This is a genomic window from Serratia bockelmannii, assembly GCF_008011855.1.
GTDB lineage: Bacteria > Pseudomonadota > Gammaproteobacteria > Enterobacterales > Enterobacteriaceae > Serratia > Serratia bockelmannii.
The window spans coordinates 1-90,746 of the sequence record NZ_VOUX01000024.1 but is presented as its reverse complement, the minus strand read 5'-3'; the positions used below and the strand labels follow the sequence as shown (position 1 = coordinate 90,746).

Sequence of the window (90,746 nt, the reverse complement as noted above, 5' to 3'; positions counted from 1 at the left end):
CTTCTTTCTGGTGTATTCCCCTTTTGGCTTTCGCCGGCGCGGGGAGCCTGGCGCCGTGACAACAAGACCGAGACGGGGTATCAGCTGACGGTACAAGGGCGGCGCCGCAGGCCGCAGCGCAAGCGACCAAACGACCGCAGGGAGGAAGGGAGTGCGAACGGGTGAGGACGCCGGCAACGCGTACCCTTGTGCCGGCGGCGCCCCGGCTCAGCGTCTGTCACGGGGACAGTCTCTCTGCGCGGATGCCGGGCCTGAGGGGATACACCAGAAAGTGCCAGGCCTTTAGCCTGGCTGCCTTAGCGAACGGCCGCATTAGCGGCCGGGCAGTGAGAGCGGCGCCGGCATCGCCGGCTGCAAGCGCTAGTCTTTGATGTTGCAGTTGGCTTTCAGACCATAGCCGACTGGCCCGAAACCGCAACGCGGGTTCGGCGAGACTTGGCGACCGCAGGCGGGCGGCTAGTCGAGTTGGGCTGATGGCTGGACGCGTGCGGCCAGACACCGGAGGAAGCTCATAGCTTAATTTTAATGCATCTGCCTGTACGACAGTAAATTCTCGTTATTAACCCAGAGTTTCTAAGCTGCCTGTTCGGCAGTGTAAATGTTATATATTCACTTTTGGTAATAGCGTTTCCAGCGTTCAAAGTCAGAACCCCGCAAATCTGTTGGGTATCCCTTACTCCTGAACCACTCCGAAAACTCCTTAGCAAGCGCTTTATATTCGTCTTTCATTGATGCGTGAACATATCCACCTGAAAGACACTTTTCTATAAATGTCAATTGTCGCGAAGAAGGTGAATAAACAACCTTCCTTTCTTCTCTTCTAGTTTCAAATACAGGCTTATCCAATCTGTTTTGAAATTCGGTCATGGCGCGCGTTATCAGCTCTGTCAGCTCAGAATCACTCAGCGCGGAAAAGTCGATATTTGAGTATTCATGTTTAATGGTAAAGACATTATTTCCCACTCTTTACCTCCCTATCAGAAGTCATTGATGAAAATCTCTCCAGACCCGCCGGAGGCACTCTCTCTGCGCTCCGCCTCCAGACAATCATAGACATACTGTACCGCCAACGTGAGCGTCAGCTTATCTTCAACTTCAGCCAGGAATTCCTCAGCGGTAGCCCCCTCTTTTTTCACTGGCAACGTCATATAGCAAAGCACCGCCGTATGCTCATCCCCTTCTTCGCCCTTCAGGCAAACGGGAACCTCTCTTTCCTCCAGAGCAAGCTCCCCGGATGCCTGGGCGAATGTGTAGTTAACATAGGCTTCCGTGTTCCCAACCTCGGGACTTTCATACTTTTCGCGCGTCCAGTACTGGCGAGTTGTCTCACCAATGAAAAGCCGGCGAGAGCCTGTTGTGGCATGGAAGGCACATTTGCCGGGCTGCAGGTATTTCGCCGCGGGCAACTTGCCAGGGAGCAGCTCGAAAATCTCGGCTCTGATCGTCTTCATTTCCGTTCCTTTTCTATCCGCAGTGAGATTAATGCAGGCCAAATGCCTGCATGGTTTTTTATTTAAGACGTTCACTGGCCAGCTGGTACACATCGCCGCGCTCACGTTTGCCGACGGCAACCACCGCGATAATCAGGCAATCGTCGATCACTTCGTAAACCAGACGAAACCCCGAGGCGCGCAGCTTGATTTTGTAACACCCCGGCATCCCCCGCAGTTTTGCTGAAGGAATATGCGGGTTCTCGCAGCATTTTTTCAGTTTTTTGGCGAACTGCTGCTGCAGCGCTTTGTCCAGCTTGCCCCACTCTTTCAGAGCCGACTCACGAAATTTGACCGTATACGTCATGCGAACTGATCCAGATCGATATCAACCAGCGCTTCGCTACGGCGCTCATTGACCAATCTCAGCAGCTCCTGATCATCGAGGGCATCGAGCATTTGCTCATAGAGCACCGCCGGCACACAATAAAATGCCGGCTGATTGCGGTTCAGTATGGCCACCGGAAAACCGGCACCGGCGCTAACGGTTTCCATTGGGTTTTTCTTCAGCTCGCTGATGCTCGCACTTGTGTCACTCAGAATGATATTTGGCATGGTATCCTCGACTTAATATGACCGCTTAACAGGTCTTATCATACCATCAAAAAGACCTGTTAACAGGTCTTTTTGATAAAATATCATCCAGCTGGTCAGTTGTACGAGTGCTCCACCGCCATCTCTTGCGCCAGTCTGTAACGTGCATGCTCCCAGGCGCGCTGACCGATTTCCCCGAAGTCACGCTGTGCAACCCGTTGCCCTCTGACCCAGTATTGGATCATTTCGTAGGCAACTCGCGGTTTGTCCGGCTGCTTATAATCAGCCCCGCAGCTTTGGACAAGCTCAGTCATCCTGCCGAAAATCACATAGAGCGCCTGCTCCAGCTCGTCGGGTGACGTGCTGCTTTGCGCATACAGGTCATTCAGGTCATCTAAATAGCAAAACTCCATTTCCAATGCTCGAACGGCGGCGGGATATTGCACGCCGGGCTTTTCCCACGGATCTGGGGCCTCTGGTTCGCACATTCCTGCCTTTTCACATATCTCGGCAGATTCTGCAGCGGCGGTTTTGACGTTGACGTTATCGGGGTTCATTCTGCTCTATTCCTCTTGTGATTCCATATCTCAGCGAGTTCTTTGCGGCATAGGGCCGAGTTGCGACAGGCCCGGAGAAAAACAAGGGCGCCGCTTGCGGCGTGGCTTGCCAGAACCTTGTTTTTTGAACGGAATGGCGCTACGAATAGCCCTCCGCAAAAACTCTCAGAGAGATGGCCACAGGGAATTGATGAGGATGAACACCCTCGGCACGGCGGAACGACGGGTCGCCCTTAGCGATCGCCGCCCTAGGGGCGATCAGTGGGAGCGGCGCCGGCATAGCCGGCTGCAAGCGTAGGTTGTCGATCTTGATTTTGGCTTTCAGACCTTAGCCTACTGGCCCGAAACCGCAACGCGGGTTCGGCGAGACTTGCTGACCGCGTGCGGATTGCTAGTCGAGTAGGGCTGATGGCGGGTCGCGAGCGGCCTGCCACCGGAGGAAGCTCCAGCATCCGTGGTCTGCCTGACATACCAATAACAAAAAGGCGCCACTTGGCGCCTTCTCAGTTTATTGTTTCTTAGGACAAATTTAACTCAGAATCTATTGCAGCTTCCCCTGCAGCAAGCCTTAACTTATTTGGAATGAGCAGTGCATTAAATAGTCGTTCTGTCTCAGAAATATCAGCATCTGCTCGCGTCAATCGTTCCATCACGCTCCACAATGCGTCGCTCTTGTAATGCTGCAACCCCCTGCCTGCCATACTGGGGAATCTTTCTACCCATGTCAGAACGCTTTCAACCAGATCGTCTTCAAATATGTCCTGCTTGCTCCAACGTGCATACCATGTCCCAAGGGTGCTCGGCGTTGAAAACGCCAGCTCGACTTCTGCCTGCGCTAACTGGTTTTGGTAGCGTCGGCGCTTTTGCTGTTCTTCACGAGAACGCCGCCGTTCCTGTCGCTCATACTGCATATCCCACTGCCGTTCGCGGCGCTCACGGCAAAGGACATCGTAAGCCGGGAACAGCTTGCCAGCGACATCCCCAGCAAGCGGCAGCGGGCTGTACTGTCCACCGCTTTCGATCAGTCTGTCCAATGCCGCTACATAATGCGCGATGTTTGCACCGCCCCGTTCATTAGGAAAATAATTGGATGAAATCAGGCGAATGTCGTTTGCTAAAACCTGCACCCGCCCATTGTTCAACACTTTAAAAAAGGCTTTGGCATACGGGAATTCAGCGAGCCGCTTGCCCTGCTCCTTCTTGCGCTCGACCAATGCCACGGCATGGACGGCGGCATGCTGATATTCGTTTATCGGCACCAGTGCGCGGCTGTTCGGGATCATACGCACAGCCCTCCCATCCGTAGAGCGGCGGCCAGCTGCGCTGACTGGTTAAACCCGTGCCGGTAGTAATCACCGACAGTCTCCAACACCTTGTTGACCGTCTCCGGGTCAAAATTCTCCGCAGTATGTAACCAGGCGACACGATTTCCCTGGTCAGCCTGATTTGTTGATTCCTGGAATGGTAGAAAGGCTGACCATTCCGGCACTTCACTCCCAGCACTGCACAGGTAAATGGCCAGATTGTCATCCCCTGTTGGACTGATACGACAAACAACAGGCACCTGCCCGCAAAACTCGCTGGCCTCTTCCGCAATGGCGTTCCACCCATCCGGCAGCGCCAGTTGGCCGAGAACAACGTTGTTCAACTGACGACGCGCCTCCCTGCCCCGGTCACGATACTGCTCCAGCTCAAAGGCACTCATTACGGCTAACTGCGCAAGGCTTAATTTTTGGTTTTTCATAATGTTTGTTCTGCCGCCCGAGGGCGGCAGCTCCTTTGTCAGTTAGGCGGCAGCGCTGTCGTCAGCGTCAGTATCATTGGCGTTTGTAGAACTGGCCGTAGCATTAGCCCGGTTTTCCGTATCGGCCTGCGGCTGCGGTGCCATGCAGCTCGGCAACCAACCGGTTTCGCTCAGCACCGCCGCGGCGAACTCAGCGGCATCTTTACGTTTCATGCCCTCGGCATCTTTGGCCTTCCCGGTTTCACCGGCGCTATTGAGAGCATCAACGATCTGGTCTTTGCCAATCCGCGAAAAATAGTTGTCACTCGTCGGCTTCCACCATTCCCCGATCTGGAAATCGAGGGCTTTTTCTACCGAATCCAGCTTGGTGCCAACCCGCTTATCCTTGAGATAACTGTCTCGGCCATCGAGGCCGTGGGAAACGCAGTATGCCAACAACCGGAGAACATCACCCTGTGGCCACGCCAGCAGCCACTCAAAGCTTTCGCTCCAATTTTCAGGAAATTGGTTCAACCAGCTCTCATGCATCTCGTTAAGTTTCAGGTTAGCGATACCATTCACGCTGCCAGCCTCTTCTGACTGGGATAAGCAGCCGCTGCGCATGCTTTCTACAGAGGTGTGCAACACATAGAAATATCCCGCGTCGAACACCCGCCGTGCCAGCGTGAACGTATGGAGTGCAATCGCGACGTTGGTGTTCTGCGCCAGCGCCGCAGATACTGCCAAAGTACGTTCGGCGGACAAACTTGCCACCAATACTTGGGAAAGCCCTTTTTCTGACGGTGGGGTGTTCTTCTTGATTTCTTCGCGGTTGGCTTTTTCTTGTTGCTTGATGTCTTCCACTTTCATCAAGCCGCGTTGGATTTGGATCTGGCCATCTTTCAGGTAAGCGACTACGCCCGCCGTCGCACGAACTTCCGGCGACCACTTATTGATCTCGGCGGCGTCGTTGATCTCGTTGATGCGCGCCTCAATTTGCTCAACGCGCGGCGCATGTTCCCATTCTTCGTCTGCATCGAGTCCAGCAGTATCAAACATGTCATCCAGCAGTTCTTGCTCGGTGAGCAGCTGATCCATCTCTGTCTGCAATTCGTCGCTCAATTTCGCCTGAACAAAAAGGATCTCGAAGGTCTTTTCGTCTCCGTTATAACTCCGCACCTCTCGACTGCGGCCAACCGCCCATGCCCACCCTTCATTTTTCGCCACTTCATCTGCCGCAGCCTGCAGCTTGGCCATAGCCAACGTCTCCAGCATCAGCGGATTTGTCAGGATGACGCTTTCAGCAAACAGATCTTCTCGAGTTTCCCCCCCTGCAGCCTGATAGGCTTCCAGTCCGACAAATTCAACGATATGGCTGTCTGCCGCCGACACTTCATCGTTCAACACAGCTTCGCGTAACGCCTTCGGTTTGCGGAGGTTCGCGTAATAGCTGCTCTTTTCCCATGCCTGAAGCTGGCGCTGGTGATCATCCGTCGCGCCCAACGCCGCCAGCTGGTCAAAATTGATTTGATTCTTTTTCAGCAGCTCCAGCAGCGCAGGGGCTACGGTTGTCAACTTAAGGCATTTTTTAACATGCAGGGTACTGAAGCCGAGGATGGCGCCGATTTGCTCAGGGGGCGTTCCTTTCATCGCCAACAAACGGATATTTTCGAGCTGATCGGCAGGTTGCAGGTTGGTGCGGCGCACGTTCTCCGCGACAGAAATCGCATAGGCGTCCTGTTGATCGACGACTAAAACAGGAACGATAAACTCCGGCGTTACCGGGACGCCAGCAGCTGAACGCCCTTGCACCATCAACAAATCCATCCCAAGACGGCGGGTCTCACCGGCGTCCACACCGTATCGGCCATCCGCCATGCGGTGAACGACGAGATTCTGCAACAGACCCGTGGCCTCGATGCTGGTTGCCATCTCCTCAATATCTTCCTCAGAGCGAGGGGTAATACGCGCATTCTGATCCGAAAAAGTCAGCTCTTTGAGCATGAGATTTTTACGCTCGGCCTTGGCCAGCGCGGCTTCGACAAACTTCGCCGCCGCGTTTTTCTTCGGCTCTGCTTTGTTAGCTTTTGGTTTAGTTATGGTCTTTGGCATGGTTAACTCCTCCATCAGTAATGAATTTCATCCAGCGGTAGGCCAATCCGGCTTCTTTCTGGTGTATTCCCCTTTTGGCTTTCACCGGCGTGGGGAGCCTGGCGCCGTGACAACAAGACCGAGACGGGGTACCAGCTGACGGTACAAGGGCGGCGCCGCAGGCCGCAGCGCAAGCGAACGGACGACCGCAGGGAGGAAGGGAGTGCGAACGGGTGAGGACGCCGGCAACGCGTACCCTTGTGCCGGCGGCGCCCCGGCTCAGCGTCTGTCACGGGGACAGTCTCTCTGCGCGGATGCCGGGCCTGAGGGGATACACCAGAAAGTGCCAGGCCTTTAGCCTGGCTGCCTTAGCGAACGGCCGCATTAGCGGGCGGGCAGTGAAAGCGGCGCCGGCGAAGCCGGCTGCAAGCGACCGATCGTTGGTTTTTAGCGACTCAACGTCGCTAAAAACCAAACGCGCGCAACGTCGATACATCACACGTGGAGGAGATATCCGGGCTACTCGCCCGGATAAATTATTAATCGATGGCTTGGAATATCAGCGACTTTTCAGGGTGTTGAATGATACTGATGTAATCTTTAAGCGCATCTTGGCGCTCGATTAATCGTTGACAGGTCAGCGCATAATCTTTCCCCAGTTCTGAAGCTTTCCAGGAAAGGTGATTCAAAACAAAAAGCGTTGCGATGATCCCTGCAGCATCCGCCGAAACATCAGCATCGAAGTAATTACCCGGAATAGTTAAACGATAAACCCCATCCGCTGGCGCGATGTAACCGGTTGGGTGGTTAATAATCATGTCAGCCCATGGCCCGACTCGGCCGGTGAGCCCTACTGGAACCTCATAAAAATTCCACATTCCCCCATCGTAATTGCTGTGTCTGCTTAAAAAGTTGATGGCCAAGCGTTCACCTACCGGCGTGGCGAATAATTGAGGTACAAAAGCTAAACGGCGACGCGGATCGGTAATTTCAATTCTGCTCACTTCTGTTGCTGGCTGGGTGGCGTTTACTGCAGTATTCATACTTCATTCTCCGGCTTCACTTATGGTGCACTTTTTCTCGCTCTTGCACAGAGCGGGGAGCACGTTGCTGTGACACCAGACCGCCACGTTCCATTGGGGACGACAGCAAGGGCGATGTCGGAAGCCGCAGCGCAAACGACCGCAGGGAGTGCGAACGGGTGAGGACAGCGGGCGCCAGCTTTCCCTTGTTGTCGTACCGGAACGGGGCAGCGTCCGTCACAGCATAAGTGAACGCCGCGGCACAAGATGCCAGGAAAAGTGCGCCATGAAGCCGTTGTAACGGTTTTCCTTAACGGCCGCCCATGGCGGCCAGTGGATGCGGCGCCGGTCATAGACCGGCTGCAAGCTATCACTCTTGAACTTTTACAATATCAATCGCGTTCTGCAGCACGTCCCAGTTGATGCCAATATTGGCATCATGATTGTCATGGACAACCTCCATCGCCAGCTCAATATCGTCAGCCGTCAACGTTGCATCCAACGCGAGAAAATCATCATCCAGCCAAAAACTGGCCACGCACAGCGCGTCATTGGGATAACGGTTTAGCCGGGCAATAAGCCCTGCGATAGTCATTTTTGCAAGCATCCTAATATTCCGTATTATTCAGTTAAGCGCCCTGTCAGGAGCGCGAGAAAATCGTTAACCACCGTAATCTGGTACATTCCCCAAGACATACTCCGGGCCTACAACCTCGGCATATCCGTATTCGTCCAGATCGTCTGACCATTCAATATCGTCACTGGCACTATCTATATATTCGCCACTTGAATAGACGTGATACCCGCAAAAACCCTCCCCCTCCTCGCAAAACGTGTGGCAAATATGGCAGGAGAAACGCTTACTCAGACTGCGGATCTCGGAACCTTCAGGGGGAGCCCACCGGGTATGAAAATCCAGCTGTATTTCACCGTCGAACTCCACTAATGCAACATCAACATCGCTGAAAAAACTGTCACTTCCTTCGCAATGTGAAAATTCGGCCAAAGCGGTAAGTTGATCAGGCGTCCCAGTCACGATAAGGCGGTTTGCACACCAATTCGGCATAATTCTTCTCCAGTCAGGTTGTCGGATATCGGCTTGCGCCGTAGCCAAAACACAGACGTGCGGAAAGCGGAGAATGCAGGGGCCATACCGCAAGCCGCATGCGCAAGCGAGCGAACGACAGCAGGGAGAGAGTGAGTGCGAACGGGTGAGGATATGGGCAACGCGTACCCTTGCAGGCGCAGCGGCACGGCTACGTTCGGGCTACGGCGTAAGCCCAGGCGACGACATACCATTTAGATCCCCGCCCGCAGGGCGGAAAAAATGCAAATCGCAGAAGTTGAAGTCAGAGATGGGGCCCCGGCAAGGCCGGGGATCCTTTGAGTGGCCAGAATTGGCCACCATAAACAGTGTGTTATTTCACTTCAATATTAACCAGTTGCTCCAGAACCTGCAGTAACCTGGCTGACGGATAGGTTGCCCAGACCGGCAACAACGTTATCAGCGTAACAGCCTGTGCGGCCAACATCAGTCGACGCGGCAAAACCCCTTGCTCATAGTTCTTGACGGTCCGAAGCGAAACCCCAAGATAATCCGCGGTCTGCTTTTGCGTCCAACCCAGCGCCCCTCGCCATGCCTTCATACCTGCTGAAGGCATAATAAGCGATACCACGCCCCTGGACTGAGGTGTAGTCTGATCGTGGCGCGTTAGCGCCTGCAGTTGCAAAACGATTTGCGGTTGCTCCATTCGACGCAAATCGGGTAACAAGCGGACCAGCATCAGTGTCTGGATCCCCAGGCGAGCTGTTCGGGACACGCCACTATTTTCATAGGTCCGATAAGTCCGTTCTGACACCCCCAGAGCATTGGCGGCATCCTCTTGCCGCCAATGGCTCCCCAGGCGCAGCGAACGCGCCTCAGACAGCGAAAAGTATTGGCCGGCGCGCCATAATCTCAACTCAAAAACATCCATGCATTGCCCCCTTAAAAAACAGGCAATTTTTGCACCCTAAACGAGACAAAAATGCAGACAAACCGGCAATAATTGCCCCTTAGAGCAATTTATCCAATTTCTTGCGAGCCTCATCCAGGGGCCCCAATTCGCTACGCTGCTGTACAGGTTCAACCGGATCCACCAATCGACAATTATCACCAGACAACGCCATAACCACGTCGCGGATCGCGGCCATTTCGGGTCTCCAGCCTGTTGTTTGACTGACCAGGTTGACCAGCTGCTCGCTGGTCAACTGGCCGTTATACATCGTGGCCAACAATACTGGTAATCGTGAATCGAGCTGATGTAATGCCGCCGTTGTGATGATGGCATTACGCAGAAAATCCCCGCGCACTCGCTGCGAAATGGATTCAACCACATTCAGAGCTTGGCGATCTGCCTCGCAGTCCAGCTGCAAATAGCTGGTAAATTTTCGGCGGGTATCACTGCTGTTTTCGCTCACGGTTATCCCTCTTGTTTATACAATGCCATTTCACTCGCCAGCGCCATTTGCGGGTTTTCGACCAACGTTATACGTTCCGCCGACAGTTTCCAGGCTTTTCTTACGGCGGATTCTATCAGCGGAGCGCCCCCACCGACCAGCCAAACCCGGTTAACGTGGCGGAATCGCGCCAGTTCGTTCACTACACGATCGCCAAGCCGGGTGATACCGTGCTCTATCGCGGCGATAACGTCATCAACACGGGAAGCATCATTTATCAGCTGTGACAAAAAGGCCCGATCGTGACGACGCTGGATCACCGTATCCGCCACATAGGCGCTCGTATCGCTGTCCGCCATACGCAGCGCCGTCAGCGCGGCCTGCGTCACCATAGAAACACCCAGGGTAGGATTACCGTGGATCGCCGTCACATCGTCGAATTGCCCGACGATCACCCCGGCATCAAGCGTTGTGCCACCCAAATCGATAACCAGGGACGTTTCCAGCGGCCCAACATTCTCCTGGACCAAGTGAGAAAACACCGCCGGTAGGGATTCAGGCATCACTTCAACTGCTGTCACCGTAAAAGCGTCTCCTTTATTCAACGTCACAGGTCGAAGCAGGTTGTCGATTTTTCGCTGAATATTGACTGTGTTTTTCTGACAGTCATCGGTATAGAACTCGCTGATTGGCAATGTGACAGTCAGCTTAACCGATTGTGGCTCAATGCCACTGTTTAGCAAGGCATGGTGAACCGCGAGCAGATTGGTATCACCGTACTGATACTCAATATTGGTCGTGCTGATCGCCTGCTGGCTAACATCGTCAAAGGTGTACTTCAGGCCATCAACGGAATAGTTGTACGTCCGACGGCTGCCGATGCCGTCGATTTTCCATCCTGGACGGAAAGAATTAGGCGATAGGGTCGTATGTAAATTCCCCGCCATATACCAGGCCAGCTTCACATTGGTAGAACCATCATCACAGCAAATATGCATTTCACAACCCTTTAGTTACTCAATTTGAGTATCATTATAAGTAAATCAGAGAGCGCATCAAGCTATAGTTTCTCAAAATGAGTAATTTAAATAACTCAATATGAGTTTATTGGTTGCTAACTTTCGTTGTTACGCATCAAACTGAGTCACTTTATTATTGAAGAGTTCCCGCCACAGGCCCCCTTGATGCTCAATATGAGTATCAAGGGGGCTTTGCCACACCGCGGAACTATCACCAATGCGAACCGGGCGTCGCTTTTAACCCACAGACGTCATACAGAACTCGGTTTGTGTAATGAGAAACTCAAGATAACCTTGTTTCTCCAGCAGATGATCAAAGGTCGGGTCGTCCGACGGGAGACGCTCCATAAAGTCGTCACCGCCACATAATCGGCAGGCTTCATCAAATACGTCTCTACTGTCACGGGTCGTCGGATCCAACCCTTCCGCATAGGCCAATAACCGCTTTCCTTTGGCATGCGATGCCGCCATCAAATACACCCCCTCATCCTTGACCAACAGCACATCACTCCCCTGTTGACGCGCATGTGTGATCACCTCAATTGTCTTTTTACCCTTAAAATAAATCTTATTATTCATATTGATACCATAATTAGATAGGGCGGCAGGCGCACCGCCCTAATGATTACTTGTAGATTTCGGCGATGACGGCGGCCAGTGCATTAGCTTTCGGTAACGATTCAAGACGGGTATTCATCATGACCAGTTCAGTCGCAAGTAAGCGTGCCGATACGCTGATGTGTTGATCAGGTTGCTTACGGCTGTTTAGGAACGACAGCAGTGCGAAGGCCGCATGAGGATGACAAATCACCTCCTCTGAAAACTCGGTAATTTCAGCGTCAAAATGGCCCATGGCGGTGAGTAATACAGACTGCCGCCATAATGGAAAATCGGCATAAAATCCAGCCATGTGCAGGCGGTGCCCCAAGTGGAATAAATCGGCCATTAAATCAGCGAAAATCGACGTGACGTCGCGTTCATCACCCGGACATCTAGCCAAGAAAGCCAACACAGCCTCCGCTGCCAATGAAATGCGGGCCAAATTGTCCTCCGTGCGCTCGTCCTGCAGCGGATTGCCCTGTTTGCTAACAGCCAGCTCGGCCAACATCTCTTTCAGTGATTTCGTCATAAACCCTCCCGTTACGACTTCTTTCTGGTGTATTCCCCTTTTGGCTTTCGCCGGCGCGGGGAGCCTGGCGCCGTGACAACAAGACCGAGACGGGGTATCAGCTGACGGTACAAGGGCGGCGCCGCAGGCCGCAGCGCAAGCGACCAAACGACCGCAGGGAGGAAGGGAGTGCGAACGGGTGAGGACGCCGGCAACGCGTACCCTTGTGCCGGCGGCGCCCCGGCTCAGCGTCTGTCACGGGGACAGTCTCTCTGCGCGGATGCCGGGCCTGAGGGGATGCACCAGAAAGTGCCAGGCCTTTAGCCTGGCTGCCTTAGCGAACGGCCGCACAAGCGGCCGGGCAGTGAAAGCGGCGCCGGCATCGCCGGCTGCAAGCGACCGATCGTTGGTTTTTGGCGACTCAACGTCGCCGGAAACCAATAGCAAAAAGGGGAGAATTGTCTCCCCTTCCCTAAAACTAAACCGCTTGCAGCACTTTTTGGAATCGAGTTGCGATATCAAGCAAGCGAAGTTTCTCACCCCATCCATTAATGTAATAAATCGGCGTATGGCGAACCTTCGACATACTCATGGATAAGGTATTGCCGGTATAAACTGTTGCAGGCAACCCCAATAATGCGAGCTGTACAAAACACATATCGGCGGCCATCGGATCGATATCAGTACAACGAATATACAACTGCTGCTGCGGGTTATAGCCTTGCGTTAACAAGTGCTCGGCCACAGCGATCACCATCCCTCCCGATCCGCTGGCCGGCTCATCCAACGTAATAAACGGTCGCTGTTTCAGCTCGTTAACGTGTTCTCCGATTGTCAGCCTTGCCATCAAGCGCGAAAGTTCAAGCGGCGTGAAAAACTGCCCCATTGATGCGGCGCCGAATTCCAGTTCCATGAATACCCCCCCCAACAGGTCATGCATTCCAGCTTCCAACGCATCAACCAGGAAACAGAACAAATGGTGCATCTTTTCTAAATCGGCAGCCTCATACCGTTTACAAATCTGCATTGCCTCTTCCCTCCCCTCCTCCGATCGCACGCGTGCCAGGTCAAGTTCATTAGAAGCCAGCCGAATAAAGTCACGGAAAACATCGAGGCGCCGATGGTAAGTAGCAACGCACGAGAACGTTTTGATAAATAGTTTCCTGGCTTCACTGGGCGTGGTTCTTGATTCATTTTTCACTGGCGCTTCAGTTGTCAGCAAAGCATCGAAGGAAAGTTGGTTGTTCACGGTGTTGTCTCCCTATGGAGGCGAGAACCCATTTCTCGCCATAGCGCAAGAACTAGCCACGCCGGCAAGGGATGAGGCAGGTACGGCTGCTGAAGCCGCATGCGCAAGCGACTGGAACAACGTGGAGGGAGTGCGAACGGGTAAAGCAGCCGGCGGTAGCGAATACTTGCCGCAGACCAAGGCGAGGCTATGTTAGGCGCGGCGAGTTAATGGGTGACGCTGCAATGGAAACAACGGCAACACAGAGTTTCTTGGCCATAGCCTTAAAAGATTACAGAATCATAAAATCATAGGATTTCATAATTACAGGATTACAGGATTACAGGATTACAAAATCATGTGATTACATATTTACATAATCAAATAACTATGTGATTCTAATCGGAGATCCGCCAAGGATTACAGGATTACAGGATTACAGGATTACAGGATTACAGGATTACAGGATTACTCTACAGTGAGGTTATGTATGAAAACTAACGTTATTTCATTTTTGAATGGTAAAGGGGGGGTCGGGAAGACAACGACGTCTATCAACGTTGCAACCTGTCTGGCGAGACAAGGTTTCCGCGTAGTTGTTGTCGATACAGATCCACAGGCAAGTATTGGCAACTGGTATGAGGAAGATAAATGCAAGTTCGACCTGGCGGAAGCGTCTTCTGAGAAGGAGGTTTACACCGTTCGGAAACAGCTCACAGGTTATGACTTCATCATCATCGATGGCGCCGCGGCAATCTCGGCAATCTCATCGGCTGCAGTTATGGTTAGCGATCTCGTTTTAATCCCGGTAACACCTTCCCCGCTAGATTTCGCAGCATGCAGCGCAATTATTGCAGTTATAGAGGCGAGGCAAAATCTACAACCTATAACAGCCAGGTTCCTGATAACCAAAAAAGTGTCGTCTGCAAAAATGCTGGAAGTCCTCAAAGAATCCATTGCCGATACTGGCATCCCAGCATTAAAAACCGGGACAGGCCAGCGGCAGGCATACATCAGAACCATGCTGGATGGCGGCACCGTCTATGATACGACAGACAGCCAAGCGAAAGGAGAAATTGATGTAATGACCAAAGAAATCCTGGAGCTGATCCAATGAAGATGAAACTGGGACAACATAAACAGCTGAACCCGGCTCTGCAGGCTATTCAGGCCCCTAAGGGGCTGACGAAGAAACTGCAGATGAATATCGACGAAGACCTGCATAAGAGATTTAAGCTAGCTTGTCTGAAACAAGATAAGGAAATGACCGAGATCACTATAGAGTTGATTGGTAATTGGCTGAAAGATAATGAATAATCATGTAATCCTATAATTATTTAATTATAGGATTATACAATCCTGTCATCGTGTAATGATGTAATCTCAGACTCATATAATCCCAGAACTTTCTCCGCAAACCCCTCATCCAGTATATAGAAATAGCACTCCGGCACGTTGAGCACGCGTGCCAGGGCGCACATCGTCGTGAACGCCGGCGTGTAAGTACCGTTCTCGTACTGGGAGATCCGCGAGCGGGCGGTGGACTCATCGATACCGGCCAGCACACCGAGTTTTTCCTGGGTGAGTCCGGCTCGCCGGCGCGCGGCTTTCAGTCGTTGAGGAACCATAGGCTGTCGTCAGATAAGGGATTGACGACATGTTTAGCATCACTTAACATCAAACTTGTTTAGAGTTACTAAACATCTGAGACACCAACCATGCAGTACGCCAGAAAACACCAGGGAAAAAAATAGGCCGGTCATTTGACCGGCCTGCCTGTTTCACCTATCGGCCATTCAGCGCCGACCTTTAAGGATCGCCACCGCCTCTGCCCCCGGCATCGAGAATTGCACGCGCTGCTGCGCCGCCACATCCATGGCGAACACCTTGGTATACACCTCCGTCGAACTGATTCGACTTGTGTCCCATCAGGCTTTGCAGCACTTTCAGCGGAATCCCGTTATACAGCATGTGCATGGAGTAGGAATGACGAAACGAGTGCGGCGTCACCGGCACAGAGAAGGTCACCCCGTCTGCTGCAGGTGTGCCGGGTGCGGGCGGTGCGGTCAGTAATCTCCCAGATGCACGCTTTCTCGGTTCTGCCGGTACGCCTGACTGCCGGCGGGAGTCCTCCCGGCCGTTTCCCCGCTTTCTCCGCACGCTGTTTGAGTGTCGCCAGCTGCACAAACGGATAGGGTGGTGCCAGTGAAAAATCACCCCTGGTCAGGGCCAGCGCTTCGTTAATCCCCGCGCAGTTAGACATACAGGTCATTCTGTCCAGTTCCCTCAGTTGCATCTAGCACTTTTTGACGCGGCTAACACCTTGAAACCCACGGATTTATCCCCATATTCTCAATTCCACTAACCAATAGCTCTGGGCTTTTATATGACTAAAAAAACTTTAACTACCGCCGACCATAAAGGTATGGAAAACCTGATCAATGCTGCTCTTGATGGTTATAAGAACGGAACCTTGTCGCGTGACAGCGCTATGAATTCGCTGGCTCACGTCATGGCTGCAATCGATGTTGGTAACTATGCAGAAGCGCGGAATTGGTTCAACAATCCGGGATTACTGGATGACACCGAAAAACGCATTAACCCGTGAAAATCTATGTACCAAAATCATTCAGTAAGGAAACAGGAGAGAGTATGCATAAGCCGCTTAGAAGTGATGTATTAACAGGGCTTTATCACATTTATTGCATCGGCCAGTGCAGAATCAACTACGGCACGATGACCGCTGATGTTGAGATAATTTCGGACAGTGAAATTGTCATAAAGCAATATCACGAAAATATACCAGCATTTAACACTGTCCACAGAAGCCGCGATGGTGGCATAACGTGGGTTTTAGAGTAAACAGTCATACATTTAGGCCGCGCCAGCGGCCTTTTTTACGGCTCTCGTTTAATTACCCGCGCCGTTAGACATTCAGGTATTCTGTCCAGCTCGCGTTCCTCAATGATAAACCTTCCACTGACGCCCCCCGGGGACGCACAAAAAATGCTATCCAGCCTGGACATTCCGGCACTTTCGGAAAAATTGTCCATCAAAAATTTTTGCTGATCGTATTTTTTCGTTGAGGTAGAACGACAATCCGGAACAGTACAGGATGCCTTTATGCAGAAGGGGTTTACTGCCCCGGACTCAGGGCCTTCAGCATGCTGACCGCTTCGGCCTCAGGCATCTGAAACTGCACCCGGTGCCGCGCCGCCACATCCAGCGCAAACACCTTCGTATACACCTCGGTCGAGCTTACCGACTTGTGCCCCATCAGCGCCTGCAGCACCTTGAGCGGAATGCCGGCATACAGCATGTGCATCGCGTAGCTGTGGCGGAAGGTGTGCGGGGTGACGGGCACCGAGAACGTCACGCCGTCGCGCGCCGCGGCGTCAACCGCCTCCGCCAGCCAGCTGCGCACCGTCCGATCGGTGATCGTCCACAGCCGCGCCTTTTCCATCCGGCCGGTGCGCGCGTTGCGGCGCTCGAGCGGAATTTTCAGCGTGGCCACCATCGTCTGCAGCTGCGCGACGTACTGCGGATCGGACAGCGGCACCACGCGCGGCGGCGTGCTGGCCGCCGGCAACCGGCCGGCGCCGCGCGTGGCCTTTTCCGTGCGCTGCTTGAGGGTGGCCAGCTGCACGAACGGGTAGGGCGGCGCCAGCGCGAAATTCTCGCGCGTCAGCGCCAGCGCCTCGTTGATCCGGGCGCCGCTGTTCCACAGCGTGGCCAGCAGCAGTTTGCGGTGCAGATCCGGCACGTAGTGGAGCAGGGCGCTGATCTCCGGCGCCAGCAGGTATTTCGGGAGTTCGTCATGGACGAGAGCCATCTGGCGCAGCGCCAGCGCGGCCGGGTAGTCGATGGCGACCGGCAACGAAACGCCAGCCACCGACGGTTGCGCCGGCATCGCCGGGTAGAATGCCGGCACCACTAAACCGCTCATGTATTATTCCTCATCCAGTCGTTCCTCATTTCTAAACTTTCGCCCTTCACGCCAGCTTTGCCACAGGATTTTCTGCGGCGACCAGTCGTACTTGTCGAGGCGAGAAGAGGGCATGCCGGTGAGTTTGCGCAGACGTTTGGCCAGCAAGAGAGCCCGCAGGCCGAGGCGTGCATACTGATACTGCCTCTCTCGATAATAGCTGTCATGCCTTGAGGAAGTGTCGACTTCATCGCGGAAGTTAATCGAACCGCGCGCTTCAGCTTGCAGAACGCTCATTTCCCGCACCCGGTACATGATCGGGGGAGGCAGGGCACGCCAGTCACCGGTCACGTCATCAAATTCAAGGGAGTACACACTGACAGTAGGCCGGAATTCATCTCCTTCATCCCGCCTGCCATCATCTTGCGAGACTTCCGCACACATTTCCGCAAAGTCTTCCAGCTTGAATACCAGCTCCGTGGCGATGAAATAACGCTCCCCCGCGAGTTTCTGCTCAGCGGCCGCCTGCTCCCGTTTGCGGGTAAAGCGGTGCGTCAGCCCCACACCACCCAGCGCCGCCCCGATGGACGCCACCGCCGTGATGATCTGCGGCCACAGGCCGGGGCTGTCTTTGACGATCTTCACGCCCTCGGTGGCAATAAACCAGTCACCCATGTGTGTTCCTTATTGAGTGTAAAATCCTGTCTGCCTCACAGCTCTTTAATCTCCCCGGACAGCATTACGGAAATATGCTCAATAGTGAGTACGCTTCCTCTCTGTTGGATAAATCGATTTCCCAAATCTCCCGTAGGGATGAGCACATTGAGGAAGGAAGCGGCCAAAAGATCATTGACCAGTTGCAGCCGAAGGAAACGATCCGTCGGGCAACAACGTCACCGTTTACTGTAATAATCAGATATTGGGTAATAGGTACATCGTCGTCATCGGTGCTCAGCCTATTCTCATAGAGGGTGACTGTTTTATGACCGTCAGCAATCAGTTCATCAATCACGTCCTTATAAACCATCCTAGCTTTACCCTCTAATAAAATTATCACTTCCCGCAATCACCTTACCCCTTCCCCTCAGTGACGATGATCGCCCTCGCAGTTTCCTGCCGTAAACATCACTCACATTATAATAAGCAGCCATATAGCCACGTCATTAAATTACCGGACGACGGTTTTCAGGTGATCCGACTTTCTGGATTATGGCAACTTTCCGGAAGTGTACCACGGCGGGAAAATAATCACAGCGCGGTTGTCGGCCGAAAACCGCCGTTAACGATCACCCCGGCAAAACACAATATATAGAAGAAAACGCAGCTGAAGCGGTGCCACATGTTGTGGTTGCCGGGATGGCGGGGCAGGGTGACGATCCGCTGATCCGAAACAATGAGTTTTCGGATCTGCAGAGAGGGAAAGAAGAATTATTGCTAAAAAGTCACAAAAACCTGCACATTGTTGCGAATTGGGGATTATTGCCTGATGTGCAAAATTCTTTAATGACTAAGCCTTAAATAGCAACAAAGAGGAAAGGAAAACTTTTTTTCAGTTTTTTTTTCTAACCGGCCTTAAAGGCCGCCCCCCTGGCAGTAAATATTTGCAGATAAACACAGACATTAAGGAGAACAATATGTCTACATTAATAACTGCAGTATTAGCTGTCATCTATACCCTAATCGCCATCGGCCAGTTCATCTGGGCAATCGTGGTCGCTTACCGTGGTCTAACGTGGTTTTTGACCAATTTTGACGACCTTCTTCATATCTGGAAACGAAACTGGCGATTCCAGAGACGTTTCATACTCAGACGCATCTGGAAGCGTATCTTTAGTCACTGATAATGTTATCGAGCGGCATCCCCAGTCCAGCCATCCAGCACAGACAGCACCAGGTGGTGTACACCATCCGGGTCTGACCGGATTTCCATTTGCGGATGGTACGCTCGTCCACCGCCAGCCGGTGGGCCAGCTGCATGTCGGTCAGGGGGATCAGCCCCCGGACCACGGCGATGTCCCGGACCGAAGGCATCTGCCAGGTCTCTGTGCTGGCCAGTGTGTAAACGTTAAACGCATTGGTTTTGACCAGCAAGTGGATGTGCGCCAAGTGTGCTTGATTGCTCATCGTGCCATCCACCTGTCAGGAGCCACTGAGGCCAGGAACCCGGTGCTGCAGAAACTCAATTCTGGCAATGGCCGATCTGGACACAGATTTTCCCTCACAGTCTATGCCGAAAGTTGCGTTCCCGTCCGGCGGGAGGTCACGGACTGATGTATAGGCATATGCCAGAGCTGTTTCAAGAACTCCTTTTTCATAAACAATCTCCCCCTCGAACCAGACAATACAGGGATGAAGCACTCTGAGATAATGCGGTTTAAGATCGTGACCATATTTCTCCTGGTAGGCATTACAGACATCCTCGACCAGCTCCGGCAGCCAGAGGTAATCATGCTGTCCATTTTCACTGGCGTTAAAATGTAATTCCCGGACTAGATGACCATAAGGTCCCCAGTGCATTTTATCGCCGGTTCTGAGCTGAAACATCTCGTCCGGGACGCCCCCCGGAACATCCCATTCCCGCAGGTTTTTACGGACCATCTCACTCGGGGCCAGCTCGAGCAGCATTTTCATGGCGAGTGGCTCTGACTGATTTAGCGCCAGTAACCCCGCCGGAAAAGTATTACCGGCGAAAGTCCGGGTACCATGAAACCACAGAGCTCGGGTGAATGGACCAGGTTCGCCCAGTTCCGCACAGACGTACTCTCTCAGGTAATGGGGTGCATCAACCAACAAGCGAGGATTAAGCTCGTAGATACTTTCAAGATCGAGCGAAAGCAGTAATTTTTTCAGCTTTTCTGGGCTACAGCCAAACCCGGCAGATAATGTATGCAACGCCTGAGGTCGTGAGGAACAATCGAGAATCAACATTGTGTAAATCCCTTACAAATCCAATACGTTAACAGCTCTGGCTCGACGGCGGGCCATATTGTCGAGCAGCAGGGTCGCATAATATTTCAAAAAGGGTAAAAGCTCCGGAGCGCTGAACCTGGCGTAGACGTCCCCATCTCCCTGGGATTCCCTGAAAACAATCCAGTCTACAAGGTGTGCATCGTTGACTGACTCTACCTGGACACAGAAATGAGCCACTGAATTCCGCATCTTATGGATCAACTCCCGCAGGTTCATTTCGGGTCCGGGCAGCTGTGACTCATGTAATCCCATTTCAGCTTTAAGCTGCAGCGTTAAACGTTCGGCAGGCAGGAAAGAGAGCGCCCTCTCTTTCGGTAACACGATAAGACCCAGAAGGCAATTCAGGGTCAATGTGTAGTTGTACTGCTCCCTGAATGGCTTGCCCTGCACCTCAATCATTTCGTTATATTGATCAATAAGCGCCAGTGTTCGCTGAACAAAATCGGTCTCAAAATCTGAATAATTTCCCATTTAACCCTCCCGTTCCGGTTCGAGAATCCACTATATCATCCGGTCAGCCTGACGGCTCAGGTACGGCATTTCCGATTATTGGGGTTTTCGGATCTCAGGAGGAATGCAGAAGGATTTGTGCTTATAATGCAATACTAATTATTGGTTTTAAACATAATCGCATTATTGCTTATTTAGCATTAAAAATTGAAAATATTTGCATTACATTCAATAAAAGAGCGAGGCTCTTATTTCCCCATGTAAATTTTAAGGCCTTGTAGAAAGCGAGACGGTAGTGAACTTGCGGAACTAAGAATAAACTGTCTCGACCCTTTCAGGGCACTGGAGTGTGCAGATGTACGTCAGAGCCCTGCGCCTTTTGCAATAAATAATTAAAGGACTGAACATGGCGACCACAGTAATAGCTGCCTTTAACGAATTTATGAAAGATTCCGTGAATCTCAAAAAGGCAGATACCGATGACGCGCGTGCAAGTCGCGACTGGCTTATCGGTAAGATGAATGATTTTGAGAAGGACGATAAATTTCCGGTGAGTTATCCAGCGATCCATATTGCCTTTGGTTCCTTTGCCAGAAGAACCAAAATCCGTCCTCTGGACGATATCGATCTGATGTTCGGCTTATCCGCGCAGAGTGCCACCTATAACGTTCTGAGTGACCGGATCACTCTGACCTCTTCCGGCGAGGGGTCGCGCCTGCACGGGTATCGGCATTCCGGAGCTGACACTATCTGCTCCGTCAGAATTCTGAATGCCTTTAAAAACCGCCTGCAGGACATTGCCCAGTACGCCCAGGCTGATATCAGGCGTAACCAGGAAGCCGTCACGCTGAAACTGGTCAGCAAGGACTGGAATTTTGACATCGTACCCTGCTTTATTACCAGCGAAGATGCCTTTGGACGGACTTACTATCTGATCCCCGACGGCAAAGGCCACTGGAAGTTTACCGACCCCCGCAAAGACAGGGACAGAGTCACAACTGTCAATGTGCAGAATGACGGCAATGTGCTGAATGTCATCAGGGCAGTCAAGTACTGGCAGCGGCGTCCGACGATGCCCTCCATGAGTTCCTACCTGCTGGAGACGCTGATTCTGGACTATTACGCCGGCAGGGCAGCCTGCTCATCGTTTGTCGATATGGAGCTGGAAGCGCTTTTCCGCCATCTCGGTCTGTACGTACAGTTCTCCGTCAACGATCCCAAAGGCATACAGGGAGATATCAACTCTCTTTCAGCCGAGGCGCGTAAGGCGATTTCGGACAGATGTTATCTCGATGCGCAGAAGGTATCGGAGGCGAGATGGTTTGAGGAGAACAAAGAGTATGAAAAATCCATCAATAAATGGCGCGATGTGTTCGGGCCGTTCTTTCCTGTTTACGGGTGAACCATGAATGCCATTTACACTAACCAGTCGACCAGAGAAAACCTGGATTTACTGTATGCGCAGGCCCGTGTTTACGACAGGGTAAAAAACTGGAACAGGCTGAATTTTATCTTCAGCATCATCGTGCCGTTCCTGCTTTCGCTCGTTACCGTATACAACCGGAGCCGGGGCTTTGTCGATTCAGAGCTGCTGTCTTCACTGCTGGGGTTGTATGGACTCCTGGTGCTTACTTTTAACATTATCATCAGCGGACACATCGCGGCACTGCGCAGGAAGGCAGCCTCAATCCAGGAAATGTACGACTGCCGGGTACTGGGCATCCGGCGCAATGACCTGAAGGTGGAGGAGATCCCACGGGATGACATCATCCGGGCAGCTGCCTATTTCAGGGACAGTCCGGAAAAAGCACGAAAGCGATTTGGCGAAGAGGGGTGGTACGTCAGTAAAGTGTATGACGCGCCGCTGGCCGTAATGGCGCTCCTGTGCCACGGAAAAAACCTCGGCTGGGACAAATCGCTCAGGGAGGTGCTGCACGTATTTTATCTTTCAGCTTTTATTGTCTCGCCTGTCGCGATGCTTGTTTACGGCATCGCCATGAAATCCGGGCTGAATGAGATCCTATTCTATGTGGTGTTCACACTGCCGGTCATCCGCTATTTCTTGCTTCAGTTTCTGGATAATCGCAGCAGTATGAAAAGAAGCGAGAAGCTGAAAAAGTACGTTGAGAAGGAATTATCCGGCATCAGGGTGTCCGGAAGGGCAGAAGAAGAGCAACTGGGTTATACGCTCCGGAATATCCAGGATGAGATGTTCGCCTACCGGGCCTCATGTCCGCCCGTTCCCAACGGTATTCAGCTGATAATGAAGCCCAAAAATGAGCGAATTTATGTTGATTACTTTGAAACGAATCTGAAGGGGCTGCACCTTCAGGAGTAATCCCTCCTTAGCTCCGGTGTAGGATTTACGTATGCCGGAGCACATCACGATAAACCATTCAGGTTGCTTGGCAGCCAGCGTAAACACATAGTCATCTTCACCTCAGATAGTTAGCATCCGGCTTTAGGGGTTTTCGGATCTGTGTGAGAAAAGAAAGGAGCCAATGCTAATAATGCAATAATTTATAATTATTATTGCCATTTCAGCACTATTGTTATAAATGCAATAATAACCAGACGCTAATGCCAAAAAAGAAACATCTGAAGATGTTGCCGCGCGCTCTCATCCGCAATCTGAATGCGGTTCTGGTTCAGATCAAATATTTATTAACTGGTGACGGAAATAAAATGAAGTCGGAACGGGATCGCCCTAATATAAATGAAATTATGCGGAGCCTCCGGGCATTCATCAGCGACTGAATAAAGGTATCAAGGAATGTATCCCGTATTTGAGAATGGATCCTGCTGGGTCAAGGTGGATTTTCATCTTCATACCCGTGCAGATAAAGAATTTCGCTATGCCGGGGAACCCGACAGATATATTCGCGACTACGTCTGTGCCCTAAAAGCGGCTGGAGTGGGAGTAGGCGTGATCACCAACCACAATAAATTCGATCCCGGAGAGTTTAAGGCATTACGCAAAGCCGCGCGCCGCGAAGGCACTGAACTGCTTCCCGGCGTGGAACTGTCTGTTAATGATGGTCAGGCCGGCGTGCACACGCTTGTGGTGTTTGCCGATGACTGGTTTATCAACCCGCAGCAGACGAATCATATTGAAAGTTTCCTGACGGCCACGTTTGCGGGCGTTGATAATTTTGAGAACGAAAATGCCCGTTCAACAGAAAATATCACTCAGACCATCCAGCGCCTTGACCGGTATGAACGGGATTACTTCATTGTGTTTGCCCACGTGGAAGCTCCTAACGGATTATGGGGCGGACTGAGCCCTGGTCGGATCGTGGAGCTTTTTGATAATGAGCTTGTCCGCCGGCGCGTGATGGGATTTCAGAAGGTGATGACCCACGACCTGCGGGTCAAAATTCACGGCGTTCTCGGTAGGCGCTATCCTGCAGAAGTTCAGGGATGCGATGCCAAAACGCTGGATGACATCGGCGCCAGAAAAGTCGCCAGCTATCTGAAGCTGGGTGATTACAATTTTGAAGCTGTCCGATTTGCTCTGCAAGATTTCCCGCACCGCGTCAGCGGGGAAAAACCGGCCCTTATGCACAGCCATATCCGTCAGATAGCATTCGAGGGAGCCGGTTCGCTCGGCGGAACCGTGGTGAAATTATCTCCGGAGCTGAACACCCTGATTGGGATCCGTGGCAGCGGAAAATCCTCCATACTTGAAGGGATCCGCTATGCCCTGGACATTCCGTTTGGCGAGAAGGCCTCTGACCGCGACTACAAAGAAAATCTGATAAGTAATTTACTCAAAAGCGGGGGGAAAATTACCGTCGACGCCGTGTGCCGTCTCGGGCGGGCATATCAGATAACCCGCATTTTCGGCCAGGAACCGCAGGTCATTTTTGACGGCCAGGCCAGACGCGGGGTCGCGCTCCGGGAAACGGTTCTGCACAAGCCAGTGTATTTTGGCCAGAAAGATCTGTCCAATACCGGCGCAGGGTTTGAACACGATCTGATTGAAAAGCTGGTCGGTGAGCGTCTGGTTCCCGTGCGAGAAAAAATCCGGCAGCAGAATACAGTCGTGCTCGACAGGTTACGCCTGCTTCGTCGCCTGAAAAAATCGGGAGAAGCACTCTCAGAATGGCAGGCAAAAAAGGCGGATGCGCATTTCCGCCTGCGCTTTTATGCCCAGCATGGCATGGAAGAAAAACTGGAACTGCAGACCACCTTCGGGAGGGATGAGCGCTATCTCAGCAATACCTCTGCCCAGGCAACCCAAGCGCTGGACAGTCTGCAGGACGATATCAGGGAGACACTGGACGAGCTGAAGCAGGAGCAGAAACATGAATCAGCGCATAACCAGGCCGAGATCGATGACTATCGTGAGGGATATGATCGCTTCACGACCCATCTCAACTCCCTGAACACCATCGTCGACGGCGCCCGCCAGCTCCTCACAGAACTCGATACTAAGCAGCAGGCCTTCCAGCAGAAAAAGCAGGCGCTGACGGAGGAATTTGCCGAAATAGAGCGGGGCCTTGCAGAAGAGTTGCGGCGGGTCGGGGTGGAAAAAGCCGATCCGGCCGACTTTCTGAAGCTGAAGACTGAGCTGGAAACTGCGGAACAGAAAATAGATGAGTTAACCCGGGCTGAAACCAGTCAAGCGTTACAGGAGAAGAGCCTGACAGAAGCGCTGAGCCGGTTGGCTGAACTCTGGAGGGAAGAGTATAACGAAATTGAAGCCGTGCTGGCCACAATCAACCGGGCAGATTCGCCCCTGAAGATCGTGCCGGCCTTTGCAAGCGACAAAAAAGCCATGCAATCAGTTCTGAAAGAAACGTTTACTGGCAGCCGGTTGCGGGAAAGTACCTACCAGACCGTAGCTGACAGCTTCAGCGATTTTGGCGAACTCTGGCTGAACAGGGATAAACTCCAGGGGATTATCAACGGCTCTGCAGAGACGTTCGGAGTGTATCTGGAACAGCAGATAGAATCGCTGATCGTCTGGCAGATCCCGAATATCTACACCATTGAATTCCGTGGCAAACCACTGGAACAACACTCGCTGGGTCAGCGCGCCTCCGCATTAATGCTGTTTGTCCTGAACCAGCAGGATAATGATGTGGTGATCATCGATCAGCCCGAAGATGACTTGGACAATCAGACGATTTATGACGACGTGATTAAAATCATCCGAACGATGAAACCCCGCACCCAGTTTATCTTTGCTACTCACAATGCCAACATCCCGGTTCTGGGTGACGCTGAGAATGTCTGTGCCTGTGAATATGCCAGCGGCAGGATCCAGGCTGCCGGTGGAGGTGTGGATGCTCCTCATGTACAACAGCACATTATTTCGGTGATGGAGGGCGGACGGGAAGCTTTCGAACGGCGTAGGGAAGTTTACGGCTCATGGCTCAGTAAAACCTGATGCCATCATGTTTACTGAGCATACAGAAAAAGCCGCAAATGCGGCTTTTTCAATCAAAACGTAACGTCACAACCAGCCGACGCTCTCTCTCCATTTATAATTAGTAACTTTATCATTTTCGCTTATTTTTTTAGAGATAGAGCGAGGTTCTCTTCCTAGGTATTCAGATATTTCTGTCGGGGACAAATCAAAATCGACAAGCATGACTCTAAGTTTTTCCATTTCCTTTAAAGTCCAGGGTTTGCCAAAATTTTCATAAAGAGATACCTTATGCTCCCTGATAGTTCGCTTTCTCTGAATTTCGCTTTCCCTCTGAAAAATCTCGTTTTTAAACTGTGAACGGAACTCTTTACAGAAATTTCCATCCGTTTCCTTGTTATACAGGTTACTAAAAATAAGTTGGGATGCCGGATCTAAATCAGGTGCATCAATAATAAAAACCTTGACCTTTTCCATATGCGGGAATTCAATTTTACCCAATATGCTTAGTTGCTTTATATTAAAAAACCCTCTCAAATAAAAAGATTTAATGAGCTTTGATTGAATTACACTTTCAATTCTGCTTGCATTTGAATAACAGTAACCAGCCATTGGAAGGGCCCATACTACCAGTTGAGGAATATATTTTTCTAATGCAATGCTCTGCCAGTCAGTATCAAAGGTTTGGTTTTTTGCTAGCATGTTTTTCGGCAAATCAGAATATAATGTTGTAGATGCCCATATCTTATAATCCTTCGCCAAGGCTTGATAGTGCTTAGTGTGGTTATGAATTTTATAAGCTGACATGAAGCGATACACATCATCATCGTGACCCGCGGCGTAAATTGTTCGGTTTCCTCTCAGGTAACCGTCGTAATGTTCGTTTATCCTTCTACCTACATTACAACTTACCCCAACGTAAACCACACGATTGAAAAGTCCTTTATGGACAATAAGATAAACTCCACTACAGCCAGATTTCCTAGCCTCTGATATAGAACCTAAAAATCTCCATTCCATAATTAAATCCATTATTATTGCTACTTTTTTTGTTTATCATTATTTTCGTGAAACTTCAACAAATCAACCCAAGATCTAAGGGAAAAGACTTATATAATTATACTGACCTGCTCCCTGTTGATTCACACAGAATGCTGTTAGCAATGTCCGTTCCTCGCTCGCAGCAGCCTGTCATAACCGCTCAAAAAAAGGCTTAACGTAGGATATTTTCCGTTTTCCAAGCGGCCCCCTCTTCGCCCGGCCGCTGGCCAGCGGCGTGCTGAACCTCGATGACTTCAGCGACGAGGCGCTGGCCCGAGCCTGCACCCCGGTGCGGCTGCGGGCGACCTTCCCGCGGGCGGTCGCTGCGCAGCGCGCCGACGATCCGGCGATGGCCGATTACCTGGTGCTGACCGCACCCTTCGTGGAAAGCCTGCAGCTGATCGCCGCCGCCGGCGAGCTCAGTGCCGCGGTGGAGATCCTCTCCGGGCAGGGCGCCTATCCGGGCACCGACGACGGCCTGCCGCCGTTCCTGTCCCTGCATATCCGCGGCGCTGTCTTCCAGTCGACCTTCAGCTGGCCGGTGTTCGCCGAGCTTCGCCGCCTGCTGCGCGCGCATCAGCACGGCGATCTCACCCGCAGCTATCAGGGACGGCACGTCTCGCTATATGTGCCGGAGAGCAGCGACCTCGGTCTGGTGTTGCCGAATTTGCGGCTGCGGCTGGCGCCGGACACTTTCACCCCCGCTCGAGGCCTATCTGCTGACGCAGCTGGAGCACCCGGCGGCGGCGCTGCTGGCCGATCTCGCCGCGCTGTACGGCGATCTGTGATCGCCGCAATAACGCAATATTGTCAGATTTACCCTATAGTTAGGAGCGATCGCCGAGGCGCGATCTTGTAGTAACCGCTTATTTTTAACCAATGGATCACGACATGAGAAAATCTACATTTTCTGCTCTGCTGTTACTGTGCCTAACGCCGGCGCTGGCGCTCGGTGCCACACCGGCACCCCACGCCATCATCAAAACCGCCCCTGTTTATCCTGAACAGGCCCTGTCGAAAAGCACCAGTGGCGTCGTCAAGGTGAAATACGATATCGAACACGACGGCACGGTCAGGCATGTGCGTATTGTGCAGGCGAGGCCTGCCGGTGTCTTTGACGAGGCGGTGTTGACCGCCATGAAAAGCTGGCGCTTTGAACGCGATCAACCGGTGAAGGATCGCGAATTTACCTTTAACTTCAACACCAAACCAACCAACTCGGTCTATGGCAACGGGGTTCCGTTTCGCTGATCACCCGCAAAGCCGATATGATGGCAAGTTCGAAAGATGAAAAAGGCCGATGTCCAGGGAGGCGCGAATGACCAAAGCGTATTATTGGAAAAGTCAGGTTTGGGGAGTAGCCTGCTTTTTTAGCGCGCTCTATTACATCCATTCCTTCCAGGACAGGGTGAACATCCCTCTCGCGCTGGTCATTGCCTTTCTGAGCTTTTTGCTCTATCCCTGTGCCAAAAAGGGCATTGAAACGGCCGCCCTGCGCTTCACCAATGAAGCATTCTGGCACCGCGGGTTGTTCGCCGATACCATTGGCAAAAATGGGCTACTGGTTCTGTATTATGTGTTCTGTTTTATCATGGCCCTGCCGCTGGGCATCCTGTATCTGCTTGCCCTGTTCCTCAGAAATAAAAAGGCCGCGTAAGCGGCCTTGCTGACGTTAAATACCGACGGCTTTGTTGACCTTCTCCATGAGCTTTTCATTAACCAGCACGCTGACCAAAGTCATGATAATGGCAAAACCGAAAAGACCCAGTGGCGTGCCCAACATCACGCTGAAGGCAAACGCCGTCAGCGTCGTGGCGGCCGCGCCTGCCGCAAGTGTCTCCACTTTAACGAAAACAGGTCTGAAGTTCTGCGTTCGTATCGCTTTGGGCAGCTCGACGATGACGACATCGTAGAAATCAATGGCTCTGCTCGTGTAGTTGAACGCCTTGCTAAACTTGACAAGATTCTGGGCGATATGCTCTCGGCGCACCGACTCCAGCGCTTTAGCCACCGCTTCGCGATCGGCGACGCTGAATTTCTTGTTCAGCACGTCCTTGTACTTCTCAAACGCCTTCAGCGCCTCCTCCGCATTTTTGAGCGTTTTCCCCTTGGCCGCATCGGCCAGCTCTTTGGCCACCTTGGCGGACTGCTCGCCAAATTTCTCCGTCAGTTCCTTGTAAAAATCCGCCGTCGTCTTGATGGCGTCTTTCATCGCCTCCTCTTCCTTCTTCCTGGCCTCTTCGGCCTTACGATCCGCTTCCGCTTTCTCCAGCCGCTGCAGGTTATCACGGGCGGCATTCAGGTTTTTCGAGGCATTGTCAAACTCCTGATTGGCGAGGTTGAGATCGCGGTTTGCCGCATCGACCTGGGCCCGCAGTTTGTTCACCTCCTCCTCACTCTGTTTCAGCGCATCCAGGAGTTGTTGTCTGTTTTCTTGATCCGAAGGGATGATTGAAGGGCCTGGGAGATGTTTATCGATCACCTCTTTCGTACGGTCTCGCATTATGATTGCGGAACTGAGGCTGGTCTGAGTACGGTAGGTCCTGCGTTGAAGATCGTCGCGTTTTTGCTTCGCAGTGTTTAACCGGCTTTCTGCCTGCTGAACATTCTTTTTCGCCGCATCGATGTTATGCGTCGCTTCCCATTCAGCCTGTTTGCGTTTCGCTTCCTCCTCGGCGCGCCGTTTGGCTTCCGCTTCTGCCGCTTTACGTTTGGCTTCTTCTTCCGCCTTACGTTTTGCCTCTTCGGCCGCCTTACGTCGGGCTTCTTCTTCGGCATTACGCTTGGCGGCGTCTTGCTGTTCTTTTTGCCACTGCTGATAAGCATTAGTCAGGCCAGGCACTGCCACATTGGATTTTCTGTACCCGGTGCGATCATTCCCTTTGCCGCCGCCGTTGATCTCGTATTTTTGCGTGATCTCGGTCATGACCTTGTTGTTGTCAAGCCAAAAGCCAGGTGGAATTTGGCCGCGACGGACCGCCGTAAAGATAGCCAGCGGAAGGGTATAGTCCGCCGCCGGGTTTTTGCCGGCATAGCGCCCATCCGAAATGCTGGCGTTATTGCCAAAATTCTGGCTGGCCGGCGGTTTGGCAGCATCGATGATGGAATTCAGTACGCGGGTTGCACCGCCCGCACCATCATCCACAACCGATGAATTATCATAGTTCATGACGACCCCGTTCATCGTTGGCTGACCCTGGGCATTGATAATGACCTTGCCATAGCGGGAGGTATGCACATCACCGGGCTTCATGATCAACTTATTGGTCGTGCCGGTATTGCCACCGCCGCTGTCGCCCCCGTTACCTGTGGGGCCAGTAGGGCCAGGTTGGCTGGGACGGTCGCCGGTCACCGTCATGCTGTCGCCATCATCCGGTGAATGATAAGTAAATTTGGTATTTGCATTAAAAAGCATGGGCTATCTCCGTTGATAAATACTGTACAAATGCACAGTTAAATCGACTGTATAGACCGTGTCTGCTGGGGACAACCCCATGGAGGACAGTTTCGTTTGTACTAAGGCGGGTACAACAGGCGTTGTGATCGAGTACAACCGAATCAGTCCCAGGAAGATCCGGAACTGGGGGTTTTCGGATCTGCGACGCAAAAACGCCGACCGCCGCACTCAGCTTCACTAGCAGACTAGCCAAATGGTTAGCAATGGTTCATTGTTGCAACCATAGTAAAAGGAAGCTAGCTGCATTGGGTAAAGCATTGTAATTTCCATTTCTGCTTTATAGGATGTTGCTATCATCACAATAAATTCCTATGACAGCAGGACACCGCCATGCTCAGCCAGCTGAACCTCCGCTTTCCGAAATCCCTGATCGCCGCCCTGAAAAACCGCGCCGCCGCCGAAGCCGTGCCGGTCAACACCCTGGCAGAACGTCTGCTGCAGCAAACGCTGGCCACTTCGGTCGCCGGCGACGAATATCGCGCGCTCTGCGCGGCGCCGTACACCACCCTGGGCCAGCTGTACCGCAAGGTCGTGCGCGCGGAAACCGTCGACGGCCAGGCGCTGAGCCGCGCCGAACTGCGCTGGCTGTTCAGCCAGGCGCAGATCGCCTATCGCGATGGCCGCGGGCCGGTCAACCGGGCGCCGCTGTCCGCGCTGCTGCTGATCACCGATGCGCTGCTGGAGACGGCGGTGGGCGGCGGGCTCGATGTCGATCCCCACTATTACCGGCGCACCTTCGGCCTGCGCGGCGAGGACTGGCTGCAGGCGCTGCGTGACCGCTTTACGGCCACATGCACCCCGCCGGCCGGCAGCGCCGAGTTCTTCGCCCGACCGCTGGCCAGCGGCGTGCTGAACCTCGATGACTTCAGCGACGAGGCGCTGGCCCGCGCCTGCACCCCGGTGCGGCTGCGGGCGATCTTCCCGCTGGCGGTCGCCGCGCAGCGCGCCGACGATCCGGCGCTGGCCGAGTACCTGGCGCTGACCGTGCCCTTCGTGGAGCGCCAGCAGCTGATCGCCGCCGCCGGCGAGCTCAGCGCCACGGTGGAGATCGTCGCCGGTCAGGGCGCCTATCCGGGCGCCGACGACGGACTGCCGCCGTTCCTGTCCCTGCACATCAGCGGCGCGGTCTTCCAGTCGACCTTCGGCTGGCCGGTGTTCGCCGAACTGCGCCGCCTGCTGCGCGCGCGTCAGGACGGCGATCGCACCCGCAGCTATCAGGGGCGGCATGTCTCGCTGCATGTGCCGGAGAGCGGCGACATCGGTCTGGTGCTGCCGAATTTGCGGCTGCGGCTGGCGCCGGACACCTTCACCGCGCTCGAGGCCGAGCTGCTGGCGCAGCTGGAGCACCCGTCCACAGCCGCGGCGCTGGCCGAGCTCGCCGCACTGTACGGGGATCTGTAACCATGACGCATTCACCGCAAGAAAACCGCCAGGGGCAACATCCCGATCGCGCCATCCGCAATAACGACGAAGACCGCTATGGTTTCACCCACATTGCCACCGAGTTGGCCCGCGCCATTAAGGAGATCGGCCGGGAGGGCAGTGCCGTGATCGGTATCGAAGGCGCCTGGGGGACGGGGAAAACCAGCCTCCTTAATCTGCTGCGCACGGCGCTGGATAAACAACAGGAAGCGCGAACCTTCGTGCTGAATATTTCCCCCTGGCTCGATGGCAGTGATACGCCTCTGGTGGCGTCCTTACTGCTTCCGGTAGCTGGCATCATTGCCGAGGAAGAAGAACGTCGGCTTTCAGCGAAGGAACGGGCAGCCCTCAAAAAGAAAAAAGCGCTGACCGGTACCGCCAAGACGCTGATGGACTACACCCGGGCCACCGCCCGGAATCTGTCGCCTGTCGCTCAGATCGCCGCGGTCATTCCCGGTGTCCCCGATGCCAGCGGCGCACTGAACGCCGTGGCAGACTCGCACTGGCTGAAAGAAAAGGAAAAAACCACGGCCGACATGCGCGCCGAGATTGCTCAGAAAATCGAAGAGCTGGATCTGAGCTTCATTATCCTGCTCGACGATCTCGATCGCCTCGAACCGGCCCAGGCCGTGGAGGTGATCCGACTGGTGAAGTCGGTCGCGGATTTTCCCCGCTTCCGCTACCTGCTCTGTTATGACAAGGCGGTGCTGTCACAGGCCATCAGCCAGGGGCTGGGCGTCACCGACGGGAGCCTGTACCTGCAGAAAATTGTCCAGATCTCATTCGGACTGCCGCGCCCGGAATCCTTTGCGCTGCGCCAGCAATTTCGTGATGATGCCATTGAGTTATACCAAACGGTGAATAAATCTCCCCCGGAGAAGGGCATACTGGATGACCTGACGGCAGTCGCGAATATTTATGGCGCCATGCTGAAATCGCCCCGGGAAGTCCAGACCGTTCTAAATGCACTACGGTTCCGTTATGCGGGCATACGGGACTATGTGTATTTCCCCGATCTGTGCTTCCTGCAGCTGCTCCGCACGACAAATTCGGGTCTGTATGACTGGGTGGAAGAATACCTGTCGGAACGGAACGTGGTGCAGACCGGAGATGGCCATGTCAGTAAAGAGGAGCAGAAAGTCCTGACAGACAACCTTAAGCAACACCTGATGCGGTATTTCCCGGCCAAAGCGCATTCCATCACGGAGCTGAGTGAATGGGTCCCGGGGATCTTAGATGGACTGACAGTGCATCCCGATAAACTCTTTGTAAGCACCGGTCCGCAGGAAAGTGCTTGGCTCACAGCAGGGAAGCGGCTTGGCAGCCAGGCATACTGGCGTTACTACTTCGCCTTCTGCGCGCCACAAAATATCCTGTTACCGGAAGATTTTGACCAAATCTTCGCGCTCGCCGGCCAGCATGACCAGCCTGAAAAGCAGCAGGAACTGGCACAACGCCTGCTCGGTCATATCCAGAGAAAAAAGAACTTATCTTCCCGCACCTGGTTTGAGCACATGCTGGCCGAGCTAACATCCCCCCAGATTGATTCCAGAACGCTGGCCGAGTGCCAGGGTCTGCTGCAGTTCTTCTTCGACAACGGGGATGACATGGTGAAACGCTATCGGCAAGACAACGAGTGGTTTGAGCTGCAGGACCTGGATACCTACAGCGTGGCCGATCGGCTAATCCAACGAATGCTACGTGAGGATGTCACATCTACCAATAAGTTCCTGACTGCGCAACTCCAGCTTGGGAAAGCCTGGTACTGGGGCGCTGAGTATGTCCGTCACCTGCTGTGGCAACATGGGATAGTCGGAGACAGAACGGGCCATCAGCTGGAAGAGTGGATGGAGCGGAGTAACGTCGTCATCTTACAGAAAACCATGGGGAAGAGACTGAACAGCCCGGCCATCACCAAACAGTTGGCGGCCTTTCCCCTGCTGAATAGATATATCTGGGCATGGCGTGATATTAGCGGGATCCAGGCAGTACGGAAATGGGTCGATCGCCAAGTCAAGAAGGATGAGGCTTTTCTGAGCCTGCTGCTGCAGCTCCGGTATCATGGCTTCAGTAGCGCGCATGGGTATTATCAAGCGCTGCCACTGACTAATATGACTGAATATCTGGGCGAGACTCAGAAAGTGCTAGCGCGTATTGAACACATCAAGCAGGCCGGCAAGTTCGCGGAACAGGTTAAACAGGTCGAACAGTCGATCAGTAGAAGCCGTTAATCACCGTGGAATTCATTGTGGTTCATCGCGGGGCAGGGCGCCAACGACGGCCTGCCGCCGTTCCTGTCCCTGCACCTCAGCGGCGCGGCGACAGGGAGGTTAAAAAATTTGATAAGTTCATGTAACTTCTGAACCCTACCACCCGATAGTCTTATCAGCTTGGTATCGAGCCCTTGGCAGAAACACTCTATGCAAAGCAATAGCATGAAGCCACCGCTTTGCAGATAGGCTCTCCTTTAGGAAAGTTTGACGACCTTCGTAAAAACGCGCATAATTCGTACATTAAGTAGGTTTTGAAAGACTAACTTCAGGTGATTGCGATGGCAAACCTTTCAGCGAGAAGCATTAAACAGTTACAGCATGAGCTCTATGAAAAAAGGCTTCACATGATCGAAGCAGGTGAACGTGAGCCTCAACCATTTTCACCAAAATCTGACTTTGGTCAGCTGAAGTCTACTGCAAAGCTGCAGAAAAAATTCTCGTTTGCCTAATCATATGATTACGTGATAATAAGCCATCTTTTTTAAGGTGGTTTTTTTATGTCAGAACATATGAGTCCGTTGGACCAACTCTATATCCTTAACGCTGAACTAATGAAGCATGGTGATAAATTCACGTCGCCAATCGTGACCGTAGGCGGTCAGGCTGTGCACTACTGGGTGGTATGGTACAAGGATATTTACTCCGAACATCCCCCTATTGATTATATTACTTCCAATGATATTGATGTGACAGCACGGAATATCGACATTTCAGTAATATCATCAGTATTAGATGTACCCGTAAATTATAATGATGGCTCACCACCTTCACTGGCAATCCTGCCGTTAAAAAACATAAAAGACGGGAAAATTAAAACATATTTTCATAAAAAGTTTGTCAATAAAGAAATTTTCGATGACCGTCACATTGAAGAACCCAACATTGTGGATGTCCTGTCGAGCGCTTCATATCTTACTCCCTCTGATTTTAACGGCAGAAAACTTATTATCAATACAGAAGTTTTTCATTTACCCATGGAGAAATTTCAATATACAGCTCATGATAAAGTCAGGGTTTTGAATCCCATTACTTGTATGGCATCAAGGTTTCACAACGTCACTCAAGGGGTTAAAAGAAATGTAGTGCAAGAAGTTGCCCGTATAAAGGCATTGATGGTTCCTGTGGTTGCATTTATCATTGAAAAGTTTTTCATTGAAGAATTTCGTAACGGCCGTAAGTTTCTAGATCTGTTCGTTAGAGAAGTAGGGAAAACAGCTTATCGTAGATTTATAGTAGAACATCAAATTGATATCATCAAGATGCTTGAACTCATACACTCTGAATTATCCGAATCAGGAGAATTTGAAGAAAATAATCATGCATTCCTAACAAAAGAACTACCAAATACTATTCATCAGCTATCGTTACAAATCGAGCGCAAAAAAGCACAGATTCATCGCGAAATACTTATAAAAAACAAACAGCTTCAACGAGGTTAAAACTGGAATTACAGTCATGACTAAAGAGATATCGGATAACCTCGCTCACCTAATAGGAGGCATCAAGAATAATACTAACTGATGTAGGCCATCGAACCGCTTCGCGGCATACTCGTAACAGCTAGATTACAAGTAACATTGAGTTTTTATAGATTAGAATGAGTTAAAAATAGTTACTATACACAATCCTAAATTTAAAAAACGGAAATCTCATGTACATTACAGGTCAAGAAATAAACAAAAAAAAGCAAGAGTATATTGACTTGCTAAATAAAAATGAAAAAGAACAAGTTTATCAAACCTATCTTGAAGAAAATACAATGTTTATTCCTAGAGAGTTTGAACAGAATCATGGAATTCATTTCTGTACGGTATTCAGAAAATTACCGTTATCGAGTGATTATAAACCAGACTTTGTGTATCTTTCTAAAAGCTCTGACAACTGGAATGTAATTTTAGTTGAGATAGAAAAGCCATCTTCAAAATATTTCAAGAATAACTCCACAACTTTCCATGCTGACTTTAATCTTGCCTTGCAGCAAATGAATACATGGAGGGCTTGGTTTGATGAAGAATCCAATAGAAGTCACTTCAAAAATAATATATTACAAGGCTTCATTGAACCTGCTCACATGGGTAAAAATCCTTTTAACTTCAAGTATGTTTTAGTGCATGGACGTAGATCAGAATATGAGAATAACACACAGAAAACAGCATTAATAAGAGGCCAGCAACGAAGCGACTTCTCAATAATTTCATTTGACAGTTTGGCTGAAAATATTGAAAAAAAATACCCATTATATGTTGCATTAAAAAAGAACAGCCACTATGAGTTAATATCAAAAAAGTTTGTTGATGAAGGTCTATTCTCATGGGTAAATACGGACTTACTAGCTATATCACAAGGAATATACGATGATGCGATGGCACAATCAAGTAGTTGGAATAGCCATGTAATCAAGGATGGAAAAGCCGTCAAAGTCATGGAGGAAGTTCTTCCAAAAATAAAAATAATATAATATGGTTCGCATAATGACGTTATGCTAAAGAGGCCGCTGCGGGAGAATTTTTCTCAGCGGCCTTTTCAACATAGGGGTCAGTTTGGAGATCGGAAAATTTTGTACGTTAAGAGCATTATTTAACCAGTTGAGGTCACCTGCCTGCAGCTGCGACACGCGAGTGGTAGGCCACGCCACGCCACTGGATGGTGCCCAGCAGGTCGTATGCCCACAAATGAAATACGGCATAATAAATTTCTTGCTGCTCAGTGTCCGACATGCCGACGATTGATACGCCTGGTATATCCCTGACTGAACACTGCATAGCTGGCGTCAGTACAACCAACGCCCAGCCTTGGCGGACTCGATAAGCATATTGACGGTAAATTGGGGTACTTCGGGGAGCTCCTTTTCACGCCTAAACAAATTTTTGAGTAATGTCCCCATCGGCGGATCGGGGTAATAGGTTTTGATATTGAAGCTGGCCTTATCGACTGAGAACTTTTCAAAAAAATCCTCCATCAGCCCTTCTGCGTCAGCCCAATCCATGCCAATGTCAGCATCAATATCAGAACCTGGTGTTATCTCGGGTGAACAGCCAGTGATGACCGTACCATAATGCTTTCTGACGAGGGCGATTACCTGCTCTTCAAGCGTCTCGATTACCATAAGCGATCCTCAGCACGGGCGATTTTGTTATAGGCTACAACGCTTTCGACGCCGATCCGTGAGACATCATAGGCGAGAATGAGCCAGCCGACGACCGGTACTGTCCGGCCAACGAAGGTGCCGATGTTCGAGATCATCTTTCGCCTAATGCCTTCCACGGGATTACCGATAAATGTTGGTAGCTGAATTCCATACGGGAATTTAGCGTTCCCAAAGACCTTTCGTGAAGCCACACTGGCGAGTGATGTTCCCTTTTTGGCTCCGGCAGGTTTCTGCCTGGTCGGTAAAATAGCCATGCCTGAGACGATGGCCGCTACAGCCCCCACATCACCGACGCCCAGCTGCTGCATGGTTTTATCCACAAAAACCCAGAAGAACAGCTCACCAGCGCCAAGGCGCTCCATTCCAGCGTAAAAATAGGTGCCACCTAACTCTTCAACAGTATCCATACCCGTTTCCTTGGCTAAATATGTTCGTAACATAGCCAATGGTAGAAAAGTTATCAATGTTCAAAGGATGAACAGGGAGGTAAGACCAGGAACAGGTTTAATTTACTTCTCGGGATATTGTTTCAGCCGTCTGGGTCGCCAGCAGCTTCAACTGTTTACCGAAATCAGGGAAACCCGCGGCGGAAAGTACATCAGCAACAGCATTGGCTCTGGGGTGGCTACGATCAAGCCAGACGAGTTTGAGAGCTATACCTGATTTGTCCGCATCATGCATGTGACGCGGCAAATCTGAATTACCAAATGGGCATTCAAAAGCATTCATGGCATCTAAAAAGCTGCAGAAGAGTTCGTCTGCCGGAATAGCAAACAGGTGCCATTGCTGACGTAAAGCGGAGGCCATCCTCGCGTTAACACTGTAGCGACAGAGTCTGCCGGTAAGTGGAACCGCAATGCCCAGGCGGCATGCCTGATAGCGTGCAGCGCCAAAATGGTGTGAGCCACCTTCGTTCAGCCAGTAGAGCCTCCGCTCTGCCCACAGATATTCAGCAAATCGCATCCGGTCGAGCCGTAATTCCCTGTGACTCATATTTTTCCACAAGTACTCTTTAGTCACGGGTTCAGCCAGTTCACGGCATCTTAGGATGGGAAATTCATCAATGTCCCGGATATCATGCTCCATAGATTTCGATGCCGACATTCCCCGGATATCCGTGATGTCGCATGTAAAATGAGGGACATCTTCTTTGCTAATCAGCTGCTGAAGCTCGGGAACAGCAAGTGAATGACTTTCGAGTTCGCGCTGGTAGCCCAGTTTGCGGTAGTCGATCGTCCAAGGGCTAGAATGGAATGATGGCAAAGGTGAAGACATCCAGTCCTGCCAGTAAACCACAGACCGTGTCCAGAACGTGTCGACAGGGGCGATGAGCGGACAGGGAATAAGCTGCCCGGAAGCAATCGCATTCTCCAGGCGGGCAGGCCGTCCCAGAGAATGCATAATCCCTTCGTATACCCTGCCAGCTATGCTGCGCCAGAAAGAAGGTCTGGCATCTGCCGGCAGATCGACAAATTTACTTCTTCCCGGATCATCACTCATAGTTTCTTCATCTCACCCCTCTATATCTATAAAACCTTACCACATAGAATATAAATATAAAAATCAAGCAAATAAATAAATTAATAAAAGCCAGTCCCGAAACCATCCAATAGCCACCAATGGACGCAAGGAACGCCACAAAGACAAAGAAAATAGAGATGAAAAATAAATTTCTAATCATGGAATAAAAACCAAACCCATAAAATACAGTATTTATAATACTATCATAATAATCGAGTTGAATTTATATATATTGTGCAAGGTTTATAATAATTTTCTACACTTAGTTTATTTAAGTCAGGAGGCGCAATGTGCGGCCGTTTTGCACAATTCCATTGCCGAGACGAATTTCTCACCGCCCTGGCGCTTGATACGCCGGTTAGCACCGCCGGCGACTGGCATGCACGGTATAACGTCGCCCCCGGCACGCCAGTGTCGGTGTTTCATCACCACGATGACCAGCTGCAGCTGACGCTGGTCAACTGGGGCTATGCACCGGAATGGTGGCGTGAACAGGGAAAACCACCGCTCATCAATGCCCGCGTTGAAACCGCGGAGCACAGCCGGATGTTCGCCCCGCTCTGGAAGCATGGCCGCGCGCTGGTGCCGGCATCGGGCTGGTACGAATGGAAAAAGTCGACGGAGAATCCACGGCTGAAGCAGCCCTATTTTATCCGTGGCGCCGTTTGCCAGCCGTTGTTCTTTGCGGCGCTGTACGTAGCAGCCAGCGACGGCAGCGGCAGCTTTATCATTATCACGGCCGCCAGTCATGCCGGCCTGGCGGATATTCATGATCGACGTCCTCTGGTGCTGCCACCCGCTGCCGCGCGCGACTGGCTCGATACCAGCTTAGTTCCGCCCTCTGGCCATATGCATGCTGACGTGTACAGCCTGCAAGCGGAGGATTTCAGCTGGCAACCGGTCTCGCCGGCTGTGGGCGCCGTTCGCAATGACAATCCCTCACTCATCCTGGCCATTGATACACCAACGGTCTGAACTGCGCGTTATCCACAGTTTTGGTGGATATCATGTGTGCAAGCACACATGAGGAACGCCAAAAGCTGCAGAAAAAAATCACTCAGAAAATTATTATATTACGTCGGATCGCGCTACGAGACCCGGTTTCAGGCTTGCGTGTGCGCACGTTTCGTTTATGATTTACTGTATATATATACAGATAAATTATTACTATTATGAATGCCAGAGAATTGTACTTTTTTTCACCAGGTCAACCGGTCAAACTCCCGCTATACGGGACACCATGCCCGGCAGGTTTCCCCAGCCCTGCCGACGATTACATAGAGCAATCCATTGATTTAAATGATTTTATTAGACACCCGGCCGCCACGTATTTCATCCGCGCAACGGGTGAGTCAATGAGCGATGGCGGCATACTGTCAGGAGATTTGCTGATCGTAGATCGGGCTGAAAAACCCGTGCATGGCAGCATCGTGATCGCCGCGGTCGACGGTGAGTTTACCGTCAAGCGGCTGCTGCTTACGCCCAAGGTTTGCCTGGCGCCGATGAATCCCGCCTACAGTCCTATTTATCCCGAAACGCTGGAAATTTTCGGGGTAGTGATCCATGCCCTGCACTCGTTCGTGAGGTGACCATGTTTCTCTTGGCTGACGTCAATTCGATGTACTGCGCCTGCGAACAGGTTTTCCGTCCGGATCTTAAAGGGCGTCCAGTGGCTGTTCTTTCGAACAACGACGGCGCCCTGGTGGCAATCAACCGCGAGGGAAAAAAGCTCGGCCTGAAACGTGGCATGCCGTTTTTTCAGGCCAGAGAAATCATTAAAAATCAAAACGTAACTGTCTTTTCAAGCAATTATGCCTTGTACGGCGACATGTCGGCACGCTGCATGACGATTTTAGAATCCCTCGCGCCGGCGATGACGATCTATAGCATCGACGAGGCATTTCTTCACGTTGCCGGCATCGATGCCACAGAGTCATTCGAAGACTACGGCCACCGTGTGCGTAATACCGTTCTACAGCAGACAGGCCTCAGCTGTGGCATTGGAATTGCGCAGTCGATGACCCTTGCAAAGCTGGCTAATCACGCCGCAAAAACCTGGCCGGCTACCGGCGGTGTGGTTGATCTGACAAACCGCGATCGGCAACGACGGTTGATGGCGCTGGTGCCGGTCAGCGAAGTGTGGGGATGTGGGCGCCAGTTGACCAAAAAGCTGGCTGCGATGGGGATCACGACTGCACTGCAGCTTGCCGACAGCAACCAGGCGTTGATACGCAGGACGTTCGGGGTTGTGCTCGAGCGCACCGTGCGTGAACTAAACGGTGTGCCGTGTATCTCGATCGATGCGCTGCCGGCAAAGCAGCAGATCATCGTCAGCCGGTCATTTGGCCAGCGCGTCACGCAGCTGCAGGACATGCGCCAGGCGGTGTGCCAATACGCCGAGCGGGCCGCCGAGAAACTCCGCCGAGAGAGGCAATACTGCCGGCACATTTCAGTGTTTGCACGAACCAGCCCATTTGCACCTCATGAGCCTTATTATGCCAACAGCCACAGCGTCCAGCTCATGTTGGCCACGCAAGACACCCGCGACATTGTTGCGGCGGCTGTGAAAGCCCTCGATGCGATCTGGCGTGACGGTTTTCGCTATCAAAAAGCGGGCATCATGCTTAACGATTTCTGTGACAAACCCGGCCAGATCGATCTCTTCGACGAACATCCACCGCGCGCCGGTAGCGAACAATTGATGAAAGCCGTCGATGGCATAAATCACTCCGGGCTGGGGAAAGTCTGGTTTGCCGGCCAAGGGATAAGTAAAACCTGGAAGATGCGCCGCGAATTACTCTCTCCCTCCTACACCACACGATTAAGCGATATACCGATTGCCAAAATAATTTAAAATGTAAACTTGTATATTTATCTGACCTCGGAATTAAATTATAATATAAACGAAAAAAACAACTTTGAGGTTAAAAATGAAGTACCGTAGTGATATTGACGGCTTACGAGCTATAGCTGTCGCTTTAGTCATTTTTTTTCATGCGGGACTAAGCCAATTCCCTGCAGGATTCATCGGTGTTGATGTATTTTTCGTCATATCGGGATATTTGATATCCAAAATAATTTTAGACGGAACTAATGACCAAAAATTTAATTTAAGTGATTTTTATACTCGTAGAATTTGGCGACTACAACCATCGCTGCTACTCATCGTTTTCATTTCTATAATTATCGGTAGCATTTTTTACCTTCCAGCCGATTACAACACGTTCCTGCACAGCGTAAAAAATGTTCTGTACTTCACATCAAACCAGTATTTTTCTGGTGTAACAACTAGTTATGCTTCAGAAGACTCCAGCTACTTATTGTTGCTTCATACATGGTCTCTCTCTATTGAGTGGCAATGGTATTTGACATTCCCTGTAATTCTGTATTTTACACTAAAGTCTTATCAAAAAGACAAAGTCGCTTTAGCAAACTATGTGATTACAGCCGTTTTTCTTATTGTTTCTTTATACCTATCCTATACAACTAGTAAAGTGAGATACTATGATTTTTTCTCGCGTTGCTTCGAATTGCAAATTGGCAGTTGCATCGCATTTACCTCATTTAGGATAGAACATAAGCTATCCAATATTGTTGGTATCGTATCACTATCTCTAATTATTACTCTTTCAATGTCTCCAGAATTAATATCTGGCTACCCAAATGGGTATACCCTTGTGGTTGCATTAGCAACTGGCGCTATAATCCTCTCTGGTGAATCATCCAGATCCTATGCATCGAGGTTGCTTGCATCAAATTCTCTCGTAGCCATTGGTAAACGCTCATATTCTCTTTACCTATGGCACTGGCCTTGCCTGGCATTGTTGCATTATATGGATGTGTTTAACGACTCACTTCTGCTTATTTCATTACTTACATCATCATTACTCCTTGCGTGTGTTTCTTATAGTTATATAGAGATGCCCCTGCGGAAATGCAATAAAAACCTAAAAGCATCAATACTTTTATTAATTGTAACGCCATTATTATTAAGCATTGTTCTATATTCTGTTGCAAAAAATCAAAATTACTTCCCATGGCGATTTGGAAGTTCATTTAACACAGCAACAAACCTTGAATTAAAGTACAAAAAAATGTCGGGACATCGTTCAGATTGTCTTACAGATGAAATCGAAGGAAAATATTCAAACGAACACTGTACGTTCGGAGTTGAATCCCCAAAAAAGACTGCATTCTTCATTGGAGATTCAAACTCTAATCACTACTGGATGTTCTTAGAGACTTTAGCAAAAGATGCTAATTTAGCAATTACTGCAAAAAGCACAGCAAGTTGTTTAACGTTGCCAGGTCTCTATCAGTTTGATTGGTGGCACTTTTCTAATACAGTTTATGAAACTTGTCATGAAAACACTAAGCAATATTATGAACAAATAGAAAATAATAAATATGACTATGTTATTATTGGTGAGCTATGGCCAATGTATGTCAGCGATAAGATTATAAATAATCAAGGAGATACCCGTACCTTAGAACTTTCAAAAGAGAGATTAAGCTCTGCTATTAATGAAGCGCTTACAATCATCGAAAAAGCAGGCTCCACTCCGGTGATAATGAAAGAAATATTTAATAGACCAGACGGCTATGAGTTTTGTTTGAAAAGGAAACTGATAGGAAGAAATGATTTTGAAAATGGTGAATGCAACTCACTTCGCAATACTAAGCCTTCTCCTTCATGGTTTGATGAAAAATTTGAAGAATTAAAAAAATCACATCCATCTCTAGTGATTATTGACATAAAAGACGTTCAATGTTCAGAGACTGGATGTGCTACAGAAGTTAATGGAGTGAGCGTGTATAGGGATGTTGGCCATCTCAACGATTATGCATCACATGTTTTTGGTCAGATGTATCTCCAATCGAAAGGAAATCCTTTCATCAAATAGCAACCATAGAGGATCTTAAAGGATCCTCCCCCCCCCGATCCTGCTAAGACCAGTCTTTTTTCGAAGCTGGACGCACCACAGGAGCCTAGATCGCAACGAGCCGTTGCGACACTTGGCTTACAGACAAAGAGCTACCATGGGTTTCTGAGGCAGGATCTGAGCTGTTGAGGCAGTGATTTGGGGCCCACCGGTTACCCGGTGGGTGCTACTGCAGTTCCATGAAGGAAACTTTTGGTATTTCCCATAGTTTAGATATCAACATATCCACAGTAATGTTTTTTAAAGATTTTTTTGATTTTTAAAGATTTTAAATGCTTTTTAGACATGCTCTAAAGCCTTGTCACGCCTGCCTCTCAGGGCTGTCAATATGGGAAACGGATAAAGCAGGTATGGGAAACAGCCAAAGTTATTGTGGGTAAAAGCTTAAGTTGGAATGGGAAACAGCTAAAGTTTCTATGGGGGATAGCTAAAGTTAATTCAGGTATGGGAATCACCAAAAGTTTGCCTTGACCATGCTATAAAACGAATGTAACTATGGGGTAAATCCAAACCACCCATAGAACAACATATGACTGAAAATAAAGGGATTGTGAAAACCAACAGACCTGCCATTGCTCAATCAAACGAGCTAACGGAAGCTGCCTATTATCTGTCATTACAGGCTAAGCGAGTCCTGTGGTTGTGCCTCATGGAAACTTACAGACAAGACGAGCATCCAGGCACGTTCACTGTCAGGGTCGCTGATTATCAGCGCCTGTTTAAGGTTAGCCAGGCGACTGCAAGCACTGATGTTAGGAAAGGTATTGACGCGCTTTCCAATAGCTCTGTTACCTTTTTCCCATCGGATGGTGAATATGAAGAACGTAAACGCCCCTGGCTTGCTGAGGCAGGCTTGAAGCGAGGAAGGGGTTCATGGAACATAGAATTTAACAACAAGGTAATGCCGTATTTGCTGGACCTAAGCAGTCAATTCACGACCTACAACCTTTATGATTGCGGCCGAATCAACAGTGTGAGGGCAATCCGCTTGTACGAAAGCCTATGCCAGTATCGAAAGTCCGGGATCTGGATCACCACCGCGGATTGGCTAGCCGAACGTTATCAGCTCCCACAGTCACAGCGCGATAACTTCGCCGAGATGAAACGCACATTTATCAAGCCTGCACTGGAAAAGATCAGCAAAGAAACCCCTTTGATGGCCACGATGTCTGAATCTGGTGATGGCAAACTTATTTTCACGATCGTAACCAAAACCCCTGAACCAGCCCATCTACTTTAGCCGTTTCCCACATACTATGGCCTTTAAGAACATGTGCTATTTCCCATACCCTGATAGCACTACTTCAAGAACCTACTTTAGGTGTTTCCCATACCTGAATCTGTCTGGTCTGCCTTCATGCTAAGATCTTATTTGACGACCAAATAAAAAATCCGCATAAGCGGCTTTTCCTTAGAAAGGAAAACCAACATACTGATTGATATCTATTTTGTTAACCTAACAAGTTATTCTGCAAACTTACTTCTGCTTCGTTAATCAACACTTGGATCAATCTCACCAGCTCAAGAGTGAGCTGTTCAGCAGCTTCAAAACTTAACTTTAAAATGTTTATTTGCCCTTCTCCAAGTACATTCTGCAAAGATACCCGGCCAAAGCCTTCTTCATGTCGTCGCTCCCTCAATAACTGCATAATACGTTTAGTCACGATCGTAGTGATATCAGGAAAATCGGGGTTATCAAATACATGGCCATGGTTTTTAACTAAGGTTTCCCAAGAAAAAAGAATGTCGTAGCGTGAGGCAAATCTGGCCTGCTTAGGAGGAAAATGCCATAAAACGATGAACGGCATACCTCTTTTCATACATAATTCAAAATGCCGCTGCCAAACGTCAGGAATTGCCCGTCCTTCGCATAACAGGTAGTAATCAGACGGTTTGAAGGATGTATCGCTATCAACATCTGGCGCCGTCCGCGTTGTTCTGAGTTGAGTTTGCCAATGTTCTCGAAGCATGAGCTCCAGGGGCGGAATTATGATGCATAACCAGCTTAAAGGAATATATACAGCGATCGGCGGAACGGCAGTATTGCGTGCACCTTCTACGAACGGCCGGCAAGTCTCAGCGATCTCTTTAGCCTTTGCGCAGTTCTCGTTCGAAGATAACCAGTCTAAGAACGGAAGCGGCACGACCTGGCATAAACACCCCCAGCTACGCCCATACTTATAGAGCTCCCAGCCAGGCACTCGCAGATAATGACGTTGCACATACAACACCAGTTGCTGCGTCAACTCATCCTGAGACGTTGTTTTAACTCGAAATCTTTTGCGCGGTTTGATAAGTAGATCGATGAACAACGTCGCCATAAATGCCTGTCTGGTTAAGTTAGTTGCTAAATTCCTAATATACTTAAGATTTATCCTGATAGCACCCCAAACCCCTTGAATCAATCGCCAACATACCCTGACTTTGAGCAAGCTCTAAATTTGATTGATCACTTATCGATCAGATTAAGAGGGTAACAGGTAGGCGACAGATGGGCTAAACAGATATCAGCGACAGGTTAGGGTCGCCGGTAGCCCGGCGAAGCCGGTTCGATATTTTCATAGAGCCTCAATCCTCCCCTCGCCCTGCTAGACCGAGCGAGCTTACAGCGCTTCAGGAGCTTCTGTACGCCGTCGGAGTGGGTCCAGCAAGGCTATGCCGCAGCTGGAGCGTATCTCCGCGTTAGCAGCCCGTTAGGGCTGGTTACGGGCGTGTATCTTGTTCTTATCGCTATAACAGCTACGTAGCGGCTTTAACTTATGTTTCTTAATGGGGCCCGTTGCGTAGCAATGGGAGGTACTCGATACCGAACCGGCGCGGGCTATGCCCGCTGCAAGGGCGGACATTTTTTGAGTCTGTCCACAGGGCAGACGATGAATAGGTTTTATTTTTATATGAAGAAAAGAAAGGTCTTTAAAAGAAGAATTCATTAGTTCTTTAAAAGGAACCACGCACCTTAAAACATACACGTTTCGCACTCTATGGATCTATCGATTGTAGCTTTGTGGAACTTTCCCTTGCAGTTATATGTGTATAACTGTTCTGATTACATCAGTTGATTGTCGGTGATAGGTTTTTCTATATTTTCACGCCTACCTAGCGGTGAATAACACGACCACGAGAAGTCGTTTTGTGCAAATTTTCAACAGCTGTGTATGATAGGCGTGACGGGTCCTCCGGCGTCAACCGGATCATAAAAAGGTGGTTCAGGTGGGATCAGGTACCAGGCGGGTGTAGTTTCCCCTAGACATGAGCATGCGCTCTTTAACTCGTCGCTTCACCTCAGTGAAGACTGCAGCCTGGTTGCCAATGAAACGCCCTTCAGCGATCTCACGCGTCAGCTGTCGCTTCACTATGGTTTCAATATCGCGGCGAGTGCGCTCGGCATCGCGGCGAGCTCGAGCGCGACGGAGTCCGTGTGCCTTACGTTCGGACTGATAGCTGCGGAAGCGTTCGCGCACGAACCGCCAGGCTTTTGCGATCAATTCGTCCATTCCAAGGCGTGACAGGTGCTGTTTTTCACGCTGCTTATTTTCCCATTCCACACGACTACGCCGTGCAGCTACAACAGCTACGTCGGAAACGTCTAGAGCAGAAAACAGCGCCGGTGTGAAAGTAATATCGGTCGGGATGTTACAACCTATCTGCGGATCATATTCCGTATGATATGTAATCAGCCCGAGTTCGGACATGAAGAACAAGGCTCGTGTCGCCCGAGTGATAGACAAGTTGCCCTTATGGGACTCCGTGGCTAATCCACATTCGATGGCCAAATTTGTGATAGATCGCTGTACACGATTAGCTAATGGATCATAGTGGAAACACATCCCCTGCAACAGCGCATCAATCGCCCGCCGGCGAAGAAGCGGAGGCATACGGCGGCGCTTACCAAGCGATCGCGCAAAGGCAACGTGCATAGAGAAATCAAAACGGGATGTGAAGCCTTCGGCTTTAGCCATCAGCTTGCGACAGAACGGCAGCGTATTCTTCCCTTCACGCGGTGTAAATTCCGGATTCGGGTTCTTGACCTGCCGATAATGAGTAAATTGGTTGTTCGACTGTTCAGCCACCCTGTCCCGAACTTATGGCGGACAGGTGTTGTTTTCTAAATTGCATGAGTTATAATCTCTCACAGGCCAGCGCCTGCTTTTGACCCCCTGATATCTGACTCTTCCGCCAAGTTGATGACAGATTTCGGGGGGTTTTTGCATTCAGGGTTTCGATAAACCCTCTTCCCTGAGCATTTCGGATATGCTCGATCCTTCCCAACCTGAAGCCTCAGCTACACATTGGATATATAAGCTTGTCTGTTCAGGCAATTATGCCCCTGAAAACAGCATAAACATCCGCAAATACTACTCTATTTTTTCTCTGGTGCAACAAAAGGATCTCTGAAGATCATTTTTTGGGCCCACAGCTCAAATTTTGATGGCTAAGTATACCTGGCAGACAGATCCCTTGCCCAAAGTTGTGCAAACAACCACCAAAAAAATGAAGCAAAAAGCATAGTCAATAGGATTACACCCAAATACAGGCGGCATAAGATGAAAACCACCCAAAATCAGAGCAAAAAACCACCACTCGTTAAAATAGTTAGGATAGTTAATTATTCTGTTTTAAATGCCATATCGATCTAATGATCTGAAAAAAGGATCATTTCCAGATCAATGGTTCAAAAAGTTGAGTTAAACAGAGTTTTTGCTCTGTTTGCACACGCTTTTACAGCATTTCAGATCGCATATAAAAGTATTTACACAATTAAAATTTGCCAATACACTTCTTCGCATACTTTAGTACGGTTCATGTAGAACAGCCAGTCCGCCAACTAGCTTTTCGGTTCCTCGTACAAGTTTTCTTCAGCCTGGACTGCATCTGATAGCATCTTATCGGCACCTCCCTGCCATTGGTGTCGGGTGCAGTCCAGGCTAAAGAGCCATAAGGGAATACAGCAAAAGCTCAATCCCTCTAAAAAAGCGACTGCCAATTGAACCCGCTTGGGATCGATTTTGGCGGAGCCTGCCAAACACCTAACATTCAATTCATCATCTGTAGCTTAACCGTGTACTACGGGAGACTTTCATGGAAGGCTGGTATCTCGCCGCGCTAAAACCAGGCAAAGACAATATATTCAAAGCACAGATGATGCTTGAACGCCGCAACATTATGGCTTTCAGCCCGTTGATGTTTTCTTTTCGCCCTCGAGCTGACCGCCCTGGCCAGCAGAAAAAGGTGATCGAGCCTCTTTTTCCTGGCTATATGTTTGTCTGCTTTGACCCAGAAATTTTCCACTCGTCTAAAGTCGAGTCTTGCCCCGGTATCAGCCACCTTGTACGGTTTGCCGGAACCATCACTCCGATTCGAGAAGCTGCGATTGAAGAAGTAATGGAGCTCCCAGTCTGCGTCCAAGCTTTTTCATCAGAACGCAGGCAAAGGAAGAAACACGTTGCACGTGCGCATCTATCGCATCGTCAGCGCCAACAAATTCAAGCGCTCGCGAATGAGCATGATGGTGAGACGCGTAGCGCAATGCTCCATGCATTTATAGACGCTCTAAAATAGTCCCTCTGTTACAACTCCATAGATAGCTCCTTGCCCCTTCAGGTATCTGAAGGGGCTTTTTTTATGCTGATTGCATCTCAAGCTGAGGTCTCTGATGACACAACGCGCCATGGCTACGCGCCAGACCTATTCCATCGCGCCAAAACATAACAACATGTTGAACGAGCAGGCTGTAAACCTCACCGCGATCCTTGAACGCCCGGTAGCCTGCAGAGACGTTCTTCACGCCATTCTTGAGTTAGCCCATCAAATCGATAGTCAACGGCTGGCTCAGTGCGTACTCGACAAGGTTAAGCAACCTCGTCGGGGGCGCCGTCCACAACCGGTTAACAAGCGTGGAAGCGATTCATAGCGAGGTATAAACGTGAAAAAATGGCTACCCGTCGTTTTAGCACCCGCTGTATTGGGCGGATGCTCTATTAACAACCATTCAGAAAGGTCTGCGATCACTGCCCAGCAGTTAGTAACAACGCTAATCGAAGCGCAAGTGTCGCCTCTACAACAGGCCCAAAATGAGCTGGCTGCGGTGACTCGCGTAAAACAAACAAAAGCACCTGGTAAACAAATCATATCAACGAGCCCTTCTGCACTGGCGGGTCAGAAGTTGAGCGCGTCGATGACAGCACTACGTTTCGTAGGCAATGCACCACCACCTTCGACCCTGGCGGGGGCCGGAAGTGCGTCGTCATTGCGCGATGCATTACGTAAAATTGTGCCGACTGGTTGGACGCTGAGCTTTTCCCAGGACCTTCACCCTGATGAGCAAACACCTCAGGAATGGCGTGGCGGCGTCACCTGGGTTGATGCATTGAATCAGCTGTTGGAAAGACAAGGAAAAGTGGCACTGATTGATACTTCTCTGCACCGAGTATCCATTGCGAACAAAACAGAAGCATTTAAAGTTGCAACTACGATCAAGTCAAAGGCAGTAACCCCAAGCGCATCACCTCAATCAGTAACTCGCGGCCGCAACCCCTTCAGTGGCGGTAAATCGGCAGATTCAAAGCAAGCGGTGACACCAGCACCAACAGCCAATACATCCAAGAAAGTGATTGTCGTCCCTCAAAAGCAACATTGGCGAATAGATGCTGGCAACACGCTCAAAGATACCCTGTTCAACTGGGCAGCCAGCGAAGCATGTAACCAACCGGGGATCTCACACTGGACGGTTGCCTGGTCGACGCCAGTTAACTATCGGATTGATGCGCCATTGCAATTCGAAGGTTCCTTCCGCGATGCGCTAAACAGTCTGTTTACTCTTTATGGAACGGCTCAAGTGCCACTGTATGCAGGCATCCGTCCTCTTCAGTGTGTTATCTCCGTTGATGATAAAGAGGTGCACTGATGATTTATTGGCTCTTTGCCATATTCATAGGAATGATTGTCTGGCTGGATCCGCCACAGCAAGAACCCCCGGTATCCCTAGAGGATCAGACACTTTCCCTGCAGGCGCGCAACACGGTGCAATATCTTAATGCGATAAACGACTGGCGCTATATCCATCCTGAACAAAAAGACGGCGTGATCCCCGATAGCGCCTTTGGCTGGTCATCCGTTGCTGGGGTGCGCAATGTTCTGCAGGCTGACCGTGTGTATGTCTATCAGCCAGATCAACCTGGGTTGATGGCCGCATTGTTGGCGCAGAGCCGACATTCCGCGCTGGTTGGAAAAGTCGTCGAAAGACGACTTATCGACAGCTTTGGTAATGACATGCAGGTCAATGTGCCGGCGAGCATTATTGACGGCAGCCTGGTGTACCTCAACTAATCTCTCCTCATAAGGTTAACAATGAAAAAACACCTCCCCTTGACCGGGGTGGCGGCGACGTTGTGTTTGCTGCTTTCCGGCTGTGCGCCGCTTGAGCGCATCGATAAGATCGATAATCGAGTATCACGGGACGAAACTCAGGCAGATAAGCATCTGCATGCCCTTAAACAAGGCTCTGTGGTGCGGGATTTAACCTCTCAGTGGATCAACCCTTACCCGTTAAATGCTCAGCCTGGTAGCAATAGTTTGCTTCCTCCTTGCGCTGTGGCCATCAATCGCCCAGGGAGCATCACGCTGGCGGAAGTCAGTGCTTTCATCAGTAAGCGTTGTCGCTTGCCGGTGGTGGTGACGCCTGATGCGCAGGCTATATTGGCGCCGACTGGTGGCAAAACTGAGCAGATAAGTGGCCCCATCCCGGCGCCTGACCCAAATGGGCTGGTGCCATTAGCCACGTTGGGCGGTTCATCTGCCCGCGCGGCGCCGGTCGTCAGTGGTGGCACTGCGCTCAGGGGCGTGTTCTGGCAGGGGGAGTTAGGAGGATTGCTTGATAATGTCACCACACGCCTGGGGTTGTCATGGCGTTATGAGCAGGGCCGGATCGCCATTTTCTATCTCGATACCCGGACGTTCCCGGTCATGTTCATGGACAGCAAGGCGAGTTTTGGCTCCAAAACCGTGAGCGGCACCACTTCATCGATGGGGGCGACGGGCGACAGCAGCGGCGGTGGGCTCAGTGGTGACTCTAATACCTCTCAGGCCACTGAAATGGAAATCAAATCCAGCCTTTACGAGGACGTCACCAATACCATTAAGTCGATGTTAACGCCCGGCACCGGCCGCATGAATTTGTCCGCCGGCGTCCTGACGGTGACGGATACACCGCGCGTTCTTGAGCAGATAGGCCGTTATCTGGAAGACCGCAATAAAGAGCTCAACCGACAGGTCGTGCTCAACGTGCAAGTCTACAGCGTCGAAAAACGCACTCAGGATCAATACGGCATTAATTGGAACGCCGTATTCAACAGTGGCAGTGTCGGCTTGTCTCTGACCAATGGATTTACCGGTGCGGCTTCCGATGCGTTGAATGGCGGGGTGTCAATTCTTGATGGCAAAGGGGCGGGCACAAAAGCCTTTATCAAAGCCCTGTCGGAACAGGCGAACGTCAGCGTGATGACAGAGGCCTCGAGCATGACCACTAACCTGTCAGCTGTGCCGATCCAGGTTGCACTGCAGCAGGACTATGCGTCCAACGTCACTACGGAGAACACGGCCAACGTCGGTTCATCGAGCAGTATCACCAAATCCACGATCACCACCGGTTTCAACATGACCGTGCTGCCGTTCCTGATGCCCCAGTCGCCAAAAATGCAGCTGCAGTTTGCGATCAATATGTCAGATGACCCGACCATGCGCACGTTCACCAGCGAAAAAACGTCGGTAGAGTTGATGAAAACACGCCTCAAAACCTTTACCCAGCGCGTCATTATGCAATCCGGCCAAACATTGGTGCTCAGTGGTTACCAATCTCTCAACAACACCGCAAATCGCCAGGGCGTCGGCAGTTTCCGTTTCTTTGGACTTGGCGGCGGCGCCAACGGTGAAAATAACAAAACCATGCTGGTCATTCTTATCACCCCTGTCATTTTGGGATAAGCCATGAAACAACAGACGACCTATACGCTGCAGAATGGGAGCGCCTGGCTTGTGGCCGGGTTGCACTGGCAGTATTTGCCGCTGCGCGGACGCCGCAGCATGCGTTTGCGTGCTAAGGAGGCCAAGGCTACGCATTGGGCAGCATTGCCAACTGGTGACGGCCAGGCACAAGGCACCTTGCTGGGCACTGTTAACCTCGCCGACCAGGCTGCACTAAAAAGAGGCGGGATGGCATCGATGGCATTGGCGGTTCTGCCGGCATTGCCAGAGGCGTGTTATGGCGTTTTCCCGTTATCCAACGGGCAATACTGGTTCGTCGCTGTCAGTGACGGCATGCTTTCCCCGTTCGGTGACATCGTGGGGGATGAAACGGCTATACGCACTGCGGTGTCCAATTTTTTGGCGATCACCTCGGCGCCTGCTGCGGGGTGGATGATATATGCTCCTGGCGGCTTCTTTCCTGGGGAAGACACGGAAGATAAATCGCTCACCGACTTGGTCGATAGCAAGGTCGGTTTGCGCCGGGCCCGGCTGAGTCAGACTCATGACCCGAAGGTGCTGTGGCTTTGGGGCATAGCAGTAGTGGCCCTGGGCGCCGGATATGTGGGTTATTCAGCCTGGGAGAAACACCAGGAAGAGGCGCGCATAGCAGCAGCTCAGGCCGCGCTGATGGCCAGGCAACAGATGGCACAACAGGCCCCGGCCGACAACCTGAAACCCTGGGCTACACAACCGCGGTTTCCACCGATGCTCAGTGCCTGCAGTCGCGTATGGAAAGACGCACAGATCTCTATTGCAGGCTGGGTTTTCAATACAGCAACGTGTGATGCGCAGGGAAAAATCATACTGCACTACACCTTGCCGAACGGTGGAACCGTAGGGGATTTTGCCTTGCGGTTACCCGTGCTCTATGGTTCAGATATTCAACCCGTTTTTAATATTCCCGGTAGCGCAGACGACGCCTCTTTTGCATTACCGGTGCCACTTTCTCCTCCTGAACATCCCGAAGATCTTCTCCCGGGTAGCCAACAAATTCAGCACTTAACCAGTTATGCCCAGCGTATCAATGCGCGCTTGCGCCTAAGCGAAGTAGACGTAAGCACGCAGTTAACACAGGGCGACGTACAAAATCTGCCGTGGCGTACCTACAGCTTCACGTTCATTACTGATATTCCGCCCGATCGGTTGTTTGCACCAACGCGCTTCAACAGCAGTGGAATAAGGGCGTCCAGCATCACGACCACGCTAAAAAACAACCGTCTGGAATACACCATTGAGGGACTTCTGTATGCCAACCGCTAAATCCAGAGTAACGCCCTGGGCGTTGTGCCTAGTGCTGATTGCACCTAGTGTCTTCGCCGCACCGGTCGCTGACATACCGGCGGCCCCGCCCGCTTCACCGACGGTGAAGCCACCCACGACAGCGGATCTTCCTCTGCCGACCACGTTCGCGCGCGCGGAGGCTGGGCTTGCGTTAAATCTTGGGCAACTGGAGGTCATCCAGGCAGAGACAGTGCTGTACGAGCTCCAGCTGGCCAGGGCCAAGGCGCTGAATGAACTGCAAAAGAACGGGTATGACCGTGCACTGGATCAGCCTTTCAACCCGGCGCCACCTTCTCAGGACAACAAATCCGAGGTCAAGGGCGCGGTGCAAGATGCTGCTCCACCGCAGATTGTGGAGATCACCGGAGCGGGTAAAGGATTCACGGCCGTGCTGGCACTCAGCAACGGCAATCAGGTTACGGTGCAGGTGGGGAATCGTATCCCGGGTACGGAGTTCGTTGTTAAACGGATCAACATCAATGAAGTCGTGGTCTCCGGGAAGAACCAAACACTGGTCTCTCTTTCCTTTGCGGGGTAACCCATATGTATGAGAAACGTGGTTCAACCTATATCCATTTAGATCTGGCCAATACCGATGCCCCAACGCTGTATGTATCTGACGCACACAATAATAGTCTGGCCGTCACGTCAGAGATTGCCGGCGCGTTTAAAAAATACCCCAGACTGCAGGTTAAGCGGGTTCAGCTCGACAAGCTGAAAGAGTTGCAGCAAAGCCAGCTCACTGAGAACCCCAACGCTAGCGAATATTCCGTTCAACAGGCGAAGATTATTAGCTTCTTCAAGGATGCCAAGATGAAAGGCGCCAGTGATATTCATCTGCTGATCGGGATGAATGATGTGACGGTGGTGCAGTTTCGTGTTCATGGCGATCTTGAAACGGTGACAACGCTGGATTGCGCGGAAGGGATGACGCTGGCGTCAACGATTGTGATGTCGATGTGCGATGTGGCCGAGAAGAGTTTTAACCCCAATCGCGCTCAGGATGGGCGGGTGCGTAAAGAGTTTCTGCAAGGGCTTCAGCTCTTCGGCGCGCGTTATGCACATACGCCGGCAGAATTCGGTCTGTATGTGGTCATGCGCATTTTACCCGATGAGGGTAAAACGCCGCCTACGCTGGACGAACTGGGTTTTCTACCGGAACAGCAAACCCTTATTCGCCGTATGCTGGCGCGCCCTGAAGGCGTCATCACCCTGTCCGGCCCAACCGGTTCCGGGAAAAGTACCTCCCTACGTACATTCAGCGAAATGTACCTGTCGTTTACCGGGCATCGAAAACGACTGATGACACTGGAAGATCCTCCGGAAGGGTTGATTATCGGGGCGGTACAAACCCCCATCATTGCCGATAAAAACGATCCGGATGCTGTTAGCCGTGCCTGGGTCAGGTCTATTTCTGCCGCATTACGGCTAGATCCTGATGCCATGGTTGTCGGCGAAATTCGTGATGCCAACTCGGTTAAGTCTGCGTTGACGGCGGCCAAGTCAGGACACCTGGTGGAAACCACGCTGCATGCGAATGATGCGGTCGGCATTCTTGATCGCCTGACCGATACTCTGGGTATCCCCATGGGCCAGGTGGCCGACCCTCAAGTCATGATTGGCTTAATCGCGCAGCGGCTGGTGCAGCTGTTGTGCCCTCACTGCAAGAAACGCTGGGAGGCGGTCAGAGCAAGTCTGGGAGAGGAGAAAAGAGCGCTGCTTGAACGCTTTTGTCAGGTCGAAAAGCTGGCTTTTCGCCATCCTGCGGGATGTGAGCACTGTTACAAAGGCGTAATCGGCCGGCGGGTCATTGCTGAAGTCATTCGTCCCGATGCCAGATTCATGGAGCTGTTTCGCCATGAGGGCAAACTGGCTGCGCGCAGTTATTGGGTGAACAAGCTGGGCGGTATCACGCGCGGTCAGCACCTGATGCGTTATCTCAATGAAGGATTGGTCGACCCGATTGATGCGGACTATATCAGCCCGCTGGACGAGGACAGCCTGACATTATTACCCCCGGAGGCTGCATCATGATTTCCCGTTTGCGCGAACGGTTGACGGCGCTACGGGACAGGATGCCGTCATCGGAAACAATGAATGAAGCGGTAGGGCGCTGGTTGGCGCAAAAGACGTTCTCAACCGCTGACCGCCTGACGCTCTACGAGGATCTGGCTTTCCTGCTCGACAACAACCTCAAAGTTGAGAAAGCCATCAATTCAATGATAGGGAGCTTCGGCAAGAAACGCCCGCCGGTGGTCTATTGTCTGGAGGATATGCTCAGTGCCCTGCGTCAGGGTCGGTCAGTCGACCAGGGATTGGCGTCCTGGATACCCAGGCAGGAGGCCGCCATCCTCAGTTCCGGCGTTCAGGACGGCAACCTGGCTGCTGCCTTATACCGGGCGATCACCGTGGTGCAGGGCATGGCGAATATGAAATCAGCATTGGTGTCCACGTTGGCCTACCCGATGCTGTTGCTGGCAATCTCGTTTGCCATGATGAAGATGGTCACAGTCTATTTCCTTCCCCGCCTGGAGTCATTGTCTGGCCGAGATAATTGGACTGGGGCGTTGTGGTGGCTCAGCACCATCTCAGAATTCTTTGCCAATCATGCAATTATTCTTGGTGGGTTGATACTCCTGCTGATTGGCTTCGTCGTTTGGTCAATGCCGAACTTGACTGGAACGATGCGGCAGCATGTTTTAGATCGTCTATTGCCGTGGAGCGTGTATCGCGACGTGCTGGGAGTGGGTTTTTTACTTAATTTCAGTGCGTTGATGCGTGCTCAGGTGAAGACGGAGGATGCCATCGACATGCTGAGCCGTTATGCACCGCCCTGGTTGTATGAGCGATTGGCCGCTACCCAGCGTCAGGTTAGGCAAGGTGACCACCTCGGGTTGGCGTTGCGCAATGCCGGCTACGGATTCCCCTCCCCGCGTGCTATCGACAAACTGGTCCTGCTGACCGACGGCGATAACGCTGAAATCATTATTGAAAATTTTGCACGTGCCTGGCTTGTGCAAACTGTAGCCCGGATCAAGCGGACGGCGTCTTTGCTTTCTTACATCGCATTGGGCACCAACGCTGGCTACATGATCCTGATCCTTCTGGCCACACAAAACCTCAACGACCTCGTGGGCACACGCTAGACCGTCCACTCTCTACGATACCTAAAGGAAATAGTAATGGAACTCACGCAAAACACTCGCTCGGCTGTCAACCGTGGTGCAATAACTATGATTGAAGCAATGATCTGGTTTGTTATTGTCCTTGCTGTATTGGCTGTCGCTATCACACAAGGTGGCGGTCTGTTTAATCGTAACGATGGCAACACAGAGTACAGTAATGCTGCGGAGCTCATGACCAATACCCGCGCCATGTTGAAAACATCCGGCATCTATAATTTTGCCGCCGCTGACGCCATGACCGGTGCGCTGATCCAGTTCGGGGGGGCGCCGGCCAACATGTCGGTTGTCGGTACCAAATCCTCGGGTAGCGCCAAGTTGCAAAACCTGTGGGGGGGCGCTGTCACCGTGCAACCCGTGGCAACGGCCGGTGGGCAGAAATCCTCCTTCTCTCTGACTTACGCGGCCGTTCCTCAAGAGGCGTGCATTACTCTGGCCACCAAACTGAGTGCAGCGCCGAGTGTTGTTACCACCATGGTAAACGGCACATCGACGAATGGCGCGATCGCTGCCAGCGCCGTGGGGGCGCAGTGTACTGCCGATAAAGGATCTGTTGGTCAGAACACCCTTACCTTTACCAGCAACACCTGATGCCCATCCTGCCGGCAACGTTCTGTTGCCGGCCTCCATCTGGAGTGCATTCTCATGTTGTCTTCCTTTCAACGAGCCCTGGCCTGTCTGGCGCTGGGCTGGGCACTATTTTTCTCGTTGCCGGCACAGGCGTTCTGTTTTAACGAGGCGGGTGCGCGCTATAAAGTTGATCCTTTATTACTTCGCTCAATGGCGACTGTCGAAAGCAGCCTAAATCCTCAAGCCATTGGAAAAAATCGCGATAAAGCAGGACGAGTTACCAGCCGTGACTTCGGGCTGATGCAAATCAATGACCGACATATTCCCCAGCTGCGTGCGCTGGGCCTCATCCGCAGTGAGCAGGATTTGCTGACCAACAGCTGTCTCAACGTGCAGATCGGGGCCTGGATATTGGCAAAGCACCTCAAACAATGCGGGGTAAATTGGCAATGCCTCGGCTCCTATAACGCCGGATTCGCAGATAACAACGGTCCGAGGCGTATGATTTACGCGCGGAAAGTGTATGCGATGTACATGAAACTGAAAGGAGGTGCTGCCTGATGGCTTTGTATCTCCTGAAGTTCTCTTTGCTGATGGTATGCGCCAGCGCCACTCTGTTTATTGGCACCCTGCCGTTGGTTCATCGAGCGAAAAAATTCTTGCTTGAACATGATGGTCCGCCCCTCACTCGGCTGCAGATCAGAGGCGTCACAATAGTTTTCGTCGGCACCGGTACTGCACTGATCGCAACAACGGCCCTTGTGGGCCATCCCTGGTTAGGTACCGTCAAAATTCTGGGGCTGCTGGCCTGGGGCATTCCCATGGTACTGCTCGATTTACGCAATTACTGGCTACCGCTGCGATATACCTCGGGTTTTTGGCTGACAGGTCTGCTGTTTACCGTGATGCCAGGAAGTGCACTTACCCTGACTGAGGCACTTACAGGCAGTATCGGCATGTTTTTGTTCCTCTATGCCTTTCACTACGGCGCCAAGCATCTGCGGGGTGAAGAAGGGTTCGGCATGGGCGATGTGCATTTGATCGCCGCGCTGAGCGCCTGGTTTCCCTGGCAGCTCGCCAGCGTGCTGAGCGGATGTGCATTATTGCTGTTTATCGCAGGGGCATTACTGATGAACAAAAAGACTCAACCTTATGCTCCCTGGCTATTCATGTTACTGGCGGTTGTAGCCAGTAGCTCCCCTCAATTGCTCTCTTCAGGTGCCCTATGACTGCTGAAATTGCCACTCATCGTATCAACCGTGGGGGTGCGCTGGTTTCTATGGCCATCGTTCTGGCGATCGTGTTGATTGCCGCTCCTATTGGGCTGGAAAGATATTCGAACTATATAGAAGAACAAACATGGGTCGTCACCGCGACGCACCTGAGCACAGTGAGCCAAGGAGCTCGTCGATACGTGAAAGATAACTACGACACCTTGCTGAATCAGGTCAAAGGGGGCGGCAACGTCACGCTAACCGGTCAAACCCTACGCGACAAAGGATATTTGCCGGCAGGGTTTTCTCTGACCAACAACAACGCCCAAACCTATATTCTTGCCGTGACACGCAATCCTTCGCAAACCGACAAACTGGTCGCCTTTGTACTGACTGCCGGCGGTCAAAATATTACGTTCAAGGGCCAACGCTATATCGCTCAGAACACGTCTGGCTTGGGGGGGTATATCGAACCCGTCAATGTTGCCAACGGCGCCGGCGGAGGCTGGCAGGTCAACCTGTCTAATATGGGACTGAATGGCCAAAGTGGCCATCTGGTTGCGTATCTGACGTCGGATATATTAGACGGAGGCACTGAAGAGAGTGACCGTCTATACCGCTATCAAGTCAACGGGCGACCAGACCTAAATAAAATGCACACCGCTATAGATATGGGGGGGAACGATCTAAACAGTGCCAATAACGTTAACGGGAAAAGCCTGATAGCACGGGAAAACGTCTGGTCAGACGGCTGGATTGGCGCCAACGGGGATGTCCGCTCTAACGGGGGCTGGCTTATCACAAAACACGGAAAAGGTTGGCTCAACGAAGACCACGGCGGTGGCCTTTATATGGACGACAACGACTGGATCAGATCAGTCAACAATAAAGGGATCTACACCGGTGGCCAGCTCAAAGGCGGAACGGTTCGAGCCGATGGACGAGCCTCAGTAGGCGAATATCTACAGCTTGATGGCCAAGCACAAGAGAACACCGGTTGTTGGCCAAATGGCTTGGTTGGCCGCATGCCTGACGGAGGTCTGCTTGTCTGTCAAAACGGTGTCTGGCGCGGCACAGGGAAAAGCAACGGTGCTTATCAAAGTCTGGGCTATCACGAAGGTATTTTCTCTGGCTCGAACCAAGGGGCATCGACGCTTTGGATCATCGCGAGCGGGGGCCAATCGCCCAAACGATGGGATGTTGAGGATGGCAGTTGCATTAACACTTATGCTTTAGAGGCAACCGTAAACGGCATGAATGTTGCCAGCAGCATTAACAATAACGTCCAATGGGCGAAACAAACTTCCATTACCTTCGCCGTTCCGGCGGGTGCAAGCTACAACGTGATCTCCAACCCTTTACCAGCTCATAGCTGCGGGCCGGGCCAGTTTAACGTTCTCAGCTATCAATAATTCATATCTCGCAGGACATCCTCTCATGAAACGTTTACCTATGATCGCCGCCCTGTTCGGTTTAAGCGACTGCGTCTGTACGCCAGCGCCGCACTCTATTGTCACTCCAACAGCGGCCGTCACTCCCGCGGCGCAGTCAATCCAGAACATCACAGCGACGCTCTATCAATCTGAGGCGCTGAACCAAGTGCGCCCAGTTTTATTCACACCCAAGATCACCGCCAATTCACAACGCATTACTGTCGATTGGGATGGTGATGCCATCGAACTGCTCAGCCAACTGGCTCACATGCGCGGCTTGTCATTCGCCTATACCGGCGTGCGACTTCCGTTGCCACTCACATTGCATGCCAGCGACGTCACCTTCGAACAAGTACTCCGCCTTGTGCGAACGCAAATAGACTGGCGGGCACAGCTTGAACAGCAATCGCATGAGCTGCGTCTGTTCTTTATGTTGCCCCTTAAAAAAGGAATGCCAGCATGAAAAAACTCGCTCTTGCCCTCGGGCTGGGGTTGCTCAGCACGGCGGCCGGTGCGGCCGTTCTGGAAGGGGGCCCGCCCCCAGATATCGGGGCTTACTTGTCGCCAAAGGCACCGGATAAACATGGATTGAACGACACTCTCTGGCAGCTGATGAACGAAGCTGGGCAGACCGTGGGGTTCCGCGGCGGCAAAGCGCAGCGCGCCTGGGAGCTGCAGCAAGCTTTAAACGCCCAAAACGACGCACTGAACAGAATGTACACCTTCGCACCACTGATTAGCCGTCAGGGTTGGTTACCGCCGGTCATAGTTGCTTCAGAATCGTTGGCACACATTACTGACAGGCAGATTCGCACAGCAAATAAGACTTACAGCATCCTGCTCCCTGAAAGGTTCGTCAGTAATCCGCCCACCTGGCGACAGTATTTGCTGGCTGGGTTGACTATCAATACTGATATTCCCACTGACATCCGCCCAAAGAACGGAAATGAAGAAGCGGTGTGGCGCGCGGCGGTAGAAAAAGGTTGGCAGGACGGGCGCGAGAGCGCTGATCGCACGCTCGAGAGCAATTTCAACCGCCTGACGCGCGATTACACCGGCATGTTGCGTTACACCACGCTGCTACAGCAAGGGATCATTACCCCGCCGGTCGTCAGTGAACAGCTGCAGACAGTCACGGGTTCCCGCGACAAGGTGACGATCGGTGATCGTACCCGTGAGCTCAAACAGCACGCTGGATTCGAGCTGGATAAAAAGCGCTGGAAGCCAACGGTTAACACCCGACAATAAAACAGGAGCATTGATGATAGCCCTCACCGATTTTGACTTCAGCGGGGGGCTTACCCCCGACAGACTCCGTGAATTTTTCATCCATTGTTACCGCCATAAAGTTTCCGATATCCATCTGCAAAGCGGCAGCAAAATCGTCGTGGATCATCATGGCCGTAAGGTTACCGCCAGTCAGTTCCCGCTGGATCACGCCAAACTGTTACACCTGATCGACAGTATCTATACACCTGATATCAAGGCCATGGTGCAAAGCGGCCAAGGCGCAGATCGGCCATTACAGCTCGAAGGTGACAATACTGGCCGGTACGGGCTGGCGCGCGGGGAGCGCGTCCGTTTTCGCAGCAACTTCATTCAGGCTACGATTGGCGCGCTTAATACCGCTATGGCAGTGACGCTGCGTGTCATTCCAACCGCCATCCCCCCATTGGACAGCCTGGGATTGGAAGACGACCTGCGCCAAAACCTGTTGCCCCTCGATGGCCTCGGTTTGGTTTGTGGCGTGACCGGCTCAGGTAAATCAACCCTGTTGGCGTCGATATATCAGCACTACGGAGAAACTCACCCGCACGGGAAATTGGTGACCTACGAAGATCCGGTCGAATACCTTTTCGGTGGGCCTACCTGGCAGCTACGACCCCAGCAGTCGGAAATCGGCCGGGACGTTCCAAGTTTTGCCCACGGGCTCCGTCTCTCATTACGCCAGGCACCGACCCTTATCGGGGTTGGTGAAATTCGTGACCTGGAGACTTTGCAAGCAGCAGTAGCGTGCGCCCAGTCCGGTCACCTGACACTCAGCACTTTGCACGCATTTTCTCCTGGCCATGCATTTTCTCGATGCATCCTAATGGCGCCGGCCGATGCTCGCGAGCAAGTCGCCTTCGACCTTCTCGATGCATTACGTTTCCTGATCGTTCAGCGTTTGCTGCCGACCACCGACGGTAAACGCCAAGCGGTTCGGGAATACGTTCTGCTTGATGAAGCATGGCGCCGAAAATTGGGTGAAGTTCACTACTCGCGCTGGCCAGAAATGATTAACGGTGAACTTGCTGCGCGGGAACATCGCATTGTTGACCACACATGGCGACTGTTTACCGCCGGGCGTGTTGATGAAGAGACCGCGAAACAGGTCATGGGCTATCCGCTGTTTACTGCGAGAAACAAGGAGGGTTCATGAGCAAAAACAATTCCCCCTGGATCGACAGCGGTGGGAAAGACTACTCACCCTGGCTCGACAGCGGTCGGCCGGCAACGATCCTCGGTATTCCCGTTCTGGTGTACCTGTTGTTCCTGCTTTGCGCCATTTGGCCATCCATGATGACTTTCATGTTCTGCCTGCTCGCACTCGGCATTTACAAAATTTTGTCCCTGTTCGGATTAACCCCAACGGTGTTGTTTCAGCGTCTCCACCACCTACTCCGCGGAACCTCAGTTACCGGCCGTCCCTGGTGGTATCGCAAGTTTTTCGAATAAGTAAGGAAACCTCATGATAGCTACCGAACCCACCTATTTGGTGATCCCCGTTGAACAACGCAAAGAAGCGTTTCGCGCAGCGGGAAAACTTCCGGATGGGGGCAACGCCCTCACCTTCGATAACGAAGCTAAATCCTGGTATGCCAACCCTGGGGCTGACCTCAGCAAACTCGCTAAGTGGCGCATCGATCCCACACTGGCCAAACCTGAAAAGCAAGGTGATGCAAAAAGGGAGTTCCAAGATTTTATTGAGTCTCTAGGCGGCGTCTTTGATAGACGAAACATGCTGGAAATGGATGGCAAGACACACCGAATTGCTATGCAGGACGACAAGCCGGGAAAAAAATCCGGTGTGTACGTTGGTCACCTCAACGGTTTTATTAACGGATGGTTCGCCGACCACAGAGACGGAGGAATGAGGCACACTTGGTCATTGGCTACGGAAAAACCCGATCCGGCCGTTCTGGCGCATCAAAAAGCGCTGGCAGCACAAGAACGCTACAAGCGTAACGAAGAAATAAAAAACGAACAAAATGTTGTCGCTAAAACCCAGAGTCGCATTTACGCACAACTCTCACAGGCCAGCCATGATCACCCTTATCTTCAACGAAAAATGGTCAAAGCATCTTCGGGAGTGCGCCTCGATCGCCAAGGTAACCTGAAAATTCCCCTGTGCAACGTCGACGGTGAGATTCGTTCTCTTCAAACCATAAAGCCGGACGGCGCCAAGATGTTGACCAAAAACGGTCAGAAAGAGGAATGTTTCTTCGTCGTCGGCGGTACGCTTAAGAATGGCTCCCCCATTGTTATGGCAGAGGGATACGCCACCGCAGCCAGCGGCGCAATGGCACTGCATCACCCAGTGGTAATGACCGTCGACTCCGGCAACTTGGTTAAAGTCGCTGGCGCGCTGAAAAATAAATACCCCGATAGTCCCATGATTTTTTTAGCAGATGACGACTTGCCTAAGCCGAAACGTCCGGGAAATCCAGGAAAAGAAAAAGCAGAAGAAGCCGCGGCACTAACCGGTGGCATGGTTCTATTACCAACGTTCAGCCCGGAGGAACGCCGGCAGGAGCTAACGGACTTCAATGATCTACATATTACTCACGGACTGGCGGCACTGAGCGAACAGCTATCCCCGGTGCAGGCAATGCTAAAACCAACTCATCAACAAGAGGCAACCATGCCAAATACTCCGGTCGTACCAGAGATGACCAACCCGGAACCAGATCATGTGGCTAACGACACAGAAATCGTAGCTATTCCGCCAGTGCTTACCGATGAACCTTCTGAACCTACACCTAACGTCGTTGAATCAGCATCAGATCAGGTATTGCCCGATCACGTCACTGCCAATGTGCCAAACGAGTTCACCGACTACAGCCATATAGCAGACGCCGTCATGGAGAATGAGGCTCTTATAGAAAAATCAAAAACGGCAGAAATTGCCCCTATCGTTATTCCATCTCCTCCTTCTGTAGATGAGCAGCCCGCATCTAGAGATCACAAAGAACCTGTAAATCCGACAGCTTTTGCACCTATTTCCAGCTCGGAGGCAGAAGACTCCGTACCGGAGAAACCCGTTTCTTTTGCCAGTCGGCTGGCGCCGCGACCTGCAGTAGAAAAAGAACAGGCTGATCCAACTTCATCTTCTGCAGAAGTCGACGGTATCCACATTGAGACGCCTATTGGTAGCCAGACGCGCGCGGCGAAACCATTAGATCTGGATGCCTTAATGCAACAGATCACTCATGAAATGGCAGCAGACGGTCGTTCAGTGAAATATCTTTTTGCCGGCGAAGCGGCGTTTGTTGACCACGGTGATCGCTTGTTGATGGCGACTGCCCAAGCCAGCCAGAACGACGCCATGATCCTGAGTGCTCTGTTGGTTGCGCGAGAGCAGTACCGTGGTCGTATTGAACTCACCGGCAGCGACGAATTCAAACAACGTGCCATCACATTGATTGCGGAATACAACCTCGACCTCAAAATGAAGAACGCCCAGCAGCAGGTGATGCTTGAGGAAGCAAGGCAGCGCCTCACCGACGAACCCGCCCCCGCTGACAAACCGTCACCGGCGGGATCACCGATATCCGCGATTGTCCCTGAAGCAGCGGAACCCAATAAATCCTCCGTTTCGATGCAATCAGCAAACGCCTTGCCGCCAGAGCTTCAACCGGTATCGCTGCCACAAGAGGCGGCGCAAAATGCCAGTCGTGCTGAAGGCGAAGCGGGATTGACCGGCACATTACTCGATCATGGACAGGCCAAGTACAACTTCGATAACTCTGAGAGTAATAGTTACTACATCAAACTGCGTACAGCAGACGGAGAGAAGTTTGTCTGGGGCAAAGAACTGTCTCGGGTAGTACCGGAGAGTGGCTTGACCAAAGGCGATATCGTCACGCTAACCTGGCTCGGCCGCAAAGAGGTCACCGTAGAGGCAAAAATGCGAGACCCACAAGGGAAGGTAGTGGTAGACAAACACGGCGTAGAACAAACGGAGCAGATCACCACGCACCGCAACCATTGGGAAATAAAGCCGGCTATCGACCCCTCATTATTAGTTCGGAACGAACAGCAGTTGGCGCCGCCGGCGGCGCTGCATGCTTATGATATGACGCATTATCACGCACTGCAGCAACAGGTGATCCAGCTGGCAACCGAGGCAAAACTGCCTATTCCTCCAATGCCAACACTGCAGCACGGACTGGTCTGGTTAAAACCTAATGGGGAAGGTACCGAACCTCCGTCAACACGTCCTGCAGTTACACCTCTACCGGCCCACACCCAGGATGCAGGCACCGCGCTAATTAAAACACTGGATGCGGAGAAACAACTCAAATTGCTTCTGATCAAAGGGCTCGGCGACTATGTACAGGGAATGGTGAAATATCAGGATGCATATCACCCAGTACTCGGCAAACTTTGTACTCATACCAATGGTCATCGCTATTTGACGCTCAACATTATCACTCCTGAAGGCCTAACACCGATCGGTCATGGTAATGCCATCAACAATGAGGAAGGTGCTAGCAACGCTTTTGTGTTCAATCTCAAAGGCGAAAAAGAGCGGTTGTATGCCCCTCTCGTTGAGCCGGCAAAGTGCCCGCCGGCGCTGCATAAACAATTGGGGTTCACGCGCGAGTACACGCCTCCGGCGCACACCCCGCAGCGCCGGGACGACGTGCCGGAGAATACAGTCAAACCCGCAACCGCATTCCCTCGCCCAGGGGCATAGGAGCTCTCATGATCCGTCAACTTTTCCTGGTCGCATTATTAATTGGCAATGTTTCTCTATCGGCGCACGCCGCCAACTGTCGGGCGGTATCTGCCGCGCAGGTGGGTGCGCAAGCGGGCTATGAAAGAGATCGTAAAGCTGCCGAGGCCTGGTCGCAGCGTGAAAACCAGGTATCCGGTGGCTTGCAGCAATGCCTGGGTAGTATCAGCACGGCCATAACAGTACCGACATTTGGTGATCTCAGTGGGATCCTCAATGGCATCAAGGACAAAGTTTGCCGCGCGGTACGTGACAAGATCCAATCTTATATACCCAGTAAAATAGACCCATGGGGTGACCTGTCGTCCCAAACTGGCGGTTTGGTGACAACCCGTTCGATGAACGCGGCGCCAACCTACACGCCAACCACCTACAGCCAGTCTGCTACTGTCGCGCCAACATCGGCCGGCAACAGCGGCAATTCCGATGGGTATATTTTCTCCCGATAATCCACCGCGCATTCGCGCGATGTTCAGCCATAAACGCGATCCCCCGTCCAGTTCACCTGCGACGGGGTTCACCCGTGGACAGTCACCATGAAAAAGCCAGTTACCCCGCCTGCTTCTGCAGGTGAAGCGCCCTACGCAGCTGCCGTGGCGCAGCATATTGCCAGTCAGCTCAACGCCGATTTTGCCCGTCGTTCTCTGGCGGTTAACTTGTGGCAAAGCGTCACTCTCGTCGTATGTGCGTTTATTATCGCCATACTGGCGTATGTCGCCTTACACCCTCCAGTGAAGTATTTCGCCACACAGGATGGGCAGATCACGCCGCTTTATCCCACTGATCAACCGGCCTATAGCGATATCAACGTGACCGACTTTGGCGCACAGGTATTGCGTGAGGCATTTACGCTCGATTTTGTGCATTATCGCAGCCAGATGAATGCGCTACAGGCACGTTTCTCAGACGATGGATTCCGCAGTTATTACACCGCCCTGACCACCTCCAACGTTTTGACTGCAGTGAAAGACAAAAAGATGAACATGTCGATTATGACCTCCCCCGGCGTAATGGTTAGCAAAGGAACGCTCGAGAACGGCATTTATGCCTGGAAGATCCAATATCCGATAAAACTCAAGCTCACCGGCCAAGTGACATCGTTGCCCGAACAGTCATTTGTGATGTCACTGCTTATCCAGCGTACCGACCCCCGTCTTAAACACACCGGCATGGAAGTGTCCCAGCTCATTACTTTCGAGGCTAAATAACATGAAAACCCCTCTGACCGGTTTGCTTCTGCTGACCCTGGCGCAAGCAGCAGGCGCGGCTACAACCGAAGTTGCGCCTGCCCCCGCCTGGAAACCGGCACAAACGTTGAGCGAGGCACCTGTCAATGCCCCGCAACATGTCCCCGTAACAACAACACCTGAGCCAACAACGTCCTTACCGGAGGATGGCTCGCCACCGCTGCCTTTGCCGGCGCTGGATTATGCCCAAAAGCAAATGGCGCCGCTCTCACCACGCGAGGTGGACAGCCTACGTAATACTTTTGACCAACTTCAACGCAGTGAAAGCCGTTCACCGGTAACAGCGGTACCACGGGTTAGCTCTCTGACAGTCAACCTGTCGCCAGGTGCCTCATTGCCGATGCTCCGCGCCCTACCGAATTTCCCGAGCTCTGTTTCGTTTACAGACGAAACCGGGGCGCCGTGGCCGATTGCAGCACCACCTCTTAATGGCAACAACGCTGGTTTTGAAGTGAATTACATTCCCGACAGCCCAGCTATGTCCGTTCAGGCCCGGCGCGCTTACGACACCGGCAGCGTAACGGTCTACCTGAAGGGATTACCGGTTCCCGTCGTCATAGCACTGACCAGTGGCGAACCGGACAACGCCGGCAGGGCCCAGATCACCGACAGCAGTCTAAACCTGAGGATCCCTCTTCGCGGACCATCGGCAAAAGCCCTGCCGATCGCACGCGAGAAAATCAGCCTCGATAATCCTACGCTGCAGGCGTTTCTGGACGGCGTCCCGCCCGATGGCGCCCGTCATCTCAAAACTGGCGGTGGAGTTCCGTTGACTGCCGTTTGGCAGATGGGAGACGACCTCTATATCCGCTCACGAAGCGAATTACGCGATGCATTTGTTGAAACCTCTTCCGCGGCTGACGGCACCCATGTGTGGAAACTGCCGCTCACTCCGGAGGTGGTGTTCTCTGTGCAGGGCCGCAATACACCACTGACCATCAATCTGGAGTAACCCTATGGCCATCGAAAAAGATGCGGCGAGTGACGGCAAAAAAAGCCTGCTCCTGCTGTTATCCGGAGGTATCGGCCTGCTCGCGCTGTTATTTGTGGGCTGGGGCTATTTGCACCAACCGGCGCCGACCCCATCGCAATACGCTATTAACAACCTGGCCAATAGCGCGCCGGTTACCTCTCAGGAAACTGCGCAATATCAGCAGTTGATCAAAACGGGTAACCGTATTGGTTCAGAAGCGGCAGCTGCCAGCGATGGTAGTTTTATCGCTTCATTACGCATGAGTGATGTGCAAATCGAAACACCAAATGAGCCGCCTCCGCCGGTAGCCCTTAAAACAACCGCGGAAACCGACACTACCTCAGTTCCGCAGTCTGGCGGAGCCATCCAAGAGGATCAAAAAGCAGCGTTAAAAAGCTATCTGAAGCTACTCAATGATCGCTGGCGACCGGGAAACATGCAGTTAGCTGGCACCTTTGGGCAGGCACCAGCTGCAGGGGAACACGAACCAGGGAACGGCAATAACGCTTTCAGTCAGTGGTCACAGAGCCTGCCAGGAAGAGAGGCAACTGTATCCGCGGAAATCCCTTCCTCAGCTCGTACATCTGGTGATGCCGTCATTGTGCCGCCAAACACTCGCCGCCCGGCGGTGGTCGACAATGCCATCGATTCTGACAACCTCAACTCACTGGTGCTGGCCCACATACCCGCCGGTCAGTTTGCCGGCGCAGAATTCACCGCTAAGGGCATACAGTTGGCTGGCGATGGTGTCGTGATCCACTTCACTCGTATGACGCTTAATGGCGTCGACTACCAGGTTGATGCCTACGCGCTGCAGGACGACACCCTGCAATCTACCGTCGCCAGCGACGTCAATAATCGGTACGTCAGTCGCATCTTGCTGCCTGCATTGGCCATGGGCATAGGGAAAGCCGGTCAGCTGTACGAACAGCAAAATACCCAAATCCTTGCCACCAATGCCGGCACCATCAGCGGCGGTACAGGACAGGTGAAAGGTTCAGCCCTCGCGGGCACCGTCGCCGGCGGTATCGGTACTCAAGCCGGGCAGGTGATGGCGGCCGACGCGGCACGGCTACCGGTCAAACAGGTGAAAGTCTTCAAAAACCAAACCATCGCGATTCATTTCATGAAAGGCGTATACGCCAGCGATCGCATCAATCGGGATGCTATTACCACATCCCTCGCAGGAGAGCGTTAATGTCTAAGTCTCATTTCGACCTGAATAACCCCCCCCCGGACGAGCAACTGGATGAACCAATCGAGGCAGAGACTTCGATCGTTCGTAAGCCATCAGAACCACGGCTGATCACATTGCCCTTAGGCTTAAAAGTTACACGTCTTCAGATGATCGCCCTAATAATCACGCTGTTAGCCATCATCACCTATGGTGTGCTACGCAACACACCACAGTCCAGTGGTAGTAGCGGCAGCACCCAATTCGTGACTCAAGAGACACCAATACAGCCCACGCCAGCTCCAACTCCAGCGCCAGCAGCACCCCGGTCCCCCCAAGCAGGAGTGCATATCGAATCAGCAGATCGCGAACTTGAACCTGTCGGTGAAACCTCATCGCTAACTAACGTCGAGGACAATGCGCAGCAGGCAACGGCACAAGCTTTAGACAACGTGTGGGTATACGCTCGCGATAATCGAGAAGGTCTCAAATCACTGGATCAGCGCTTGCGTGCTCTTGAGCAGCAAGTTGCTGCACAAGCTGTAAGACAGCCCCAACCTGCTGCGGTTATGCCTACCGCTAAGCCAACCGGAAATACTGCCTCACGTCGCTCAAACGCGAACCACAGCCTCAAAGGAGCCTCGATAACCAGTCTGTATCCGGACCTGGCTTGGGTGACTTATCAGGGGAGTAGTTGGGCATTACGACCAGGCGATGCCCTGGGGCGCGCAACAGTACTGCGTATCGATACTGAAAAACGTGAGGTGATCACCTCCGCCGGAACCATTCGGTAAGGAACGCTATGGATTTGGTCCAGATGCTGGCCAACGCAGTCAACAATGTGACAGACGTCGGTATTCGCCTGGTGCTGGCGATCGGTTTAGTTGGTGGGTTGGTCATGATGGCCATGCACTTGAGCAGCATCGCCGGCAAAGCCCGACGCGGGCAGGTACAGGACGGCGCCGGCAAAATTGTCACCGTTGTCGTGATGTGCGGAGCCACTATCGCCCTTCACCAGGTGATGAACGCTACATCGAACCAGATGGCACTCGGTAGCGTGACCTTTGGCGCCATCGCCTATGTCTCCGAAGGAAAATACGGCCCGGCCGCCACGGCCATCAACGCAACCCTGACCTTGTTACAACTGGTCGGCGTGATTTACGCGCTTCAGGGGCTTTTGCGCCTGCGGCGTTCACAGAAAGACGGCCACACCGGGCTCAGTGCCGGTGATGACGTTGTTAGCGGCGCAAAGCGCCTGATCATCGGCACTATGCTCGCCGCCAATCCGCGTGTACTCGATGCACTGCAAAACACTCTTAATATCCATTGGTAAAACTACGAGGTAGAAATGAACGTTCTGAAAACCCTGAAAAATGCTCCCCTGCACGCGGCAGTCAAAATCTATATGGTGGCCGATGCCATTCGTCGACATATCGCCAGTATTCTGGCCGCTGTGGTTAGCATGGTCGTTGCCCCGCTGGCTCATGCAGACGATGATATTGCCGACTCAATCACAAACGTCCTTAACGGGATAATTTCACTGAAAGACCCCTTTGTTAAATCTAGCGGTGTGATCGGCCTTATTTTAATAGCTTCCGGAATTATCATGATGATATCTAAGAAGAATAACCCTCAGATTAAAGTTTCTCACATCATGATTGCAATTATAGCCGGCGCTGCATTATTGGCACTTGACCAGGTCGCAAACCGCAGTCAGAAACAGTTGGGAATGCAGCCAGTAACTGCTGGTTAATTGTACCAGGCCATCCCATTCGGGATGGCCTTCCTGCTACCAGGATCTCTGGAAAAATTCATGCTTATTTTCTCCATCTCCCGGCGAGTTACCGGGCATGCTCTCACGCCTGCGCAGCGCGGCATATTGGATGATCAGGCTCGCCGTGGCGGTCATAGTTGTGACTATTGCGGTTATTCATCCCCACATAACAGGGTCGTGTTTAGGGACACCAATCCATTGAATACTGCCCAAGACAACCTGGGGGTCGCAGATCCAATTTGCGAAGCCTGGCAAAAACTCGACTCTGTTTCTGCCGAAGCGGGTGTGATGGTTTATCTGCCTGCTTTGGCTCCGGAAGATGCAAATCATCTGCAGCGAGCTATCGTGCAGGCGTTATCTTCCACCGACGATGAATATCGCAGCGACGCACAAGCGTTACTGGACTGGCTGACAACCCACGACAGTCCCGTCAAACAAGCTTGGGGCACCACACACCCGCAAGCGTTCGCCCAGGCTCTGAGCAAACTGGATGAGGAAGGTCGACAAACTGCAGCGGAGCGCTGGCAACATCTCGCGTTGGTGTTACATCCCGCACGTATAAAAGGCCAGCTGGCCACTGACGGTCTTGAAGCTGGAACAACCTGGTGGCGCGCTTTCTATCACGACTATCTGTCCCGGAGTTAACTGTGATTATCGATAAAATCGAAGATCTCTTTGCCTATTTTTCCCGTTATGTCCTAGGCCGCGATTTCGCTCAGTATTGTGACCTGCGTACCGTCATAGGCCTGACACCAGACGACAAAATCCGACACCCCTCACTTGATGCTCCCTACATACACGTCACTAAAACTAACGACTATGCCAGCACTTTTGAGATCCTAGGCGCTTTTCGCGAGTTCAGTGAGGCAGTTCCCCAGCACGAAAATGAAACACCGACGCCGGACAGCTTCCTGCGCTTCGTTCTGAAATTACGCGATGCATTGACCGGCGATTTCAAAAGCCTGGGTCATAAAATCAGCATCGTGTTTGAACGCGATCCAACGCGCAGCGCCGAAGAAATCACTCGTCTCGTCGAACCGCAACGCCGCGCCTACCGCAAGCTTGGTCTGGCTCTCGATGACCTGGTCGATGAGCAAATCGTCAAACTCACGCCGTATGTCGCCCGCGAACGAGTCTGGCTTACCGTGTATTCCGCCATTGGCGCCCTGCCGCTCAGTGAACGAAGAGAAGAAATACAGCGGCAGAATACTCAATTCAAAGATCTGCCTGAAGCCCGTTTCGGGCAAAACCCGATTTACGCCGAGTTTGAAGGCCTTAAGCTGCGCCACGACGCATTTATCGATAAGCTGGCCACTGATTTGGCCGACGGCAACGACGGCGTGATGGTTCGATTGCTTGACGCGCATGAAGCTGGCCATGTGATCCGCGATGAAATAGAGCGGCTAAGTACCCATGAAGAGTGGCGCCCCCTGCTGCCAGGCGATCGCGTGATCCCTCAAGGAAAATTGCGCGGCGACGATATCAGCGCAGCCCTGGCGCCGCACTTGAATTTCCAGTTCTGCGACACCGAGGTCGACACCCACGGCAGTCTGATCGAGGTCGACGGACTCTATCACGGTCAGTTGGCCATGACGCTGGCACCTCAGCGCCCCGAATCCTTTGCCCAGCTGTTCACCAAAGTACCACGGCAGTTACCCTGGCGCTTACGTCTGGACTTGATGCCCGGCGGCGGTGAGGCTTTGGAAAAAAAGCAGCAGCTACTGTCGTTTGCCGCCTTCGTCCCTAAACTACGAGATATTTACGACTCCATTTCATGGTTGATGGCGCAGCACAAGAAAGAGCCTGTTTGTATGATGAGTATCACCGCCAGTACCTGGGACGCAGACAAAAGCCGTTTGAAACGCAATCTGACGTTACTGCAAAAAGCAATCCAGAGCTGGGGTGTTACAACAGTGACCCGTACTTTCGGCGATCCCATTCGTGCCTGGGTCAACACTCTACCTATGGTGTCTAGTTTCAGCGCGCCAACGCTGATGTACCCCCCTTTGTCTGAAGCGTTAAAACTGATGCCGCTGCAACGGCCAGCGAGCCCCTGGGGCAACGAAGGTAACGCAATTTTCCAGACCGTCGACGGCAAACCTTATCCGATCGGCTTGGGCAGTTCGTTGCAGGAAAAGCACACCGAGCTGCTCGCAGGTCCTCCAGGATCGGGAAAATCCCTGTTAGCGAACAGCCTTCACCTCGATGCTCTCACTAACGGTAATACTGATCTGCCGTTTATGGCTTTCATTGACAAAGGCTTTACCGCTCAGGGCTTTTACGATCTGGTCTATGACAGCCTACCCCACGGACAAAAGGACAAAATTGCCAGTATTATTCTGCGTAATACAGCAGATTTCTGCCGCAATCCGTTCGATATCCAACTTGGGCTTAAAGCGCCCATCAGCACTGAACGTGACTACTTGCTCGGCCTGTTGACCAGCCTGTGTATCGATCCACAGCTGGGCACTGCACCTGATGCCCCATCATGCAGGCAGATCCTGACACGCGCTATTGAGATGGTGTACCGCAAGAACAGCGACATTGAACCGGTGCGTTATGGAGCGTCATTGGTTCCGGAGGTTGATGCCGCGCTGGAAACAAGCGGCTGTCTGAGTCGCTATGATGCCGCTTGGTGGGAGATCGCTACCTGGTACGAAGTCCGCGATATGCTGTTCACTGCCGGCTGCGTTGCCGAGGCTGCGTTAGCACAGGCTCAAGCTGTACCTGAGCTCAACGACCTGCAGGGGGCGCTAAACAGCGAGGAAATGCGCAATGTCTTCGCTAACGTCAACCGTCCCGGATCGGATGAGTCATTACTGCATTATGTGTCACGCTGTCTGACACAGGCGCTGTTCGATTACCCGTTGATATCGGGGCGCACGCGGTACTCCATCAACCCAAATACGCGCATTCGTATCGTCGACGTTAACAACGTAGCCGGCAATCAAACTCCGGAAGGTAAAATCAAGACAGGTATCATGTATCAGTTCGCCCGCCATCTGGCCGGCGCTAACGACTTCTATCTGCCACAGTACCAGGATGAACTCTACAATCATCTGGATCCACGTTATGTACCACTGCATCGAAAACGCATCGAACAACTGGATCAGGAGGTCAAACTCATCTTTATCGATGAGCTGCATAACATCAGAGGTATCGACATTTTATGGGATGCACTCGAAACCGAAGATCGCGAGAAACGAAAATTCGGTATCCGCACGGTGTTCGCTTCGCAATATTTGGATGATTACCCGCAGACAATCCTGGAGTCCGCCAACTCCCTGTATCTGATGCGGGTAAGGACTAAGGACTTCCCTATTCTGCAGGAAACTTTCAAGGTGCCGCGTACCACACTAAATAGGTTGCTCAACACAACCCGCGGCGCCGCGCCGGATGGAAGTGGCGTCACGTTTCTGGCCGTTTTCCAAACCACCAATGGCAACGTGGCTCAGCTGCTCAAAAACACCGCAGGGCCACTGCGGCTCTGGGCATTAAACTCGACCCCGGTAAACCGCGCTCTACGCAACATGCTGTATGACGCGTTGGATGGCCAAACGGCCCGACGTTTATTGGCCAAAACCTTCCCAGGCGGTTCAGCAGAAAAACATATTGCGATGATGAAAAAGCGCGCCGGCAATGACGATGAAAGCGGCGCCATTCGTCAACTGGCCAACGACATGCTGGCAAGCCTCGGCTATGTGCAGGGGGATGCAGCATAAGGAGCAACCATGCGCCTTTATCACTGGTATATCCGTGCTTTCCTCCGCAGACCTAACCTCCACATCCTCGCTTACAACACTATTTTTTGGGCCGCGCTATTTGCCGGTATTTTCTTGAGGACGCTTTGAAATGAAATCATACCCTCCTACCATGAGGCTCTCCCCTCTGGTCGTGCTGGTACTCTCCGCATTAGCTTCTCCAGTGCACGCTGTCTCCGTTGTCGTAACCTCTAGCGTTCCCATTGAGACACAGGTCGCTCCGGTCCTTGGGCAGATGAGCGGTACATTGACAGGGATGGCCGCTACACAGCAGCAGATCGGCGCCGCCATTAACCAAAACGGCGGCAAGATCGCCACGCAAATCGAACAAGCAGCACAAGCACAACGCGATCAAGATATTTTTGCTCGTCAAACCGAACGCCTCGAGCGATCGCGCCGAACCTATACCATACCGGATAGCCTGTGTACTGAATCTGGTTCGGGTATGGCTACACAAGTTCAAAGTCGCGCTCGCGCGCGACAAAGTGCGCTGTCGCGGGGCCAGGGAATCAGCAATGCCATGATCCGCCAAGGATGGACCGCCCCGGCTCCAGCACCTGAACAGACAGCCTTTCGGGCCGCAGGCGTGCATGCCGATTACTGCGATGCCACCGATATGGCTGCTTACGGCGGCACGGGGGTATGCACCCGCCTCTCTGAATTGCCGGGGGGTGATAAGCGGTTTACGTCCCTACTCGATGGCGCCGGCGCTGAAGGCAAAGCGCCTGATTTAACCTTCGATCAGAAACAGACCGACGCAGCAATGGCTTACGCACTTAACAGTGCTCCAGCCTCGGCCGGGAAACAGCTCAGTAAAGGCGAAGTAAAAAGCGCCTCCGGCCGCCAATATATCGGCCTGATGACGCAGTACGAAGCAGTGAACACAGCGGCACGCGAACCCATGTTGGCCATGGTGGCCTCCAGTCAACCCAGTGAAGCAACACGCGATGTACTGAAAGAAGTGATGCAGATCCCATCAGCTGCCGCCTACTTCAACCAGACAGCATCTGATGAAGCCCGGCGTACCGGGATGATGTCGGAGCGGGAATTTGAGCAGTTCGACGTCGGTCGGCGCTATGCCAACACCGACTATCAAACCGACCTGCAGGCGATGGACGGAGACAACCTGGCGCGTGAATCTATCCGTGTGCAAGCGCAACAAAACTGGTTGCTGTTGGGGATAAAGCAGCAGCTGCAAAAAGGCAACGTCCTGCAAGGCCAACAACTGGGCCTAAATGCCAACGAGGTTTATCGTCCACAACTGCAGGCCAAGCTGCACGAACTCAGCGCCGGAGGGGCTCGTAATGACTGACCAATCCCCGAAATCTAAAACGTCTTGGAAGCGCGCCAGCAAGGGACTGTATTTCACTGCAAATCTGTTCCTACCGTTATCGGAACTGCGTTACGCAGCGACAAAAATTGGCCCTTCACTCGCCAACAACTTGAAGCGCAGTCTGATGCTTGCTTACGGCTACCGGATTGAACATCAACAAACACTCCCCACGCTACAGTTTGAGGAAGCAGTGATCGCAAGCGGCGAGTCTGTGAGCACCTTGATAGACAGATTCCGGCGGCGCAAGCATCTGTGTCTCGTTTTGGGGGCAGTACCAATACTGATCGCTCTGTCGATCATTCTGCTGGTTCTGGCCGGCGAGGTATTTACCCCGGCTCTGCTGATCCGGACCGCAACACTGTGTTTGACACTGTTCGCTATGGCAGCGATACCATTACTACAAGCGTTTATTTCCACCTGGCGGCTATGGCAATTACGCAATCAACGCCTTTCCCAGGAGGAGGCCGGTAGCCTGCCCGACTTTCTTCGGGAAAACACCTGGTGGAAAGTTCTTCTACGGTACGAACGCCCAACTCAATAACTCCCTCTTGCCTGTTTACGTCAGGCACTCCGACTGGTGAAATCTTATGAATGCCTTTCGAAAACTCGCCACAGGCCTGTTGTTGGGCCTGTTCTGCCTTTGCGCGCACGCGGATTCCGCAGTCAGCTTCAGCACGATCGAGCAGGCAGCTAAACGCACCGATGATCTGTCTCGTCAGGCATTGGTTATGATATTTGGTGACGTTGTCACCAATCCGTTATCTACCGAAACCAGCATGGTCGGTGAACTTTTCTTCGTTTTTAACGGCATCGTCATGGCGATCGCCGTGGTGTGGTTCTTGGTGGTAACCCTCACGCACCTGGTCAAGGCCGGACAGCGCGGCAAAGTATTCAGCCAAGGGAGCTCAATGGTCGGTCCCGTCAGCACAGCCGCTGGGTTCATGACCTTGGTGCCAACTGTGTCAGGCTGGTCTATCGCTCAACTGATATTTTTGTGGGCGGCATCCGTTATGGGCATTGGCAGCGCGAACGTTGTCACCGACCGCACGGTCGATCTGCTCAAGGACGGCTACAGCCTGGTCGTACAACCCGTGGCACCACAAACGGTCAGTGCCGCGAGAGCCATCTATGAAATGAACCTGTGCATGTACAGTACCAACACCGAACTGCGTGACATGTATCAGCAATACGGCCAGGCCGGCACACCACTAATGGGCATCAAGGCCCTGAGCGATGGTTTTGAAATCGGCAACGGAAGCGCTTTGTGCGGCGCAGCTCGACTGCCGGAAAGCCTCGCCGACAAAACCACAGGCTGGTTGTTCCCTGCCCCTGTAAACACGGAAAGCATTATCAGCGCGCAACGGAGCGCCATGAATGAAATGCAAAATAACCTGTCGACAGCCGCCGCTCAGTTTGTAACGGCATTAGTCAACAAGCAGAACAGTGGGGCTGGCGCGCTTCCGGACGCCGAAACTGACATCCAAAGGGCCGCACAGGCCTACGAAAATCGCATCGATCAAACCCTAAACGCTCAAGGCCAAACCAGCGAACTGGCTGAGGTATTGGCCGCTCAGTTGAAGAGAAGCGGGTGGCTTGCCCTCGGATCGTGGTATCAAACATTTGCCACTGCAAATAATAAAATTAACGATGCCGTACAGCTAAAACCCGTGATTACTGGTCGCTCTGGAATTGGTGAAGTTGGCGTAAGCGATCTATTTAATAATGTATTCACCGTATATCGATCCCAAAAGCAAAATACTTCTTTTGTACCTCCACTCGGGACCGAAAGCGCTAAAGATACCCAGCAATCCTTAGATGCATCTGAGGCCAGTGCAGTATTTGTCGGTTTCTTGAACTCCCCCATGCAGAAATTAGCGAACGCTATCGCGACATCAGAGTTAGGCAGTGACTTTGGAACTGGAAACCAAATGAATCCAATGCTGAAAATGAAATATGTCGGTGATATTACGTTAGGTGGTGCAGAAGCTGCGCTAGGCATATTCACTGGTGCGAAAATTCTTTCTGCGGTTTCCACTGAAGGTTTTTGGGGGCAAGTAGCCAGCGCCTTTTCTGGTAATGCTACTCAAGGTATCGCGGCTGGATTGGATGCCCTCTCTCCGATTGTTTACTTTATTCTTTTCATGTTGTTTGGTATTGGTTTTAGCCTGTCAATCTATCTACCATTTATACCATTTATCTATTGGTTAACAGCGGCTGCGAACTGGATAGTCAGTGTGTTTGTTGGCGTCACTGGTGGTACCTTATGGGCGGCAACTCATATCGGAACAGAAGGAGATAGAGGCCATCGTTCTGCATATGGATATATCTTTCTCATTGACGTTATGATTAGGCCAATGTTAATGGTTTTCGGATTTATCTTCGCAAGCATAACGTTGATCGTAATGGGTACACTACTCAACCTCATGCTAGGGCCTGCCATTGCGAACGTTCAAGCAAACTCTATTACCGGAATATTCTCTTTAATTGGCATTCTTACTCTTTATGCCCGCATATGCACTACTACAGTTACCCGTGTATTCGGGTTGCAAGTGACCATGCCTGACTACATCATCTCATGGCTCGGCGGTCGTGAAGCTGCAAGCATTCTTGGTGGTATGGTTGAATCAACAAAAAGTATCTTTGCCGGCTTTTCAAATGGACTACAAAGATCTCCTGGTGTAAGATCTAATATGAGAAGTAACAACAATGGAAATGGAGATGGTATAAAATGACGAAATACCAAAATCACTTAAGGACTCTCTTTTTACTTTTTGCATTAACCTCTGGTGTAGGCTGCCTACTCTTTTCAATGGTTCTTTTTTACGTATCAGACGCAAGAAGCAACCCATCGTGGCCTTACATCTTCCTGGTAATTGGCGCAACGTTCATTTATGCATTTTCGAAAGTGCAAGAAAAATCAAAATCAAAAACACGTAACGTAATCGAGGTATTCAAGTGCAATGAGTTTTCTCCAACCGATGAGTATGAACTCAAAACCTTGGATGCAGGTAAATATTTAGGCATTGACGTTAGAAGTGGAACCATGTTGTTGGTGTCAACTACTGAGTCCATTTACCAAGGAAAGACGACACTCGAACTTTCAGGGTATGAGTGCAATGGAAATATGCTAACACTGAAGTTTAATGACGTTTATTTCCCCTACTTCCGTATCAGTGCAGGAACGGAAAGTAAATGCATGAACTTTGGTCGCAAGTTGGATGCTTTACTGTCATCATCTTATCGACCAGAAAAAGACTCAGGCAACACTTTCAACAAGTTCGTGAAACAAAAATCTTTGGCTTATTAACTCATTTTTAATTTTTTCAACTCAGTTCATATTATCGAGCGCCTTTCTAGGCGCTCTTTCTTTTCCAACATCCCTATTTGGTGCAACCTCTTGTTTAAACCCAGTCATTTTCCTTATGACTGGGTTTAAACATATTGGAGTAATTCATGAATGCCAAAAGTCACCTGCAGCCCAGAGCCGGTAACGAGCAAGGTCTTATGTTGCTACTCGTTGCCGCTTTGGCAGCATTTCTGCTTTGGATCTATCAACCCCCTGTAATGTACGGATGCTGTTGGCTACTTTACCAACTGTGGTCATTATGCGACTTTCCCCGTGTCCATAACCAGGTCGCAGAAAAGCTCAACCTCCTTGCCTGGGCAGGCAGTCAAGTTAATCAACTGTCATGGGGTCAGTTTATCGACGTTATGAATCATACTGCGGGGATCTTATTGGCGCCGATGGTCCTGATTGTTATGGGTGGGCTGCTCATGGTGCGCAACCATCCGCGGAACCAGACCCGGCGCCATATTGATGTCTATACCCTACCCCATATCATGGCGCGCTTTTCTCCAAGCATAATACCGGCACTCTGCTATGGCGATAAAAAGACACAGTTGCTGAACGTTGACCCGCCTGAACATCGCAGCGCCCAGTGGCCGGAAGAATTTGCAGTTGAACACAAGCTGATTATTGGTGATCGCCTTGATACCCATAGAACCCAAACTGCGTTCGAATGCCAACTTGGCACTCCGTTAGAAAGCTTTTCAAGTTTTAGCGCCCATGAGCGAGCTCTGGTTGCCATATTTGGCCTAGTCGCATTTCTAAACGATCGTAAAGCCGCTGAAGCTCTGCTCGATAGCCTGAACCGTTCATGCCTTATCAAAAGCAGGCGGGACAAAGGACAAATGGGATATCCCGTACTTCAGCTCGCCAGCAAGGCATTCGAAAAAGTAACGCAGACACCAGCTGCTCAAGATTGGCTTAAACACCATTCAACAACACGTACAGCGCTTTATGCCTTACATAACCTGGATATGCGCCTGCCATGCGCTCGATTCCGTTGGCTCAAAGGTCTCGATCGGCCACTTTGGTACACCCTGGCATCAACGGGACGCCCGAAGGCTTTTATTGAAGGTGCAGGAGTCATTGCTGTCGCTAATTGGGAAACCGTTGTAGCTCAGATGGAGGAACGCCTTCACACATCAATCCCCGTGCCGGAAAACAGGATGGATAAAGCCATTAAAGGCCTCGAGGACGAACTCCGTAGCGTCGGGTTGATCATCGATAATCGCACAACGAATACCTCTGTCCTCAGTGAACCAGTCTTCGATGAGGATGAAGATGCTCCAATCGTGATATTGCAGCCTCTAATGGACACTACGGAGAAGACTACCAGCGAAACAGCACCGCTGCAGACGAAAGCCACCATCCCTGGAGCGAATACCTCCCCCCAAAAACCTGGCCGCGCCCACTTCATCCCTCGGGCGAGATAAGCCCACACCATAGAGTCAATGACAATGAAATCGAACTATACTGCTTCACTGCAGGGCAGAACCTTGTCCGTATTTAATCACAAACAAGAAAACGACCAGGTGGTCGCCATACTCGATCCCGGCCCGTATCCTCGTTTCTACCTAAAAGATGACGCCATTTGGCACGATAATCGTGATCTTGGCCCAGCGGCAATCGTACAGGGCTCTGGAACGAAGGATGCTGCTGAGATGCTTCACGCGATTAATGCAGCGTTACTACACCGACGCCAAGCATATCGCCGCTGTTGGAAACGATTAGGTTACATGATGAGCGCCATAGCCCTCAGCTTGGCTATAGCAGGCTTCTGGTATTCAAATCAACCGGAGGATATGTCAGCAACACTAACGCAGCAAGTTACGCCAAACACGCTTTCGAACACCGTTGCCGCAACCTCACAGCCTGAATTGAAAGTAACAGCAGATCAGTACCAGGCCGTTGCCAAGGCACTACGTAATGCGGCAAAAACAGGGCAGTACACCATTCCCCTATCCAGTGGGCATCAGCGTACCCTCTACGTTTTTGCCGATCCGTTATGTCACAACTGCCAAATTATTGAGCCGGCCCTGGAAGCGCTCTCCGAAAGATTTAATATTGAGATCTTCCCGGTCACTCTCGTCGGAAAACAGCAAACCGTCGACCAAGTGAGCCCTGTGCTTTGCCAGGCACCGCAATATCGGCGCCAATTATGGAAACAACTTTTCCAGGCCGACGCAGGCATTTCACCTGGTGAGAACACTGTATCAAATAAAATCTGTGATGCCGGTAACCAGGCGATCGCCAAAAACGATCAGGCCTTCGACATCTACAATTTGCCGGGCACCCCCTCACTGATCGCTGATGATGGGCGCTATATCCCGCTGTCATCCCTGAAAAGCGATGAAGCTCTAGATGCATTCCTCAGCCAAACCATCGTCACTCCATAATTGTTCGCCTGGACTCAGCTCCGGGCCCAATCCCCGTTAGATCACCAGGAACACCTATGTCTCAGCCTGTAGAAGTCGATGTCCGTCGAGTTCGACGCCCCCTTGGCCAAACCATCATTCAAGATGCATTACTTTCACCGATAGGCGTTCAGCTTTCTCTCGCCGGCGCCATTGGACTCGCTATACATTCACCTGCTTCATTGCTGCTCACAACGCCGGCGGCGTTACTTCAGTTGATGCTATTCGGCGATCAGCCTTTTCGCATGCCGCTCCGTTTACCTACTGATATAGGTGGCATGGATCTGACTACAGAACGTGAAATGCCAAAATATCGTAACGGCATTGGCGGATTTTTCCGTTATGTGGTGCGAACCCGTAAATACCAGCGCGCGGCCGGTGTGATGTGCCTGGGATTTGCCAGGGGCAAAGCCCTTGCACGCGAGCTGTGGTTGACACTCGATGATGCACTGAGGCACATGTTGCTATTGGCAACAACAGGTTCCGGAAAAACAGAAGCGCTGTTATCTGTCTTCCTCAATGCCATCTGTTGGGGACGGGGGATCTGTTATTCCGATGGTAAGGGGCAGAATACCTTGGCATTTGCCATGTGGTCACTCGCACGCCGTTTTGGGCGTGAGGATGATTTCTACGTCCTCAACTTCATGACAGGCGGTTCCGACAAGCTGCTGCAGCTGCTGCTCAATGACAAAAAGCGACAGCCCTCGAACACCATAAATCTATTCGGTACTGCCAACACAACGTTCATCATTCAGTTGATGGAATCCATGTTGCCGCCTGCCGGCAGCGGCGACCAAGGCTGGCAAGACAAGGCCAAATCAATGCTTGCCGCTTTGGTATATGCCGTTTACTACAAGTGCAAACGCGAAAAGCGGCGGATCTCGCAAAGGGTCATTCAGGAATACTTACCGCTGAGAAAACTGGCGGAGCTTTATCTGGAAGCTAAAAGAGATGGTTGGCATCAGGAGGCTTATAACCCGCTGGAGAACTACTTCAACACTCTGGCAGGCTTTAGAATCGAACTGATCAGCCGCCCCTCTGAGTGGGAACAAGGGGTTTACGACCAGCATGGCTACCTCATTCAGCAATTCAACCGCATGCTGACCATGTTTAACGATCTCTACGGCCATATTTTCTCTACTGACGCCGGCGACGTCGATATTGAGGACGTTCTGCATAACGACCGCATCCTCTGCACCACAATTCCTGCGTTGGAGTTATCTAAAGGCGAAGCTGCCAATATTGGCAAACTCTACATTTCGGCGATACGCATGACCATGGCCAGAGATTTGGGGTTTGAGCTTGAGGGCATGATGAACGATGTGTTGATCGTCAAAAAATACAAAGGAAATTTCCCGTTCCCGATCGCCATGGACGAGCTGGGCGCCTATTTCGGTCCTGGCATGGATAATCTGGCAAGCCAGATGCGCAGTCTGGGCTATATGCTCATCGTATCTGCACAGGACATTCAACGTTTCATCGCCGAGCACAAGGGCGAGTACATGACCGTAAACGCCAACCTACTGACAAAGTGGTTCATGACGTTGCAGGACGAGAAGGATACCTTCGAACTTGCACGGATTACCGGCGGTAAAGGGTACTATTCTGAGCTCGGAGCCGTAGAGCAACAGGGCGGGCTGATCACCCCACACTTCGAGGATGCTGGCAGTAACGTCATTAGGGAAAAGGACCGTCTCGATTTGGGGGATTTGAAAGATATGAACCCTGGCGAAGGTATGATCTCTTTCAAAAGCGCACTGATCCCAAGTAATGCCATCTATATCCAAGATGACGATAAGATGACTTCAGCACTGCCAATGCGTATCAACCGGTTTGTGAACCTAGATATGCCAACAGAGGCTGAACTGTTGGATGCAAACCCCACACTCAAGAAAAAGCTGCCGCCGTCCGCACAAGAAGTCGAAACCATCCTTACACGCCTGGAATCGCCACCATCTCAAACAACCTGCAACGGCCTGATGGACCCTGTATTGCAAAGCGTAGTGGCGCTATCTCTGGATCTTAATCACCGGGCAGACGTCAGTTATACGCCAGCACAACGCGGTATTTTACTGTTTGAAGCCGCCAGGGTGGCATTGAAGCTGCACAAGCGACGTTGGAAACAACAACCTACGGCGCCAAAACCAATAAGAGTGTCAAAGGACATAGCGAAGGCTCTCGCTACGTCCGAACACCATCGAGAGGAGCGATATGGGTAAATGCCAAACGGCTGCCGCAATAGCTGCGCCTTGTTGCAGCAAAACGCCGAGGAGTAAAATTCCGCATTGTGGTAGAAGCCAAGGCTAACGCAAAATATATCGTTGCCACTTGCCTTACCAACAAAGGTATCTTTGTACGTAGCAATGGCCAATACGTCATCATGCACAATAAGCTGATGTTGAACGTTGATAATACTGTGCAGCTGGGAAGCTATAACTATTCAGCTGCCGCCGTAAAAATGCTGAGTACGTCTTGGTCATTCACAATCAACCTAATCTGGTTGCCATATACCAGAAAGAATTCGAACGGCTTTGGCGTGAAAGCCAACCGTAACCCCCAGGATATTGAGGCACAAAAATGAGTGAAGACACCATGGACTATCAACGCGGGTACATTGAGATGGTTCGACTATGCGCCACCCTGTTGATAGTCCTGGCAGAGAAAAAATTAAAGAATACGGAAGATCAAAAATCACAAACTCACATCGAAACGTTGCATGACGAAGCTGCCAGGCTACTCAACCATTTTCCAGCTCCCGATGTACTTACTGAAGAAAAGCATGACAATGTTTTTCACCGTCTTATTGATATGTTCACAGAGCTGGAAGGGAACGATGACGAGGGTTGGCAAGCCTATCAACCCATGCTGAAGACGTTATACTCACGCCTCCATTAATGAAAAGCCGACTCAGGTTATCAGGCCTGCAGTCGGTTTTTTTTTCAAAAAATTAGTGTGGACGAGGACCATTTGGCCGCTGGATATAACCATCCAGTTCACGCTGCTCGTTAACACTAGAATCAGTTGCTCCGTGAGAATTTTCGGTTGGCAATGATCCATACCCTGCAAGCGTTCTTTGACTGGTTTCTGTTAATGGCAGGGAGGTTCCTGACTCTTCATTAAACCAAGAGACAAGTTCGCAAGATTGTTGGACATATTGACGATCGCCCTCCAGTACCATCTCCTCACCCGATTTACTCTGCGCTATCACCAGCCCGGTAATAATGTGCTGCCCATCCATAACCTGTGAATCGGCAACCTCAATGCGCTCACCACGATCCTGCAATTGAACAACCCCATTCTGAACATACTGAACAACACCGTCTCGCATGATTCGGGTCTGGTAACCGTCTATGGCTAATGGTTTGCTGTCATCCGATACCGCGAAACGGATCCCGTTCAAAGAAACGCTAGGAGTCAGGGATGAGCGTTTCAATCTATAGGACCATCCACGCAACTGAGCAATTGCGGCCTGATCGTGCATCAACGCCTGTTGTTCAACCCAACCTCTATATGACAGACGTCGGTTTTCCGGAGCAGCTTTGAACGCCTGTCGTTCTTCCTTGATGGCCAATCGCAATGCGGCCATAGCCTTCATCCGCTCAACTTCAATAATGTGATAAGTCAGTTTTCTCAAAAGCGGATCGCGTAATTCAACGCGTGCTTTAGCCTTACGCCAGGCAAAACGTTTGGACATGTTTTTATACCTGGCTTTGATTTCATCAGCATCCAATTTTGGACGAACCCATGCCGATTTGTACGCCTGATAACGGGCTTTAAGATCTGCTCTTGCTTCAGCCCTAGCCTGGCGACGTTCAACCCGAGCCATCAGATCGCGTGCGTGGAAACGCGGGTCATATACGTATTCTGGATGCTTAGGAGATGCCACAGCGTCAACATCAAGCGCGGAAGTGAACTCCCCCAAATACGGTTCCATGCAGGAACGTGTAAGATCAGGATGCAAGCCGCTTGCCTTAATAGGAGGCAAGCTCGAATCCTGAATCGAGTAGATGGCTAACCCTTCCCCCTTTTGTTTCAATACAAGGCCTGCACGATTCAATTCATTATGGAGGTTCTGCCAGGATAGGCGTTCAGGATCTGCCATGATGTCGCCAATCGCTTGACGGCATTCACCTACAGCATAACTAAAGAGGCTTTCTGAGTCGGCATAATACTCCAGCTGCCGAGCCTTACGTGGGATACATTTGAATTCATTTTGGCTACGAACAACCTGCTGATGTTCATTTACTTTCCATGCACCATTATCAGGTGTAAACCCATGCTTCAACTCAAGATGACGACAGGCTTTGTGAAGTGTGTCGACATCTTTATACATGTTAGCCGCACGATAGGACTCGGGATGGATACGATTAACCGCGATATGGCAATGGACGTTATCGGTGTCTCGATGGACAGCAAACACGTACTGATGATCAGCCATTCCCAGCTGATTAATGCAATAACGCGCACTCTCGAAAATTTGCTGATCGGTCGGAGTGTCCTCTTCACGCCACGAAAGAATACAGTGATAAACCGGGTCGACGCAGCGAGTGTTCTGCATAGCCACGGCGTTCATCTCCGCCGATGCAGTTTCCAGACTGAAGCAGTTCGTTTCACACACCACTTCGCCTGATTTAACCTGCTGCGTACCGTCTGCAAACATAGCCAAAAGGGTCTGCTGCCCCCCCCCAGCATTACGATCAAGATACCCTACCAGGCGGTCAAAGATTGCAGCCTTTGAACGCGATGGACGAACATAGGGATTCTCAGGAGAGATAGGCAAATCAGGCTTATCCTCATCGCGCAGAGTCAGATAACTGACCAACTGAATGAAGCTGGAGCGGCCATCTCTTCGCTTCTCAGGAACGATAGGAATCATGCCTTATCACCTTCATTGGTCATGCCCATATCGATTGCGATGATGGCTTTTTTTATCGCAACAAGCACATCCGAATACTGCTTGCTGAAAGCATCACTTACATTTCCCTTCCCCTCGTTGAAGAGGTGTTTTTGAAGGCCACCTAAACGGCGTAGTTCATTGATGAGCTCAACGTCACAACGAGCATCGATTCGGCGACCGAGGCCACACTTAAGCATGTACGCCCCGATACTTAAACCGGCCGCGGTCGCCTTTTCCTGGATCACTGACTTTTCCTCTGGGAAGCAACGAATGCTGGGCAGCAGGGCTGTTCTGTTCCGGCGCTCGCTTTTACTCATGGTGATGTTATCCCTATCAGTCTCGTCAGTTTACAGTCTCGTGGGGTGTCGGGGCTCTGCCCTGACCAGGACGTTTTGTAGAGCCGACTGCGTGCAGGCGGTGCTACAAAACATATCCTGTCCCGTGTTTGAGACCGGACTAGCGTATTATGGCCTACTTTGCCTGGATTGTCATTACACCATGGGAGAACAAATTTGCCTGTTGTGTCATGATGACGCTGACGTATATCATTGATACACAATGTTGATTGATGACTAACACAGGAAAGAGAAATGGCGGCTAAGAACCAATACAGTCAAGAACAAGTTGAGTTGGCAAAAGTAGCTCTAACAGAGTTGCCGGACTTGAGCAAAGAGAGATTAAGTTCCAAGGAAGTTTTGGATGAACTTAAGGGACAGATCATATCGCTAGCAACGCAAAAAGGTTACACAGCAAAAGATATCAAATCTGCACTTGAAAGCTGTGAAATCGTTGTCAGTGAGAGAGCCATAAATGAAATTATAAAAAACACAAGCACAATCAAATCAGGAAAGAAGAGAAATAGTCATATCAAAGATAAAAACAAAACAGAATCATCACAGGTATGAATTTCTTTTTTAATGCACAATGACGACAGATTATCCGGTATCGGTTCAATGCCGATACCGGATAAAACGGGTCACCAGTAGTCAGATTTATGCAACTTAACTCCTTCTATAATATCAGCATCACAATCGAACTGTATCATTTCTATTTCATACTTTTTTATAAGAGTAAAAATCAATTTTCTGAAATCTTTAGATAATCCGAATCGTTTTGCATGCAAAACAAAATGATGTCTTTTCCATAAATCAATAACAAACCCGTAGTCATAACCAAAAACCCAGTTTTCACTTGTTGCTTTACTTAAAAGCAAGTTATCTTCATAAGTCAAGTGTTCTGTACTGCAAACAAGGCATCGTTTAAATTCAATTTGTCTTTTCATATTTTTAATTTCTGGCGGCATTTAAACCGCCAGAACCCTATCATTACGACTTCAGGTTTTTCATGGTTTCTGCCATTTTCCACAACGCATTATTGAGCTTTACATCGCCAGTTATGCTATTGACTGCACGAGTTCTGTTTCGCTTTCCGTTGGCGCTGATTCCAGGTATTTCACCTTTTATTATGTTTTCTTGCACCCTTTGAAACGTTGTCCACAAATCATCTTTCTTATCCTGCCAGCGTCGTGGACTCAGCACCTGTTCTGCTGTTATTGGTTGATGCTCTCCAAAATATTTGTACCCTAATGCGGCATCAGCAAACACATGTTGCTCGTCCTTATCAAGAATAACCGCCTTCATTTCATCACGAGAATCCGTTACTTTTTCAAAAAAACTTAGCACTTCATAAGCACCATCAATCACTCTTCCAACAACATCCCCTTTGTGTGGAACACGGACTTCCCCGAACGTGTCGCCGCACACTAAACCGTTGTTACAAACAAATCTAAATATGCCCGGAATCATTTGATAGCTGCTACTCCCATCGTGACTATTAAGTAAAATAATCTCAGGAACCTCATCATTTTGACCGAAACCATTTCTACGAAGCCTTAGCATGTGCCGCGTGTGACCACGTTTATCATCATCGCGAACTTTTGTTTGGCAAGCATAAAATGGATGGAAACCTTCTTCGCGGAGTCTATCCAACAAATTAATCGTTGGTATGTAGGTATAACGCTCACTACGTGATGCATGTTTCTCTTCAGAGAAAACACTTGGTACGTGACGGAATAACTCATCATTTGTCAATGGTCGAGTTTGGCGGATCACATTTGCCTGGCGAAATCCGCTATACAGTCGCTTCATATTCATCCCCTTCAGTCTGTTTTCGGTGTTGCCATTTATTCCGGTTTTGCCGGAGCGGCGCGTCTTGTGCTGTGACGCAATGACCGTGACGGGGTATAAACCTGCAACGCATGGGCGACACCGCAGGCCGCATGCGCAAGCGAACGAAACTGCGTTGAGTGAGTGCGAACGGGCGAGGATGGACGGCGGTAGCGAACCCTTGCGATGTAGGTGCCCCGGCACAAGGTCTGTCACAGCAAAAGACATGCCGCTAAGCACCGCAGAGGAAATGGAAACACCAAAACGTAACATCAGGCGGAGCATGATAGCCTTACAGTTTTCATCTTGATGGAAACTGCAAAAGCGGCGCGGGCTCAGCCCGCTGCAAGCGCTTTGTTCGCCTGTCAGCGGCTCGACGCCGCAGACAGGCGACAGCCGAAATAAAAAGCCACCCAATTGGGTGGCTCAGTTCATATCATGAGTCAACACGCATAGCCCCGTTTTAGTTCTAAGTAGCGGAGCAACTGTGCCCACTCAAAACCTTTAAGAGCTGGAATAATTACCGGTTTATTTTCTTGCCATTGTTCCCAAATTTTACGACCGATTGCCGCGATATAGTCATCAATAATCATTGTCGATTTCCTTCTTATCGAGGATCCCCCGGTGTTGCTAACACCGAGGGAAACTATTCAGGCTGCTACGGCCGCAGACTCGGCATCTATAAATGTACGCACACGCTGCATGATCTCAGCATGTGGTAACGAAACATGATCGCGCATCGCAAAATAGCTATTGCCAAGCTGGGCGAAAATATCGGTAATATTCCCGCAATACATTTCCATCATCTTGAAAGATTCTTGGCCATCAAAATACTTCCAATCGAGCGGCGGCAACATCTCCAACTTGTCCATGTACTCATCTTTGCTGATACGACGGACAGGCAGACTTGCGGCCTCATACATCCCGCGCTTCGCTTCTTCATACGACACCAGAACACATGCAGGATTACGCTGCTGTAGCTGTTCAAGCGTTTTGCCTGACGACGTGACAAAGCGATCTTCCAGCCAGATTGCGACATCCAGTGGCCACGTTGTTCCCGGAATATAAAAAACCATTTGTTGTTGCTGCTGTTGCTCGATCGTTGACATAACCACTCCCGTTAGTCAGTAACTCAGAAGCCGCAACGGCTTCTTTCTGGTGTATTCCCCTTTTGGCTTTCGCCGGCGCGGGGAGCCTGGCGCCGTGACAACAAGACCGAGACGGG

General features: G+C 51.3%; 91 protein-coding genes and 1 pseudogene. 55 read left to right on the top strand and 37 right to left on the bottom strand.

Going from position 1 to position 90,746, the window contains the following annotated elements; genetic code table 11:
- Nucleotides 1-609 precede the first annotated feature (609 nt).
- From FOT55_RS12990 to FOT55_RS12910, 17 genes are all read right to left on the bottom strand, one after another.
- Complete coding sequence (locus tag FOT55_RS12990; RefSeq protein ID WP_141174045.1) at nucleotides 610-963, bottom strand: hypothetical protein; 354 nt, start codon at nucleotides 961-963, stop codon at nucleotides 610-612.
- A gap of 14 nt (nucleotides 964-977) precedes the next feature.
- The gene (locus FOT55_RS12985; protein WP_141174044.1) at nucleotides 978-1,451 is read right to left on the bottom strand and encodes a hypothetical protein; all 474 of its coding nucleotides are present in this window, start codon (nucleotides 1,449-1,451) and stop codon (nucleotides 978-980) included.
- A gap of 58 nt (nucleotides 1,452-1,509) precedes the next feature.
- Nucleotides 1,510-1,797, bottom strand: coding sequence for a type II toxin-antitoxin system RelE family toxin (locus tag FOT55_RS12980; protein ID WP_004929861.1), 288 nt, complete (start codon nucleotides 1,795-1,797; stop codon nucleotides 1,510-1,512).
- Nucleotides 1,794-2,045: a type II toxin-antitoxin system Phd/YefM family antitoxin gene (locus FOT55_RS12975; protein WP_147823538.1), complete on the bottom strand. Its 252-nt coding sequence runs from the start codon at nucleotides 2,043-2,045 to the stop codon at nucleotides 1,794-1,796. The genes FOT55_RS12980 and FOT55_RS12975 overlap by 4 nt, the downstream gene beginning before the upstream one ends.
- A 95-nt stretch (nucleotides 2,046-2,140) precedes the next feature.
- Nucleotides 2,141-2,581, bottom strand: a complete 441-nt coding sequence (locus FOT55_RS12970; protein ID WP_147823537.1) for a dehydrogenase — start codon at nucleotides 2,579-2,581, stop codon at nucleotides 2,141-2,143.
- 518 nt (nucleotides 2,582-3,099) lie between these two features.
- The gene (locus FOT55_RS12965; protein ID WP_147823536.1) at nucleotides 3,100-3,864 is read right to left on the bottom strand and encodes a plasmid SOS inhibition protein A; all 765 of its coding nucleotides are present in this window, start codon (nucleotides 3,862-3,864) and stop codon (nucleotides 3,100-3,102) included.
- Nucleotides 3,861-4,325, bottom strand: coding sequence for a conjugation system SOS inhibitor PsiB (gene psiB, locus FOT55_RS12960; protein WP_128884961.1), 465 nt, complete (start codon nucleotides 4,323-4,325; stop codon nucleotides 3,861-3,863). The genes FOT55_RS12965 and psiB overlap by 4 nt, the downstream gene beginning before the upstream one ends.
- A 42-nt stretch (nucleotides 4,326-4,367) precedes the next feature.
- Entirely contained in the window at nucleotides 4,368-6,416 is a 2,049-nt protein-coding gene (locus tag FOT55_RS12955) for a ParB/RepB/Spo0J family partition protein (RefSeq protein ID WP_128884960.1), read from the bottom strand.
- A 518-nt stretch (nucleotides 6,417-6,934) separates the two neighbouring features.
- Entirely contained in the window at nucleotides 6,935-7,438 is a 504-nt protein-coding gene (locus FOT55_RS12950; RefSeq protein ID WP_128884959.1) for an antirestriction protein, read from the bottom strand.
- 349 nt (nucleotides 7,439-7,787) lie between these two features.
- Nucleotides 7,788-8,024 (bottom strand): hypothetical protein, encoded by a 237-nt coding sequence (locus tag FOT55_RS12945; protein WP_128884958.1) that lies wholly within the window; start codon nucleotides 8,022-8,024, stop codon nucleotides 7,788-7,790.
- A gap of 54 nt (nucleotides 8,025-8,078) precedes the next feature.
- Complete coding sequence (locus FOT55_RS12940; RefSeq protein WP_128884957.1) at nucleotides 8,079-8,483, bottom strand: DUF1281 family ferredoxin-like fold protein; 405 nt, start codon at nucleotides 8,481-8,483, stop codon at nucleotides 8,079-8,081.
- Nucleotides 8,484-8,835: 352 nt separating this feature from the next.
- Nucleotides 8,836-9,393 carry a helix-turn-helix domain-containing protein gene (locus FOT55_RS25535; RefSeq protein WP_222706555.1) on the bottom strand — a complete coding sequence of 186 codons (558 nt, stop codon included), beginning with the start codon at nucleotides 9,391-9,393 and terminating at the stop codon, nucleotides 8,836-8,838.
- A gap of 79 nt (nucleotides 9,394-9,472) precedes the next feature.
- The gene (locus FOT55_RS12930) at nucleotides 9,473-9,877 is read right to left on the bottom strand and encodes a plasmid partitioning/stability family protein (protein ID WP_128884951.1); all 405 of its coding nucleotides are present in this window, start codon (nucleotides 9,875-9,877) and stop codon (nucleotides 9,473-9,475) included.
- Between the two features lie 2 nt (nucleotides 9,878-9,879).
- Complete coding sequence (gene parM / locus FOT55_RS12925) at nucleotides 9,880-10,854, bottom strand: plasmid segregation protein ParM domain-containing protein (protein ID WP_128884950.1); 975 nt, start codon at nucleotides 10,852-10,854, stop codon at nucleotides 9,880-9,882.
- A 258-nt stretch (nucleotides 10,855-11,112) separates the two neighbouring features.
- Entirely contained in the window at nucleotides 11,113-11,454 is a 342-nt protein-coding gene (locus FOT55_RS12920) for a DUF3085 domain-containing protein (protein ID WP_128884949.1), read from the bottom strand.
- Nucleotides 11,455-11,500: 46 nt separating this feature from the next.
- Nucleotides 11,501-12,004 carry a hypothetical protein gene (locus tag FOT55_RS12915; RefSeq protein WP_128884948.1) on the bottom strand — a complete coding sequence of 168 codons (504 nt, stop codon included), beginning with the start codon at nucleotides 12,002-12,004 and terminating at the stop codon, nucleotides 11,501-11,503.
- Nucleotides 12,005-12,461: 457 nt separating this feature from the next.
- Nucleotides 12,462-13,232 carry an N-6 DNA methylase gene (locus FOT55_RS12910; protein ID WP_128885024.1) on the bottom strand — a complete coding sequence of 257 codons (771 nt, stop codon included), beginning with the start codon at nucleotides 13,230-13,232 and terminating at the stop codon, nucleotides 12,462-12,464.
- Between the two features lie 469 nt (nucleotides 13,233-13,701).
- Here FOT55_RS12910 and parA point away from each other — a divergent pair, with 469 nt between their 5' ends.
- Together parA and FOT55_RS12900 are read left to right on the top strand one after the other, a co-directional pair.
- Nucleotides 13,702-14,328 carry a ParA family partition ATPase gene (gene parA, locus FOT55_RS12905; protein ID WP_128885023.1) on the top strand — a complete coding sequence of 209 codons (627 nt, stop codon included), beginning with the start codon at nucleotides 13,702-13,704 and terminating at the stop codon, nucleotides 14,326-14,328.
- A complete protein-coding gene (locus tag FOT55_RS12900) occupies nucleotides 14,325-14,528 on the top strand; it encodes a plasmid partition protein ParG (protein ID WP_128885022.1) in 204 nt (67 codons plus the stop codon). The genes parA and FOT55_RS12900 overlap by 4 nt, the downstream gene beginning before the upstream one ends.
- Nucleotides 14,529-14,560: 32 nt before the next feature.
- Here FOT55_RS12900 and FOT55_RS12895 read toward each other — a convergent pair whose 3' ends face one another.
- Together FOT55_RS12895 and FOT55_RS12890 are read right to left on the bottom strand one after the other, a co-directional pair.
- Nucleotides 14,561-14,839 (bottom strand): helix-turn-helix transcriptional regulator, encoded by a 279-nt coding sequence (locus FOT55_RS12895; protein WP_128885021.1) that lies wholly within the window; start codon nucleotides 14,837-14,839, stop codon nucleotides 14,561-14,563.
- 168 nt (nucleotides 14,840-15,007) lie between these two features.
- Nucleotides 15,008-15,498, bottom strand: a pseudogene (locus FOT55_RS12890) (tyrosine-type recombinase/integrase); the annotation flags it as partial.
- A 99-nt stretch (nucleotides 15,499-15,597) separates the two neighbouring features.
- Here FOT55_RS12890 and FOT55_RS12885 point away from each other — a divergent pair.
- Entirely contained in the window at nucleotides 15,598-15,819 is a 222-nt protein-coding gene (locus tag FOT55_RS12885; RefSeq protein WP_128885020.1) for a hypothetical protein, read from the top strand.
- A 528-nt stretch (nucleotides 15,820-16,347) separates the two neighbouring features.
- Here the strand turns inward: FOT55_RS12885 and FOT55_RS12880 are convergent.
- From FOT55_RS12880 to FOT55_RS12850, 5 genes are all read right to left on the bottom strand, one after another.
- Nucleotides 16,348-17,157, bottom strand: coding sequence for a site-specific integrase (locus FOT55_RS12880; RefSeq protein WP_128885019.1), 810 nt, complete (start codon nucleotides 17,155-17,157; stop codon nucleotides 16,348-16,350).
- A gap of 3 nt (nucleotides 17,158-17,160) precedes the next feature.
- Complete coding sequence (locus FOT55_RS12875) at nucleotides 17,161-17,811, bottom strand: hypothetical protein (protein ID WP_128885018.1); 651 nt, start codon at nucleotides 17,809-17,811, stop codon at nucleotides 17,161-17,163.
- A 1,155-nt stretch (nucleotides 17,812-18,966) separates the two neighbouring features.
- On the bottom strand, nucleotides 18,967-19,260 hold the full coding sequence (locus FOT55_RS12860) for a korC (RefSeq protein WP_128885015.1): 294 nt from the start codon (nucleotides 19,258-19,260) through the stop codon (nucleotides 18,967-18,969).
- Between the two features lie 15 nt (nucleotides 19,261-19,275).
- Nucleotides 19,276-20,064 (bottom strand): hypothetical protein, encoded by a 789-nt coding sequence (locus FOT55_RS12855; protein ID WP_128885014.1) that lies wholly within the window; start codon nucleotides 20,062-20,064, stop codon nucleotides 19,276-19,278.
- Nucleotides 20,065-20,076: 12 nt separating this feature from the next.
- Complete coding sequence (locus FOT55_RS12850; protein ID WP_128885013.1) at nucleotides 20,077-20,577, bottom strand: HEPN family nuclease; 501 nt, start codon at nucleotides 20,575-20,577, stop codon at nucleotides 20,077-20,079.
- 385 nt (nucleotides 20,578-20,962) lie between these two features.
- Here FOT55_RS12850 and FOT55_RS12845 point away from each other — a divergent pair, with 385 nt between their 5' ends.
- From FOT55_RS12845 to FOT55_RS12835, 3 genes are all read left to right on the top strand, one after another.
- Nucleotides 20,963-21,958 carry a nucleotidyltransferase family protein gene (locus tag FOT55_RS12845; protein WP_147823534.1) on the top strand — a complete coding sequence of 332 codons (996 nt, stop codon included), beginning with the start codon at nucleotides 20,963-20,965 and terminating at the stop codon, nucleotides 21,956-21,958.
- A gap of 3 nt (nucleotides 21,959-21,961) precedes the next feature.
- A complete protein-coding gene (locus FOT55_RS12840) occupies nucleotides 21,962-22,894 on the top strand; it encodes an S-4TM family putative pore-forming effector (RefSeq protein ID WP_147823533.1) in 933 nt (310 codons plus the stop codon).
- Between the two features lie 435 nt (nucleotides 22,895-23,329).
- Complete coding sequence (locus FOT55_RS12835; protein WP_147823532.1) at nucleotides 23,330-25,951, top strand: TrlF family AAA-like ATPase; 2,622 nt, start codon at nucleotides 23,330-23,332, stop codon at nucleotides 25,949-25,951.
- 66 nt (nucleotides 25,952-26,017) lie between these two features.
- Here the strand turns inward: FOT55_RS12835 and FOT55_RS12830 are convergent, their stop codons facing one another.
- The gene (locus tag FOT55_RS12830; RefSeq protein ID WP_147823531.1) at nucleotides 26,018-26,962 is read right to left on the bottom strand and encodes a GIY-YIG nuclease family protein; all 945 of its coding nucleotides are present in this window, start codon (nucleotides 26,960-26,962) and stop codon (nucleotides 26,018-26,020) included.
- A gap of 244 nt (nucleotides 26,963-27,206) precedes the next feature.
- Between FOT55_RS12830 and FOT55_RS12825 the strand changes: the two genes are divergently transcribed.
- The 3 genes from FOT55_RS12825 to FOT55_RS12815 all read left to right on the top strand — a co-directional run bounded on the left by FOT55_RS12825 (nucleotide 27,207) and on the right by FOT55_RS12815 (nucleotide 28,628).
- A complete protein-coding gene (locus tag FOT55_RS12825; protein WP_147823530.1) occupies nucleotides 27,207-27,830 on the top strand; it encodes a hypothetical protein in 624 nt (207 codons plus the stop codon).
- Nucleotides 27,831-27,862: 32 nt separating this feature from the next.
- Nucleotides 27,863-28,222: a TonB family protein gene (locus FOT55_RS12820; protein WP_187181942.1), complete on the top strand. Its 360-nt coding sequence runs from the start codon at nucleotides 27,863-27,865 to the stop codon at nucleotides 28,220-28,222.
- A gap of 67 nt (nucleotides 28,223-28,289) precedes the next feature.
- The gene (locus tag FOT55_RS12815) at nucleotides 28,290-28,628 is read left to right on the top strand and encodes a colicin E1 family microcin immunity protein (protein WP_187181941.1); all 339 of its coding nucleotides are present in this window, start codon (nucleotides 28,290-28,292) and stop codon (nucleotides 28,626-28,628) included.
- Between the two features lie 15 nt (nucleotides 28,629-28,643).
- On the opposite strand, the gene FOT55_RS12810 is transcribed toward FOT55_RS12815, so the two are convergent.
- Nucleotides 28,644-30,386, bottom strand: coding sequence for a colicin-like pore-forming protein (locus FOT55_RS12810; protein ID WP_147823527.1), 1,743 nt, complete (start codon nucleotides 30,384-30,386; stop codon nucleotides 28,644-28,646).
- Between the two features lie 447 nt (nucleotides 30,387-30,833).
- Between FOT55_RS12810 and FOT55_RS12805 the strand changes: the two genes are divergently transcribed.
- From FOT55_RS12805 to FOT55_RS12790, 5 genes are all read left to right on the top strand, one after another.
- Nucleotides 30,834-31,829, top strand: coding sequence for a hypothetical protein (locus FOT55_RS12805; protein WP_147823526.1), 996 nt, complete (start codon nucleotides 30,834-30,836; stop codon nucleotides 31,827-31,829).
- Between the two features lie 2 nt (nucleotides 31,830-31,831).
- On the top strand, nucleotides 31,832-34,081 hold the full coding sequence (locus FOT55_RS12800; RefSeq protein ID WP_147823525.1) for a KAP family P-loop NTPase fold protein: 2,250 nt from the start codon (nucleotides 31,832-31,834) through the stop codon (nucleotides 34,079-34,081).
- Nucleotides 34,082-34,401: 320 nt separating this feature from the next.
- Nucleotides 34,402-34,572 (top strand): hypothetical protein, encoded by a 171-nt coding sequence (locus tag FOT55_RS25435; protein WP_161568993.1) that lies wholly within the window; start codon nucleotides 34,402-34,404, stop codon nucleotides 34,570-34,572.
- 48 nt (nucleotides 34,573-34,620) lie between these two features.
- Nucleotides 34,621-35,562 carry a hypothetical protein gene (locus FOT55_RS12795; protein ID WP_147823524.1) on the top strand — a complete coding sequence of 314 codons (942 nt, stop codon included), beginning with the start codon at nucleotides 34,621-34,623 and terminating at the stop codon, nucleotides 35,560-35,562.
- 212 nt (nucleotides 35,563-35,774) lie between these two features.
- Complete coding sequence (locus FOT55_RS12790) at nucleotides 35,775-36,581, top strand: Shedu immune nuclease family protein (RefSeq protein ID WP_128885009.1); 807 nt, start codon at nucleotides 35,775-35,777, stop codon at nucleotides 36,579-36,581.
- Nucleotides 36,582-36,893: 312 nt separating this feature from the next.
- Here FOT55_RS12790 and FOT55_RS12785 read toward each other — a convergent pair whose 3' ends face one another.
- The 3 genes from FOT55_RS12785 to FOT55_RS12775 all read right to left on the bottom strand — a co-directional run bounded on the left by FOT55_RS12785 (nucleotide 36,894) and on the right by FOT55_RS12775 (nucleotide 38,771).
- A complete protein-coding gene (locus FOT55_RS12785) occupies nucleotides 36,894-37,229 on the bottom strand; it encodes a DUF1493 family protein (RefSeq protein WP_128885008.1) in 336 nt (111 codons plus the stop codon).
- A complete protein-coding gene (locus tag FOT55_RS12780) occupies nucleotides 37,223-37,678 on the bottom strand; it encodes an STM2901 family protein (RefSeq protein ID WP_128885007.1) in 456 nt (151 codons plus the stop codon). The genes FOT55_RS12785 and FOT55_RS12780 overlap by 7 nt, the downstream gene beginning before the upstream one ends.
- A 97-nt stretch (nucleotides 37,679-37,775) precedes the next feature.
- A complete protein-coding gene (locus FOT55_RS12775) occupies nucleotides 37,776-38,771 on the bottom strand; it encodes a DUF6685 family protein (protein ID WP_128885006.1) in 996 nt (331 codons plus the stop codon).
- Between the two features lie 309 nt (nucleotides 38,772-39,080).
- Between FOT55_RS12775 and FOT55_RS12770 the strand changes: the two genes are divergently transcribed.
- The 5 genes from FOT55_RS12770 (at nucleotide 39,081) to FOT55_RS12750 (ending at nucleotide 44,975) form a co-directional block, all read left to right on the top strand.
- Nucleotides 39,081-39,767, top strand: coding sequence for an SOS response-associated peptidase family protein (locus tag FOT55_RS12770; RefSeq protein WP_128885005.1), 687 nt, complete (start codon nucleotides 39,081-39,083; stop codon nucleotides 39,765-39,767).
- A gap of 197 nt (nucleotides 39,768-39,964) precedes the next feature.
- Complete coding sequence (umuD, locus tag FOT55_RS12765) at nucleotides 39,965-40,381, top strand: translesion error-prone DNA polymerase V autoproteolytic subunit (protein ID WP_128885004.1); 417 nt, start codon at nucleotides 39,965-39,967, stop codon at nucleotides 40,379-40,381.
- Between the two features lie 2 nt (nucleotides 40,382-40,383).
- The gene (umuC, locus tag FOT55_RS12760; protein WP_128885003.1) at nucleotides 40,384-41,646 is read left to right on the top strand and encodes a translesion error-prone DNA polymerase V subunit UmuC; all 1,263 of its coding nucleotides are present in this window, start codon (nucleotides 40,384-40,386) and stop codon (nucleotides 41,644-41,646) included.
- A gap of 76 nt (nucleotides 41,647-41,722) precedes the next feature.
- Nucleotides 41,723-43,696 carry an acyltransferase family protein gene (locus FOT55_RS12755; protein WP_128885002.1) on the top strand — a complete coding sequence of 658 codons (1,974 nt, stop codon included), beginning with the start codon at nucleotides 41,723-41,725 and terminating at the stop codon, nucleotides 43,694-43,696.
- Nucleotides 43,697-44,264: 568 nt separating this feature from the next.
- Complete coding sequence (locus tag FOT55_RS12750) at nucleotides 44,265-44,975, top strand: replication initiation protein (protein WP_128885001.1); 711 nt, start codon at nucleotides 44,265-44,267, stop codon at nucleotides 44,973-44,975.
- 211 nt (nucleotides 44,976-45,186) lie between these two features.
- On the opposite strand, the gene FOT55_RS12745 is transcribed toward FOT55_RS12750, so the two are convergent.
- A complete protein-coding gene (locus tag FOT55_RS12745; protein ID WP_128885000.1) occupies nucleotides 45,187-46,056 on the bottom strand; it encodes a hypothetical protein in 870 nt (289 codons plus the stop codon).
- 885 nt (nucleotides 46,057-46,941) lie between these two features.
- Entirely contained in the window at nucleotides 46,942-47,805 is an 864-nt protein-coding gene (gene repA, locus FOT55_RS12740; RefSeq protein ID WP_128884999.1) for an incFII family plasmid replication initiator RepA, read from the bottom strand.
- Between the two features lie 1,009 nt (nucleotides 47,806-48,814).
- On the opposite strand from repA, the gene FOT55_RS12735 reads away from it, so the two are divergent.
- The 35 genes from FOT55_RS12735 (at nucleotide 48,815) to FOT55_RS12565 (ending at nucleotide 85,354) form a co-directional block, all read left to right on the top strand.
- On the top strand, nucleotides 48,815-49,294 hold the full coding sequence (locus FOT55_RS12735) for a transcription termination/antitermination NusG family protein (protein WP_128884998.1): 480 nt from the start codon (nucleotides 48,815-48,817) through the stop codon (nucleotides 49,292-49,294).
- Nucleotides 49,295-49,658: 364 nt separating this feature from the next.
- Entirely contained in the window at nucleotides 49,659-50,639 is a 981-nt protein-coding gene (locus FOT55_RS12730) for a toxin co-regulated pilus biosynthesis Q family protein (RefSeq protein ID WP_128884997.1), read from the top strand.
- Nucleotides 50,639-51,061: a type IV pilus biogenesis protein PilM gene (gene pilM, locus FOT55_RS12725; protein WP_147823523.1), complete on the top strand. Its 423-nt coding sequence runs from the start codon at nucleotides 50,639-50,641 to the stop codon at nucleotides 51,059-51,061. Before FOT55_RS12730 ends, pilM begins: the two co-directional genes overlap by 1 nt.
- Before the next feature lie 21 nt (nucleotides 51,062-51,082).
- Nucleotides 51,083-52,714: a PilN family type IVB pilus formation outer membrane protein gene (pilN, locus tag FOT55_RS12720; protein ID WP_147823522.1), complete on the top strand. Its 1,632-nt coding sequence runs from the start codon at nucleotides 51,083-51,085 to the stop codon at nucleotides 52,712-52,714.
- 3 nt (nucleotides 52,715-52,717) lie between these two features.
- Entirely contained in the window at nucleotides 52,718-54,016 is a 1,299-nt protein-coding gene (pilO2, locus tag FOT55_RS12715) for a type 4b pilus protein PilO2 (protein WP_147823521.1), read from the top strand.
- On the top strand, nucleotides 54,003-54,575 hold the full coding sequence (pilP, locus tag FOT55_RS12710) for a type IV pilus biogenesis protein PilP (RefSeq protein ID WP_128884993.1): 573 nt from the start codon (nucleotides 54,003-54,005) through the stop codon (nucleotides 54,573-54,575). Before pilO2 ends, pilP begins: the two co-directional genes overlap by 14 nt.
- A 5-nt stretch (nucleotides 54,576-54,580) precedes the next feature.
- Entirely contained in the window at nucleotides 54,581-56,071 is a 1,491-nt protein-coding gene (locus FOT55_RS12705) for a GspE/PulE family protein (protein WP_128884992.1), read from the top strand.
- Nucleotides 56,068-57,183 (top strand): type II secretion system F family protein, encoded by a 1,116-nt coding sequence (locus FOT55_RS12700; RefSeq protein WP_128884991.1) that lies wholly within the window; start codon nucleotides 56,068-56,070, stop codon nucleotides 57,181-57,183. Before FOT55_RS12705 ends, FOT55_RS12700 begins: the two co-directional genes overlap by 4 nt.
- 36 nt (nucleotides 57,184-57,219) lie before the next feature.
- Entirely contained in the window at nucleotides 57,220-57,810 is a 591-nt protein-coding gene (locus FOT55_RS12695; protein WP_128884990.1) for a type 4 pilus major pilin, read from the top strand.
- Nucleotides 57,811-57,864: 54 nt separating this feature from the next.
- Nucleotides 57,865-58,350 carry a lytic transglycosylase domain-containing protein gene (locus FOT55_RS12690; RefSeq protein ID WP_128884989.1) on the top strand — a complete coding sequence of 162 codons (486 nt, stop codon included), beginning with the start codon at nucleotides 57,865-57,867 and terminating at the stop codon, nucleotides 58,348-58,350.
- Complete coding sequence (locus FOT55_RS12685) at nucleotides 58,350-59,018, top strand: prepilin peptidase (protein ID WP_147823520.1); 669 nt, start codon at nucleotides 58,350-58,352, stop codon at nucleotides 59,016-59,018. Before FOT55_RS12690 ends, FOT55_RS12685 begins: the two co-directional genes overlap by 1 nt.
- Complete coding sequence (gene pilV / locus FOT55_RS12680; protein WP_128884987.1) at nucleotides 59,015-60,415, top strand: shufflon system plasmid conjugative transfer pilus tip adhesin PilV; 1,401 nt, start codon at nucleotides 59,015-59,017, stop codon at nucleotides 60,413-60,415. The genes FOT55_RS12685 and pilV overlap by 4 nt, the downstream gene beginning before the upstream one ends.
- Nucleotides 60,416-60,440: 25 nt before the next feature.
- Nucleotides 60,441-60,899, top strand: coding sequence for a DotD/TraH family lipoprotein (locus tag FOT55_RS12675; protein WP_238476111.1), 459 nt, complete (start codon nucleotides 60,441-60,443; stop codon nucleotides 60,897-60,899).
- The gene (locus tag FOT55_RS12670; protein ID WP_128884986.1) at nucleotides 60,896-61,684 is read left to right on the top strand and encodes a type IV secretory system conjugative DNA transfer family protein; all 789 of its coding nucleotides are present in this window, start codon (nucleotides 60,896-60,898) and stop codon (nucleotides 61,682-61,684) included. The genes FOT55_RS12675 and FOT55_RS12670 overlap by 4 nt, the downstream gene beginning before the upstream one ends.
- A gap of 13 nt (nucleotides 61,685-61,697) precedes the next feature.
- Nucleotides 61,698-62,858, top strand: a complete 1,161-nt coding sequence (traJ, locus tag FOT55_RS12665; protein ID WP_147823519.1) for a plasmid transfer ATPase TraJ — start codon at nucleotides 61,698-61,700, stop codon at nucleotides 62,856-62,858.
- Nucleotides 62,855-63,154, top strand: a complete 300-nt coding sequence (icmT, locus tag FOT55_RS12660; protein ID WP_128884984.1) for an IcmT/TraK family protein — start codon at nucleotides 62,855-62,857, stop codon at nucleotides 63,152-63,154. The genes traJ and icmT overlap by 4 nt, the downstream gene beginning before the upstream one ends.
- Nucleotides 63,155-63,167: 13 nt before the next feature.
- On the top strand, nucleotides 63,168-66,398 hold the full coding sequence (locus tag FOT55_RS12655) for an LPD7 domain-containing protein (RefSeq protein ID WP_128884983.1): 3,231 nt from the start codon (nucleotides 63,168-63,170) through the stop codon (nucleotides 66,396-66,398).
- Between the two features lie 8 nt (nucleotides 66,399-66,406).
- Nucleotides 66,407-66,886 (top strand): hypothetical protein, encoded by a 480-nt coding sequence (locus FOT55_RS12650; RefSeq protein WP_238476110.1) that lies wholly within the window; start codon nucleotides 66,407-66,409, stop codon nucleotides 66,884-66,886.
- Between the two features lie 87 nt (nucleotides 66,887-66,973).
- Nucleotides 66,974-67,645: a DotI/IcmL/TraM family protein gene (locus tag FOT55_RS12645; RefSeq protein ID WP_147823518.1), complete on the top strand. Its 672-nt coding sequence runs from the start codon at nucleotides 66,974-66,976 to the stop codon at nucleotides 67,643-67,645.
- A gap of 1 nt (nucleotide 67,646) precedes the next feature.
- Nucleotides 67,647-68,636: a DotH/IcmK family type IV secretion protein gene (locus FOT55_RS12640; protein ID WP_128884981.1), complete on the top strand. Its 990-nt coding sequence runs from the start codon at nucleotides 67,647-67,649 to the stop codon at nucleotides 68,634-68,636.
- 4 nt (nucleotides 68,637-68,640) lie between these two features.
- Nucleotides 68,641-69,855, top strand: coding sequence for a conjugal transfer protein TraO (gene traO / locus FOT55_RS12635; RefSeq protein WP_128884980.1), 1,215 nt, complete (start codon nucleotides 68,641-68,643; stop codon nucleotides 69,853-69,855).
- On the top strand, nucleotides 69,855-70,625 hold the full coding sequence (locus FOT55_RS12630; protein WP_128884979.1) for a hypothetical protein: 771 nt from the start codon (nucleotides 69,855-69,857) through the stop codon (nucleotides 70,623-70,625). Before traO ends, FOT55_RS12630 begins: the two co-directional genes overlap by 1 nt.
- Before the next feature lie 8 nt (nucleotides 70,626-70,633).
- Entirely contained in the window at nucleotides 70,634-71,164 is a 531-nt protein-coding gene (gene traQ, locus FOT55_RS12625) for a conjugal transfer protein TraQ (RefSeq protein WP_128884978.1), read from the top strand.
- A gap of 15 nt (nucleotides 71,165-71,179) precedes the next feature.
- Complete coding sequence (locus FOT55_RS12620) at nucleotides 71,180-71,584, top strand: DUF6750 family protein (protein ID WP_128884977.1); 405 nt, start codon at nucleotides 71,180-71,182, stop codon at nucleotides 71,582-71,584.
- Between the two features lie 60 nt (nucleotides 71,585-71,644).
- Nucleotides 71,645-72,250 carry a hypothetical protein gene (locus FOT55_RS12615; protein ID WP_128884976.1) on the top strand — a complete coding sequence of 202 codons (606 nt, stop codon included), beginning with the start codon at nucleotides 71,645-71,647 and terminating at the stop codon, nucleotides 72,248-72,250.
- A gap of 2 nt (nucleotides 72,251-72,252) precedes the next feature.
- Nucleotides 72,253-75,327: an ATP-binding protein gene (locus FOT55_RS12610; protein ID WP_128884975.1), complete on the top strand. Its 3,075-nt coding sequence runs from the start codon at nucleotides 72,253-72,255 to the stop codon at nucleotides 75,325-75,327.
- A 130-nt stretch (nucleotides 75,328-75,457) separates the two neighbouring features.
- Nucleotides 75,458-76,678, top strand: a complete 1,221-nt coding sequence (traW, locus tag FOT55_RS12605; protein ID WP_147823517.1) for a conjugal transfer protein TraW — start codon at nucleotides 75,458-75,460, stop codon at nucleotides 76,676-76,678.
- Nucleotides 76,671-77,240 (top strand): conjugal transfer protein TraX, encoded by a 570-nt coding sequence (gene traX, locus FOT55_RS12600; protein ID WP_128884974.1) that lies wholly within the window; start codon nucleotides 76,671-76,673, stop codon nucleotides 77,238-77,240. The genes traW and traX overlap by 8 nt, the downstream gene beginning before the upstream one ends.
- 46 nt (nucleotides 77,241-77,286) lie before the next feature.
- The gene (locus FOT55_RS12595) at nucleotides 77,287-79,431 is read left to right on the top strand and encodes a DotA/TraY family protein (protein WP_147823516.1); all 2,145 of its coding nucleotides are present in this window, start codon (nucleotides 77,287-77,289) and stop codon (nucleotides 79,429-79,431) included.
- Entirely contained in the window at nucleotides 79,428-80,006 is a 579-nt protein-coding gene (locus FOT55_RS12590) for a hypothetical protein (RefSeq protein ID WP_128884972.1), read from the top strand. Before FOT55_RS12595 ends, FOT55_RS12590 begins: the two co-directional genes overlap by 4 nt.
- A gap of 146 nt (nucleotides 80,007-80,152) precedes the next feature.
- Complete coding sequence (locus FOT55_RS12585) at nucleotides 80,153-81,478, top strand: secretion/conjugation apparatus DotM-related subunit (protein WP_147823515.1); 1,326 nt, start codon at nucleotides 80,153-80,155, stop codon at nucleotides 81,476-81,478.
- Between the two features lie 24 nt (nucleotides 81,479-81,502).
- Complete coding sequence (locus FOT55_RS12580; protein WP_147823514.1) at nucleotides 81,503-82,441, top strand: thioredoxin domain-containing protein; 939 nt, start codon at nucleotides 81,503-81,505, stop codon at nucleotides 82,439-82,441.
- A 56-nt stretch (nucleotides 82,442-82,497) separates the two neighbouring features.
- Nucleotides 82,498-84,678: an F-type conjugative transfer protein TrbC gene (gene trbC / locus FOT55_RS12575; protein WP_238476109.1), complete on the top strand. Its 2,181-nt coding sequence runs from the start codon at nucleotides 82,498-82,500 to the stop codon at nucleotides 84,676-84,678.
- A 23-nt stretch (nucleotides 84,679-84,701) separates the two neighbouring features.
- Complete coding sequence (locus tag FOT55_RS12570; RefSeq protein ID WP_147823513.1) at nucleotides 84,702-85,040, top strand: phospholipase D-like domain-containing protein; 339 nt, start codon at nucleotides 84,702-84,704, stop codon at nucleotides 85,038-85,040.
- Nucleotides 85,037-85,354, top strand: coding sequence for a hypothetical protein (locus tag FOT55_RS12565; RefSeq protein WP_128884969.1), 318 nt, complete (start codon nucleotides 85,037-85,039; stop codon nucleotides 85,352-85,354). Before FOT55_RS12570 ends, FOT55_RS12565 begins: the two co-directional genes overlap by 4 nt.
- Before the next feature lie 52 nt (nucleotides 85,355-85,406).
- On the opposite strand, the gene traI is transcribed toward FOT55_RS12565, so the two are convergent.
- Together traI and mobA are read right to left on the bottom strand one after the other, a co-directional pair.
- The gene (gene traI / locus FOT55_RS12560; protein WP_128884968.1) at nucleotides 85,407-87,335 is read right to left on the bottom strand and encodes a TraI/MobA(P) family conjugative relaxase; all 1,929 of its coding nucleotides are present in this window, start codon (nucleotides 87,333-87,335) and stop codon (nucleotides 85,407-85,409) included.
- Complete coding sequence (gene mobA, locus FOT55_RS12555) at nucleotides 87,332-87,673, bottom strand: plasmid mobilization protein MobA (RefSeq protein ID WP_128884967.1); 342 nt, start codon at nucleotides 87,671-87,673, stop codon at nucleotides 87,332-87,334. The genes traI and mobA overlap by 4 nt, the downstream gene beginning before the upstream one ends.
- 273 nt (nucleotides 87,674-87,946) lie before the next feature.
- Here mobA and FOT55_RS12550 point away from each other — a divergent pair, with 273 nt between their 5' ends.
- Nucleotides 87,947-88,261: a mobilization protein MobC gene (locus tag FOT55_RS12550; protein ID WP_238476108.1), complete on the top strand. Its 315-nt coding sequence runs from the start codon at nucleotides 87,947-87,949 to the stop codon at nucleotides 88,259-88,261.
- A 71-nt stretch (nucleotides 88,262-88,332) separates the two neighbouring features.
- On the opposite strand, the gene FOT55_RS12545 is transcribed toward FOT55_RS12550, so the two are convergent.
- The 4 genes from FOT55_RS12545 to FOT55_RS12535 all read right to left on the bottom strand — a co-directional run bounded on the left by FOT55_RS12545 (nucleotide 88,333) and on the right by FOT55_RS12535 (nucleotide 90,630).
- Nucleotides 88,333-88,659 (bottom strand): DUF5983 family protein, encoded by a 327-nt coding sequence (locus FOT55_RS12545; RefSeq protein ID WP_128884966.1) that lies wholly within the window; start codon nucleotides 88,657-88,659, stop codon nucleotides 88,333-88,335.
- Between the two features lie 22 nt (nucleotides 88,660-88,681).
- Complete coding sequence (locus tag FOT55_RS12540; protein ID WP_147823539.1) at nucleotides 88,682-89,503, bottom strand: DUF932 domain-containing protein; 822 nt, start codon at nucleotides 89,501-89,503, stop codon at nucleotides 88,682-88,684.
- A 461-nt stretch (nucleotides 89,504-89,964) separates the two neighbouring features.
- A complete protein-coding gene (locus FOT55_RS25430; RefSeq protein WP_161568991.1) occupies nucleotides 89,965-90,114 on the bottom strand; it encodes a hypothetical protein in 150 nt (49 codons plus the stop codon).
- Between the two features lie 57 nt (nucleotides 90,115-90,171).
- On the bottom strand, nucleotides 90,172-90,630 hold the full coding sequence (locus tag FOT55_RS12535; protein WP_128884965.1) for a hypothetical protein: 459 nt from the start codon (nucleotides 90,628-90,630) through the stop codon (nucleotides 90,172-90,174).
- Between the last annotated feature and the right edge of the window lie 116 nt (nucleotides 90,631-90,746).

Bases quoted from the DNA above. Each gene is read 5' to 3' on its own strand.
- FOT55_RS12965 (WP_147823536.1), bottom strand. From the start codon at position 3,864: ATGATCCCGAACAGCCGCGCACTGGTGCCGATAAACGAATATCAGCAT.
- FOT55_RS12705 (WP_128884992.1), top strand. From the start codon at position 54,581: ATGTATGAGAAACGTGGTTCAACCTATATCCATTTAGATCTGGCCAAT.
- FOT55_RS12650 (WP_238476110.1), top strand. From the start codon at position 66,407: ATGATCCGTCAACTTTTCCTGGTCGCATTATTAATTGGCAATGTTTCT.
- pilP (WP_128884993.1), top strand. From the start codon at position 54,003: ATGCCAACCGCTAAATCCAGAGTAACGCCCTGGGCGTTGTGCCTAGTG.
- FOT55_RS12900 (WP_128885022.1), top strand. From the start codon at position 14,325: ATGAAGATGAAACTGGGACAACATAAACAGCTGAACCCGGCTCTGCAG.
- FOT55_RS12585 (WP_147823515.1), top strand. From the start codon at position 80,153: ATGAATGCCAAAAGTCACCTGCAGCCCAGAGCCGGTAACGAGCAAGGT.
- FOT55_RS12845 (WP_147823534.1), top strand. From the start codon at position 20,963: ATGGCGACCACAGTAATAGCTGCCTTTAACGAATTTATGAAAGATTCC.
- FOT55_RS12940 (WP_128884957.1), bottom strand. From the start codon at position 8,483: ATGCCGAATTGGTGTGCAAACCGCCTTATCGTGACTGGGACGCCTGAT.
- FOT55_RS12835 (WP_147823532.1), top strand. From the start codon at position 23,330: ATGTATCCCGTATTTGAGAATGGATCCTGCTGGGTCAAGGTGGATTTT.
- FOT55_RS12695 (WP_128884990.1), top strand. From the start codon at position 57,220: ATGGAACTCACGCAAAACACTCGCTCGGCTGTCAACCGTGGTGCAATA.
- FOT55_RS25535 (WP_222706555.1), bottom strand. From the start codon at position 9,393: ATGGATGTTTTTGAGTTGAGATTATGGCGCGCCGGCCAATACTTTTCG.
- FOT55_RS12885 (WP_128885020.1), top strand. From the start codon at position 15,598: ATGACTAAAAAAACTTTAACTACCGCCGACCATAAAGGTATGGAAAAC.
- FOT55_RS12535 (WP_128884965.1), bottom strand. From the start codon at position 90,630: ATGTCAACGATCGAGCAACAGCAGCAACAACAAATGGTTTTTTATATT.
- FOT55_RS12700 (WP_128884991.1), top strand. From the start codon at position 56,068: ATGATTTCCCGTTTGCGCGAACGGTTGACGGCGCTACGGGACAGGATG.
- FOT55_RS12970 (WP_147823537.1), bottom strand. From the start codon at position 2,581: ATGAACCCCGATAACGTCAACGTCAAAACCGCCGCTGCAGAATCTGCC.
- FOT55_RS12980 (WP_004929861.1), bottom strand. From the start codon at position 1,797: ATGACGTATACGGTCAAATTTCGTGAGTCGGCTCTGAAAGAGTGGGGC.
- mobA (WP_128884967.1), bottom strand. From the start codon at position 87,673: ATGAGTAAAAGCGAGCGCCGGAACAGAACAGCCCTGCTGCCCAGCATT.
- traW (WP_147823517.1), top strand. From the start codon at position 75,458: ATGAAATCATACCCTCCTACCATGAGGCTCTCCCCTCTGGTCGTGCTG.
- FOT55_RS12540 (WP_147823539.1), bottom strand. From the start codon at position 89,503: ATGAAGCGACTGTATAGCGGATTTCGCCAGGCAAATGTGATCCGCCAA.
- FOT55_RS12755 (WP_128885002.1), top strand. From the start codon at position 41,723: ATGAAGTACCGTAGTGATATTGACGGCTTACGAGCTATAGCTGTCGCT.
- FOT55_RS12855 (WP_128885014.1), bottom strand. From the start codon at position 20,064: ATGTTGATTCTCGATTGTTCCTCACGACCTCAGGCGTTGCATACATTA.
- FOT55_RS12670 (WP_128884986.1), top strand. From the start codon at position 60,896: ATGAAAAAACTCGCTCTTGCCCTCGGGCTGGGGTTGCTCAGCACGGCG.
- FOT55_RS12580 (WP_147823514.1), top strand. From the start codon at position 81,503: ATGAAATCGAACTATACTGCTTCACTGCAGGGCAGAACCTTGTCCGTA.
- FOT55_RS12685 (WP_147823520.1), top strand. From the start codon at position 58,350: ATGGCTTTGTATCTCCTGAAGTTCTCTTTGCTGATGGTATGCGCCAGC.
- FOT55_RS25435 (WP_161568993.1), top strand. From the start codon at position 34,402: ATGGCAAACCTTTCAGCGAGAAGCATTAAACAGTTACAGCATGAGCTC.
- FOT55_RS12975 (WP_147823538.1), bottom strand. From the start codon at position 2,045: ATGCCAAATATCATTCTGAGTGACACAAGTGCGAGCATCAGCGAGCTG.
- FOT55_RS12850 (WP_128885013.1), bottom strand. From the start codon at position 20,577: ATGGGAAATTATTCAGATTTTGAGACCGATTTTGTTCAGCGAACACTG.
- FOT55_RS12895 (WP_128885021.1), bottom strand. From the start codon at position 14,839: ATGGTTCCTCAACGACTGAAAGCCGCGCGCCGGCGAGCCGGACTCACC.
- traJ (WP_147823519.1), top strand. From the start codon at position 61,698: ATGATAGCCCTCACCGATTTTGACTTCAGCGGGGGGCTTACCCCCGAC.
- FOT55_RS12775 (WP_128885006.1), bottom strand. From the start codon at position 38,771: ATGAGTGATGATCCGGGAAGAAGTAAATTTGTCGATCTGCCGGCAGAT.
- FOT55_RS12615 (WP_128884976.1), top strand. From the start codon at position 71,645: ATGCTTATTTTCTCCATCTCCCGGCGAGTTACCGGGCATGCTCTCACG.
- umuC (WP_128885003.1), top strand. From the start codon at position 40,384: ATGTTTCTCTTGGCTGACGTCAATTCGATGTACTGCGCCTGCGAACAG.
- FOT55_RS12840 (WP_147823533.1), top strand. From the start codon at position 21,962: ATGAATGCCATTTACACTAACCAGTCGACCAGAGAAAACCTGGATTTA.
- FOT55_RS25430 (WP_161568991.1), bottom strand. From the start codon at position 90,114: ATGATTATTGATGACTATATCGCGGCAATCGGTCGTAAAATTTGGGAA.
- FOT55_RS12790 (WP_128885009.1), top strand. From the start codon at position 35,775: ATGTACATTACAGGTCAAGAAATAAACAAAAAAAAGCAAGAGTATATT.
- FOT55_RS12565 (WP_128884969.1), top strand. From the start codon at position 85,037: ATGAGTGAAGACACCATGGACTATCAACGCGGGTACATTGAGATGGTT.
- FOT55_RS12780 (WP_128885007.1), bottom strand. From the start codon at position 37,678: ATGGATACTGTTGAAGAGTTAGGTGGCACCTATTTTTACGCTGGAATG.
- FOT55_RS12810 (WP_147823527.1), bottom strand. From the start codon at position 30,386: ATGCTTTTTAATGCAAATACCAAATTTACTTATCATTCACCGGATGAT.
- FOT55_RS12595 (WP_147823516.1), top strand. From the start codon at position 77,287: ATGAATGCCTTTCGAAAACTCGCCACAGGCCTGTTGTTGGGCCTGTTC.
- FOT55_RS12745 (WP_128885000.1), bottom strand. From the start codon at position 46,056: ATGGCGACGTTGTTCATCGATCTACTTATCAAACCGCGCAAAAGATTT.
- pilN (WP_147823522.1), top strand. From the start codon at position 51,083: ATGAAAAAACACCTCCCCTTGACCGGGGTGGCGGCGACGTTGTGTTTG.
- FOT55_RS12630 (WP_128884979.1), top strand. From the start codon at position 69,855: ATGTCTAAGTCTCATTTCGACCTGAATAACCCCCCCCCGGACGAGCAA.
- icmT (WP_128884984.1), top strand. From the start codon at position 62,855: ATGAGCAAAAACAATTCCCCCTGGATCGACAGCGGTGGGAAAGACTAC.
- FOT55_RS12985 (WP_141174044.1), bottom strand. From the start codon at position 1,451: ATGAAGACGATCAGAGCCGAGATTTTCGAGCTGCTCCCTGGCAAGTTG.
- FOT55_RS12620 (WP_128884977.1), top strand. From the start codon at position 71,180: ATGAACGTTCTGAAAACCCTGAAAAATGCTCCCCTGCACGCGGCAGTC.
- FOT55_RS12860 (WP_128885015.1), bottom strand. From the start codon at position 19,260: ATGAGCAATCAAGCACACTTGGCGCACATCCACTTGCTGGTCAAAACC.
- FOT55_RS12645 (WP_147823518.1), top strand. From the start codon at position 66,974: ATGAAAAAGCCAGTTACCCCGCCTGCTTCTGCAGGTGAAGCGCCCTAC.
- FOT55_RS12750 (WP_128885001.1), top strand. From the start codon at position 44,265: ATGACTGAAAATAAAGGGATTGTGAAAACCAACAGACCTGCCATTGCT.
- FOT55_RS12785 (WP_128885008.1), bottom strand. From the start codon at position 37,229: ATGGTAATCGAGACGCTTGAAGAGCAGGTAATCGCCCTCGTCAGAAAG.
- trbC (WP_238476109.1), top strand. From the start codon at position 82,498: ATGTCTCAGCCTGTAGAAGTCGATGTCCGTCGAGTTCGACGCCCCCTT.
- FOT55_RS12955 (WP_128884960.1), bottom strand. From the start codon at position 6,416: ATGCCAAAGACCATAACTAAACCAAAAGCTAACAAAGCAGAGCCGAAG.
- FOT55_RS12690 (WP_128884989.1), top strand. From the start codon at position 57,865: ATGTTGTCTTCCTTTCAACGAGCCCTGGCCTGTCTGGCGCTGGGCTGG.
- psiB (WP_128884961.1), bottom strand. From the start codon at position 4,325: ATGAAAAACCAAAAATTAAGCCTTGCGCAGTTAGCCGTAATGAGTGCC.
- umuD (WP_128885004.1), top strand. From the start codon at position 39,965: ATGAATGCCAGAGAATTGTACTTTTTTTCACCAGGTCAACCGGTCAAA.
- FOT55_RS12735 (WP_128884998.1), top strand. From the start codon at position 48,815: ATGGAAGGCTGGTATCTCGCCGCGCTAAAACCAGGCAAAGACAATATA.
- FOT55_RS12815 (WP_187181941.1), top strand. From the start codon at position 28,290: ATGACCAAAGCGTATTATTGGAAAAGTCAGGTTTGGGGAGTAGCCTGC.
- FOT55_RS12880 (WP_128885019.1), bottom strand. From the start codon at position 17,157: ATGAGCGGTTTAGTGGTGCCGGCATTCTACCCGGCGATGCCGGCGCAA.
- FOT55_RS12800 (WP_147823525.1), top strand. From the start codon at position 31,832: ATGACGCATTCACCGCAAGAAAACCGCCAGGGGCAACATCCCGATCGC.
- FOT55_RS12875 (WP_128885018.1), bottom strand. From the start codon at position 17,811: ATGGGTGACTGGTTTATTGCCACCGAGGGCGTGAAGATCGTCAAAGAC.
- FOT55_RS12915 (WP_128884948.1), bottom strand. From the start codon at position 12,004: ATGACGAAATCACTGAAAGAGATGTTGGCCGAGCTGGCTGTTAGCAAA.
- pilO2 (WP_147823521.1), top strand. From the start codon at position 52,718: ATGAAACAACAGACGACCTATACGCTGCAGAATGGGAGCGCCTGGCTT.
- FOT55_RS12830 (WP_147823531.1), bottom strand. From the start codon at position 26,962: ATGGATTTAATTATGGAATGGAGATTTTTAGGTTCTATATCAGAGGCT.
- FOT55_RS12945 (WP_128884958.1), bottom strand. From the start codon at position 8,024: ATGCTTGCAAAAATGACTATCGCAGGGCTTATTGCCCGGCTAAACCGT.
- FOT55_RS12545 (WP_128884966.1), bottom strand. From the start codon at position 88,659: ATGCCGCCAGAAATTAAAAATATGAAAAGACAAATTGAATTTAAACGA.
- FOT55_RS12795 (WP_147823524.1), top strand. From the start codon at position 34,621: ATGTCAGAACATATGAGTCCGTTGGACCAACTCTATATCCTTAACGCT.
- traX (WP_128884974.1), top strand. From the start codon at position 76,671: ATGACTGACCAATCCCCGAAATCTAAAACGTCTTGGAAGCGCGCCAGC.
- FOT55_RS12820 (WP_187181942.1), top strand. From the start codon at position 27,863: ATGAGAAAATCTACATTTTCTGCTCTGCTGTTACTGTGCCTAACGCCG.
- FOT55_RS12590 (WP_128884972.1), top strand. From the start codon at position 79,428: ATGACGAAATACCAAAATCACTTAAGGACTCTCTTTTTACTTTTTGCA.
- FOT55_RS12550 (WP_238476108.1), top strand. From the start codon at position 87,947: ATGGCGGCTAAGAACCAATACAGTCAAGAACAAGTTGAGTTGGCAAAA.
- FOT55_RS12640 (WP_128884981.1), top strand. From the start codon at position 67,647: ATGAAAACCCCTCTGACCGGTTTGCTTCTGCTGACCCTGGCGCAAGCA.
- parM (WP_128884950.1), bottom strand. From the start codon at position 10,854: ATGCATATTTGCTGTGATGATGGTTCTACCAATGTGAAGCTGGCCTGG.
- FOT55_RS12675 (WP_238476111.1), top strand. From the start codon at position 60,441: ATGAAACGTTTACCTATGATCGCCGCCCTGTTCGGTTTAAGCGACTGC.
- FOT55_RS12655 (WP_128884983.1), top strand. From the start codon at position 63,168: ATGATAGCTACCGAACCCACCTATTTGGTGATCCCCGTTGAACAACGC.
- FOT55_RS12770 (WP_128885005.1), top strand. From the start codon at position 39,081: ATGTGCGGCCGTTTTGCACAATTCCATTGCCGAGACGAATTTCTCACC.
- traO (WP_128884980.1), top strand. From the start codon at position 68,641: ATGGCCATCGAAAAAGATGCGGCGAGTGACGGCAAAAAAAGCCTGCTC.
- pilM (WP_147823523.1), top strand. From the start codon at position 50,639: ATGATTTATTGGCTCTTTGCCATATTCATAGGAATGATTGTCTGGCTG.
- FOT55_RS12920 (WP_128884949.1), bottom strand. From the start codon at position 11,454: ATGAATAATAAGATTTATTTTAAGGGTAAAAAGACAATTGAGGTGATC.
- parA (WP_128885023.1), top strand. From the start codon at position 13,702: ATGAAAACTAACGTTATTTCATTTTTGAATGGTAAAGGGGGGGTCGGG.
- traQ (WP_128884978.1), top strand. From the start codon at position 70,634: ATGGATTTGGTCCAGATGCTGGCCAACGCAGTCAACAATGTGACAGAC.
- traI (WP_128884968.1), bottom strand. From the start codon at position 87,335: ATGATTCCTATCGTTCCTGAGAAGCGAAGAGATGGCCGCTCCAGCTTC.
- pilV (WP_128884987.1), top strand. From the start codon at position 59,015: ATGACTGCTGAAATTGCCACTCATCGTATCAACCGTGGGGGTGCGCTG.
- FOT55_RS12950 (WP_128884959.1), bottom strand. From the start codon at position 7,438: ATGAATACTGCAGTAAACGCCACCCAGCCAGCAACAGAAGTGAGCAGA.